The 115343-nt window shown below is 66.2% G+C and carries 98 protein-coding genes, 2 tRNA genes and 1 pseudogene (2 of these 101 only partly in view); 71 read left to right on the forward strand and 30 right to left on the reverse strand.

Features of this window, described 5'->3' with window-relative positions; translation table 11 throughout:
* From G6N55_RS26475 to G6N55_RS26515, 9 genes are all read left to right on the forward strand, one after another.
* Positions 1-9, forward strand: the final stretch of a protein-coding gene (locus G6N55_RS26475; RefSeq protein WP_085220647.1) for a thioesterase II family protein. The gene continues 756 nt to the left of window position 1, outside the view; the window shows 9 of its 765 coding nt (coding positions 757-765); the start codon falls outside the window, past its left edge; it ends in the stop codon at positions 7-9.
* Positions 2-1321 carry a beta-ketoacyl [acyl carrier protein] synthase domain-containing protein gene (locus G6N55_RS26480; RefSeq protein WP_085220646.1) on the forward strand — a complete coding sequence of 440 codons (1320 nt, stop codon included), beginning with the start codon at positions 2-4 and terminating at the stop codon, positions 1319-1321. The genes G6N55_RS26475 and G6N55_RS26480 overlap by 8 nt, the downstream gene beginning before the upstream one ends.
* Positions 1321-4377: a mycobactin polyketide synthase MbtD gene (mbtD, locus tag G6N55_RS26485; RefSeq protein ID WP_085220645.1), complete on the forward strand. Its 3057-nt coding sequence runs from the start codon at positions 1321-1323 to the stop codon at positions 4375-4377. Before G6N55_RS26480 ends, mbtD begins: the two co-directional genes overlap by 1 nt.
* 1 nt (position 4378) lies before the next feature.
* Complete coding sequence (locus G6N55_RS26490) at positions 4379-10963, forward strand: non-ribosomal peptide synthetase (RefSeq protein ID WP_085220644.1); 6585 nt, start codon at positions 4379-4381, stop codon at positions 10961-10963.
* Complete coding sequence (locus G6N55_RS26495; protein WP_085221208.1) at positions 10960-15375, forward strand: non-ribosomal peptide synthetase; 4416 nt, start codon at positions 10960-10962, stop codon at positions 15373-15375. Before G6N55_RS26490 ends, G6N55_RS26495 begins: the two co-directional genes overlap by 4 nt.
* Positions 15372-16652, forward strand: coding sequence for an NADPH-dependent L-lysine N(6)-monooxygenase MbtG (gene mbtG, locus G6N55_RS26500; RefSeq protein WP_085220643.1), 1281 nt, complete (start codon positions 15372-15374; stop codon positions 16650-16652). Before G6N55_RS26495 ends, mbtG begins: the two co-directional genes overlap by 4 nt.
* Positions 16649-16876, forward strand: a complete 228-nt coding sequence (locus G6N55_RS26505; RefSeq protein ID WP_085220642.1) for an MbtH family protein — start codon at positions 16649-16651, stop codon at positions 16874-16876. Before mbtG ends, G6N55_RS26505 begins: the two co-directional genes overlap by 4 nt.
* A gap of 154 nt (positions 16877-17030) precedes the next feature.
* Entirely contained in the window at positions 17031-17546 is a 516-nt protein-coding gene (locus tag G6N55_RS26510) for a hypothetical protein (protein WP_085221207.1), read from the forward strand.
* A gap of 62 nt (positions 17547-17608) precedes the next feature.
* A complete protein-coding gene (locus G6N55_RS26515) occupies positions 17609-18112 on the forward strand; it encodes a hypothetical protein (protein WP_085220641.1) in 504 nt (167 codons plus the stop codon).
* Here G6N55_RS26515 and G6N55_RS26520 read toward each other — a convergent pair.
* The 3 genes from G6N55_RS26520 to G6N55_RS26530 form a co-directional block, all read right to left on the reverse strand.
* Positions 18109-18981 (reverse strand): sigma-70 family RNA polymerase sigma factor, encoded by an 873-nt coding sequence (locus tag G6N55_RS26520; RefSeq protein ID WP_085221206.1) that lies wholly within the window; start codon positions 18979-18981, stop codon positions 18109-18111. The genes G6N55_RS26515 and G6N55_RS26520 overlap by 4 nt on opposite strands.
* Positions 18978-19574 carry a carboxymuconolactone decarboxylase family protein gene (locus tag G6N55_RS26525; RefSeq protein ID WP_085220640.1) on the reverse strand — a complete coding sequence of 199 codons (597 nt, stop codon included), beginning with the start codon at positions 19572-19574 and terminating at the stop codon, positions 18978-18980. Before G6N55_RS26525 ends, G6N55_RS26520 begins: the two co-directional genes overlap by 4 nt.
* Positions 19575-19657: 83 nt before the next feature.
* On the reverse strand, positions 19658-19999 hold the full coding sequence (locus tag G6N55_RS26530; RefSeq protein ID WP_085220639.1) for a type II toxin-antitoxin system VapB family antitoxin: 342 nt from the start codon (positions 19997-19999) through the stop codon (positions 19658-19660).
* A 156-nt stretch (positions 20000-20155) separates the two neighbouring features.
* Here G6N55_RS26530 and hrcA point away from each other — a divergent pair, with 156 nt between their 5' ends.
* From hrcA to G6N55_RS26595, 13 genes are all read left to right on the forward strand, one after another.
* On the forward strand, positions 20156-21187 hold the full coding sequence (gene hrcA, locus G6N55_RS26535; RefSeq protein ID WP_085220638.1) for a heat-inducible transcriptional repressor HrcA: 1032 nt from the start codon (positions 20156-20158) through the stop codon (positions 21185-21187).
* A gap of 59 nt (positions 21188-21246) precedes the next feature.
* Positions 21247-22389: a molecular chaperone DnaJ gene (dnaJ, locus tag G6N55_RS26540; RefSeq protein WP_085220637.1), complete on the forward strand. Its 1143-nt coding sequence runs from the start codon at positions 21247-21249 to the stop codon at positions 22387-22389.
* Between the two features lie 20 nt (positions 22390-22409).
* Positions 22410-23300: a 16S rRNA (uracil(1498)-N(3))-methyltransferase gene (locus G6N55_RS26545; RefSeq protein ID WP_085220636.1), complete on the forward strand. Its 891-nt coding sequence runs from the start codon at positions 22410-22412 to the stop codon at positions 23298-23300.
* A complete protein-coding gene (locus tag G6N55_RS26550; RefSeq protein ID WP_085220635.1) occupies positions 23272-24330 on the forward strand; it encodes a PhoH family protein in 1059 nt (352 codons plus the stop codon). The genes G6N55_RS26545 and G6N55_RS26550 overlap by 29 nt, the downstream gene beginning before the upstream one ends.
* 18 nt (positions 24331-24348) lie before the next feature.
* Entirely contained in the window at positions 24349-24882 is a 534-nt protein-coding gene (ybeY, locus tag G6N55_RS26555; protein ID WP_085220634.1) for an rRNA maturation RNase YbeY, read from the forward strand.
* A gap of 41 nt (positions 24883-24923) precedes the next feature.
* Entirely contained in the window at positions 24924-26147 is a 1224-nt protein-coding gene (locus tag G6N55_RS26560) for a hypothetical protein (RefSeq protein WP_085220633.1), read from the forward strand.
* Between the two features lie 5 nt (positions 26148-26152).
* Positions 26153-27457, forward strand: a complete 1305-nt coding sequence (locus tag G6N55_RS26565) for a hemolysin family protein (RefSeq protein WP_085220632.1) — start codon at positions 26153-26155, stop codon at positions 27455-27457.
* Positions 27450-27770, forward strand: coding sequence for a cytidine deaminase (locus tag G6N55_RS26570; protein ID WP_085220631.1), 321 nt, complete (start codon positions 27450-27452; stop codon positions 27768-27770). The genes G6N55_RS26565 and G6N55_RS26570 overlap by 8 nt, the downstream gene beginning before the upstream one ends.
* Positions 27767-28666 (forward strand): GTPase Era, encoded by a 900-nt coding sequence (gene era / locus G6N55_RS26575; RefSeq protein WP_085220630.1) that lies wholly within the window; start codon positions 27767-27769, stop codon positions 28664-28666. The genes G6N55_RS26570 and era overlap by 4 nt, the downstream gene beginning before the upstream one ends.
* Before the next feature lie 123 nt (positions 28667-28789).
* A complete protein-coding gene (espB, locus tag G6N55_RS26580) occupies positions 28790-30256 on the forward strand; it encodes an EspB family ESX-1 secretion system-associated protein (protein WP_085220629.1) in 1467 nt (488 codons plus the stop codon).
* Complete coding sequence (locus tag G6N55_RS26585) at positions 30253-32208, forward strand: hypothetical protein (RefSeq protein ID WP_085220628.1); 1956 nt, start codon at positions 30253-30255, stop codon at positions 32206-32208. The genes espB and G6N55_RS26585 overlap by 4 nt, the downstream gene beginning before the upstream one ends.
* Positions 32209-32331: 123 nt before the next feature.
* A complete protein-coding gene (locus G6N55_RS26590; protein ID WP_085220627.1) occupies positions 32332-33561 on the forward strand; it encodes an EspA/EspE family type VII secretion system effector in 1230 nt (409 codons plus the stop codon).
* 70 nt (positions 33562-33631) lie between these two features.
* Complete coding sequence (locus tag G6N55_RS26595) at positions 33632-33946, forward strand: ESX-1 secretion-associated protein (protein ID WP_085220626.1); 315 nt, start codon at positions 33632-33634, stop codon at positions 33944-33946.
* A 69-nt stretch (positions 33947-34015) separates the two neighbouring features.
* On the opposite strand, the gene G6N55_RS26600 is transcribed toward G6N55_RS26595, so the two are convergent.
* The gene (locus tag G6N55_RS26600; protein WP_085220625.1) at positions 34016-35491 is read right to left on the reverse strand and encodes an amidase; all 1476 of its coding nucleotides are present in this window, start codon (positions 35489-35491) and stop codon (positions 34016-34018) included.
* 61 nt (positions 35492-35552) lie between these two features.
* On the opposite strand from G6N55_RS26600, the gene recO reads away from it, so the two are divergent.
* From recO to G6N55_RS26620, 4 genes are read left to right on the forward strand one after another with little or no spacing between them, the layout of a single operon-like run.
* Entirely contained in the window at positions 35553-36350 is a 798-nt protein-coding gene (gene recO, locus G6N55_RS26605) for a DNA repair protein RecO (RefSeq protein ID WP_085220624.1), read from the forward strand.
* Positions 36343-37236 (forward strand): decaprenyl diphosphate synthase, encoded by an 894-nt coding sequence (locus G6N55_RS26610; protein ID WP_249025765.1) that lies wholly within the window; start codon positions 36343-36345, stop codon positions 37234-37236. The genes recO and G6N55_RS26610 overlap by 8 nt, the downstream gene beginning before the upstream one ends.
* Positions 37236-37664, forward strand: coding sequence for a hypothetical protein (locus G6N55_RS26615; protein ID WP_085220622.1), 429 nt, complete (start codon positions 37236-37238; stop codon positions 37662-37664). The genes G6N55_RS26610 and G6N55_RS26615 overlap by 1 nt, the downstream gene beginning before the upstream one ends.
* Positions 37665-37710: 46 nt before the next feature.
* Positions 37711-38133: an alpha/beta fold hydrolase gene (locus tag G6N55_RS26620; RefSeq protein WP_085220621.1), complete on the forward strand. Its 423-nt coding sequence runs from the start codon at positions 37711-37713 to the stop codon at positions 38131-38133.
* A gap of 40 nt (positions 38134-38173) precedes the next feature.
* On the opposite strand, the gene G6N55_RS26625 is transcribed toward G6N55_RS26620, so the two are convergent.
* Entirely contained in the window at positions 38174-38566 is a 393-nt protein-coding gene (locus G6N55_RS26625) for a Fur family transcriptional regulator (protein ID WP_085220620.1), read from the reverse strand.
* Positions 38563-38973: an ArsR/SmtB family transcription factor gene (locus G6N55_RS26630; protein ID WP_179968102.1), complete on the reverse strand. Its 411-nt coding sequence runs from the start codon at positions 38971-38973 to the stop codon at positions 38563-38565. Before G6N55_RS26630 ends, G6N55_RS26625 begins: the two co-directional genes overlap by 4 nt.
* 173 nt (positions 38974-39146) lie before the next feature.
* On the opposite strand from G6N55_RS26630, the gene G6N55_RS26635 reads away from it, so the two are divergent.
* The 5 genes from G6N55_RS26635 to G6N55_RS26655 all read left to right on the forward strand — a co-directional run bounded on the left by G6N55_RS26635 (position 39147) and on the right by G6N55_RS26655 (position 43461).
* The gene (locus G6N55_RS26635; RefSeq protein WP_139826729.1) at positions 39147-40538 is read left to right on the forward strand and encodes a glycine--tRNA ligase; all 1392 of its coding nucleotides are present in this window, start codon (positions 39147-39149) and stop codon (positions 40536-40538) included.
* Between the two features lie 159 nt (positions 40539-40697).
* The gene (locus G6N55_RS26640; RefSeq protein WP_085220619.1) at positions 40698-41876 is read left to right on the forward strand and encodes a PPE family protein; all 1179 of its coding nucleotides are present in this window, start codon (positions 40698-40700) and stop codon (positions 41874-41876) included.
* Positions 41877-42438: 562 nt separating this feature from the next.
* Positions 42439-42765, forward strand: coding sequence for a hypothetical protein (locus G6N55_RS26645; protein WP_308206549.1), 327 nt, complete (start codon positions 42439-42441; stop codon positions 42763-42765).
* Positions 42766-42838: 73 nt separating this feature from the next.
* Positions 42839-43135, forward strand: a complete 297-nt coding sequence (locus tag G6N55_RS26650; RefSeq protein WP_025735564.1) for a WXG100 family type VII secretion target — start codon at positions 42839-42841, stop codon at positions 43133-43135.
* 41 nt (positions 43136-43176) lie between these two features.
* On the forward strand, positions 43177-43461 hold the full coding sequence (locus G6N55_RS26655; RefSeq protein WP_066824871.1) for a WXG100 family type VII secretion target: 285 nt from the start codon (positions 43177-43179) through the stop codon (positions 43459-43461).
* Positions 43462-43522: 61 nt separating this feature from the next.
* Here G6N55_RS26655 and G6N55_RS26660 read toward each other — a convergent pair whose 3' ends face one another.
* Positions 43523-45505 (reverse strand): TPM domain-containing protein, encoded by a 1983-nt coding sequence (locus tag G6N55_RS26660; RefSeq protein ID WP_085221281.1) that lies wholly within the window; start codon positions 45503-45505, stop codon positions 43523-43525.
* Positions 45506-45580: 75 nt separating this feature from the next.
* Here G6N55_RS26660 and G6N55_RS26665 point away from each other — a divergent pair, with 75 nt between their 5' ends.
* From G6N55_RS26665 to dnaG, 3 genes are read left to right on the forward strand one after another with little or no spacing between them, the layout of a single operon-like run.
* Positions 45581-46846, forward strand: coding sequence for a deoxyguanosinetriphosphate triphosphohydrolase (locus tag G6N55_RS26665; RefSeq protein ID WP_085221282.1), 1266 nt, complete (start codon positions 45581-45583; stop codon positions 46844-46846).
* Between the two features lie 41 nt (positions 46847-46887).
* A complete protein-coding gene (gene sodC / locus G6N55_RS26670; protein ID WP_085221283.1) occupies positions 46888-47520 on the forward strand; it encodes a superoxide dismutase[Cu-Zn] in 633 nt (210 codons plus the stop codon).
* 55 nt (positions 47521-47575) lie between these two features.
* A complete protein-coding gene (gene dnaG / locus G6N55_RS26675; RefSeq protein WP_085221284.1) occupies positions 47576-49492 on the forward strand; it encodes a DNA primase in 1917 nt (638 codons plus the stop codon).
* On the opposite strand, the gene G6N55_RS26680 is transcribed toward dnaG, so the two are convergent.
* The gene (locus G6N55_RS26680) at positions 49467-49745 is read right to left on the reverse strand and encodes a hypothetical protein (protein ID WP_085221285.1); all 279 of its coding nucleotides are present in this window, start codon (positions 49743-49745) and stop codon (positions 49467-49469) included. The two genes, dnaG and G6N55_RS26680, sit on opposite strands and share 26 nt — an antisense overlap.
* Before the next feature lie 175 nt (positions 49746-49920).
* On the opposite strand from G6N55_RS26680, the gene G6N55_RS26685 reads away from it, so the two are divergent.
* Positions 49921-49993: transfer RNA gene (locus tag G6N55_RS26685), tRNA-Asn, on the forward strand.
* Positions 49994-50170: 177 nt separating this feature from the next.
* On the forward strand, positions 50171-50494 hold the full coding sequence (locus G6N55_RS26690; RefSeq protein WP_085221286.1) for a DUF3349 domain-containing protein: 324 nt from the start codon (positions 50171-50173) through the stop codon (positions 50492-50494).
* 13 nt (positions 50495-50507) lie between these two features.
* Here G6N55_RS26690 and arr read toward each other — a convergent pair whose 3' ends face one another.
* The 4 genes from arr to G6N55_RS26710 are packed head-to-tail and all read right to left on the reverse strand — an operon-like array spanning position 50508 to position 53847.
* Positions 50508-50933, reverse strand: a complete 426-nt coding sequence (gene arr, locus G6N55_RS26695; protein ID WP_085221287.1) for an NAD(+)--rifampin ADP-ribosyltransferase — start codon at positions 50931-50933, stop codon at positions 50508-50510.
* A 37-nt stretch (positions 50934-50970) separates the two neighbouring features.
* Positions 50971-51657, reverse strand: a complete 687-nt coding sequence (gene cysE, locus G6N55_RS26700) for a serine O-acetyltransferase (RefSeq protein WP_085221288.1) — start codon at positions 51655-51657, stop codon at positions 50971-50973.
* Positions 51658-51659: 2 nt separating this feature from the next.
* Positions 51660-52592, reverse strand: a complete 933-nt coding sequence (gene cysK, locus G6N55_RS26705) for a cysteine synthase A (protein ID WP_085221695.1) — start codon at positions 52590-52592, stop codon at positions 51660-51662.
* Positions 52579-53847 (reverse strand): thioester domain-containing protein, encoded by a 1269-nt coding sequence (locus tag G6N55_RS26710; protein ID WP_085221289.1) that lies wholly within the window; start codon positions 53845-53847, stop codon positions 52579-52581. Before G6N55_RS26710 ends, cysK begins: the two co-directional genes overlap by 14 nt.
* Before the next feature lie 363 nt (positions 53848-54210).
* Between G6N55_RS26710 and G6N55_RS26715 the strand changes: the two genes are divergently transcribed.
* The 13 genes from G6N55_RS26715 to G6N55_RS26775 all read left to right on the forward strand — a co-directional run bounded on the left by G6N55_RS26715 (position 54211) and on the right by G6N55_RS26775 (position 68481).
* Positions 54211-55134: a family 2A encapsulin nanocompartment shell protein gene (locus tag G6N55_RS26715; RefSeq protein WP_085221290.1), complete on the forward strand. Its 924-nt coding sequence runs from the start codon at positions 54211-54213 to the stop codon at positions 55132-55134.
* The gene (locus G6N55_RS26720) at positions 55121-57040 is read left to right on the forward strand and encodes a family 2A encapsulin nanocompartment cargo protein cysteine desulfurase (RefSeq protein ID WP_085221291.1); all 1920 of its coding nucleotides are present in this window, start codon (positions 55121-55123) and stop codon (positions 57038-57040) included. Before G6N55_RS26715 ends, G6N55_RS26720 begins: the two co-directional genes overlap by 14 nt.
* Before the next feature lie 650 nt (positions 57041-57690).
* On the forward strand, positions 57691-58458 hold the full coding sequence (locus G6N55_RS26725; RefSeq protein ID WP_085221292.1) for an MlaE family ABC transporter permease: 768 nt from the start codon (positions 57691-57693) through the stop codon (positions 58456-58458).
* The gene (locus tag G6N55_RS26730; protein ID WP_085221293.1) at positions 58455-59303 is read left to right on the forward strand and encodes an ABC transporter permease; all 849 of its coding nucleotides are present in this window, start codon (positions 58455-58457) and stop codon (positions 59301-59303) included. The genes G6N55_RS26725 and G6N55_RS26730 overlap by 4 nt, the downstream gene beginning before the upstream one ends.
* A gap of 4 nt (positions 59304-59307) precedes the next feature.
* Positions 59308-60576: an MCE family protein gene (locus tag G6N55_RS26735; protein WP_085221294.1), complete on the forward strand. Its 1269-nt coding sequence runs from the start codon at positions 59308-59310 to the stop codon at positions 60574-60576.
* Positions 60573-61601, forward strand: coding sequence for an MCE family protein (locus tag G6N55_RS26740; protein WP_085221295.1), 1029 nt, complete (start codon positions 60573-60575; stop codon positions 61599-61601). The genes G6N55_RS26735 and G6N55_RS26740 overlap by 4 nt, the downstream gene beginning before the upstream one ends.
* Positions 61598-62782 carry an MCE family protein gene (locus tag G6N55_RS26745; protein WP_139826743.1) on the forward strand — a complete coding sequence of 395 codons (1185 nt, stop codon included), beginning with the start codon at positions 61598-61600 and terminating at the stop codon, positions 62780-62782. Before G6N55_RS26740 ends, G6N55_RS26745 begins: the two co-directional genes overlap by 4 nt.
* On the forward strand, positions 62779-64140 hold the full coding sequence (locus tag G6N55_RS26750) for an MCE family protein (RefSeq protein WP_085221296.1): 1362 nt from the start codon (positions 62779-62781) through the stop codon (positions 64138-64140). Before G6N55_RS26745 ends, G6N55_RS26750 begins: the two co-directional genes overlap by 4 nt.
* On the forward strand, positions 64137-65261 hold the full coding sequence (locus G6N55_RS26755) for a virulence factor Mce family protein (protein ID WP_085221297.1): 1125 nt from the start codon (positions 64137-64139) through the stop codon (positions 65259-65261). Before G6N55_RS26750 ends, G6N55_RS26755 begins: the two co-directional genes overlap by 4 nt.
* Complete coding sequence (locus tag G6N55_RS26760) at positions 65262-66731, forward strand: MCE family protein (protein WP_085221298.1); 1470 nt, start codon at positions 65262-65264, stop codon at positions 66729-66731.
* 15 nt (positions 66732-66746) lie between these two features.
* Positions 66747-67382 carry an Mce protein gene (locus G6N55_RS26765; protein ID WP_085221299.1) on the forward strand — a complete coding sequence of 212 codons (636 nt, stop codon included), beginning with the start codon at positions 66747-66749 and terminating at the stop codon, positions 67380-67382.
* A complete protein-coding gene (locus tag G6N55_RS26770; protein WP_085221300.1) occupies positions 67379-67972 on the forward strand; it encodes a hypothetical protein in 594 nt (197 codons plus the stop codon). Before G6N55_RS26765 ends, G6N55_RS26770 begins: the two co-directional genes overlap by 4 nt.
* A gap of 14 nt (positions 67973-67986) precedes the next feature.
* Complete coding sequence (locus tag G6N55_RS26775; protein ID WP_085221301.1) at positions 67987-68481, forward strand: CAP domain-containing protein; 495 nt, start codon at positions 67987-67989, stop codon at positions 68479-68481.
* A 6-nt stretch (positions 68482-68487) separates the two neighbouring features.
* Here G6N55_RS26775 and G6N55_RS26780 read toward each other — a convergent pair whose 3' ends face one another.
* The 3 genes from G6N55_RS26780 to G6N55_RS26790 all read right to left on the reverse strand — a co-directional run bounded on the left by G6N55_RS26780 (position 68488) and on the right by G6N55_RS26790 (position 71812).
* A complete protein-coding gene (locus G6N55_RS26780) occupies positions 68488-70134 on the reverse strand; it encodes an NAD-dependent malic enzyme (protein ID WP_085221302.1) in 1647 nt (548 codons plus the stop codon).
* A 76-nt stretch (positions 70135-70210) separates the two neighbouring features.
* Positions 70211-70390: a rhodanese-like domain-containing protein gene (locus tag G6N55_RS26785; protein WP_085221303.1), complete on the reverse strand. Its 180-nt coding sequence runs from the start codon at positions 70388-70390 to the stop codon at positions 70211-70213.
* Between the two features lie 51 nt (positions 70391-70441).
* On the reverse strand, positions 70442-71812 hold the full coding sequence (locus tag G6N55_RS26790; protein ID WP_085221697.1) for an MBL fold metallo-hydrolase: 1371 nt from the start codon (positions 71810-71812) through the stop codon (positions 70442-70444).
* Positions 71813-71949: 137 nt separating this feature from the next.
* Here G6N55_RS26790 and G6N55_RS26795 point away from each other — a divergent pair, with 137 nt between their 5' ends.
* Complete coding sequence (locus G6N55_RS26795) at positions 71950-72390, forward strand: hypothetical protein (protein ID WP_197747371.1); 441 nt, start codon at positions 71950-71952, stop codon at positions 72388-72390.
* On the opposite strand, the gene G6N55_RS26800 is transcribed toward G6N55_RS26795, so the two are convergent.
* Both G6N55_RS26800 and G6N55_RS26805 read right to left on the reverse strand, forming a co-directional pair.
* Positions 72387-72599, reverse strand: coding sequence for a hypothetical protein (locus G6N55_RS26800; RefSeq protein ID WP_139826744.1), 213 nt, complete (start codon positions 72597-72599; stop codon positions 72387-72389). The genes G6N55_RS26795 and G6N55_RS26800 overlap by 4 nt on opposite strands.
* Before the next feature lie 100 nt (positions 72600-72699).
* Positions 72700-76896, reverse strand: coding sequence for a bifunctional nitrate reductase/sulfite reductase flavoprotein subunit alpha (locus G6N55_RS26805; protein ID WP_085221305.1), 4197 nt, complete (start codon positions 76894-76896; stop codon positions 72700-72702).
* A gap of 337 nt (positions 76897-77233) precedes the next feature.
* On the opposite strand from G6N55_RS26805, the gene G6N55_RS26810 reads away from it, so the two are divergent.
* Both G6N55_RS26810 and G6N55_RS26815 read left to right on the forward strand, forming a co-directional pair.
* Positions 77234-77701 carry an LppP/LprE family lipoprotein gene (locus G6N55_RS26810; RefSeq protein ID WP_085221306.1) on the forward strand — a complete coding sequence of 156 codons (468 nt, stop codon included), beginning with the start codon at positions 77234-77236 and terminating at the stop codon, positions 77699-77701.
* Positions 77702-77779: 78 nt separating this feature from the next.
* A complete protein-coding gene (locus tag G6N55_RS26815; RefSeq protein ID WP_085221307.1) occupies positions 77780-79216 on the forward strand; it encodes a nitrate/nitrite transporter in 1437 nt (478 codons plus the stop codon).
* Between the two features lie 18 nt (positions 79217-79234).
* On the opposite strand, the gene G6N55_RS26820 is transcribed toward G6N55_RS26815, so the two are convergent.
* Entirely contained in the window at positions 79235-81184 is a 1950-nt protein-coding gene (locus G6N55_RS26820) for an acyl-CoA dehydrogenase family protein (protein WP_085221308.1), read from the reverse strand.
* Between the two features lie 102 nt (positions 81185-81286).
* Here G6N55_RS26820 and G6N55_RS26825 point away from each other — a divergent pair, with 102 nt between their 5' ends.
* Positions 81287-82009 carry a VIT1/CCC1 transporter family protein gene (locus G6N55_RS26825; RefSeq protein ID WP_085221309.1) on the forward strand — a complete coding sequence of 241 codons (723 nt, stop codon included), beginning with the start codon at positions 81287-81289 and terminating at the stop codon, positions 82007-82009.
* Positions 82009-83130: an esterase-like activity of phytase family protein gene (locus tag G6N55_RS26830; protein ID WP_085221310.1), complete on the forward strand. Its 1122-nt coding sequence runs from the start codon at positions 82009-82011 to the stop codon at positions 83128-83130. The genes G6N55_RS26825 and G6N55_RS26830 overlap by 1 nt, the downstream gene beginning before the upstream one ends.
* Here the strand turns inward: G6N55_RS26830 and G6N55_RS26835 are convergent.
* Both G6N55_RS26835 and G6N55_RS26840 read right to left on the reverse strand, forming a co-directional pair.
* The gene (locus G6N55_RS26835) at positions 83089-85593 is read right to left on the reverse strand and encodes an ATP-binding cassette domain-containing protein (RefSeq protein WP_085221699.1); all 2505 of its coding nucleotides are present in this window, start codon (positions 85591-85593) and stop codon (positions 83089-83091) included. The genes G6N55_RS26830 and G6N55_RS26835 overlap by 42 nt on opposite strands.
* 101 nt (positions 85594-85694) lie before the next feature.
* The gene (locus G6N55_RS26840) at positions 85695-86171 is read right to left on the reverse strand and encodes a MarR family winged helix-turn-helix transcriptional regulator (protein ID WP_085221311.1); all 477 of its coding nucleotides are present in this window, start codon (positions 86169-86171) and stop codon (positions 85695-85697) included.
* A gap of 128 nt (positions 86172-86299) precedes the next feature.
* On the opposite strand from G6N55_RS26840, the gene G6N55_RS26845 reads away from it, so the two are divergent.
* The 4 genes from G6N55_RS26845 to G6N55_RS26860 are packed head-to-tail and all read left to right on the forward strand — an operon-like array spanning position 86300 to position 91467.
* Positions 86300-88342, forward strand: coding sequence for an ATP-binding cassette domain-containing protein (locus tag G6N55_RS26845; RefSeq protein ID WP_232078841.1), 2043 nt, complete (start codon positions 86300-86302; stop codon positions 88340-88342).
* The gene (locus tag G6N55_RS26850) at positions 88339-89199 is read left to right on the forward strand and encodes an energy-coupling factor transporter transmembrane component T family protein (protein WP_085221313.1); all 861 of its coding nucleotides are present in this window, start codon (positions 88339-88341) and stop codon (positions 89197-89199) included. Before G6N55_RS26845 ends, G6N55_RS26850 begins: the two co-directional genes overlap by 4 nt.
* A gap of 26 nt (positions 89200-89225) precedes the next feature.
* Positions 89226-89678: an SRPBCC family protein gene (locus G6N55_RS26855; protein ID WP_085221314.1), complete on the forward strand. Its 453-nt coding sequence runs from the start codon at positions 89226-89228 to the stop codon at positions 89676-89678.
* Complete coding sequence (locus G6N55_RS26860; protein WP_085221700.1) at positions 89671-91467, forward strand: sulfatase-like hydrolase/transferase; 1797 nt, start codon at positions 89671-89673, stop codon at positions 91465-91467. The genes G6N55_RS26855 and G6N55_RS26860 overlap by 8 nt, the downstream gene beginning before the upstream one ends.
* A gap of 64 nt (positions 91468-91531) precedes the next feature.
* Here G6N55_RS26860 and G6N55_RS26865 read toward each other — a convergent pair whose 3' ends face one another.
* Positions 91532-91978, reverse strand: a complete 447-nt coding sequence (locus tag G6N55_RS26865) for an Lrp/AsnC family transcriptional regulator (RefSeq protein WP_085221315.1) — start codon at positions 91976-91978, stop codon at positions 91532-91534.
* 122 nt (positions 91979-92100) lie between these two features.
* Here G6N55_RS26865 and ddaH point away from each other — a divergent pair, with 122 nt between their 5' ends.
* Genes ddaH through G6N55_RS26880 form a run of 3 tightly spaced genes read left to right on the forward strand, consistent with a single transcriptional unit; the run spans position 92101 to position 95660 of the window.
* Positions 92101-92976, forward strand: a complete 876-nt coding sequence (gene ddaH, locus G6N55_RS26870) for a dimethylargininase (protein ID WP_085221316.1) — start codon at positions 92101-92103, stop codon at positions 92974-92976.
* Positions 92973-94205 (forward strand): ornithine--oxo-acid transaminase, encoded by a 1233-nt coding sequence (rocD, locus tag G6N55_RS26875; RefSeq protein WP_085221317.1) that lies wholly within the window; start codon positions 92973-92975, stop codon positions 94203-94205. Before ddaH ends, rocD begins: the two co-directional genes overlap by 4 nt.
* Positions 94206-94232: 27 nt before the next feature.
* On the forward strand, positions 94233-95660 hold the full coding sequence (locus tag G6N55_RS26880) for an APC family permease (protein ID WP_085221318.1): 1428 nt from the start codon (positions 94233-94235) through the stop codon (positions 95658-95660).
* On the opposite strand, the gene G6N55_RS26885 is transcribed toward G6N55_RS26880, so the two are convergent.
* From G6N55_RS26885 to G6N55_RS26895, 3 genes are read right to left on the reverse strand one after another with little or no spacing between them, the layout of a single operon-like run.
* The gene (locus G6N55_RS26885; RefSeq protein ID WP_085221319.1) at positions 95657-96985 is read right to left on the reverse strand and encodes an ABC transporter substrate-binding protein; all 1329 of its coding nucleotides are present in this window, start codon (positions 96983-96985) and stop codon (positions 95657-95659) included. The genes G6N55_RS26880 and G6N55_RS26885 overlap by 4 nt on opposite strands.
* Positions 96982-97806: a carbohydrate ABC transporter permease gene (locus tag G6N55_RS26890; RefSeq protein ID WP_085221320.1), complete on the reverse strand. Its 825-nt coding sequence runs from the start codon at positions 97804-97806 to the stop codon at positions 96982-96984. Before G6N55_RS26890 ends, G6N55_RS26885 begins: the two co-directional genes overlap by 4 nt.
* Positions 97793-98671, reverse strand: a complete 879-nt coding sequence (locus tag G6N55_RS26895; protein ID WP_085221321.1) for a carbohydrate ABC transporter permease — start codon at positions 98669-98671, stop codon at positions 97793-97795. The genes G6N55_RS26890 and G6N55_RS26895 overlap by 14 nt, the downstream gene beginning before the upstream one ends.
* Before the next feature lie 59 nt (positions 98672-98730).
* On the opposite strand from G6N55_RS26895, the gene G6N55_RS26900 reads away from it, so the two are divergent.
* Genes G6N55_RS26900 through G6N55_RS26910 form a run of 3 tightly spaced genes read left to right on the forward strand, consistent with a single transcriptional unit; the run spans position 98731 to position 102548 of the window.
* Positions 98731-100248 carry a TldD/PmbA family protein gene (locus G6N55_RS26900; protein ID WP_085221322.1) on the forward strand — a complete coding sequence of 506 codons (1518 nt, stop codon included), beginning with the start codon at positions 98731-98733 and terminating at the stop codon, positions 100246-100248.
* A 49-nt stretch (positions 100249-100297) separates the two neighbouring features.
* Positions 100298-101671 (forward strand): metallopeptidase TldD-related protein, encoded by a 1374-nt coding sequence (locus G6N55_RS26905; protein WP_085221323.1) that lies wholly within the window; start codon positions 100298-100300, stop codon positions 101669-101671.
* Between the two features lie 16 nt (positions 101672-101687).
* Positions 101688-102548, forward strand: coding sequence for a carboxymuconolactone decarboxylase family protein (locus G6N55_RS26910; RefSeq protein ID WP_085221324.1), 861 nt, complete (start codon positions 101688-101690; stop codon positions 102546-102548).
* Here G6N55_RS26910 and G6N55_RS26915 read toward each other — a convergent pair.
* Together G6N55_RS26915 and G6N55_RS26920 are read right to left on the reverse strand one after the other, a co-directional pair.
* Positions 102541-102879 (reverse strand): EthD family reductase, encoded by a 339-nt coding sequence (locus G6N55_RS26915; protein ID WP_085221325.1) that lies wholly within the window; start codon positions 102877-102879, stop codon positions 102541-102543. The two genes, G6N55_RS26910 and G6N55_RS26915, sit on opposite strands and share 8 nt — an antisense overlap.
* Before the next feature lie 108 nt (positions 102880-102987).
* Positions 102988-103344 (reverse strand): hypothetical protein, encoded by a 357-nt coding sequence (locus G6N55_RS26920; RefSeq protein WP_169718484.1) that lies wholly within the window; start codon positions 103342-103344, stop codon positions 102988-102990.
* 172 nt (positions 103345-103516) lie between these two features.
* Between G6N55_RS26920 and G6N55_RS26925 the strand changes: the two genes are divergently transcribed.
* Together G6N55_RS26925 and G6N55_RS26930 are read left to right on the forward strand one after the other, a co-directional pair.
* Positions 103517-103593 (forward strand) — tRNA-Ile (locus G6N55_RS26925).
* A 125-nt stretch (positions 103594-103718) separates the two neighbouring features.
* A pseudogene (locus tag G6N55_RS26930) lies at positions 103719-103961 on the forward strand (helix-turn-helix domain-containing protein); the annotation flags it as partial.
* Between the two features lie 134 nt (positions 103962-104095).
* Here the strand turns inward: G6N55_RS26930 and G6N55_RS26935 are convergent.
* A complete protein-coding gene (locus tag G6N55_RS26935; RefSeq protein WP_139826745.1) occupies positions 104096-105898 on the reverse strand; it encodes a pentapeptide repeat-containing protein in 1803 nt (600 codons plus the stop codon).
* A gap of 474 nt (positions 105899-106372) precedes the next feature.
* Between G6N55_RS26935 and G6N55_RS26940 the strand changes: the two genes are divergently transcribed.
* From G6N55_RS26940 to G6N55_RS26955, 4 genes are all read left to right on the forward strand, one after another.
* Positions 106373-106846, forward strand: coding sequence for an LLM class flavin-dependent oxidoreductase (locus tag G6N55_RS26940; protein ID WP_163667509.1), 474 nt, complete (start codon positions 106373-106375; stop codon positions 106844-106846).
* A 117-nt stretch (positions 106847-106963) separates the two neighbouring features.
* Positions 106964-107509 (forward strand): MmpS family transport accessory protein, encoded by a 546-nt coding sequence (locus tag G6N55_RS26945; protein WP_085221328.1) that lies wholly within the window; start codon positions 106964-106966, stop codon positions 107507-107509.
* Positions 107506-110436, forward strand: coding sequence for an MMPL/RND family transporter (locus G6N55_RS26950; RefSeq protein ID WP_085221329.1), 2931 nt, complete (start codon positions 107506-107508; stop codon positions 110434-110436). Before G6N55_RS26945 ends, G6N55_RS26950 begins: the two co-directional genes overlap by 4 nt.
* Before the next feature lie 305 nt (positions 110437-110741).
* Positions 110742-112055 carry an NtaA/DmoA family FMN-dependent monooxygenase gene (locus tag G6N55_RS26955; protein WP_163667513.1) on the forward strand — a complete coding sequence of 438 codons (1314 nt, stop codon included), beginning with the start codon at positions 110742-110744 and terminating at the stop codon, positions 112053-112055.
* A 4-nt stretch (positions 112056-112059) separates the two neighbouring features.
* Here the strand turns inward: G6N55_RS26955 and G6N55_RS26960 are convergent, their stop codons facing one another.
* The gene (locus tag G6N55_RS26960) at positions 112060-112986 is read right to left on the reverse strand and encodes a class I SAM-dependent methyltransferase (protein WP_163667517.1); all 927 of its coding nucleotides are present in this window, start codon (positions 112984-112986) and stop codon (positions 112060-112062) included.
* Positions 112987-113394: 408 nt separating this feature from the next.
* Between G6N55_RS26960 and G6N55_RS26965 the strand changes: the two genes are divergently transcribed.
* Entirely contained in the window at positions 113395-114045 is a 651-nt protein-coding gene (locus G6N55_RS26965; RefSeq protein ID WP_085221332.1) for an HAD-IA family hydrolase, read from the forward strand.
* A 38-nt stretch (positions 114046-114083) separates the two neighbouring features.
* On the opposite strand, the gene G6N55_RS26970 is transcribed toward G6N55_RS26965, so the two are convergent.
* Together G6N55_RS26970 and G6N55_RS26975 are read right to left on the reverse strand one after the other, a co-directional pair.
* Positions 114084-114386 carry an excalibur domain-containing protein gene (locus tag G6N55_RS26970; protein ID WP_085221333.1) on the reverse strand — a complete coding sequence of 101 codons (303 nt, stop codon included), beginning with the start codon at positions 114384-114386 and terminating at the stop codon, positions 114084-114086.
* Between the two features lie 195 nt (positions 114387-114581).
* Positions 114582-115343: the 3' portion of a sensor histidine kinase gene (locus G6N55_RS26975; RefSeq protein ID WP_232078842.1), read on the reverse strand. It continues 609 nt past the right edge of the window; 762 of the gene's 1371 nt are visible here — the last part of the coding sequence; the start codon falls outside the window, past its right edge; it ends in the stop codon at positions 114582-114584.

Below are 115343 nucleotides of genomic sequence, written 5' to 3' on the forward strand. Positions count from 1 at the left end.
AATGTCTGACCGCGGCTTGGAAACCATCGATATCGACCCGGTCGTGATCGTCGGGATGGCCGTCGAGGCACCCGGCGGTATCGACACCGCCGACGGTTACTGGGACCTGCTGGCACACGGCCGTGAGGCACTGGGCCCGTTTCCGACCGACCGCGGCTGGTCGGTCGCCGACCTGCTGGCCGGATCACGACGCAGTGGATTCAAACAGATCCACGACCGCGGCGGATTCCTCAGCGGCGCAGCCACATTCGACCCGGAATTCTTCGGCATCTCGCCACGCGAAGCAATCGCGATGGACCCCCAGCAGCGGGTGACGCTGCGGGTGTCCTGGCGCGCGCTGGAGAACAGCGGCATCAATCCCGACGACCTTGCCGGCCACGATGTGGGTTGCTTTGTCGGCGCATCCATGACCGGGTACGGGCCCGAGATGGCCGAATTCTCCCGGCACAGCGGCCATCTGCTCGCCGGGACGGCGCTGAGCGTGATCTCGGGCCGGGTCGCCTACACGCTGGGCCTGACGGGTCCGGCGCTCACCCTCGACTCGTCGTGCGCGTCGGCGCTGGTCGCCTTCCACGTCGCGGTGCGTGCCCTGCGGGACGGCGATTGCGACCTTGCGCTGGCCGGCGGGGTCAACGTGTTGGGCTCACCCGGTTTCTTCGTCGAGTTCTCCAAGCAACACGCCCTCTCCGACGACGGCTACTGCCGTCCCTACAGCGCGCATGCCAGCGGAACGGTGTGGGCCGAGGGATCGGCAATGTTTGTGCTGCAACGCAAATCGGCCGCGCTGCGGGCCGGCCGGCATATCATCGCCGAAGTCCGCGCCACCGCCGTCAACCAGGACGGCCGCAGTGCGGGTCTGTCCGCCCCCAGCGAAGACGCGCAGATCCGGCTGTTCCGCCGCGCGATCACCCAAGCCGGGATCAAACCCGAGGAAGTGGGCATGGTCGAGGGCCATGGCACCGGGACCCGGCTCGGTGACCGCACCGAATTGCGTTCTCTGGCAGAGACTTACGGCGACACCGAACCCGGTGCCGGAGCGCTGCTGGGTTCGGTGAAATCCAACGTGGGCCACTCGCTGGCCGCTGCCGGTGCGCTCGGGCTGGCCAAGGTTCTCGTCTCGGCCGAACACGGTGCCATCCCGGCCACCCTGCACGCCGCCGAAGCCAGCCCCGAAATCGACTGGGAAGGACAAGGTTTGCGTCTGGCGCAGACTCTGACGCCGTGGCCGTCCATCGCCGGGCAGCGGACCGCCGTGGCGTCGGCATTCGGGATCGCGGGCACCAACGCACATCTGATTGTCTCCATGCCCGAGGTCGCATAGTGCTCGATCGAGTGTTGCCCGATGGTCGTGTCCCGGTGTTGTTCACCTCGCACGACAAAGAGCTCGTTCGGCGGGAAGCGGCGGGGATCCTGGACTACCTGGACCGCAGCGGCAACGCCGCACCGGATGTCGCGGCGGCGGTCGCGTCGACGCTGCTGCGGCTGCGGCGGGTGCGACGTCACCGCGCGGTGCTACGCGCGGCCGACCGCACCGAACTCCTCGACGGGTTGTCCGCGCTCGCCCACGACGAAGAGCACCCCCTGATCACCTGGTCCGCGAAGAGCTCGACGCCGCGGATCGCCTTCGTCTTTCCCGGCCAGGGCAATCAATGGCAGGGGATGGGTGCCGACGCCAACCGGCAGCTGCCGGCGTATCGGGAGACCGCCGACGAGTGCGGGGCCGCGTTCGTCGCGGCCGGGTTGCCCTCGCCGCTGCCGTACCTGATGGACGAGCGGCAGCAGCACTGGCCGCGCACGCAGATTCAGGGAGCGCAGTTCACGCACGCGGTCAGCCTGGCCGCCACATGGCGAAACCACGGGGTGATCCCCGAGATCACCGTCGGGCACAGCCTCGGTGAGGTGGCGGCGGCGTATGTGGCCGGGACCGTCACGCTGGCGGACGCGGTCCGGTTGGTCGGCGCGCGCGCGACGGTCGTCGACCGGCTGACGGGGCGGTATGCGATGGCGGTGCTGGGGGTCGGTGTCGAAGACGCGGAGTCCGTCCTGGCCGATGCTCCGGGTTGGCTGGAAGTGTCGGCGGTCAACGGGCCGTCGTCGACCGTGGTGTCCGGTGACTACGACGCCGTGGCTGCCGCGGTGCAGCTGGCGGGGCGTCGGGGCATCTTCAATCATCTGCTGTCCGTGGACTATCCGGGTCACACCAGTGCGCTGCGGCCGTTGCGCACGCCGTTGATCGAGCTGATCCCCGATTCGGCCTTCCAGCGCGGGAACGCACGGTTCGTCGGCTCCACGTTCGGTACCGAGGTGGACGGCGACATCGACTTCTCCGAATACTGGTATGAGAACCTTTGTGGCACTGTGCGATTCGATCGTGCCGTGCGGCATGCGCAGAAGCTCGGGGTCGATACGTTCGTCGAGCTGTCCGCGCATCCGTCGCTGCTCTATCCGCTCGCCGACATCGTCGACGAGGAGTCGGCCGTGATCGTCGGATCGGGGCATCGCGACAAACCCATCACCGACTCGCTGTCGGCGAACATCGCCGCCGTCGCGACCGCTGACCCCGGTAGCCCGTGGGCCAACGCCATTCCGAACGGTGTCCAGCCGCCGTTGCCGAGGTTCCCGAACGCGCCGATGCGGGCGGTGCATCTGTGGGCGACACCAGAACCGTTGACCGACACGGTCGCCGTTCCAGCGCTTACCGCTGCCGTCGAGGACTGGCAGCAGGTGACGTCACCGACTGCGACCAGCGCAACCGGTTGTGCCATTGGCTTTTTCGGCGAGGCAGCGGCGGGCGCGCTGACCCAGCAACTGATCGATGCCGTTGCCGCGCACGACGGTTGCCAGGCGGTGCCACTGCGCGAGGCCGAAATCGTCGCGGTCATCGCCCCGGAACTCGACCAGCTGGATGCGCTTGCCGCGATTGAGCAGATCGCCGGCCGGTCCGACGCCGGCCTACCCGACTACGCCGCGGTCATCGGCCCCCGATGCCGGGCCGTCTGGTTGCTGACCGTCGGTGCCGAACAGGTGGATCCGGGTGAACCGGATGTCTCGCCGGCACAGGCCGCCCTGGCCGCGATGCACCGCAGCGTCGGTTTCGAATTCCCGGACCAGACGTTCGGGCACCTGGACCTGCCAAGCCGCGATGTCGACGCGCCGACCGCACTCGCGGTCGTCGACGTGCTGATCGGCGACGGAGCCGAGATCGCGTTGCGGGGCACCGAATCGCCCCGACGCTATGTCCGGACGTTCCGGGAATGCCGGGCAACCAGCCGGCCGTTGGATGCCGCCGCGCTGGACAACGTGGTGATCACCGGCGGAAGCGGTGCCATCGGCCTGCAGTACGCGCGGTACTGCATCGAACACGGGGCACGGACCGTTACCCTGTTGAGCCGCAACGGTGTTGACCCGGACGCGGTGGCGCGGCTGGCGGAGAATTCCGACGCGGTGATCCAGGCCCCGCTGTGCGACATCACCGACCCCGTCGCGTTGTCCGCCGTCGCCTTCGAATATGCGGGCGCGGGCGCGTCGGTGCTGATCCACACCGCCGGCATCGCCAAGGCGGTGGTGCGTGAGGATCTCACCGGTACGGATGTGGCGGAGGTATGTGACGCGAAGGTTCGCGGATTGGTGTCGCTGACCGAAGTCTGGCCGACGCGGCCCGATTGCCGGATTCTGGCCTGCTCGTCGGTGTTTGGCGTGTGGGGCGGCTACCACCACGCGGCGTACGCGGCGTCCAACCGGATGCTCGACGTGCTGGCTGCCCAGTTGCGCGCCAGCGGCCGGGACTGCACGGCGATCCGATGGGGACTGTGGCAGGCCGCCGGTGTGGTGGCGGCCAACGAGATCACCCGCACCGAGCGTTCCGGTCTGATAGCCATGGACCCCGAGCTGGCGATCGAAGCCGGCCTGTACCGTTACGACGGCGATCCACTGATTTTCGACGCGGACTTCGATCGGCTCGCGGTCTTCTTCGAAAGTCAGGGAATGCCAATGCCGTTCAGCGGCCCGGGCAGTAGCGACAGCTCCGAGCGTGACAACGGCTCCGCTGCGAAACCGCTCGACGACGTGGTGCGTGCCGAGCTGGCCGCGACATTGCACTTGGGTGATTCATCCTCGATTGACCCGAGTGCCTCTCTGATCGACCTCGGTGTGGACTCGTTGCTCGCGCTGGATCTGCGCAAGCGGCTACGCCGGACGGTGGGCAGCTCGGTGCCGGTGGCCCGCATGCTCGGCGGCATCACTGTGCACGAATTGATCAATGCGTTGGGCGCGGGCGGGGCCGGCGGGCCGAAGGCTTCGCCGAGGTTGGAAGCCGGCGCCGCTGGAATCGGGGCGCAACACTCGACGCTCGCGATGCTAGAAAGGTTGGACTCCTAGCGTGACTGACACTTCCAATGCCAGCGCCCGGCTTGACGAAAAGCGCCTGGAATTGTTGCGCCGCAAGATCGCTGAACGCGGCCTGGCCAGGCCCGAGGCCGCGGGCACAGTAGCGACCTTCGACGAGCCGCGCATGTCTGGCGGCCAGCACCGGATGTGGTTCGTGCAGTCGGTCGACCCCGACAGCGCGCTGCTCAACGTCTGCGTCTCGTATCGCGTCACCGGCACCGTCGACGTGGCGCGGCTGGGCGACGCGGTCAATGCCGTGGCCGCGCGCCACCGTGTGCTGCACACCACCTACGAGACCGACAGCGACGGCCTCCCGTATCCGGTGATCCGTGCGGATCTACGGCCGGACTGGGCCGAGCACGACCTTTCGGGCCTGGCCGAGCAGTCGCGGCGGTTGCGGCTGGACGTGCTGGCGCAACGAGACTTCTGCCGCCCCTTCGACCTGGCCAAGGATTCGCCGCTGCGGGTCACCGTCGCGCGCTTGTCGGCCGACGAACTGATACTGCTGTTCACCGCCCACCACATTGCGTGGGACGACGGGTCCTGGGCGCCGTTCTTCGCCGATCTGACGCGCGCGTACACCGACCCGGACGGTTTCGCTGCCGCGCCGGCGGCGCCGGCCCCGGCCGTCGAGCCGGCATTCGCCGACGCCCCAAGCCACCAGGAGGACGCGGACTACTGGCGGCCACTGATCTCGAATCTCCCTGAGCCGCTTGAGCTTCCGGGTGCCAACGGTTCGGTGGTGCCGAGCACCTGGCGCGCGCAGCGCACGACGACGCGGTTGCCGGCCGACGTTGTCGATCGGGTCGCGGTACTGGCCCGGGACACCGGCGCCACTCCTTACATGGTGTTGATGTCGGCCTTCGCCGCACTTATCCAGCGCTACACCCAGTCGAGTGACTTCCTGGTCGCGGTTCCGGTGCTGAATCGCGGCGTCGGAACCGAGGACGCGATCGGCTATTACGGCAACACCGTGGTGATTCGGCTGCAACCGCACTCCCACCAGACATTCCGGGAACTGCTGACCCAAACCCGGGACAGCGCCGTGGGCGCCTTCGCGCATTCGCGTGCCGACCTGGATTGGCTGGTGCGCGAATCCAATCCCGATCGCCGCCACGGCGCGGACCGGATGACCCGGGTGAGCTTCGGCCAGCGCGACGCCGACGGCCCCGGCTTCTGCCCGCCGGGTGTGCAGTGTGCGCGCGCCGAGCTGCGCGGTCACTTCAACCAGCTGCCACTGAGCTTCATGGTGGAGCTGGAGCGGTGCGCGAACGGCGGCGGATTGGTCGAGGCCGAGTATCTGGTCGAGGTGCTGGATCGTCCGCTGGTGGAACAGCTGCTGCGGCACTATGTCGTACTGCTGGACAGCGCGCTGGGCAACCCCGACAAGGCGCTGTCCGCGTGCGCGCTGATGAGCGACGAAGACGCCGAGTGGCTGCGCCGAATGTCGACGGGCGAAGAGTTCAGCACTCCGGCAGCCACGTTGCCGGAGTTGGTCAGTCGGCGCGCAGCGCAGACGCCCGACGCCATCGCGGTCGGCTACGAGGGTCGCAACTACACCTACCGAGAGATCGACGAAGAGTCGAACCGCCTGGCGCACTGGCTCATCGAGCAGGGTATCGGCACCGAGGACCGGGTCGCGCTGCTGCTGGACAAGTCGCCCGAACTCGTGATCACGGCGCTGGGCATCCTCAAAGCCGGCGCGGTGTACATGCCGGTGGACCCCACCTACCCGCAGGAACGAATCTCGTTCATCCTGGGTGATGCGGACGCCAAACTGGTTCTGCGCGAACCGGTTAGCGGCCTGTCGAACTACCCGGTCACCGCGCCCGAGCTGATTCGCCCGCTGAGCCCGCACAACACCGCCTACCTGATCTACACGTCGGGTTCGACCGGGCTGCCCAAGGGTGTCCCGGTGCCGCACGCGCCGATCGCCGAGTACTTCGTCTGGTTCGGCGACGAATACCAGATAGACGCAACCGAATCGCTGCTGCAGGTCGCTTCACCCAGCTTCGACGTGTCGATGGGCGAGATCTTCGGCACCTTGATCATGGGTGCGCGGCTGGTGATTCCACGACCCGACGGGCTGCGCGACATCGGCTACCTGACCGATTTGCTCAGCCGCGAAGGCATTACCTCGATGCACTTCGTGCCGTCGCTGCTGGGGCTGTTCCTGTCGCTGCCAGGCGTCAACCAGTGGCGCTCGCTGCGGCGCGTGCCCATCGGTGGGGAGGCCCTGCCCGGCGAGATCGCCGACAAGTTCCACGCCACCTTCGACGCGCTGCTGTACAACTTCTACGGTCCGACCGAGACCGTCGTGAACTGCACCAGCTATCCGGTGCAGGGAACGCAGGGCACCCGCATCGTGCCGATCGGCCGGCCCAAGATCAACACGCAGGTGTATCTGCTCGATGACGCGCTGCAGCCGGTCCCGGTGGGCGTGATCGGCGAAATCTACATCGCCGGAACACATGTCGCGCAGGGGTATCACCGCAGGCCGGGACTAACGGCCGAACGCTTCGTCGCCGACCCGAACACCGCGGGCGGGCGGATGTACCGGTCGGGTGACCTGGCCCGCCGCAACGCCGACGGAGACATCGAGTTCGTCGGCCGCGCCGACGAGCAGGTGAAGATTCGCGGCTTCCGCATCGAGTTGGGCGAGATCGCCGCCGCCATCTCGGTCGACCCCAGCGTCGGGCAGGCGGTCGTACTGGCCGTGGACCTGCCCCGGCTGGGCAAGAGCTTGGTCGGTTATGTGACCCCGGCCCCGGATTGTGGCACCGAATCCGTTGACGTCGAACGTATCCGGGCCCGGGTGGCCGCGGCGCTGCCGGACTATATGACGCCGGCCGGCTACGTGGTACTCGACGAGATTCCGATCACCGCCCACCAGAAGATCGACCGGACCGCCTTGCCGCAACCGGAGATCGCGGCCGGCGCCGAATACCGCGACCCGACGACGCCGACCGAACGGCGCATCGCCGCACTGTTTTCCACCCTGCTCGGCCACGACCGGGTAGGTGTCGACGACTCGTTCTTCGATTTGGGTGGCCACTCCCTGGTGGCCACCAAGCTGGTCACCGCGATCCGCTCGGATTGCGGTGTGGAGCTTGGCATTCGCGACATCTTCGAGCTTGCGACGGTGGGCCGTCTGGCCGAGCGGGTCGACCAGACGGGGTCCGGCACGCTGGTCGAGTCGCGGCCCAAGCTGATCGCGACCGCTCACGAAGAGCCCCAGCCGCTCTCGGCGTCACAGCTGCGCAGCTGGTTCGCGTACCGCATCGACGGGCCCAGCTGGGTCAACAACATCCCCTTCGCCGCGAAGCTGAGCGGGCCGTGGGATATCGAGGCGCTGATCGCCGCCATCGGCGACGTCGTCGCCCGTCACGAAATCCTGCGCACCAGCTACGTCGAAATCGACGGTGTGCCCTATCAAGTGGTCAATCCGGCCGGTGACCTGCCGATCCGCCGGGCTGCCTTCGACGGTGCTGAGAAGGACAGCGAAGCGTGGCTGACCGAGCAACTGGACGCCGAGCGTCAGCACTGCTTCGAGCTTGACAGCGAGCGACCGATCCGGGTCGCCCTGCTGCGCGCCGGCGTTGACACCGACGAACATGTGATGTCCTTCGTGGTCCATCACATCGCCTCCGACCACTGGTCGGCCGGCGTGCTGTTCTCCAATGTCCTTGACGCCTATCGGGCTCGGCGTTCGGGTGAGGCGCCGTCCTGGGCACCGCTTCGGGTTCAGTACGCCGACTACGCGGTATGGCAGAGCGCGTTCCTGGGTGACGCCGGTGGCCAGGAGTCCGCAATTGCCAGCGAGCAGCGCGAGTACTGGACACGGCAACTGGCCGGAATGCCGGAGGACACCGGGCTGCGGCCGGACTTCGCCCGCCGGCCGGTGCCCAGCGGTGCGGGCGAATCCGTCGCGTTCCGCATCGACTCGGCCACCCGCGGCAAGCTTGCCGAATTGTGCCGCGAGTTGGGCATCACCGAATTCATGCTGCTGCAAACGGCCGTCGCGGTGGTGCTGCACAAGGCCGGTGGCGGCGTGGACATTCCGTTGGGCACTCCGGTTGCCGGACGTACCGAGGCCGAATTGGACCAGCTGATCGGCTTTTTCGTCAACATCCTGGTACTGCGCAACAACCTCGACGGCAATCCGACGCTGCGCGAGGCGCTGGCCCGCGCGCGTGAGACGGCGCTGGCGGCCTACGCCCACCAGGATCTGCCGTTCGACCGGGTGGTCGACAGCGTGAGCCCGGTGCGTTCGCTATCGCGCAACCCGTTGTTCCAGGTCGTGGTGCACGTCCGCGATCACCTGCCCGCCACCCGGGTCATCGATGCGGGCCTGGACGCCCGCGACGGCGAGGACACGGTGATCACCTCGCTGGACCCGGTTTTCGACATGGCGCATGCCGACCTCAGCGTCAACTTCTTGGGCACCGACGGCGCGGACGGCACCGGATACAACTGCGACGTCATCTACCGCACCGAGCTGTACAGCCGGTCCACCATCGAGCGGTTGGCCGGCTGGCTGGCCCGGATCATCAGCGAGTTCGCCGACAACGTCGACCAAACACTGCGCGACGTTGCGGTGATCGATGACGACGAGCAGCGCCGCATCGTCGACGAGTGGAGCCGCGGTGCTCGGGCGCCACACGACCGGCCGCGCACCATTCCCGAATTGCTGGCTCCCAGCCGGAGTTGGGGTGCCGACCGGATCGCGGTGCGCTGCGGTAGTGAGCAGCTCGATTACCCTGCGCTGCACCGCCGCTCGGACAACCTGGCGGCGCTGCTCGCCGAACACGGGGTGACCCCGGGGTCGCTGGTCGGGCTCTCGACTCGGCGCGGCATCGACATGGTGGTGGCGCTGGTGGCCATCATGAAAGCCGGTGGCGGTTACTTCCCGATCGATCCCGGCTATCCATTGATGCGCAAGCAATTCATGCTCGACGACGTCGTGCCGCCGGTGGTGCTGGCGACGGCCGAAGCCGCGGACAGCACGCCGGAAGTGCCCGGTGTCACGGTGATTTCGCTGGATGACCCGCAGGTACGTGCGGTGGTGGAGAGCGGCGACGCGGCGCCGCCGGCGAGCGCACCCCATCCTGACGACCCGATGTATTTGGTGTTCACGTCCGGGTCCACCGGCAAGCCGAAGGGCGCGGTGGGCACGCATCGGTCGATGTCGGCCCGGCTCGATTGGCAGTTGCGGCATTACCCGCCGTGCGCCAACGACATTCGCCTGGCGCAGGCCTCGATCACCTTCCTCGAGGGCGGTATGGAGATGCTGGCCGGCCTGGCGGCCGGGGCCACGATGATCCTCGCCGACGACGCCGAGCACCGCGATGCCGAAGCCCTCGGGGCGTTGATGGACCGCCATTCGGTGGCGCAGGTGACGGCGGTGCCGAGCCTGGTCTCGGCATTGGTCGACACCCGGCCCGATGTGGTGCGATCCCTGTCGCGGCTGGTCTGCGGCGGCGAGCCGGTGAGCATGTCGCTGTTGGAGCGGCTGGTGGCCGTGTGTGGCGACGCCGCGGACATTCAGCTGTTGAACAACATCGGCTCCACCGAGACCTCCGGCGCGGTGTCGCGCGGGCCGCTCGGTCTGCCGAATCCGTTGGTGGGCAAGCCGGTACCGGGTGGCGACGCTTTCCTGCTCGATGAGGGTCTGCGCCCGGTGCCGGTCGGTGTGGTCGGCGAACTGTACTACGCCGGCGACCAGCTGGCCCGCGGCTACTGGAAGCGCCCCGGTCTGACCGCGACGCGATTCGTCGCCAATCCGTATGCGCTGGAACCCGGTTCGCGGCTGTACCGCAGTGGCGACCTGGCCCGGTGGACCGAGGATGGGCAGCTGGAGTTCGCCGGCCGGATCGACCACCAGGTCAACGTGCGTGGTTTCCGGATCGAGTTGGGTGAGCTCGAGGCCGCATTGACCGCGGCCGACGGCGTGGCCTCGGCGGCGGCCCGCACCTGGGAGGTGCACGGCGGTCTCTCGCTGGCCGGATATGTGGTGCCGCAGCGACCGATCGTCGGCGACGCCGAGAAGGCGGCCTTCGCGGGCGCGGTGCGTGCGGCGATCGCGACGACGCTGCCGGGATACATGATGCCCTCGTCGCTGACCGTGCTCGACGCGATGCCCAAGACCGACTCGGGCAAGCTGAACCGGCCCGGGCTGCCCAAGCCGGCGGTCAGCACGGGTGGACAGATCGAGCCGCCGCGCACCGACACCGAGCGGGCCCTGGCGACGGTGTTCGCCGAACTGCTGTCGACCCCGCAGGTCGGACGGTTCGACGACTTCTTCGCCCTCGGCGGCGACAGCATCCTCTCGGTGCAGCTGTCGGCGCGGGCCCGCGCGGCCGGCCTGTCGGTCAGCCCGCGCATGGTCTTCGAGCATCCCACGGTAGAGCAGCTGGCGGCCGCCCTGGACGCTCTGGGCGACGGGCAGACCGATTCGGATCAGGCCGACGTGCCGGCCGACACCCGCTTCGAGCCGATGACCGCGTCCGGACTGTCGGCCGACGATCTGGCCGCCGTGTCGCAGCTGTGGTCGTCGTCGCGCGACGGCACGTCATGACCGCTACCAAAACCGATGTCGCACCCGACATCGAGGACGTGATGGCGTTGAGCCCCCTGCAAGAGGGCTTGTATTCGCTGAGCGCGCTCACCGAATTCGTCGAAGGTGAAGCGGCCGACGATCCATACGTGATCGGGATGGCCGCAGACATCTCCGGTGTACTCGACGCCGAGCTGTTACGCGACTGCGCGTCAAAATTGTTGGCCAGACACCCGAATCTGCGGGCCAGCTTCTTCAGCCGGGGGATTGCGCGTCCGGTGCAGATCGTGCCGTCTCGGGTCGAATTGCCGTGGCGAGTGGTCCAGGCCGCACCCGAGGATGTGCAGGCGCTGGAGGAGGCCGAACGCCGGCGACCGTTCAATCTAGAACGGGGGCCGGCCATTCGGTTCCTGCTGATCGAATTGCCCGGCCCACAATGGCGTTTGGTGATCACCGCGCACCACATCGTGATCGACGGCTGGTCGTTGCCCGTATTCGTCAACGAGCTGATGATCTTGTACGGGGCCGGGGGAGACCCGGCGGCGTTGCCCGTTGCGCCGCGGCCGTACCGCGATTACATCGGTTGGCTGGCCAGCCGCGATCCCGAAGCAAGTCAACAGGTTTGGCGCCAGCACCTGGCCGGCCTGCCCGGCCCCACCAAGCTGGCGGCTTCGCTTGGTTCGGCCGAGGCGGCCGACGGGCAGCAGGCCGGCTTGCCGCGCAGCACCGAACTGCGGTTGCCGGCCGAGGACGCCGAGCGACTCGTCGACGGCACCCGCTCGCGCGGGATCACCGTCAACACTCTGATGCAAATGGCCTGGGCCCTGGTGTTGTCGCGGCTGACCGACACCCATGACGTGGTCTTCGGGGTCACCGTCTCCGGCCGACCACCCGAACTTGCCGGCGTCGAGACGATGATCGGACTGTTCATCAACACGGTGCCGATGCGGGTCCGGCTCGACGCGGCCGCCGCCGTCGGCGACCAATGCCGTGCGGTGCAGCGCAACGCCGCGCTGCTGCGCGAGCACGGTTTTCTCGGGCATGCGCAGTTGCGGGCCATCGGTGGCGTGGGGGAGATGTTCGACACGCTGCTCGTCTACGAGAACTTCCCGTTGGGCGGCCTGGTCGCCGGCGGCGAATTGACCGCCGGCAGTGCGAAATTCCGGCCGGCCGCGCTGCAGAGCCTGTCCCACTTCCCGGTCGCGATCGCCGCCCACCTGGAGGGGCGCGAGCTGGTGGTGTTGGTCGAGGTGCTCGACGGCGCGTTGGGGGGCACCACCGCCGAGTTGTTGGGCCGGCGAGTGCTGACCACCGCCGAGCGACTGCTGCAGGCCTGGGAGCGCCCGCTGCGTGAGGTCAGCGTCCTCTTCGACGACGAGGCAGTGACGGCCGCGACAGCATCAGCCCCGCCGGCGCGCGGGATCCACACCCGGTTCGCCGAGGTCGCGGCCGAGTCACCCGACAACGTCGCGATCAGCTGGGCGGGTGGCGCGCTGCGCTACCGCGAGGTCGACGACCTCGCCAACGCGCTGGCCGCGCGGCTGGCCGAGCGCGGGGTGAAGCGCGAAACCCCGGTGGCCATCCGGCTTTTCCGTGGCCCGGAGTACATCGTCGCGATCCTCGCGGTGCTCAAGGCCGGCGGGATGTGCGTGCCGATGGAGCCGGGTTTTCCTCCCGAACGGGTGGAGTCGATTCTGCGCCAAACCGGGGCATCGATCATCGTCGACGAGGAACTGCTGGCGGCCGGGGGACCCACCGCCGCCGGCTTCCAACCGGTCGACGTGCCGCCGGAGCAGGCCGCGTATGTCGTGTTCACCTCGGGGACAACGGGAGAACCCAAGGGCGTCATAGGAACTCACGCGGCAGTCGGCGCGTATGCCGACGATCATCTGGACGCCGTGTTGCGGCCCGCGGCCACCCGGTTGGGTCGCCCGCTGCGCATCGCACACGCATGGTCGTTCGCGTTCGACGCCGCCTGGCAACCGTTGGTCGCACTGCTCGACGGCCACGGTGTGCACGTCATCGACGAGCCGACCCAGACCGACGCCGAGGCCGTTGTCGCGGCGATCGGCGCGCACGGCGTCGACATGATCGACACCACGCCGTCGATGTTCGCCCAACTCACCGCCTGCGGCTTGCTCACGACGGTTCCGCTGGCAGCGCTGGCGCTGGGCGGCGAAGCGCTCGGTAAGTCGGCGTGGGCCCTGATCCGTAACGAATGCGCACGAACTGGATTGCGCGCCTACAACTGTTACGGCCCAACCGAAACCACCGTCGAGGCGGTAGTGGCCGACATCGCGGAGTATGACGAGCCGTCGATCGGACGGCCGACCCGGCACACCCGCGGTTACGTGCTGGACTCGGGGCTGCGCCCGGTGCCCGTCGGGGCGACCGGCGAGCTCTACCTGGCCGGCGCGCAGTTGGCCCGCGGTTATCTGGGCCGCCCGGGGGAGACGAGCCACCGATTCCTTGCCGATCCGTTCGCCGCCGGAGAGCGGATGTACCGCACCGGCGATTTGGTGCGTCGCGGGCCCGACGGCTCACTGCAATACGTGGGGCGCGCCGACGCGCAGGTGAAGATTCGCGGCTACCGGGTCGAGCCCGGTGAGATCGCCGCGGCGCTCGAATCCCACCCCGCCGTCCAGCACGCCGGCGTGCTGGTGCGGCGGCTGCAAACCGGAGCACGGCTGACCGCCTATGTGGTGATCGCCCAAGCGGCGGTGCGCAAGCCGTCGGCGGCCGAGCTGCGCGGCATGCTCGGTATCCGGTTGCCGCGCTACATGATTCCGCAGCGCATTATCACGGTCGACGAAATTCCGCTGACCGCCAACGGCAAGCTGGACGAAGCCGCGCTGAGCGCATTCGATGCGGCCGAGGCCACCGAAACCGGGGCCGGGCCCGAGACGCCCACGGAAGTCGCACTGGCCGAACTGCTTTCGGAGCTGCTGCACCAACCTCGGGTCGACGTCGCCGCGGACTTCCTGCAGCTGGGCCTGGACAGCATCATGGCGCTGTCGGTAGTGCAGGCGGCGCGGGCGCGGGGTCTCGCGCTGCGCGCCAGGCTCATCCTCGAATGCGCCAACATCCGGGAACTGGCAGAGGCGATCGATTCCGAAAATGAGTCTGCTGCAACCGAATTCGAAGACAGCGTCGGGCCCATGCCGGTGCTGCCGAACGGGCGCTGGCTCTACGAATACGGCGAGCCGCGCCGGCTCGCGCAGACCGAAGCGATCCGGCTACCCGACGGCGTCAGCCGCGAACAGCTCGATGCCGCACTGGCCAGCATCGTTGCCGGGCACGAGGTGCTGCGTACGCGACTGGACCGCGCCACCATGACGCTGGTTGCGGCGCAGGCGACCGAGGCTCTCATCGACGAGGTGCCGGTCTCGGAGGACCTGCAAGCCGTGGTTCCCGGGCACGTCGCCGGCGCTCTCGACCGGCTTGACCCCGAGCGCGGGGTGATGCTGGCCGCGGTGTGGCTTCGCCCACCGACCGGAGCGAGTGTTCTGCTGCTGGCCGCCCACGTGTTGGCGATGGATCCGGCGTCCTGGCGGGTAGTTCTCGGCGAATTGGACACCGCGCTAACGGCATTGGGCACCGGTCACTCGCCCGCACCGATCCGCGAGCACACCAGCTACCGGCGCTGGGCCGGTGCGCTGGCCGAGCGCGCCGAGCGGCTGGACACCGCGCAGTTCTGGGCCGCGCAGCTCGAAGGCGACGATCCCAATCTCGGTGCCCGACGGGTGGATCCGGGCCGCGACCGGGCCCGCGATCTGATCGTGGGCATAGTGGCCGCCGATGCGGACACCACCCACCGGCTGCTGGATTCCGGCCTGCCGCTGCCCCATCTGCTGGTGGCCGCCACGGCGGCGACGGTGACGCGCTGGCGCCAGCTGAGAGACCAGGCCACGCCGCCGCCGCTGCTGGCACTGGAAACCCACGGCCGCGCAGACGGTTTGGTAGACGAGCCCGGCGCGCACACCATCGACACCGGTGACACGATCGGACTGCTCAGTTCCATCTATCCGGTGCGGGTGGCCTCGGCGGACCCGCGGCGGGTCGGGGAGCAGTTGGCGGCCATCCCGGGTGACGGGCTCGACTACGGGTTGCTGCGCTATCTGCGCACCGACACCGCCGCGCGCCTGGCCCCGCTGCCCGGTCCGCAGCTGCTGCTGAACTATCTCGGTGCCGCCCACACCGGAGGCGGGACCGTCCTGAAGCCGGAGCGCGAACTGCTGGCCGGGGTATCGCCACAGCCGGAACCGGATCTGGCGGTGCGCCACGAACTCACGATCATGGCCACCGTGCTGCCATTCGACGGGCAGCGTGTCCTGGCCGCGCAGTGGCGCGCGCTGCCCGATATTCTCGACGACGCGGACATCTCTGCGTTGCAACAACTTTGGATTGAAGCACTGCGGGAGGTGGTGACATGAGCACGTTAGCGATCCTGGGCGCCGGCGCCAAGGCGGTGGCCGTCGCGGCCAAGGCCAAGGCATTGCGCGACATGGGCGTCGAGGTCCCCGACGTCATCGCCGTCGAACGCACCGGGGTCGGGGCGAACTGGCAGGCGAGCGGCGGCTGGACCGACGGTGCGCACCGGCTGGGTACCAGCCCGGAAAAGGACGTCGGTTTCCCCTACCGGTCGGCGCTGGTGCCGCGCCGCAACGGCGAGCTCGACGAGCTGATGATGCGGTACAGTTGGCAGTCCTATCTGATCGCGACGGCGTCGTTCGCCGAGTGGATCGATCGGGGCAGACCCGCTCCGCCGCACCGCAAATGGAGCCAGTACCTGGGTTGGGTCGCCGACCAGGTCGGCATGCAAGTGGTGCACGGCGAAGTCGACGGGCTCGGCGTCATCGGCGACCGCTGGGCGCTGCACACCCACGAGACCACCGTGCACGCGGATGCGTTGATGATCACCGGGCCGGGCCAGGCGGAGAAATCACTGCTGCCCGGCAACCCGCGAATGATGTCGATCGCCCAGTTCTGGGACCGCGCCGCCGGCCACGACCGCATCACCGCCGAGCGGGTCGCGGTGATCGGCGGCGGTGAGACGGCCGCCTCGATGCTCAATGAGCTTTTCCGGCACCGGGTTTCGACAATCACGGTCATCTCGCCGCAGGTGACGCTGTTCACCCGGGGCGAGAGTTTCTTCGAGAACTCGTTGTTCTCCGATCCCACCGACTGGACCGCGCTGACGCTGGACGAGCGCCGCGACGCGCTGTCGCGCACCGACCGCGGCGTGTTCTCGGCGAATGTGCAAGAAGCGCTGCTGGCCGACGACCGCATCCGCCATCTGCGCGGCCGGGTCGCGCACGCGGTGGGCCGCGACGGGCAGATCCGGCTGACGCTGTCCACCAACCGGTTCAGCGAGAACCTGGAGACGGTGCATGGTTTCGACCTCGTCATCGACGGCTCCGGCGCCGACGCGCTCTGGTTCACCTCACTGTTCAGCCAGGACGCGCTCGACACGCTCGAACTGGGTCTGGGTGGACAGCTGGACTCCGAGCGCCTGCAGGAGGGGATCGGCTACGACCTGTCCCTGTCCGAGGTGACCCCCAAGTTGTTCCTGCCCACCCTGTCCGGCCTCACCCAGGGGCCCGGATTTCCCAACCTGAGCTGTCTCGGCCTGCTGTCGGACCGGGTGCTGGGGTCCTGGGTCGGTCCGGCAGGTTTGTCCAGATACCAAGCGATGGTGGAGAAACGATGAGCACTAACCCGTTCGACGACGACAACGGCACCTTCTTCGTGCTGGTCAATGACGAGGAGCAGCACAGCCTGTGGCCTGCCTTCGCCGAGGTCCCGGCGGGCTGGCGGGTGGTGTTCGGCGAAGCCAGCCGGGCCGAGTGCCTGGACTACGTCGAACAAAACTGGCCCGACATCCGGCCGAAGAGCCTGCGTGAGTCGATCGCCGGGAGCCGGTCGGCTGGTTAGCCAGCAAACCCAAAATTCTGGGCTGCTACACAGGTTGCGCACAGATTAATCGGCGATATCCCGCGTAGCATCTGTCACAAGGTGCACAACTACACCATCTACACCAGGTGTGGGTGACATTCCCGTCACGACGCTGCACGCCGAAGGGGGAATCATGAAATCCGTCAAAGCCATCGTGACAGGTGTGGCCGCCCTGGGTGCCCTGGGCGCCGCGGCCATCGGTGTCACTTCGATCGCCGCCGTCCCGGCCGCGCAAGTGCAGCTCGCGGCCGTCGGCGCACCGCTTCCGCAAGACCCACCGCCGCCCGTCCCGGTCCCCGCTGCCGACGTTCCGACCGCGGACCAGCTCACCGGCCTGCTGAACAGCCTCGCCGACCCGAGCGTGTCGTTCGCGAACAAGGGCAATCTGGTCGAAGGCGGCATCAGCGGAACCGCGGCACACATCGCGGACCACAAGTTGCAAAAGGCCGCCAAGAACGGCGACCTGCCGTTGACGTTCACCATCACCAACATTGCGCCGGGCGCGGCGGGAACGGTGACGGCGGACGTCGCGGTTTCCGGCCCGAAGCTGTCGAACCCGGTGACGCAGAACGTCACGTTCGTCAACCAGGGCAGCTGGATGTTGTCGCGCGCCTCGGCGATGGAGCTGATTCAGGCCGCCGGGCAGTGAGTAGCATCCGTCAAGTTGGCCCGGAGCGGGCCGCTAAAGGGGGAAACGTGAAATCCGTAGCTATGAGCATGGCGGCGTTGGCCATCGTCGGCGGGGCGGCCGCCGGCATCGCGTCGGTCGCAGCGCCGGCGCCCGCGGTGCAGCTGGCCGCGGTTGGTGCGCCCTTACCGCAGGAGCCGCCGCCGCCTCCCGCGCCTGCGCCGGTGGGGCCGGGCCTGCCGACGGCCGATCAGTTGAGCAACCTCTGCATCCAGGCCACCGACCCGGGCGTGGGCTACTCCGTCAAGGTCGGGCTGGTCGAGAACGGCATCAATCCCGACGAGGGCCACGTTGCCGACCACGACCTGCGCAAGGCCTACCGGAACGGCAACTTCCCGGAGACCTTCACCGTGACGAACATCGTGCCGGCCGGGCCCAACACGGCCGCCGCCCAGGTGGCCATCGCGGGTCCGAAGTTCGCCGGGCCGGTCAACAAGCAGCTGGTGTTCGTTCAGCAGGGTGGCAACTGGGTGCTGCAGCACGACGCGGCACTGGCATTGCTGCAGGCCGCCAGCGCGGTGAACTAGCCGGATACAGCGCTCAGGTCGAGTCGGGCGATGCGCCGCGGGTCGGCCAGCACGTCGATCGCGGCGACCACGCCGTCGCGCACGATGAACGCCATGATCGAGGTGGGCCGGCCGGCGACGAACACCACCGCGCCGGCCGCCCCGTTGATGGTTGCGGGGCGGACCTCGCGCTCGGGGCCCGCGTAGCCGCGGGCCAGCTGGGCCACCGACGACGCACCCTCGGCCCGGAAAAGCCCCGCGCCGGAACCGAAGTCACCGCGCAGCACGACATCGGGATGTAGCACCGATACCAGCCGGTCGAAGTCACCGGACCGCCCGGCCGCGAAGAAGGCGTCGACGACCTCGCGTTGCGCGGCGATGTCGGCGTCGGGAAGCGGGTCCGCCTCGTGGATGCGCCGGCGTGCCCGGCTGGCCAGCTTGCGGGTCGCCTCCGGGGTGCGGTCGACGATCGGCGCGATCTGGTCGAACGGCACGGTGAAGACGTCGTGCAGGACGAACGCCAGCCGCTCCGCCGGCGCCAAGGTGTCCAGCACGACGAACAACGCCAGGCCCACCGCGTCGGCCAGCATCGCGCGGTGTTCGGGATCGAATTCGCCGTCGGCGTCCACGATCGGGTCCGGCAGCTGGGCGACCGGCTCCTCGCGATGACGGGTGTGGCGGTCGCGCAAGGTGTTCAGGCAGATGCGGGCCACCACGGTGGTCAGCCAGGCGTCGAGGTTGGCGATGCCGTCGGTGGAGCCGCGGTTCAGCCGCAGCCACGCTTCCTGCACGGCGTCCTGGGCGTCGTCGACCGAACCCAGCATGCGGTAGGCGAGGGCGCCCAGCTGCGGCCGGGCCGCCTCGAAACGGGCTGTCAGCGAAGCCGTCATGTGCGGCCGGCGTCGGGCAGCGCGCACACCCGGTTGCCGGAGAAGCCGGACGAACCGATGCCGAGTGCGATATTGAACCGGGCCCGCAGATTGCCCAGGTTGATCACGTGGGTAAGGGCGACGAGCTGCGGCGTGTCGAAGTGGGCGCGCAGCGCGTCGAACAGCTCGTCGGTCACCTCGACCGGGGTGCGGCTCATCGCGGTGGCGTACTCCAGGATCAGCTTGTCGACGTCGTCGAAGCACGCGGCGTTGCGGTAATCGGCCATCCCCAGCAGCTCTTCGTCGGTGATGCCCCACTGGCGGGCGATCTGCGAGCCGAGGTCGATGCAGTATTCGCAGCGCACCGTCGTCGCCGCCTTCAGCTCCGCCAGCGCGCGGTGGCGCGGGCGCAGGATGTCCAGCTTCGATTCGGCCTGCTCGAGCTTGCCGTAGGCGCTGAGCAGGCGCGGGATGTGGGCGTACATGCGCAGCGGTTCGAGCATGCCGGCCGTTTCCAGTCCGGCCATCCGCGCGAGCTTGCGTTTGGTGAAGAAGAAGGCGATCTTGGCGCCCAGGCCGGCGTCGCGGTCGGAGACTCCCTGTAGCCGGGACATGGCGAACCTCCCGAATGGTCGTGGTGCGGACCGTTATTGGCCCTCACTACGTCGACACCCGGCGACGCGCAAACGTGACCGGGCTAGTGCCCGAACGTCGAACCCGATCCCTGGGTCTGCTGGCTCAGCGGTATGTCCATGTCGTACACCCGGGCATGGAACACGGTGCGATTCCGCAGCGCGGCCTGGACCGCGCGGTGCAACCCGTCCTCGAGATAGATGGTGCCTTTCCAGCGCACGGCGTGCGGGAAAAGATCGCCGTAGAAGGTGGAGTCCTCCGACAGCAGCCGATCCAGGGCCAGCACCGTGGTCGTGGTGACCAATTCGTCGAGCCGGATCTGCTGTGGTGGTATCTGGGACCAGTCGCGGTAGGACAGCCCGTGTTCCGGATAGGGCTTCCCGTCTCGTACGCCCTTGAAAATCATTGGCGGATCTTCTCCGATGCGTCGTCGAGGCCCAACGAGTTCCTGCTGGACAGGCTAGCCGCAAACTTGTCCGCGATGTGCGGCGGACGCGTGCGCAGCGAGGTCAGCGCGATGTGTGAGACCGTAAAATGGACGCGATCAAGGAGGTAGCAACCAATGGGCAGTGCTGACGACCGTCGGTTCGAGGTGCTGCGCGCCATCGTCGCCGACTTCGTCGCCACCAAGGAGCCGATCGGTTCGAAGTCGCTCGTCGAGCGGCACAACCTTGGCGTGTCCAGCGCCACCATCCGCAACGACATGGCGGTGCTGGAGGCCGAGGGCTACATCGCCCAGCCGCACACCAGTTCCGGGCGGGTGCCCACCGAGAAGGGCTACCGCGAGTTCGTCGACCGGATCGATGACGTCAAGCCGTTGTCAGCGGCCGAGCGGCGGGCGATCCAAAGCTTCCTGGAATCCGGCGTCGACCTCGACGACGTGCTGCGCAGGGCGGTGCGGCTGCTGGCTCAGCTGACCCGTCAGGTGGCCGTGGTGCAGTACCCGACGTTGTCGACGTCGACGGTGCGGCATCTGGAGGTGATCGCGTTGACGCCGGCCCGGCTGCTGATGGTGGTGATCACCGAGTCCGGGCGGGTGGATCAGCGCATCGTCGAGCTCGGCGACGTCATCGACGATCACCAGCTCTCCCAGCTGCGCGAGATCCTGGGCCAGGCCCTGGAAGGCAAGAAGCTCGCCGCGGCGTCGGTCGCGGTGGCCGATCTCGCCCAGCAGCTGGGCGGCGCCGGCGGGCTGGGCGACGCGATCGGCCGTTCGGCGACGGTGTTGCTGGAATCGCTGGTGGAGCACACCGAAGAGCGCCTGCTGATGGGCGGCACCGCGAACCTGACCCGCAACTCCGCGGACTTCGGTGGTTCGCTGCGCTCTATCCTCGAAGCGCTCGAGGAGCAGGTGGTGGTGCTGCGGTTGCTGGCAGCCCAGCAGGAGGCCGGCAAGGTCACGGTGCAAATCGGCCATGAGACGGCGGCCGAGCAGATGGCGGGCACTTCGATGGTGTCTACCGTGTACGGCACCATGGACACCGTGTACGGCGGTATGGGTGTGCTGGGCCCCACACGAATGGACTATCCGGGAACTATCGCCAGCGTGGCCGCGGTTGCTCTTTATATTGGCGAAGTCCTGGGTGCCCGATGACGGTGCACCCGCAGAGTTTGTGGACAGCCGCGTAACGCGCGGCACAAGAAAGGTCAGGCGTGGCACGCGACTATTACGGGCTGCTGGGTGTGAGCAAGAACGCCGGCGATGCGGAGATCAAACGCGCGTACCGGAAGTTGGCGCGCGAATTGCATCCCGACATCAACCCCGACGAGGCCGCACAGGCGAAGTTCAAGGAGATCAGCGTCGCCTACGAGGTGCTCAGCGATCCGGAGAAGCGCCGCATCGTCGACCTCGGCGGGGACCCGCTGGAGAATGCGGCAGCCGGCGGCGGTTTCGGCGGTTTCGGCGGCCTGGGTGATGTGTTCGAGGCGTTCTTCGGTGGCGGCTTCACCGGGGGTGGGACGTCTCGCGGTCCGATCGGCCGGGTTCGGCCCGGCTCGGACTCGCTGTTGCGGATGCGGCTGGATCTCGAGGAGTGCGCGACCGGCGTGACCAAGCAGGTCACCGTCGACACCGCGGTGCTGTGCGACCGCTGCCAGGGCAAGGGCACCAACGGCGATTCCGCACCGATCCCGTGCGACACCTGCGGCGGTCGCGGCGAGGTGCAGTCCGTGCAGCGTTCGCTGCTGGGACAGATGGTGACATCGCGACCGTGCCCCACTTGCCGCGGCGTCGGCGTGGTCATCCCCGACCCGTGCCATCAGTGCATGGGCGACGGCCGGGTGCGGGCCCGCCGCGAGATCAGCGTCAAGATTCCCGCCGGTGTCGGCGACGGCATGCGGGTTCGGCTGGCCGCTCAGGGCGAGGTCGGGCCCGGGGGAGGCCCGGCCGGTGACCTCTACGTCGAGGTGCACGAGCAGGCCCACGACATTTTCGTCCGTGACGGCGACGACCTGCACTGCACGGTGTCGGTGCCGATGGTCGACGCCGCACTCGGCGCCACGCTCAGCGTCGACGCCATCCTCGACGGCACCAGCGAGATCGTCATTCCGCCTGGCACCCAACCGGGTTCGGTCATCACGCTGCGCGGCCACGGGATGCCGCAGCTACGCTCGGCCACCCGGGGGAATCTGCACGTGCACGTCGAGGTGGTGGTTCCCACGCGGCTGGACCACCACGACAGCGAACTGTTGCGCGAGCTGAAGACCCGCCGCAGCCGCGACGTGCCCGAGGTCCGCTCGACGCACACCGGCAGTGGTCTGTTCAGCCGGCTGCGCGAGACCTTCACCGGGCGCTAGCCACGACCCGAGGCCCACACATGGTGGCGACGCTGTTCTACGCCGAAGCATTGCCCGACACCGGTGGGCTGGCCGTCGTGGACGGCGATGAGGGGTTTCACGCCGCGACGGTGCGCCGGATCCGGTCCGGGGAGGAACTGGTGCTCGGCGACGGCGCCGGTGGTTTGGCCCGCTGCGTGGTCGAGCAATCCGGGCGCGACGGGCTGCGCGCCCGGGTGCTGGACCGCTGGACCGTCGACCCGCCGCAGCCGTCGGCGACGGTGGTGCAGGCGCTGCCCAAGTCCGATCGTTCGGAGTTGGCGATCGAATTGGCCACCGAGGCCGGCGCGGATGCGTTCGTGGCCTGGCAGGCCGCCCGCTGCGTGGCCAGCTGGCAGGGCGCCCGCGTCGAGAAGGGGCTGCGCCGCTGGCGTGCGGTCGCCCGGTCGGCGGCCCGGCAATCGCGGCGGGCACACATTCCACCCGTCGACGGTGTGGTGTCGACGGCGGCTCTGGTCCAGCGGATCCGCGACGAAGTGGCCGGTGGCGCGATGGTCGTGGTCCTGCACGAGTCGGCGACCGAGGGGATCGCGGACGTCGCGGTGGCGCGGGCAACCTCACTGTTCCTGGTGGTCGGCCCCGAGGGCGGTGTCGCGCCCGAGGAGCTGGCGGCGCTGACCGACGCGGGCGCCGTCGCGATACGGCTTGGCCCGCAGGTGCTGCGGACTTCGACGGCCGCCGCGGTGGCCCTGGGCGCGCTCGGCGTGCTCACCGGCCGATGGGAGCAAACCGTCGAGGTGGGGCCGCCGGGGCCGCTCGCGGCTGACCAGACGGAGCCCTCGGCGTACACTGAGGCATCCGCACAACCCCTGACGAGCCGAGAAGGCAGGCACCGGAAACCACGTGACGCCACGCGAGACCAACGCTGCTGATGCAGCTGGGGCCCTGCAGGCCGACGCTCAGGTGCGCAGCAGCAACGACATTCCTCCTGATCTCGTCGTCGGTTTGCTGGGCTCGTCAGACGAGAATCTGCGCGCCCTCGAACGCGTACTCAGCGCCGACCTGCATGTTCGCGGCAACGCCGTCACCATCTCGGGCGAACCGGCCGACGTGGCGCTCGCCGAGCGCGCGATCTCCGAGCTGATCGCGATCGTGGCCAGCGGCCAATCGCTGACGCCGGAGGTGGTGCGTCACAGTGTCGCCATGCTGGTCGGCACCGGCGACGAGTCACCCGCGGAGGTACTCACCCTCGACATCCTGGCGCGCCGGGGCAAGACGATCCGGCCCAAGACGCTCAACCAGAAGCGCTACGTCGACGCCATCGACGCCCACACCATCGTGTTCGGCATCGGGCCGGCCGGTACCGGCAAGACGTATCTGGCCATGGCCAAGGCGGTCCACGCGCTGCAGTCCAAACAGGTCACCCGGATCATCTTGACCCGACCGGCCGTGGAAGCCGGTGAGCGCCTTGGCTTTTTGCCGGGCACGCTGAGCGAGAAGATCGACCCGTATCTGCGGCCGCTGTACGACGCCCTCTACGACATGATGGATCCCGAGCTGATCCCCAAGCTGATGTCGGCCGGGGTGATCGAGGTGGCGCCGCTGGCGTACATGCGGGGACGCAGCCTCAACTCCGCTTTCATCGTGCTCGACGAGGCACAGAACACCACGCCCGAGCAGATGAAGATGTTCCTCACCCGGTTGGGGTTCGGCTCCAAGATGGTCGTCACCGGCGATATCACCCAGATCGACCTGCCGGGCGGAGCGAAGTCGGGCCTGCGGGCGGCCGTCGACATCCTCGAAGACATCGACGACATCCAGGTTGCCGAGTTGACCAGCGCGGATGTGGTCCGGCACCGGCTGGTCTCCGAGATCGTCGACGCCTACGCCCGCCACGAGGACACGGATGCCGGCATGAATCGGGCCGCTCGGCACGCATCCGGGACCCGAAATCGCCGATGATGATGCGGTGAGCCGGCCATGACCATCGAAGTGTCCAACGAATCGGGCATCGACGTCTCCGAAGCCGAATTGGTGAGCGTCGCGCGGTTCGTCATCGCCAGAATGGACGTCAATCCGAGCGCCGAACTGTCGATGGTGTTGCTGGACACGGCGGCGATGGCGGACCTGCACATGCGTTGGATGGACCTGCCCGGTCCGACCGACGTGATGAGCTTCCCGATGGACGAGCTCGAGCCCGGCGGCCGGCCGGACGCACCCGAGCCGGGGCCGTCGATGCTGGGCGACATCGTGCTGTGCCCGGAATTCGCGGCCGAGCAGGCCGCCGCGGCGGGCCACAGTCTCGGACATGAGTTGGCGCTGTTGACGATTCACGGCGTGCTGCACCTGCTTGGTTACGACCACGCCGAGCACGACGAGGAGAAGGAGATGTTCGCCCTGCAGGGGCGGCTTCTCGAAGAGTGGGTAGCCGAACAGGTCGAGGCGTACCACTACGACCGGCAAGACGAGAAGGATCGCCGGTTGCTGGACAAGTCAAGGTATTTCGACAATTGAGCCTTTTAAAGAGAGCACTCTGGATCGCGGTTTGCGCCGCCATGGCGTTGGCGCCGTTGGTGGTGCTGGCCGGTACGACCGGTGTGGCACAGGCGTCTCCGTGCGCGGGCGAGGGGTCGAACCCCGTGTCCTGCCAGCACTGCCTGTTTTACGTGAACGCGTATCACACCGCGAACGTGTGCAACGCCCCCGCGCCACGGCCGGCCCCGGCACCGACGAGCACCCCGGTGTACATCCCGGAGCCACCGCCGCTGCCCCTGCCGCCCACTTCCACGCGCCCGGCTCCCACACCGGTGCAGACCCCGAAGATCAATCCGCAGGCCCCGGGTGCGCCCAGAAACGTCGGGGTGATGGCACCGCCGAAGAAGCTGGACGCGCCACCGCAGGCGGTCGCGGCGGCCAAGGCCGCACCCGCGGCACGGCTCAATCTCGCCGACCCGCCGAAGCCGCCGACCCCGACGGACTTCAACCAGCAGGTGCAGAACGTCATCACCGCCCACAGCGAAAACATCGACCAGGTCAGGGCCGACAACAAGGTGCTGGTCCGGCCCCGGCACTGGGACTTCGTCGACTACGACGAGTATCACCGCCCGACCCTGTACAACCCGCTCAGCCAGGCGATGACCTTCCGCTACACCTACGACGGCGCTTCCCAGGATGCCTACCTTCCGGCCGGTGGCCGGATCGTGCTGGATGCCGGCACCGTGGGCCTGGTGTCGTTCACCGCGGTCGGCGAGAGCTATCTGGCGGCGGGCAGCTTCTACGGCGGGGCCTTCGTGCCGCCGCCCAACTGGCAGGGTCCGCCGCCGCCGGAGTACGTCGCCCCGGCACCGCCGACCCTGTACCAGAACGTGTTGGCCGACGTCCCCGCCGACAACCAGATCGTGCAAATCGGCCAGGTGGCGGTGGTGGGGCGCGACGAGAGCCAACCCGTCGGCAGTCAGGACACCTTCCTGCTCGACGACACCACCGTGGCCTGGGGCCAGGTCGTCGATCCCACCACCGGCGTGCAGATCAGGGTGAGTAAGACCCAGTCGCTGCCGGGCTTCGGGCCGACCGACAACGGCGACTTCCTGGTGGCGCTGGCCGTTCGCGGAGACCAAACCCAACCGGCGCAGCCCGCCCCGCCCGTCCAAGCCTGGTGGCCGTGGGCGGTGCGATACGGGCTGCTGGTGATGGCGGTCGTCGTCATCGCCGGGTTGCTCAATCGGCGGGGCAAGGGTGACGAGGCCCAAAAAGAGTCCGCGACCGAGTCAAGGCATTAGCGCCGTTGACCGGGATATCTCAGCTACTCGGCGCGATTGCGTTGATCTGTCTGGGTGGGGCATTCGCGGCGATCGACGCCGCGATTAGTACGGTTTCGGTGGCCCGGGTGGCCGAGCTGGTGCGCGATGAGCGCCCCGGTGCCCGGTCGTTGTCGAGGGTGATGGCCGACCGGCCGCGCTATATCAACTTGGTGGTGCTGTTGCGCATCATCTGTGAGGTCACCGCGACCGTGCTGCTCGTGGTGTTTCTCTACGACAACTTCGGCCTGAATTGGGCGGTGTTCGGCGCCGCGACCATCATGGTGCTGACCAGCTTCGTCGTCATCGGGGTGGGTCCGCGGACTCTCGGCCGCCAGCATGCGTATTCCATTTCGCTGGTGACAGCTCTTCCGCTGCAAGTGATTTCGACCCTGTTGATGCCGCTCAGCCGGCTGCTGGTGCTTATCGGTAACGCGCTCACACCGGGTCGCGGCTTGCGCAACGGCCCGTTCGCGTCCGAGATCGAGCTGCGCGAGGTCGTCGACCTGGCCCAGCAGCGCGGCGTGGTGGCCGCCGATGAGCGCCGGATGATCGAGTCGGTGTTCGAACTCGGTGACACACCGGCGCGTGAAGTGATGGTGCCGAGGACCGAGATGATCTGGATCGAAAGTGACAAATTCGCCAGCCAAGCCATGAACTTGGCCGTGCGCAGCGGACATTCCCGCCTTCCGGTGATCGGCGAGAACGTCGACGACATCGTCGGGGTAGTGTATCTTAAAGACCTTGTCCAGCAGGCGTTTTCGGCTGCCGATGGTGGCCGCGACACTAAGGTGTCGGAGGTGATGCGCCCCGCGGTGTTCGTGCCGGACTCCAAGCCGCTGGATGCGCTGCTGCGTGAAATGCAGCGCGACCGCAATCACATGGCGCTGCTCGTCGACGAGTACGGCGCGATCGCCGGCCTGGTCAGCATCGAAGACGTGCTGGAGGAGATCGTCGGCGAGATCGCCGACGAGTACGACGAGGCCGAGGTGGCGCCGATAGAAGATTTGGGCGACAAGCACTTTCGGGTGTCGTCGCGGCTGCCGATCGAAGACGTCGGCGAGCTCTACGACGTCGAATTCGACGACGATCTCGACGTCGACACGGTGGGCGGCCTGATGGCTCTGGAGTTGGGCCGGGTTCCGTTGCCCGGCGCCGAGGTGGTCTCGCACGGCCTGCGGCTGCGTGCCGAGGGTGGCCCCGACCATCGCGGGCGGCTGCGGATCGGCACCGTGCTGCTGAGCCCGGTCGAATCGGAGGAGCACGAGCTGGAGGACACTCACCATGGCTGAGCAGCTCGACGCCGAGGACGAAAAGCTGGTGGTGCTGGCGCGCGCCGCGATGGCCCGCGTCCAGGCCGACGGTGCCGCCTCGGTGCGAGATGTCGACGGCCGCACGTATGCGGCTGCGCCGGTGGACTTATCGGCGTTACGGCTCACCGGGCTGCAGGCTGCGGTGGCCGCGGCCGTATCCAGCGGGGCCACCGGCCTGGAGGCCGCCGTGCTGGTGGCCGGCTCGGCAGACGACCCCGGCATCGCCGCGGTGCGCGAGCTCAGCCCGACCGCCGCGATCATTCTCACCGACCGTGCCGGCACCCCGTTATGAGCGAATTCCGTTCGGGCTTCGTATGTTTGGTGGGCCGGCCGAACACCGGCAAGTCGACGCTGACAAACGCTCTGGTCGGTACCAAGGTGGCGATCACGTCGAAGCGCCCGCAGACCACTCGCCACACCATCCGCGGCATCGTGCACCGGGAGAACTTTCAGATCATCCTGGTCGACACCCCGGGCCTGCACCGGCCACGCACCCTGCTGGGTAAACGACTCAACGACCTGGTCCGCGACACCTACACCGAAGTCGACGTCATCGGGCTGTGCATCCCGGCCGACGAGGCGATCGGTCCTGGAGACCGCTGGATCCTCGACCAGATTCGTTCGGTCGCACCGAGAACCACCCTCGTGGTGATCGTCACCAAGATCGACAAAGTGCCCAAGGACCGGGTGGCCGCCCAGCTGGTCGCGGTCAGTGAACTCGTCGACGGCTCGGCCGAAATCGTCCCGGTGTCGGCGGTGGCCGGCAGCCAGGTCGACGTGCTGATCGACGTGCTGGCCGCGGCGCTGCCTCCCGGCCCGGCGTATTACCCCGACGGTGAGCTGACCGATGAGCCCGAAGAGATCCTGATGGCCGAGCTGATCCGCGAGGCCGCGCTGGAGGGGATTCGCGACGAGCTTCCGCATTCGCTGGCGGTGGTCATCGACGAGGTGAACGAGCGGGAGGATCGCGACGACCTGATCGACGTGCACGCGCTGCTCTACGTCGAGCGGGACAGTCAGAAGGGCATCATCATCGGCAAGGGCGGGGCCCGGCTGCGCGAAGTGGGGACGGCGGCGCGGGCTCAGATCGAGAAGCTGCTGGGCACCAAGGTCTATCTCGACCTGCGCGTCAAGGTCGCCAAGAACTGGCAAAGCGACCCTAAACAGCTTGGACGGCTTGGCTTTTAGCCAAGTCTTTTGCGGCATCGAGGTTCGGCCCAACTGATGGGCCGATCGGTTCCAAGAATCCTTTGAGGGTTTGAGGAGAAGGTCTTCTCCAACGGTCCAGACAGCCGAAGGAGGACCACCGCCATGACGCAACCGCTGACAGTCAACGTCGAAAAGCAGGAACTGCTCGCCAGGGCCGCCGAGCTGGAGGAGCCGATTCCCGGCCTGCCCTCGGAAATGCAAGCTCTGCAGGCGCCGAGCAACCTGGCGCCGACGGTCGCGGCGGCCGAACAACTGGTGTTGTCCGCGAACAACATGCGGACCTACCTGGCCGTGGGTGAACGCGAGCGGACACGTCTGGCGGAGTCGCTGCGCAACGCGGCCGACGCCTACGAGGATGCGGACGAGAGTGCCGCGCAGTCTCTGCAGAACGGAACCCCGGTGTCCAACGCCCCGGTCAAGCTCGCCGATCAGGTGGTGGATCGGGCCGCGCTGAAGGACACGCGCCTGGCGGCGGACCCGCTGCCGGTCGAATTCCAGGCGGTCAAGCAGCGGGCGTTCGACTTGGAGCAACCCGACCAAGGCGCCGCGTTTCTTGCGTTCGCGGATGCGTGGGCGGCCTATCGGGTGGCGCTGCTGCGGGCCGCCAATCGGTTCCGGCCTTTCACCGAATGGTCGGGCACCGCGTGCTCGGCCGTCGAAGCAAACTTCGATCAACAGCGAACGTGGTTGAACGCAATGGCGGACTTGTGCAACCAGCTCGTCACGCAGGCCCACACGGTCGTCGATGCGCACAAGTGGATGCGCAGTGTGCACATCGTCTATCCCGATTACAATCCCGCCGGCGGTGACTACGTCCTCGACTACGCGGAGATTCTGCGGTGCGAAGAAACCTGGGAAAGGATTTGGGACGACCCCGCTCAGGCGCCATACAAACAGTCCTATATCGAATTCTTCCAGAAGGCGCAGGAAAAGTCGGACGAGCTCGTCTCCGAATTTCAGCAGAAGGCGACCCTGCCGCTGGCCCCGGTCAACCCTCCGAAGCCGCCGGAGGCTTACCCCATCGATCCGCCGTCCGACAGCGGTGACATTCCCGACGACGGTGGGACAGTCCTGCCCGACGGCTCAGCCGGTGACGCGTCGGCCGGGGTTCCCAGCGTCCCCAGCATTCCGAGTCTGCCTTCGGCCGGCACCCCGAAGACGCCCGCGGTGCCGAACCTGGCCGGTGTGAAAGACACCAAGGTACCGGGTCTGCCGAAAGGGGGATCGCCGTCACTCAAGCCCGCGTCGGCCGGCCTCGGCGGGCTCGGCGTGCCGTCGACGCCGCTGAAGGATCCGTACTACTCCTCGGCGTCGCCGGGCCCGGCGGGAAAGGGCGGCCCAAGCCCGGCCTTTGCGATGCCGGGCGCGGGCCCGGGCGGCTCGATGGGCCCGGGCGGCATGGGCGCGGCTCCCCTTGGCGCCCAAGGCGATCGGGGTCTCGGCAAGGGCAAACGACTGCAGCAGGACGACGACGCGATCTACACCGAAAACCGGGCATGGACCGAAGGCATCATCGGGCGACTCCCGGTACCGAAGAACGGCACCGATCAGAAGGGCCAGAAGCCATGAGCATCGTGAAGCCGACGGGTCAGTACGCCGAGCAGATGCTCGAGCCGAACGGGTGGCCGCAGGTCGATGAGGACGCCTTGTACGACCGGGCTCAGCAATACACGAGGGTCTTGTCGGATGTCACCGAGGTCTTGCAAGCCTGCCGGCACCAGCGGATCGAGGTCTTCGAGGTCGGCGTCTGGACGGGCGGTGCCGCCGGTGCCGCCGGCGACGAGCTTGGCACGCGCATCGATGATCTGACGACGCTCCAACGCCGTTTGGCGAGAGTTATTGCCTGGCAACGTGATATCGCGGGCTGGGTAGTTCGAGCCAAGTCGGAGATCGGCGACAACGTGGAGCTCGCCCACCGGCAGATCAACGACCTGGAGAATGACGCCGGCCTCGACGACGCCGCGCGGACCGACGCGATCAATGCGGTCCTCAGCGCGACGCACGCGGCGAATGCCGGCGTGGTTACCGACACCGCCGAGCAGATCTTGGCAAGCAAGCAAGCGCAGCCTCCGGTTCATGCCCTGCGGAATCTGCTGAGCCAGCAGGCTTTACCTCCCGAAGACGAGTCCCAAGCGAGCACTCCCGCGCGGCCTGCGTCGGTGGACCCGGCGCCGATCGCGCCGGCACTGCCGTCGTCGTCGATTCCGGGTGTCGGCCAGCGGCTCACCGCGGCGCTGCCTCCATTGCCGGAGCCGGCGTCGGTTTCGCCATCGCAAGGTCCGGCATCGTTGTCCCCGGCGGCCTCCGTCGCCGCCTCCGCGGCCGCGATGCCGGGTGCTTCCGGCCTGCGTCCGGCGGCGTTGCACGGTTCGGCGACAGCACCGAATCCGCATGGGGGTGTGCGGAGCGACGGTGTGTTGTCGGTTCGGCCGTCGTCGGGATACTCGTCGCCCACCCAGACCGACGACACCGGCACTGCGGCCCTGCCCATGGCACCGGGCGCGCCGATGACGCCGGCCGCGGCCGGTGGTGGTCAGAGCGCGGGATCGGGTTCGCGTCCGCCGATCGGACAGGCGTCGTCGGGCAAGGCGTCCGCGGTGCGACCGGCGGCAGCCGCCAAGCCGGCGCCGCGGCACCGGGCCGCCGTGCGCAAGCAGTCGACCGAAACCACCAGTGTTCCTGAAACCGTTGCGGTCCAGTTGGTTTCGGTTTCATCGGCGCGAGCCGCGCGTGATGCCATCGCCGATGCCACGGTCGGTAACGCGGCGCGTGGCACCGGATCCGATGGGCTACGGCTGGCGCGGCACGTCGCGGCCGCCCTGAATGCACCCGTCGCCGGCAGCACGCCGGATATGGGGTTCTTCTGGGTGACCGCGGTGACCACCGAAGGCGAGATCGTGGTGGCCAACAGCTACGGGCTGGCCTACATTCCCGACGGGGTGCGATTGCCCGAAAAGGTGCACATGGCAAGCGCCGACGAGACGATCCCGGCCTTTGAGCGGGCGCGCTGGGCCACCTACCCGGTCCTGGCCGTGCAGGCCTGGGCGAGCCATCACAACGCCGAGTTGCGGGCGGTCATAGGCACCCGCGAGCAGTTGGCCGATTCCGATCCCGGCGTGGCCAAGATTGTGTTGAGCCCGGATGACATCCCGGCCGGCGGCGAGATACAGGGACGAACCCGGCTCGAAGTGGTGGACCCGGCAGCGGCCGATCGATTGGCAGCGACGCCGGATCGGGGGTTGCTCGAGCTGATACCCCCGGCGCCCGTTGGCAATCCACCGGCCAGTCAGCGTGCCATGCTGTGGCTCGCGGTGATGCAACCGCTGGCCAGCAAGCTGGCCGGCCGCCAGGCCGCGCATCTTCGGGCGATGCACGCCTACGCCGTCCACACCCAAGAGGTCGTCCTGCACCGGGCCCACACCGCCGCGGACCCGGCTGCCCAGCGTGGCAACGTCGCCGAGTGGCTGTACTGGAACCACCTCGCGACGCGACTCGACGTCCCCTTCGCCGAGGCAGCGTAATTCGCAAACCCGCTCCAAGAATCTGTCAAGGGCAATTGCCGAGAATTCTTTCAACGGCCGGAGAGCCACCGGCCGGGTTCATCGCCGAACCTCACCAAACGCATCGAGAGCAAGGAACCACAGATGACCGTATTTGTAGATGCCGCACGGCTTGTCATCAACCTGGGCAGCCTGGGCGAGCAATTCAAAGGCGCCGGCAGCTCAAACTTCAGCGGTGAATATCTGGCGTCGAGTGTGACAAGCATGGGCGCTGACGCGCTGTCCGGTGGCCTGGTCGGCTACAAGCTGATTCAGCAATATCGACTGTCGCGCAACATGTCTCCCGAAGAGTTCGACGCGGTCGGCGGGAACAAGGACACCACCAGTCTGATCCTCAAGACGCTCACCGTCGTCGATATTGTGGAGCTGACGACCGGATTCGGGCCGCCTTGCGACGGAGCAGATTTCATCGCGGGTTCGCAACAGCTCACCGAAATCTCCGAACGGCTGAAGGCGGCCCTCCCCGACGACGGCTGGCAGGGTGATGCGTCGGACGCGTATTCCCAGCAGGTGGCCGCACTGAGAACTCTCGCGCAGGCGATGGCCGAGCTGGACCGCCAGGCTGCCGACATCACCAAGAATCAGGCCGAGTGGGTCACCCACATGCGGTTGGCCTTCGGCATATTGAAGGACCTACTGATGGCGGCATTTGGCATCGAGTTGGCCCTGAAGCTGTCGGCACCTCAGCCGGCCGGCCTCGCCCTGGCCGCAACTTTCGCCACCACGGTTGCCATCCTGGGGATCGGTGCTGCCAGCTCCTTCGTTGTCACGCTGCTCCACTACTCGCAGGAAAATGCAAGCAAGGCAAACGATTTGACTAGCGAGTACCAAAAGCTGGCGCCGAGTGCGACGGGTACCACGTCCGCCGAGTCGCAGGTGGCCGTCGCGGTGAAGTCCACCACGCCCGACTTCGGCGAGGTCTCGCGGAAGATGACCGACGTGTTCAGCGCGGTCGACGTCGTCACGACCGACGCTTCGGCCAAGCAAGGCGCGCTGACCAACGCGGAAGAACCTCCCCGGCGACGTGTGCTGGGTGTCCCGGATGAGGCGACTCCCGCGGCCACGTCGTCCCACAGCGTTGCGCCCGTGGCCTCGGTTGCTCAAATACCCGGAAAGGCACCGCGACTCAATCAAAATGCGGGGCCGCGCCCGATTTACCCGGTGCCCCGGACGGGCCAGAAGGCTGGTCTCATCGAGGAGGAAGGGTTCGCCGACGACGTCGAGGACGCCGCAGCGGCCCGGGGTACCGAGGGTGCCGAGCGCGCACCGATCGAGTTCACGGCGGCCGAGGCCACCGTACGACGCGCCGGATAGACCCGTAGGTACACCCAAAACTGTTGTGAATAACCCGATACAGACTTGAAAATCAAAAGGAGATCAACCCATGTCCGATTTAGTCGTCACACCGAACTACCTCGACGAGCTGGCCACCATTGAGAACAAAGCGTCCGCCAAGATCGGATCCGCGGCCGAGGTAACCAAAGGGATCAGCTCCGACCTCTGGCTCACCCACGGTGTGGCCAGCGAGCCCTCCAATGTCGCGCTGACCCGTGTGCAGGACGCGCGGCGGTCCACGGTCGAAGCACTGCAACGTGTCTGCCAGGACCTCGCCGTCAAGCTGGGCACGGCCGCCGACGCCTACGCCAGCACTGACGAGCGGGCCGCCGGGAACATCGACAAGCGAGTCGTCGTCCACTGATCGGATGAGGCACGCTCACCCCGGTGAGCGTGCCTCATTGTCATCGAGAAGGGCTGTGCACCAACGTTTCTAATCGTGCGGACGGAAGTGTTCGTGCTCCCACCACACCTTCGGCTGTTTGGCGGCCCAACCGCAGACGGCCTCCAACTCGGCGGCCAGCGAGATCAGCATGCCCTCGCTGTTCGCCGGGCCCATCAACTGCACACCGATCGGCAAGCCCTCCGAGGTGAACCCGGCCGGCACGTTGATCGACGGCCAGCCCAGCACGTTCCACGGCCATGTGGCCGGGCACGCCTTGATCATGGCGCGGTCGGTGCCGAAGCCACTCAGCCGGTCGAAGGAACGGGCCAGCGGGGGCGGCTGCGCGGTCGTCGGGGCCACCACCACGTCGACGATGTCGAAGATCGAGCCCACCCGGCGCTGCAGCGCGGCTTCGTGCACGCGCGCGTTGCGCAGGATCGCCTGCCCCAGTACATGGCCCATCCGCAGGTTGGAAAGGGTGCGGGGGTCAAAGACGACGCCGTCACCCAGTCGCTCCTCCCATTCCCGCAGTCCCGCAGTCGATCTGGCCAGAAAGTCCCACCCCAGCCGCACACCGTAGTCCGGGTTGCCGCTCACGACCGTGTGGCCCAGCAATTGGAGCTGCTTGCTCACGGCACGGGTCGCGGCCAGGATCTCGGGATGCAGCTTGGCCCGAAAGAAGGTGTACGCGAACCGGGTTGACAGCGCGATGTTCAGCGGCCCGGGCGCGATGCTGACGTAGTCGGACGCCCGCAGCGGCGGCGGCTTGTGCCGATCACCCTCGACATTGCCCGACGCGGCATCTAGCACCAGCGCCGCGTCGGCCACCGTGCGGGCCAGCACGCCGTTGACCGTGATCCCGTTGAACGACTCCGGCAGTGGCCAGGTCGAGATGCGGCCGCGCTGCGGCTTGATCCCGACCAGGTGCGTCCACGCCGCGGGGATGCGGATGCTGCCGGCGCCGTCGGAGCCGATCGCGGCGGTCACCAGGCCCGCGGCCACCGCGGCCGCACTGCCGCCCGACGACCCGCCCGGAGTGTGTCGCCGCGACCACGGATTGCGGGTGTACCCGAACCCGGGCCCGCTGGTGAACGGCCACTGGCCCAGCTCGCAGGTATTGGTCTTGCCGACGATCACCGCCCCGGCCGCCTTGAGGCGGCGGACCACCTCCGAGTCCTGGGTGGCGGGCGGGACGTGGCCGTCGGTGCCGAAGGCGGTGGGCACACCAGCAACATCGACGTCGTCTTTCACGGCGATCGGGACACCCAGCAACGGCGCCGTGTCGCCCGCGGCCCGTCGCCGGTCGGCCGCGGCCGCGTCGGCCAGTGCCGACTCGGTCAGGACCACCCGGAATGCGTTCAGCGAGGACTGGCTGGCGTCGATCGCGTGCAGCGAACGACGCACCAATGTGTCGGACGTCACCGAGCGGCTGTTCAGCTGATAGAGCAGGTCAGTGAGTGTGGGCAGGCGCGTGCCACGGGATCCGGAAGCGGACCCGGAAGCGGACTCGAAAGCGCCAATCACGGGGTACGAGACTATCGGCGCGGATCCCCGAGATGTCGCGGCGGGGTGCAAAACTATTGAGATGCGGCTATATCGAGACCGAGCGGTAGTGCTGCGCCAGCACAAGCTCGGCGAAGCCGACCGGATCATCACCCTGCTGACGCATGATCACGGGCTGGTTCGTGCGGTGGCCAAAGGGGTGCGCCGCACCCGCAGCAAATTCGGTGCGCGACTGGAGCCGTTCGCGCACATCGATGTGCAGCTGCATCCCGGCCGCAATCTCGACATCGTCACCCAGGTCGTCTCGATCGACTCGTTCGCCAGCGACATCGTCAGCGACTACGGCCGGTACACCTGCGGGTGCGCGATGCTGGAAACCGCCGAGCGCCTGGCCGGCGAGGAGCGCGCGCCCGCCCCGGCGCTGCACCGGCTCACGGTCGGCGCGCTGCGGGCGGTGGCCGACGGACGCCGCCCCCGTGACCTGCTCCTGGACGCCTACCTGCTGCGTGCCATGGGCATCGCCGGCTGGGCGCCGGCGCTCACCGAGTGCGCCCGCTGCGCCACGCCTGGCCCGCATCGGGCATTTCACATCGCCGCCGGGGGCAGCGTCTGCGGCCACTGCCGCCCCGCGGGCTCGACCACACCGCCGCTGGGTGTGCTGGAACTGATGTCCGCGCTGCACGACGGCGATTGGGAGGCCGCCGAGGCGACGCCGCAATCCCACCGCAGCCATGTCAGCGGATTGGTGGCCGCCCACCTGCAATGGCATCTGGAACGTCAGCTCAAGACGTTGCCGCTGGTGGAGCGCAATTATCGGGTCGACCGAACCATCGCCGATCAGCGCGCCGCGCTGATCGGGCAGGATGAGGCCTGTGGCTAAGCACCACGAACGCAAATTGAGGTCCCCCGACTTCCCGCAACTGCCCGCCGCGCCCGAGGACTATCCGACTTTTCCCGACCGGTCGACCTGGCCGGTGGCGTTCCCCGAGTTGCCGCCCTCGCCCGACGGCGGCCCGAGCCGGCCACCCCAGCACATTTCGAAGGCGGTCGCGCCGCGGATCCCGGCGGATCGATTGCCTAACCATGTGGCCATCGTGATGGACGGCAACGGCCGCTGGGCCACCCAACAGGGACTGACCCGTACCGACGGCCACAAGGCGGGGGAGGCGGTCGTCATCGACGTCGTCTGCGGCGCAATCGAAATCGGGATCAAGTGGCTCAGCCTCTACGCCTTTTCCACCGAGAACTGGAAGCGTTCCCCCGAGGAGGTCCGCTTCCTGATGGGCTTCAACCGTGACGTGGTGCGCATGCGCCGGGTGAACCTCAAGGCGATCGGGGTCAAGATCCGGTGGGTAGGGTCGCGGCCCCGCCTGTGGCGCAGCGTGATCAACGAATTGGCGGTCGCCGAGGAAATGACCAAGGGCAACGACGTCATCACCGTCAACTACTGCGTCAACTACGGCGGTCGCGCCGAAATCGCGGAATCCGCAAGGGAAATCGCACGCCTGGCGGCCGCCGGCCGGCTGAACCCGCAGCGCATCACCGAGGCGACGGTGGCGCATCACCTGCAGCGGCCCGACATCCCCGACGTGGATCTCTTTCTGCGGACCTCGGGGGAGCAGCGCTCCAGCAATTTCATGCTGTGGCAGGCGGCGTACGCCGAATACATCTTTCAAGACAAGCTGTGGCCCGACTACGACCGTCGCGACCTGTGGGCGGCCTGCGAGGAGTATGCGGACCGCAACCGACGGTTTGGGAGCGCCTGATGCCGACTCTGCAGCAGCGCCTGGCCTCGATTCTCCGCGACGTGCTGACCGTCGAGGAGGAAGCCGACGGCGGGCTCACGGTGCACCACGACGGCACCTTCGCGTCGTTGCGGGTGGTGAACATCGCCGAGGGCCTCGACCTGGTGTCGCTCACCCAGGTCGTGGCGTGGGATCTGCCGCTGACCAAGAAGCTCAGCGATCAGGTGGCCAAGCAGGCGCATGACAGCAACTTCGGCAACGTGACCGTGGTGGAGAAGGTCAGCGACAAGGCCGCGCAGCGCAACTCCGGCAAGGGCGCATCCAAAACCGCGGACGTGATGCTGCGCTACAACTTTCCCGGCGCGGGCCTGGCCGACGACGCCCTGCGCACCCTGATCCTGCTGGTGCTCGATGGCGGCGCCGAGATGCGGCGTGTGCTGACGACCTGATCAGCGATACGCCTCGTCGGCGTCGAGTTGGTCGAGCAGGCGCTGCATGGTCGCGCACATATCGCTGAAGGACTGGCCGCAGCAGGCAGGGTCGGGGCCGCCGGTCGTGCTGTGGAACAGCCTGTGGGTCGATTCACGCAGTTGGGGTCCGCTGGTAGACGCGCTCGGCGCGCACCGGCGCACGGTGACGATCGATGGGCCCGGCTACGGCCGCAGCAGTCCCATTCATCGCGATTTTTCGCTCGACGATTGCGCGCACGCCGCCGGTGAGCTGCTCGATGAGCTCGGTATCACCGAGCCGGTGGATTGGATCGGCAACGCGTGGGGCGGGCACGTGGGCATCGTCCTGGCGGTCAGCCAGCCGCGGCGACCACGAAGCCTGGTAACCATCGCCGCACCGCCCACTCCGGTCGGTCGTGTCCAACGGTGGACGGAGACCGTCATCGAGTTCTGGAAATCGCTGCGTTAGCGACGGCGTCCCGGAATCCGCCGGCCGCACACTCGGCTAATCAGCGTCCGCAGTCCGCGCAGGTCCCGAAGATCTCGATGGTGTGGCTGACCTCGGAGTAGCCGTGCTTGGCGGCCACCTGTGCCGCCCACTCCTCGACCTCGTGGTCGCCCACCTCGATCGTGGACCCGCAGTGGCGGCACACCAGATGGTGGTGATGGTGCTCCGAGCATCGCCGGTAGACCGATTCGCCGGTGTCGGTGCGCAGCGTGTCGACCATTCCCGCCGACGCCATCGACTGCAGCGTCCGGTAGACGGTGGTCAGCCCGATGTTCTCGCCGCGGCGGCGCAGCTCGTCGTGCAACTCCTGGGCGGAGCGGAATTCGTCCAGGGTCTCCAGCAGCGTGGAGATCGCCGCCCGCTGACGGGTGGAACGGACGCTCGGTTGTGTCATGGCGTGTCCTCGCTGGCGTGTGCGACGGCGTCGACGACGATGTGCGCCAGGTGGTGGTCGGCCAGGCGGTACAGCACCTCGCGCCCGGACCGCTCCCCGGCGACCACACCCGCCGCCTTGAGGATCTTCAAATGCTGGCTGACCAGCGGTTGTGGCACGCCCAGCGCGTCGACCAGCTCGTGCACGCAGCGCTGGGATTCGCGCAGTTGCAGCACGATGGCGATCCGCACCGGTGCGCCCAGGGCGCGCAACAGTTCGCCGGCGGCGTCCAGGATTTCGCGCGACGGCGGCACCGGATATTCGGCGAACGGGGAATGTTCGCCGGCGCCCGCCTCGCCGTGCCGGTGAGCGACAAGTTCCGACGATGAGCCACGGGGAGCGGCCGGCGATGAAGAGGGCATCACCATGCGAGCGTCATCACCTCGAAAAGTGCGGGGTACCTGGAGTGCCCACTGTGGAGAACGACTTCCACTGTCACATGCATGATGACGCATGTCAAAGACCACGGCCCGGTCGATACCATTGCTGATGTTTCGTGGGCGACGATTTGCCGCCCTGCCTCGCAGCCATCCGAAAGGGAGTGGACCACGCCGTGGCGTCCGTCATCGACACCGTCGTTAACCTGGCCAAACGGCGTGGATTCGTCTATCCCTCGGGGGAGATCTACGGCGGCACCAAGTCGGCGTGGGATTACGGCCCGCTGGGCGTGGAGCTCAAGGAGAACATCAAGCGGCAGTGGTGGCGCGCCGTGGTCACCGGCCGCGACGACGTCGTGGGGCTCGACTCGTCGATCATCCTGCCGCGACAGGTGTGGGTGGCCTCCGGGCACGTCGAGGTGTTCCACGACCCGCTGGTCGAGTCGCTGATCACCCACAAGCGCTACCGCGCCGACCACCTGATCGAGGCTTACGAGGCCAAACACGGGCATCCGCCCCCCAACGGGCTGGCCGATATCCGCGACCCGGAGACCGGGGAGCCAGGTCAGTGGACCGAGCCGCGCGAATTCAACATGATGCTCAAGACCTACCTCGGTCCGATCGAGACCGAGGAGGGACTGCACTATCTGCGGCCCGAGACCGCGCAGGGCATCTTCGTCAACTTCGCCAACGTGGTGACGACCGCGCGGCGCAAGCCGCCGTTCGGCATCGGGCAGATCGGCAAGAGCTTCCGCAACGAGATCACCCCGGGCAACTTCATCTTCCGCACCCGCGAGTTCGAGCAGATGGAGATGGAGTTTTTCGTCGAGCCGTCGACCGCCCCGGAATGGCACCAGTATTGGATCGACACCCGGCAGCAGTGGTACACCGACCTCGGTATCAACCCGGACAACCTGCGCCTGTACGAACACCCGAAAGAGAAGCTGTCGCACTATTCCGACCGCACCGTCGACATCGAGTACAAGTTCGGTTTTCAGGGCAACCCGTGGGGTGAGCTGGAAGGCGTCGCCAACCGCACTGACTACGACTTATCAACGCATGCAAAGCATTCCGGTGCCGACCTGTCCTTCTATGACCAGGTCAGCGACACCCGGTACACGCCGTACGTGATCGAACCCGCGGCCGGCCTGACGCGGTCGTTCATGGCGTTTCTGATCGATGCCTACGCCGAGGACGAAGCCCCGAACGCCAAGGGCGGCGTGGACAAGCGCACCGTGCTGCGCCTGGACCACCGGCTGGCCCCGGTCAAGGCGGCGGTGCTGCCGCTGTCCCGGCACGCCGACCTGAGCCCCAAGGCCCGCGATCTGGCCGCCGAATTGCGGAAGTCCTGGAACATCGATTTCGACGACGCCGGCGCGATCGGTCGCCGCTACCGGCGCCAGGACGAGGTCGGGACGCCGTTCTGCGTGACGGTGGATTTCGACTCGCTGGAGGACAACGCCGTCACCGTGCGCGAACGTGATGCGATGACCCAGGAGCGGGTGTCGATGGACGCCGTCGCCGACTACCTGGCGGTGCGGCTCAAGGGGGCCTAGCAGCCCCGATCCAGCTTTTTGGACAAACCGGGCAATTTTGGTGTAGTGCTGCCCTACGATCCGGCCTTAGTCTTGTACGCAGTTGTGTCCAGTCGAAGTAGTGACTGTCGGGGTGCAGTTGTATCGCCGTTGAAGCGGCTGGTCGTGTCGAGGTAGTGGATGGTCCTGGATTTCGCGTTCTTCCCGCCGGAGATCAATTCGGCCCTGATGTACGGCGGTGCCGGCTCCGGGCCGTTGCTCGCGGCTGCCGCGGCATGGGATGGACTGGCCGCCGACATGTGGGCGTCGGCGACGTCGTTCGACTCCGTGGTGTCGGGCCTGGCGTCGAATGGGCAATGGACCGGTCCGTCCGCGGAGTCGATGACGCAAGCGGCGGCGCCGTATTTGCAGTGGTTGCACACGGCGGCGGCGCACGCCTCCATGTCGGCCGTGCAGGCCCGGGTGGCGGCGATGTCCTACGAGTCGGCATTCGCGGCGACGGTGCCACCCGCGGCCATCGCGGCAAACCGTATCCAGCTGATGACCTTGATCGCGACGAACATTCTGGGCCAGAACACCGCGGCAATTGCGATGACCGAATTCGAATACATCCAGATGTGGCTGCAGGATGTGTTGGCGATGTTCGGCTATCACGCGGGGGCGCAATCGGTCATGTCGGCGTTGCCGTCGATCAGTTCGGCCCCGTCGAGTCTGGCGGGGTTGTTCACGACGCCGCTGAGCACGTTGGCGTCGCAGTTCACCGGGGCGTTGTCGTCGCTGGGTGGGCAGATATTCGGCCCCGGGTTCTCCTCGGCGGTGACCGCGATTCAATCCGCGCTGAGCCAGGTGGGGTCGATCGTGACGTCGGCACCGGTGTCGTCCTTGATGTCGGCGGCCCAGATCGGGATGTATCCGGCGAGCGCGTTGATGCCGCCGATGATGACGCTGGCCCAAGGCACTGCGCCGGTTACGTCGCTGGCGAGCGCTACGAATGCGGCCGCCACCGGTGCGTCGCAGACCGTCGGTTCGACCGCTCCTGGGATGCGAATGATGAGCGGCGACGGGAGCTGGGGCTCGTCAATCTCGGCCAGTCTCGGCCGGGCGCGGTTGGTCGGCGCGATATCGGTGCCCTCGGTGTGGCAGGGTTCGACCCCGGCCCCGATCGTCAGCTCGGCGATGGCGGGAGCGGGAGCGACCGGCACCGTGGTGGAGCCGGCCGGAACCACCAGCAGCATGCCGATGCCGGCGCGGGCGGGCGTCGGTCATGACAAGCCGGCCGAAATGGTGGGCCGGGCGGGAACCAGTCAGACTCACGTGGTGCAGACCCGGCCCAAGGTGGTGCCCAGAAAGGGAGCCTGAGGGGGTCGGCGCATTTGCCGGGGCGGTCATACGAATGGATCGGACGCGTCGCAAATTTCTCGAGATGCTGCGAACGCGTATTCATCGGTTACACGCTTAATCAAACTATTAGGTACGGTTTGCGGCGGAGAATGATTCCGGCGTACGCAATGTTCGGCAGAACATCCGTACCGCGGGTAGCCGCATCGTTGGGCGCCGGTCCTGTTCTCGGGTCCGACGCTGTTGAAACCGGATGCCGTCGCGCCGCGACGGTCGCCACGAACGGACCGTCCATCTGCTCGCCAGAATTCCTGTCGAGCAACGATTTTCGCACTCCAACCCACGCACGGCCGCGCAAAGCGCCCTGACCCACCCGGCAGCGTCGGTCAATGTGGCGAACGACCGGCCCGGGCGACGTTCACGTTCCGGGTTACCGGGTGACTGCATTTTCGTGTTTAACGGCGACGGAATCAGAAATTTCCAACAATTGTCCGGTGGTTTGATTTAGTATCGAAATACTCGGCGGTGATTTCGCGCCGTTGGGGTCTGTGTGAACAGAGTTTCGGGTGTGGAAGGGGGCATCATGCTTTTGCCTCTTGGTTCACCTCTGCCGGACGATTCGGTGGCGGCAGTTCGGGGTGAGTCAGGCATGCTCGGTCGCTTAACGGTTCCGCTCAGTTGGGGCGTGGCCGTTCCGCCGGACGACTATGACCATTGGGCACCGGAGCGCGAAGAGCTCTCCGATGCCGATGGCAAGGCGACCGACGGGCCGGATTCAGAGGCGGGGGCCGACGGCATTAGTGAGAAGAAGGAATGGGGGCATTGGAACGAATGGGGCGGTGACGCCGAACCTCGTTTCGAGCCGCCACGAACCGGCAGCGTTGTACCGCATTCTCCGTGGGCTGGTTGAGAGGAAAGACGGTCGGCCGACCGGGCCGGGCGCGTCAGAGGGTTTACGTCCGCTTACCTAAGGAACAGACAGTATGGCAACACGTTTTATGACCGACCCGCACGCGATGCGTGCGATGGCGGGCCGTTTTGAGATGCACGCGCAGACGGTGTCGGATGAGGCTCGCAAGATGTGGGCGTCGTCGATGAACATCGCCGGTGCGGGCTGGAGTGGTCAGGCGCAGGCCACGTCGTACGACACGATGGGTCAGATGAACCAGGCGTTCAACAACATTGTCAACATGCTCCACGGTGTGCGTGACGGGCTCATCCGTGACGCCAACAACTACGAGACGCAAGAGCAGGCCTCGCAGCAGGCCCTCAGCCACTAGCAGCGAAAATCGTTGCTACCCAATACTTGAGGACGTAGACAATGTCGATCAATTACCAGTTCGGGGATGTGGACGCGCACGGTGCGTTGATCCGCGCGCAGGCTGCTTCGTTGGAGGCCGAGCACCAGGCCATCGTTCGCGATGTGCTGGCTGCCGGTGACTTCTGGGGTGGCGCCGGTTCGGTGGCGTGCCAGGAGTTCATCACCCAGTTGGGTCGTAACTTCCAGGTGATCTACGAGCAGGCCAACCAGCACGGGCAGAAGGTGCAGTCGGCCGGCAACAACATGGCCAGCACCGACAGCGCCGTCGGGTCCAGCTGGGCCTAAATAGATTCCGAGCGGTAGGGGCGTGCCGAGCAATCGGTGCGCCCTTACTGCTGTCTGGGACTCAGAATCGTCCGCCGCCCCCCATGAAGCCGCCGTCGGAACCGCCCGGCGACGAGTTCGACGAGCCGCCGAACGACGTGGAGCTCCAGCCGCCGAATCCGCCCCGCATTCCTCCGCCGAGCAGGTCGCCGATGATGATCCCGCCGAGCATCGCGCCGGCGTCGTTGCCGCCGACGCGGGCGTAGGCACGCTGAGCCGAGACCACGTCGGCGTTGGCCAGCGACTGCGCGTTGGCCGCCAGCGTCGACGCCGCGTTGGCGTGGGCGATCGCCCCGGCCGGGTCGGTCGACTTGGTGGCGTGCGCGGCCTCGAGATGGCGTTGAGCTTCGGCGAGCCTGGTCCGAGCGTCGGGCCCGACGCTGCCGCGACGGGTGTCGATGTATTCCGAGACGCCGCGCACCCGCGATTCCGCGGTGAACAGCGCCTGTTCTAGCGAACGGTTGAGCCGATCGGCGTCCGCCTGTTCCTTGGCGACCGTGGCGAGCACCCGGTTGAGGTCTGAGTCGGCCTTGGCCAGCTGGGCGAAAGTACCCAGCGGATCGGCGGATCCACCGCCGGCGGCGTCGACGGCTCTGGTGGCGGCATCACGGGCCGCGGCGAGCTCGCCGGCGTGCGGCGCTTTCGAGTTCTGCCCTTGCAGTTGCGCGGCGGCGCGCTGGATGCCGGCCTGGATGTCGGTCAGCACCGCCGGCAGCCTCTCAACGGCACGCCGGATGTCACCGGCCGCGTTGTCCACCGCATCGAGCAGCGCGCGAGCCTGCCCGAGCGCCGACTCGGTGGCGCGCACCGCGTCGACCAAACTGCTCTGCTGTCCGCTGACCGCGTCGTCGGCCAGCGCTCGGGCCGAGCCGATGTTGCGGTCGGCGAACGCCAGTCGCTCCTTGGTGGTGGCGACGTTGCCCGACACCGAAGTCAGTGCCGCAGGGCCGAATTCCCTGTTCAACTCCGCCAGCCGCTGTTCGGCCGGTTCGATGCGGGCGGTGAGTTCGACGACCTGCTGGGTCAGCGCGTCGAGCCGAGTCGCGGCGTTGACCACCAAATCGCGTAGCTGCTCGAACGCCTCGGTCTGCGCTTCCAGCTCGCGGTCTGCGCTGGCCGCCGACACGATCACCTGGGTGAGCAGCTGGCGCTGCTGCGCGGGCGTCTCGGGCACGTCGTCGTCAAGCTGCTGTCGCACCGTAAACGCTTGGGATAGAGCGGCTTTGGCATTGTCGACGGCCCGGGTGAAGGGTTCGGTGCGCTCGGCGCCGAACTCGTCGATCGCCAGGGCGAGCTCGTTGGAACTGGTGCGCACCGCGTTGTCGACCTCCACCACCATCGAGCGTGACAGGTCGTCGAGGGCGGCCAACGGCACGGCGGCCAGCGCGGTCGGATTGGTGGGGTCCACCCGTCGTGCGGCGGCCAAATCGGCGGTGCGGCGTCGCCGGCGGCGATAACGCATGACGAGCACCAAGGCCACCACCGCGACGATGATCACGCCGAGGCTGGCCAGCAACCAGAAGCGGCTCGACGAATTCGGCGCCGCATCGAGGCCGTTCGCCGCGGAGACCGCCGCGCCGCGCCAATCTCCTTCGCGCAGAGCGGGTTCGATTTCGTTACGACGCAGCTCGTCCACCTGAGTCTGGGTGAGGCCTTTCACCCCGGACGGCACCAGGAAGGCATACGCACGTCCGGTGGTGGCCACCGCGAGCAGCGCGTCGTACGTACTCAAATCGCTTTCGTGGATCGTGCGCTGCGCCCAGCTCGTCGCGTTCTGGCCGGAGAAGTCGCCGACATAGACCACCCACAGCCGGATGTGACGGTTGGCGTAGAGCCGGTCGACGGCCGCGCCCACGTCGGCGCGCCCGGACGGCGACAGCGCGCCCGCGTTGTCGGTGACGTACCCCGGCAACCGGAACGGGGGCTCCGCGTCGGCGGCCGGTGCCACCAGCAGCCCGGTGATGAGCGTCGTCAGGATCACGCCGAGTAGGCGGGCAATGCGCATAGGTCAATTTAAGCCTCGCGGCGGCGTGGGCAGAGCGGAGCCACTTCCCGGCGTTCCCTGGCAGACTGTGCGTCGGTGATCACGAACGTGCAGGACCCATACGACGACTTCGACCGGCAGCGGCGGGTGGGCGAAGCGCCGAAGACCGCGGGTCTGCCGGGCACCGAAGGCCAGCACCGCACCGACTTCGCCCGGGACCGGGCGCGCGTGCTGCACAGTGCCGCGCTGCGCCGCTTGGCGGACAAGACACAAGTCGTCGGGCCCCGGGAAGGGGACACCCCGCGCACCCGGCTGACGCACTCGCTGGAGGTCGCCCAGATCGGGCGCGGGATGGCGATCGGCCTGGGCTGCGATCTCGATCTCGTGGAGCTGGCCGGGCTGGCCCATGACATCGGACACCCGCCCTACGGGCACAACGGCGAGCGCGCACTCAACGAGGTCGCCGACGAGCACGGCGGTTTCGAAGGCAATGCCCAGAATTTCCGGATCCTGAACGGCCTTGAGCCCAAAGTGCTTGACGAGCAAGGCAATAGCGCGGGACTGAACCTGACCCGCGCCTCGCTGGACGCCGTCACGAAATATCCGTGGATGCGTCGTGCCGGGGATCGCAAGTTCGGGTTCTACGAAGAGGACCGCGAGGCGGCGGACTGGATGCGCGCCGGGGCGCCGCCGGACCGGATGTGCCTGGAAGCGCAGGTGATGGACTGGGCCGACGACGTCGCCTACTCGGTGCACGACGTCGAGGACGGCGTCGTCTCACAGCGCATCGATTTGCGGGTGCTCGCCGACGACGACGAGGCGGCGGCGCTGGCCAAGCTGGGCGAGAGCGAATTCTCCCGGGTGAGCGCCGACGATTTCATGGCGGCCGCGCGCCGGCTGTCGGCGTTGCCGGTGGTGGCCGCGGTCGGCAAGTACGACGCCACACTGGCCGCGTCGGTCGCGCTCAAGCGGTTGACCAGTGAATTGGTCGGCAGGTTCGCCTCGGCCGCAATCGCGACCACGCGTGCGGCGGCGGGTCCCGGCCCGCTGGTGCGTTTCCAGGCCGATTTGCAGGTGCCCGATTTGGTGCGGGCCGAGGTCGCCCTGCTGAAGATTCTGGCGCTGCAATTCATCATGTCCGACCCACGGCATCTGGAAACTCAGGCTCGGCAGCGCGAACGCATTCATCAAGTGGCGCAATGGCTGTACGCCGGCGCGCCCCGCACGCTTGATCCGTTTTTCGCCGCGGCATTCAGCACTGCGGCGGACGACGGCGCCCGGTTGCGGGTCGTGGTCGATCAGATCGCCTCGTACACCGAAGGCCGCCTGGAACGAATCGACCCCAGCCCGGCCAGCCCGTAAAGGCATTTTCCGCCCAGACCGCACCAGTTAAGCTGCGGGGCATGAGCAGAAACACCGCCGTTGGCGCCGCCCTGTTCTCGATTCCGATCGTGGCCCTCACCGCGTGCAGTTCGCCTCAGCATGCGAGCACCCAGCCCGGCACCACGCCGCCGGTGCTCAGCGGCTCCGCGTCGACGACATCCGGTCAGGCGGCGCCCAGCGGCCAAGCGCTCTCCACTGTCCTGAAAGCACCCGATGGCCGGCAAGTGGCCACGGCCACCTTCGACTTCACCGACGGCTACATCACCATCACCGTCAAGACGGACAACCCCGGGATCCTGGCGCCCGGGTTGCACGGCATGCACGTGCACGAGATCGGCAAGTGTGAGCCGAACTCGGTGGCCCCGACCGGCGGTCCGCCTGGGAACTTCTTGTCCGCCGGCGGCCACCTCCAGGCGCCCGGGCACACCGGGAAACCCGAGAGCGGCGATCTGTCGACGCTTGACGTTCGCAAGGACGGCTCCGCCTACCTGGTGACCACGACCGACGCGTTCACCAGAGATGATCTGCTGGGACCGAACAAGACCGCCTTGATGCTGCACGGCGCGGAAGGCGGCGACATGGCCGGCATGCCGGGCATGCCAGGTGGGGCGATGGAGCGAGTCGCCTGCGGCGTGATCGGCCCGGCCAGCTGAGCTGGTCGTCACGGGTTTGGTGAGAAGGCCGCACCCGGCGTCCTAGACTGAGCCGATGGCTGGCCGGATCTCCGATCGTGATATCGCCGCCATCCGCGAACGTGCCCGTATCGAGGAGGTCGTCGGCGACTACGTCCAGCTGCGCCGCGCGGGTGCGGACTCGCTGAAGGGCTTGTGCCCCTTCCACAACGAGAAGTCCCCGTCGTTTCACGTCCGCCCCAACCACGGCCACTTCCACTGCTTCGGCTGCGGCGAAGGCGGCGACGTCTACGCGTTCATCCAGAAGATCGAACATGTCAGCTTTGTCGAAGCAGTCGAACTGCTGGCCGACCGGCTCGGCCACACGATCACCTACACCGGCGGCACGACCACCAACGTGCAGCGCGATCGCGGCAGCCGCAGCAGGCTCATCGCGGCCAACGCCGCCGCGGCCGAGTTCTATGCCGAGGCGCTGGAGTCCGACGAGGCGGCACCGGCCCGTCAGTACCTCAAGGAGCGGAACTTCGACGCCGAGGCCGCCCGCCACTTCGGCTGCGGCTTCGCGCCGTCGGGGTGGGAGAAGCTCACAAAACATTTGCAGCGCAAGGGTTTCGAGTTCAAGGAGCTGGAGGCCGCGGGCCTGTCCCGGGAGGGACGCCGGGGTCCGATGGACCGCTTCCACCGCAGGCTGTTGTGGCCCATCCGCAGCTCGGCCGGTGAGGTGATCGGGTTCGGGGCCCGGCGGCTGTTCGACGACGACCCGATGGAAGCCAAGTACGTCAATACCCCCGAGACGCTGCTCTACAAGAAGTCGTCGGTGATGTTCGGCATCGACTTGGCCAAACGCGACATCGCCAGAGGGCACCAGGCGGTCGTCGTCGAGGGCTACACCGACGTGATGGCGATGCACCTGGCCGGGGTCACCACCGCGGTCGCGTCGTGTGGCACCGCGTTCGGCGACGAGCATCTGGGGATGCTGCGCAGGCTGATGATGGACGACAGCTTCTTCCGCGGCGAACTGATCTACGTGTTCGACGGCGACGCGGCCGGCCGCGCGGCCGCGCTCAAGGCCTTTGGCGGCGAGCAGAATCTGGCCGGGCAGTCGTTTGTCGCGGTCGCCCCGGACGGCATGGATCCCTGCGACCTACGCCTGGCGTCCGGCGACGGCGCGCTGCGCGACCTGGTGGCACGGCGAACCCCGTTGTTCGAGTTCGCGATTCGCACCGCGATCGCCGAGTTCGACCTGGACAACGCCGAAGGCAGGGTGGCCGCGTTGCGTCGTTGCGTGCCGATGGTGGGCCAGATCAAGGACTCCACGCTGCGCGACGAGTACGCCCGTCAGCTCGCCGGCTGGGTGGGCTGGGATGACGTCGCGCAGGTCATCGACCGGGTGCGGACCGAGGCGAAAAAGTCCAAGGCGCCCGCGGGTTCGACGCCGACTCCGCGCCGCGGCGCCGAGCAGCCGGCCCAAAGCGCCCCGGCCGAGCCCGCCGCCGGGCGTCCCAACCCGCGCGACCCGACCCTGTGGCCGCAGCGTGAGGCACTCAAGTCGGCGTTGCAGTACCCGGCGTTCGCCGGCCCGGTGTTCGACACGCTGACCGTCGAGAGCTTCACCCACCCCGGGTACGCGGCCGTGCGCGCGGCGATCGACGCGGCCGGCGGCACGTCGACCGGCATCACCGGCGCGCAGTGGATCGACGCGGTCCGCCATCACACCACCTCGACACTGACCGCCGGCCTGATCAACGAACTCGGCGTGGAGGCCGTCGCCGTCGACGACGAGAGGCTGCCCCGGTACATCGCCGGGGTGCTGGCCCGGCTGCAGGAAGTCTGGATGGGCCGGCAGATCGCCGAGGTCAAGTCCAAGCTGCAGCGCATGTCACCCATCGATCAGGGCGACGAATATCACGCGCTGTTCGGCGACTTGGTCGCCATGGAGGCATACCGGCGCAGCCTGCTGGAGCAGGCTAGCGGCGACGATCTGACGGCGTAAGGGCCTCGTCGGCCGGCCGCTCGACCTCGCGCTGCACCACGGCCGTCTCGTTGTCGATCTCGGCCACGGTGACAAACCCCGCGTCGGGCGAGATCGTGTTCGCGATCTTGCGCCGGCCACCTTCGATCATCGACTGAGCCATCGGACTGCTGGTCAGCGCGCGATAAGTACCGACGAGCTGCTCGTACCGGCGTCGGCCGGCTTTCGAGCCCAGCACGTAACCCAGTCCGAGCACGACGACATATCGGATCAAAGCGTCCCTCCCCACGACGGTGCGGATGGGTCCATCCTGCCTCACTCGGCTGGGTGCGTGTGCCACCGATCGGTCTAACGGGGCGCGCGCGTCCTGCCCTGAACTTGGGCGCGGGTATGCCAGTACGCTAGAGTCGTCCAGCGATCCGCGCCAGATTTCGCGCGGGCCAGGTTAATCCCCTGTAGCTCAATTGGCAGAGCATTCGGCTGTTAACCGAAGGGTTGGTGGTTCGAGTCCACCCGGGGGAGCAGGCAACGGCGCATCTCCGGCACACCGGGCACATGGTGCTCACGGGCGCCGTCAACGGGGGGCTCGGCAGCGATGGTTCGAAATTTGACAGATGTACGGCGCGGTGAGCGGCTACGTCACCGTCAGTTCAGTAGCAATGCGTACGGTTTGGCCATCGCACTCGTGTGTGCCCGCACATGACGGCTGGAGGGTGGTGTCGTTCGGTGCCGTTGAGCGGATTGCTGACCACGTTCGACGCCGTCATTCGCGCCGGATACCCGCACGGCGTGCCGCGCGCCGACTACGTCCCGCTGCTGGCCCTGTTGCGCCGCCGCATGCCCGACGGCGCGGTGGCCGCGGTCGCCGGCCAGGTAGCGGCCGACGCCGACCTGGACATCAATGCCGCCGATATTCGCGCGACCATCACCCGGGTCGCCGATGAACTTCCCTGCGCGGCCGATCTTGAACGCGTCCAGCGACGGCTGGCGGCGATCATCGAATTAGCCCAGCAGCCGACGTAATTGAGCTCAAGCGCTAGTCATCGATGACGGCAAGTCCTCGGCGCTTGAGGTCGGCGAGGCCGTCGCGCATGGCTTGAAGCTGCTCGGATGAATGCCCCACCCAGTCGGTGATCTCGCCGACGATTCGCACGGGCTCCCGGGTGCGGTAGGAGCGAGTCGGATTTCCGGGGAACTTCTTGTCGGTCACGTTCGGGTCGTCTTCCAGCGTGCCTTCCGGTTCCACGATGTAGATGCGGCCCCGGCCTGTTCCCTTGGACAGTTCGGCTCCCCACACCGCGGCATCCAACGTCCGCGTCACGTAGACGTGGTTGGCCAGGCGCCCTTCGCCGTAGTTCGACAGACGTCCGGGCACCAGGAGATCGCCCACCGCGAGGTCGGACTTGGTGCCGTGCAAGAAGGCACCCGACTCGTGCACTTCGAAGGGTTTCGGCGCGCTCATCGGACTGAATCGTGCGGCAAGGGCTTTCGCGACCGGATCAGATGGAGAAGTCTTCGCCGTGCCAGACGCCGGCCTCGGGTGGCCGGATGACGCGGCCGGTCTGCTGGCCGGCGTCGTCCTGGGCCTCGAGTTTGGCCACCCGGGTGAGCAACTGCTGCAGGCTGACTCCCACCAGATCGGGCATCAGCGAATCGTTCGGGCTGCCGGGCTTGGCGGTGCTGATGACCTGCCCGGGTACGCCGACGACGACGGAGCCCGACGGGACCTCCTTGACCACAACGGCATTGGCGCCGATGCGGCTGTCGTCGCCGATCTTGATCGCGCCGAGCACCTTGGCCCCGGCGCCGATGACCACCCGGTCGCCGATGGTGGGGTGACGCTTGCCGGTGTCCCTGCCGCTGCCGCCGAGCGTGACGCCGTGGTAAATCGTGACGTCGTCGCCCACTTCGGCGGTTTCGCCGATCACCACGCCGCTCGCGTGGTCGATGAATAGTCCCTTGCCGAGGGTCGCACCGGGATGGATCTCGACACCGGTCAGGATGCGGGTGAGTTCTGCGAATCCCCGTGCGGCGACCTTGGCGCCCCGGTTCCACAGCGACTGGCTGATCCGATGGCCCCAGATGGCATGCACGCCGGGATAGGCGACGATGACCTGCAGCGTCGACGGGTTGGCCGGATCACGTTCCTTGGCCGCCTGAATGTCGCGCCGAACTTCGTCGAACACGACTAGTCGCCCACGTCGTCAAAAAGCGGTGTGCTCAAATACCGTTCGCCGAAGTCGGGGAGGACAACCACGATCAGCTTCCCGGCGTTTTCGGGCCGGCGGGCGACCTGCAGCGCGGCCACCACGGCCGCACCGGAGGACACTCCGACCAGCAGTCCCTCTTCGCGAGCCAGCCGTCGCGCCAAATTGATCGAGTCGTCGTTGCCGACGGTGATGATCTCGTCGATCAGATCCACATCGAGCACCGGCGGGATGAACCCGGCGCCGATGCCCTGAATGGGGTGCGGACCCTTCTGGCCGCCGGACAGCACCGGTGATGCGGCCGGCTCGACGGCCACGAATTGCACCGAAGGCTTGCGCTCCTTGATCACCTGGGCGACGCCGGTGATGGTGCCGCCGGTGCCGACCCCCGCCACGAAGAAGTCGATCTTGCCGTCGGTGTCGCGCCACACCTCCTCGGCGGTGGTTTTGCGGTGAATGGCAGCGTTGGCCGGGTTCTCGAATTGCTGGGGCACGAAATACCGGTCGTCGGTTTTGGCCAGTTCTTCGGCCTTGGCAATAGCGCCCAGCATGCCTTCGGGGCCCGGGGTGAGGATGAGCTCGGCGCCCAGCGCCCGCAGCAGCTTGCGTCGCTCGATGCTCATCGTCTCCGGCATGGTGAGCACAATCCGGTAGCCCCGGGCGGCGGCGACCACAGCCAGCGCGATCCCGGTGTTCCCGCTCGTCGGCTCCAGGATGATGGTGTCCGGCTTGATCAGGCCGGCTTCCTCGCCCGCGTCGATCAGGGCTACCCCGAGGCGGTCTTTCACGCTGTTCGCCGGGTTGAAGGACTCCAGCTTGGCGACGACGTCCGCGCCGGCGCCATCGGTGACCCGGTTCAACCGGACCAGGGGGGTGTTGCCGATCAGTTGCGTGATGTTCTCAGCGATTGTCACAAACGCCATTCCAGCGAATGTCGAAGTGGATTGCAACGTCGGAGGGTACGGCGAGGGCGACCGGAGTGAATTGCTCCGGCGCCTCGGGGGCCACTCCGGTCAGCACTCGGCCGGGCAGTCGGTACGACGTTGTGGCGGTCAACGTTGCCGTCGATGTGCCCGGCGCCGGACGCAGGTAGAAGTCGGTGCCCGGGTGGACGGTCCCGTCGACGGCGAAACCGTCGGCGTCAACCAGCGAGTGGCCGTCGGCAACGTTGAACGTCAACGGGATTCGCACGTGGAAAGGGCCGACCAGCTCGGGTCCGGCGGTGGCTTCCGTATCGATGAGGGTGGATTCGTCGGGCCTCTGCGGAGCCTTCAGCGCTCCGGAGAGCAGGTAGTTGTAAAGATGCACAACGCGATCGGCGTTGCGATAGTGCCGTGTACCCGTCAGCCAGAAGCCCACATGGCCGATCTTGGGCGCGGTGCCGTCCACTGTCTCGGCGATGAGCCGGTAGTAGCGGTAACCGTGTCCACGGTGGCCGTGGCTGCTGCTCGACAACGTGCTGCCTATTCCCAGCGCCCGTTCGTAGCGCCCCATGGCTGCGCTGGTGGTCAGCTGTGAACCCGAAATCTCTTGCCAATCAACACTATTGGCGGATTTCTGCAGCCGCAGATTGACGGTGCTGTCCGACGCGGTCCACACCGAGTAGCCACCGAGTTGGGGTTGGCCGTCGAATTCGAAGGTGATTTCCGGTCCGGGTCCCCGGTGCACCGCGATCGGAACGTTGAGCGGCTGCGTGTCCAGGGACAGGCCGTTGGTGAGATACCAAATCGCGGCCTGGGTAGCCGCAATGGCTTCGTGCTCCTCGAGATTGCCGGTTCCCAGCGGGTATCCGGCCGCGCGCAACCGGCGGCTCAACTCGGCGGTGGTACGCAGCGGATAGGAGTGGCGCAGAATCCAATCCACCTCCGCCTCATAGTCGCGACTACGCAGATGCTCGAGTGCAGACCAGGTTCCCAAGCGATAGCGCGACGGCAGATGTGGCGCGATACCGGAGAAGTTCAGCGAATAGGCGTGCAGGCTGGGGTGCAAGCGGATCAGATCGGTCCGCGCGGTGCTGCCGTCACTGAACGTGATCGTGTCGACCGTGTGGGAGTAGGTGCCGCCGCGGTAGCGCGTCATCTGGGGCAGGTCCTTGGCCGGCCGGGCCATGATCCGCGGACGGGTGGTCACCTCCGCCAGTGCGCGGCTGGATATGGACAAAACGGTCATTGCTGGTTGCTCTTCCCGAAAGATTTCGACTGGGCGCGCCTCGATACGCGCGGGCGTGCGCCCGCTGGCGGGAAAAAAGCGCGACGATTAGAAAGTCAGATCTGGGTCGTCTGGAATCAACAACAGCGACAACAGTCCACGGCAAGGCAGCGCGAAGTGATGAAGCGCAGCTGTGCAGCGTGGTGCATACCTCCACTATAGGGCAATATCGCGATCGGATTAGCTCGACCAGCAACGACCATCCTGCGGTTGAAAAAATCTCGATGAGTTTTACACTTGCCTCGGCTCAGCGTGGTGCTCTCGGTTGATGACCTGTGGCTCTACATCCGTGCTTAGGTATTCGGCAACGACGGAAGGACCAAGATGACGTCCGCTCAAAACGAGTCTCAGGCACTCGGGGATCTCGGCGCCAGGCAGCTAGCCAACGCGACCAAGACCGTTCCGCAGCTCTCGACCATCACCCCCCGCTGGCTGCTGCATTTGCTCAGTTTCGTGCCGGTGGAAGCCGGTATCTACCGGGTCAACCGGGTGGTCAACCCCGAACAGGTCGCCGTGACCGCGCAGGAGGGCGCCGCCCTCGACACGCCGCTGTCGGAGACCTTCGTCGACTACGAGACCAGCCCCCGCGAATACACCCTGCGCAACATCTCCACGCTGCTGGATGTCAGCACCCGGGTGTCCGACCTCTACTCCAGCCCGCACGACCAGGTCACTCAGCAGCTGCGGCTGACCATTGAGACGATCAAAGAGCGCCAGGAATTCGAACTGATCAACAGCCCCGAGTACGGGTTGCTGGCACAGGTGACCCCGGAGCAGACGATCCAGACCCTCGGCGGCCCTCCGACCCCCGACGACCTGGACGCACTGATCACCCGGGTGTGGAAGACACCGAGCTTCTTCCTGACCCACCCGCAGGGCATCGCTGCCTTCGGTCGCGAGGCCACCTACCGCGGTGTGCCGCCCGTCGTCGTCAGCCTGTTCGGCGCACAGTTCATCACCTGGCGCGGCATCCCGCTGATCCCGTCGGACAAGGTTCCGCTGGAAGACGGCAAGACCAAGATCATCCTGGTGCGCACCGGCGAGGAGCGCCAAGGCGTCGTCGGTCTGTTCCAGCCGGGCCTGGTCGGAGAGCAGGCGCCGGGCCTGTCGGTGCGCTTCACCGGCATCAACCAGTCGGCGATCGCGCGCTACCTGGTGACCCTCTACACGTCCTTGGCGGTCCTCACCGACGACGCGCTTGCCGTGCTCGAAGACGTCGCTGTGGACCAGTTCCATGAGTACAAGTGAGTACCGGTCGGTAGACGCCGAAAGCGATCTGCCCCTGGGCGCCGCGGAGATCGCGGCACTGGCCAATCAGCTGTACGCGGCCAGCTTCCGCCCGGGTCCGGACAGCCCACCGCAATCGGCACCGGTCGCCCCTCGGGGCAGCGTGCCGGACACGACGGCGGCGGCCTCGGCCGGGCAGACCGCGGCGGGCAGCACCGATTTGTACTCGGCGCCGGTTCCGCTCCTCGGTATCACCGACATCTATGTCCCGGCTCCGACGTCGCCGGAGCCCGAACCGCCCCCGCAGACGGTGCCGGTCGCCCCGCGCGGCAATGTGCCGGACACGTCGGCGGCGCCGTCGGGCGCACATGCGGTCGGCAGCGTTGCCGACCCGTACCTGCCGCCGGCCGACTTCAGCGCGTTCGAGGTCCCGACCTCGGGCATCGTTCCGACGGTGCCCGGTGTGCTGGCCGGTCCTTCGAATGTCGCAGCACCGCCGAGCACTCCGGTGGCGCCGCGGGGTTCGGCTCCGTACTCGGGCATCGGGTGGCATCCCGACGCGCCGTCCGTCGGCGACCTCGGCTGGTCGGATGCGGTGCCCGCCGCCCCGGCCGCGCTGAGTGCGCCTTCCGATAGCGAGTACAGCTACCACTTCCTGACCGCGTCTGATCCGGTACCGCAATTGACCGACGACCACGAGGTGTTCGACGTCAACGCGATCCGCGAGGACTTTCCGATCCTCAAGGAGACGGTCAACGGAAAGCCGCTGATCTGGTTCGACAACGCCGCGACCACCCAGAAGCCGCAGGTGGTGATCGATCGGCTGTCGTACTTCTACGCGCACGAGAACTCCAACATTCACCGGGCGGCGCACGAGCTGGCGGCGCGGGCCACGGATGCCTACGAGGAAGCCCGCGAGACCGTGCGTCGATTCATCGGCGCCGAGAAGGCCGAGCAGAACATCTTCGTGCGCGGCACCACCGAGGCCATCAACCTGGTGGCCTACGCGTGGGGCGGTAAGCACTTGGGCCCGGGCGATGAGATTGTCATCACCCACCTGGAGCACCACGCCAATATCGTTCCGTGGCAACTGCTTTCGCAGCAAACCGGAGCAATCCTGAAGGTTGCGCCGGTCGACGAGGCGGGCAACCTGTTGCTGTCGGAGTTCGAGGATCTGCTGGGGCCGAAGACGAAGTTGGTGGCGGCAACCCAGGTTTCGAACGCGCTGGGGACGGTGACGCCGGTCGAGAAGATCGTTCAGCTGGGTCACCGCTACGGCGCGCGAGTGCTGATCGACGGCGCTCAGTCGATTCCGCACCTGCCCATTGACGTCGCCGAACTCGGTGTCGACTTCTTCGCGTTCTCCGGACACAAGATCTACGGCCCCACCGGAATCGGCGTGCTGTACGGCTCCGAGGAGGCGCTGGCCGAGACGCCACCCTGGCAGGGCGGCGGCAACATGATCGCCGACGTCACCCTGGAACGCTCGCTGTACCAAGGACTTCCCAACAAGTTCGAGGCCGGCACCGGCAACATCGCCGATGCCGTCGGGTTGGGCGAGGCCCTGCGTTACGTCGAGCGGGTGGGCATCGAGCGCATTGCTGCCTACGAGCATGCGCTGCTGGACTATGCGACGCCGCGCCTGGCCGACATCCCCGGTGTTCGCCTGGTGGGCACCGCGCAGGAGAAGGCCAGCGTGCTGTCCTTCGTGCTGGCCGGCCACGAGCCTCTCGAGGTCGGCAAGGCGCTCAACTCCGAAGGGATCGCGGTGCGGGCCGGACACCACTGTGCCCAACCGATTCTGCGCCGGTACGGCCTGGAGGCCACTGTCCGTCCGTCGTTCGCCTTCTACAACACGTTCGAGGAGATCGACGTGCTCCTCCAGGCGGTACGCCGGATCGCCGAGGGTGGCACGAACGTCGGCTAGCGTGCCGCGAGCATGGCTTTGACTGTGCGGTCAGGGATTTGAGTGTGCGCCCACGGTGGCGGCGGTCGGCGTGTCGTCGCCCCCACCGCACACTCATTGCCAAGGGCGCACACTCGGGGTGGACGCTAACCGCGCCGCCGGCGCGTTAATTGACGTCATTCTGAACGAAACTGTTGCTTTCGACTTCAGTTTTCCGGACTGTGACGTGCAATCAACCGTGCATCCTCGAGTGGGTTCCGACGTGGTGGAAAGAGATTCGCGCGGTGCCGGCGAACGGTCTTTTGTCGACTTCTGCAACCGCCGACATGACGTAGCCATTCCACGCATCCCGGCGCGTTGGCCGGCCCGCCGCGCCCCACCCTGACGGGCGAGACATCTTCTTCATGCTGCCCGGCCAGCACGTTCGGTACGAATGTCGGGCGAACGTTCTTGCGGCCGCCCAGATTTCTTCTGGTTGATTGCAACCCTGACGCCGGGCATCGTTTTGTCCGTAAATTTCTGCGATGTTCTATGTGTGCAAACAGGCGGCGCGGTCCACGTGTAAACGATGCTGACCTCTTATGGGTCGGCGAGTTACGCACGGGTAAAAGTGATTACGAATTGGGGGATCACATGAGCCGAATGGACCGTCGGCGGTCTGGGCAGGTTTTATGAACGGCACCGCCATCGCACGGCCCATGAACGCGCTTGGCGAATTCTTTATGCTCAGCGCCGAAGCGCTGGTGACTGCGCTGCGCCGGCCGTGGGCCTGGCGCGAGATCCTCGAGCAGATCTGGTTTGTTGCCCGGGTGTCGATCTTCCCGACCATCATGCTGTCGATTCCGTACACCGTGCTGATCGTGTTCGTGCTCAACATCCTGCTCGTGGAAATCGGCGCCGGGGACCTGTCCGGTGCCGGGGCCGGGCTGGCGTCGGTGACCCAGGTCGGCCCGGTGGTCACTGCGATGGTCGTCTCGGGCGCCGGGTCGACCGCCATGTGCGCGGACCTCGGCGCGCGCACCATCCGCGAAGAAATCGACGCGATGAAGGTGATCGGGGTCAATCCCATTCAGGCGCTGGTGGTTCCGCGCATCATCGCCGCCACCTTCGTCGCGGTCCTGCTGTACTCGGTGGTCGCTGTCACCGGGCTGACCGGCAGCTACATCTTCGTGGTGTTCGTCCAGCACGTCACACCCGGCGCCTTCATCGCGGGCATGACACTGGTCACCGGGCTTCCGCAGGTTGTGATCTCGCTGATTAAGGCGACGTTGTTCGGGTTATCCGCGGGCTTGATCGCCTGCTACAAGGGACTTTCGGTGGGCGGCGGCCCCACCGGCGTCGGTAACGCGGTGAACGAGACCGTGGTCTTCTCGTTCATGGCCCTATTCTTCATCAACATCGTGACCACCGCGCTCGGAGTGAAAGTGACTGCCAAATGACCGATCTCGCGCGCGGTCCGTCGTGGCTGGACACTCTGGGCCCCAGGCTGGTGGCATCCACCCGCAAGCTGGGGGAACAGACCGAGTTCTACGGAAAATCGCTGGCCGCCACCGTGGACGCGGTACGGCGCTACCCGAACGAACTGCTGCGCCTGATCGCCGAGATGGGAATGGGCACAGGCGCTTTGGCGGTGATCGGGGGCACCGTCGGCATCATCGGCTTCTTGACCCTGACGACCGGCGCTCTCGTCGCGGTGCAGGGATACGACACGCTGTCCAACATCGGAGTGGAAGCACTGACCGGCTTCCTGTCGGCGTTCCTGAACGTCCGGATGATCGCGCCCTGCACGGCCGGGCTGGCATTGGCGGCCACGATCGGTGCCGGTGCGACGGCGCAGCTGGGTGCGATGCGCATCAACGAGGAGATCGACGCCCTGGAAGTCATGGGCATCCGGTCGATCACCTACCTGGCATCCACGCGAATTATTGCCGGCGTCCTGGTCGTCATCCCGCTCTACGCCGTCGCGGTCCTGATGTCGTTCATCGCGGCCAAGTTCCTCACGATCTACGCGTACGGCCAGTCCCGGGGCGTCTACGAGCACTACTTCTCCACCTTCCTGCGCCCGAGCGACCTGATGTGGTCGTTTCTGTCGGCGCTGACGATGGCGACGGGTGTGATGGTCGTGCACACCTATTACGGCTTCACCGCGACAGGTGGTCCCGCCGGTGTGGGGGAGGCCGTCGGTCGCTCAGTGCGGTCATCGATGATCGTCACGGCGTTTGTGTGCCTGATGATTTCGCTGTCCGTCTATGGGCAGTCCGGCAACTTCAACTTGTCGGGGTAACCATATGAGCAACCACAGGGACAGCGGACCGGCACGACGAAACAGAGTCCGCAGCAGCAGGATTGATCCGATCTGGTGGGCACCGATCTTGTTCATCCTGGTCGCGGGCCTGATCGCGGTGACCGCCGGGGCGTTCTCGGGCAAGTTCGCGGACTTCATCCCGCTGACGCTGGTGTCGGACCGGGCCGGATTGGTGATGGAGCCGGGCGCCAAGGTGAAGTTGCGCGGGGTTCCGGTGGGTACGGTCGCGTCGATCGGCACCGACGTGAAAGCGGCTCAGCTGCAACTGAAGATGGACCCGGGCCCGTTCAAGTATCTGCCGAGCAACCTCGAGGCCGAGATCAAGTCGACCACCGCGTTCGGATCCAAGTACGTCGACCTGGTCGTGCCTGACCATGCCAGCCCCACACCGTTGAAGCCGGGTGCGGTGCTGCATTCGCGCAATGTCACCGTCGAGGTCAATACAGTTTTCGAGAACCTGCAGTCCGTCGTCCAGGCGCTCGACCCGGCGAAGCTGAATGCCATCTTGTCGGCTTTCGCCCAATCGGTGCGCGGTAAGGGCGATCGCCTCGGCCAGTCGGTCACCGATGCGAACAGTCTGCTGCTGACCGTCAACCCGCGCATGGACACCATCCACCGGGACTGGCGGCTGTTCGGGAAGACCACGGCCATCTATTCCGATGCGGCGCAGGACATCCTGTCGATCCTCGACTCGGCCTCGACCACCAGCGCCGCGCTCACCGAAAACGACCGGTCCTTCGATTCGCTGCTGTTGTCGGCGATCGGCTTCAGCCAGACCGGTATCAGCGTCATCGGCAGAAACGAACCCAACATCGTGCAGTCGATGAAGCTGCTCGACCCGACGTTGACGCTGCTGAACAAGTACTCGCCGACCTATACCTGCCTGTTCCAGGGTGCGCAATGGTACGTCGACCATGGGGGCAGGGACATGCTCGGTGGCAACGGCTACTCGTTCATCATGGACGCGGCCCTGCTGTTCGGTGATGACCCCTACCGCTACCCGAAACACCTGCCGAAGATCAACGCAACGGGGGGGCCGGGTGGTAAGCCCAGCTGCGGTTCACTGCCCGACCCGAGCGCGAATTACCCGGTGCGCCAGCTAGTTACCGACACTGGTTGGGGGACCGCTCCGAACGAGATTCGCAGCAATGTGGCCGCCGGCAATCCATGGTGGGGCAACTGGTTCCCGACCACCAAGAATGCTCCCGAACCGCCACGCTACTTCTGGCGCGGGGGGCAGCCGCCGCCATGAGACGCAAACTTTCGAGCATCATCGCGCGGGTCGCGATTTTCACCCTGGTGTGCCTGCTCTTCACCTTTACGTTGGTCGCCGTGTTCGGGCAGCTGCGCTTCGAGGACCGCACCGACTACCAAGCGGTCTTCACGAACATCTCCGGCCTGAAATCCGGCAACTTCGTTCGTATCGCCGGGGTGGAGGTCGGCAAGGTGGGCGACCTCGAATTGCATCGCGACGGCACAGTCACCGTCGGCTTCGAAATCGACAAGGCGATACGGCTCACCGAGGGCACCAAGGCGGTGGTGCGGTACGAAAACCTGATCGGTGACCGGTATCTCGCGCTCGAAGAGGCCCCCGGGCCGCCGCGCCGGCTACCGGCGGGCGCCACAATTCCGCTGGCGCGAACATCACCCGCCCTCGATATCGACGCGCTCATCGGGGGATTCCGCCCGCTGTTCCGGGCGCTGGATCCCGATCAGGTCAACGCACTGTCGGGTCAGTTGCTGCGAATCTTCCAGGGGCAGGGCGGCACGCTCGCCTCGGTGCTGTCGCAGACGTCGATACTGACCTCGACGCTGGCCGGGCGCAGCGAGTTGATCGGTGAGCTGATCACCAACCTGAACACCGTGCTGCACACCTTCGCCGCGCGCGACCATGAGTTCTCCGACGGGTTGGACAAACTCGCCCAGCTGGTGGAGGGGCTGGCGCAGCGCAAGGACGACATCTCCACCGGGCTGGCCTACATCAACGCCGCCGCCGGCTCGGTCGCCGATCTGCTTGTCCAGGCCCGCCAGCCGATCAAGGACGTGGTGCACGAGACCGACCGCATGTCCGGGCAAATCCTCGCCGACCGCGACTATGTCGACAAACTGCTCAAGGATCTCCCGGACGTCTATCAAGTGCTGTCCAGGCAAGGCCTGACCGGCGACTACTTCGGCTTTTACTTCTGCGAAGTCTTACTCAAGGTCAATGGCAAAGGGGGTAACCCGATCTTCGTCAAACTGTTGGGACAGCCCAGCGGGCGGTGCACGCCTCGATGAAGTTGAAGCCGCCCAAGATCAAGCCACTCGGTCACCGGAGCCCCTTCATGCTGGGCGTAATGGGCACCGCGATCTTGACGTGTGTGACCATCGTCGCCTTCCAGTACAACAAGCTGCCCTTTGTGAAGAACACGGACGACTACGCCGCGTATTTCTCCGAGGCCGGTGGCATCAAACCCGGTAACACGGTGCGGGTTTCGGGGATGGGAGTCGGCAGGGTCTCCGATATCCGGCTCGAGGGGACCAAGGTCCGGGTCGGCTTCACCGTTCGCCAGGGCATCGAATTGGGCGACCGCACCGAGGCGGCGATCAAGACCGAAACGATCCTGGGCTCCAAGATGCTGGAGCTCACGCCGCGTGGGGAAGGGCGATTGTCGGGCCCCATTCCGCTGGCACGTACCCACTCGCCTTATGACCTTCCCGACGCGCTGGGCGACCTGACTACCACCATCAGCGGCCTCGATACCGCCCAATTATCTTCGGCTCTCACGACATTGGCGACTACATTCAAGGAGACACCGCCGAACCTGAGGCCCGCTTTGGAGGGCGTTGCGCGGTTCTCGGACACCCTCAATAACCGCGACGCGCAGCTGCGGAGCCTGCTGGGCAATGCCAACAAGGTGTCGACGGTGCTGGGCAAGCGTAGCCAGCAGATTGCCGGCCTGGTGGCCAACTCCAACGCGCTGTTGGCCGCCCTGCTCGACGAACGAGATTCACTCGATGCGCTGATGAACAACCTCACCGCGGTGTCGCATCAGATCTCCGGGCTGGTCGACGACAACAGAACCCAACTCAAGCCGGCCCTCGACAAGCTCAACGGCGTGCTCGAAATCCTGGACAACCGAAAGGAAGACATCCAGAAGACCCTGCCCAAGTTCAAGCGGTATGCGATGTCGTTTGGCGAAGTGTTAGGTTCTGGGCCATTTTTCAAGGCTTACGTGGCCAACCTGGTGCCCGGCCAGATCGGTGGGCCGGTCCTCGACGCGGATATGTACGACAGGTTCCTGGATCCCAACCAAAAGCTCCCCTCGGAGGCGGTCGATCCGCCGACCGGATCTCCACCGGTCCCGCCGGAGAACGCGCCGGTCCCGATCTGGTCTCAGCCGCCCTCACCGCCGCCCTCGACGCCACCGGTGCGGACCATCCCGCCGCCGTCACCCCATGACTTCGACGGGCCATGACCATGAGTCGAGACATTCTTCGCAAAGCAACCGCGATCAGCCTGGTGCTGACCCTGGCAGTGGCGTCGTTTCTGGTGGGCAGGAACCTCTGGAAAGACGTCGAAAAGAACACGTACTCGGCGTATTTCACGGAGGCCAACGGCCTGTTCGTGGGCGATGAGATTCGGATCCTCGGCGTCGCGGTCGGCGTGGTGGACAAGATCGAGCCGCAGCCGACCAGCTCCAAGGTGACATTCTCCGTCGACAAGGAGTATGCGGTTCCGGCCGACGCCCGGGCCGCGATCTTGTCGCCGTCGCTGGTGACATCGCGAGCAATCCAACTGGTACCGGCGTACTCGGGCGGGCCCAAATTGAGCCCGGGCGCGTCGATACCGCTGAACCGCACCGCGGTGCCGGTCGAATGGGACGACTTTCGCAAGCAGCTGGAGAAACTGACCGAGGCGCTGCAGCCGACCAGCCCGGGTGGGGTGAACTCCGTCGGTGAGTTCGTCAACTCGGCCGCGGACAACCTGCGCGGCCAGGGAGATACTGCTCGCGACACCGTTATCAAGCTCTCCCAAGCCATCTCGGCACTGGGTGATCACGCCGACGACATCTTCAGCACGGTGCGCAATCTGCAGTTGCTGGTATCAGCGCTGTACTCCAGCAGTGATCTGCTGGCCGCGTTCAACAAGAACCTGGCCAGTGTGACGACGGTACTGACGAACAGCCCCGGCGAAATCGGAAATGCGCTGCAGGGTCTGGACGGGGCATTGGTGGATGTGCGCGACTTCCTCGCCGAAAACCGGGAGGCAATGGGTGTCACTTTCGACCGGCTCGGGTCGATCACCACCGCGCTGAATGACAGCCGTGGCGACATCAAGCAGATATTGCATGTGACTCCGACGGTGTTCCAGAACTTCATGAATATCTACCAACCGGCACAGGGCGCAATGTCTGGCATCTTGGCATTGAACAACTTCGCCGACATCCCGCAGTTCATCTGCAGCTCAATCGAGGCGGCGTCGCGCGCGCGGCTGGCCCGGGTTTCGAAGCTGTGCCTTCAGTACATCAACCCGATCATCAAGAACCGCATCTATAACTACATACCCGCGGGGATCAACCCCTTTGTCGGGACGCAGGCCCGGCCCAACGAGATCACCTACAGCGAGGACCGTCTTCGGCCCGGCTACACGCCGCCGGAAGCACCCCCGCCGCCGCCCGAGGCACCACCACCCGGGCCGCCGCCAGAGCTTCCCGGGCAGGCCGGGCTTGCCGATCAGGCACAGCCGGTCGACGCTGCGCCGGCGCCGAACACCGGCATGAGCTCGATCCAGGTGCTGCAGAACCTGATGCTGCCGACGGGACCGACCTCATGAGGCGCGCGATCGCCACGGCGCTCGGTCTGGCCTGCGTAGCCGTACTTTCGGCGTGCGGAGGATGGCGCGGCCTGAATTCGTTCACCCTGCCCGGTACCTCCGGTGGTGGTCCCGGCGCCTACACGATCCAGGCGCAAATGCCCGACGTCGTAACTATTCAGCAGAACACTCGCGTGCGGGTTGACGACGTCAACGTCGGCAACGTCACCAACATCGAGCTGCAGGATTGGCATGCGCTGGTCACCATGCGCATCAACGGCGACGTCCACTTGCCGGCCAACTCCACTGCGAAGCTCGGCCAGACCAGCTTGCTCGGTTCGATGCACATCGAGCTCACGCCGCCCAGGGATGAGCCGCCTGTCGGCCAGCTCAAAGACGGATCGGTTATCCCGTTGAGCCGGGCGAGCCTGTACCCGAGCACCGAGCAGACGTTGGCGTCGGTGTCAATCCTGCTCAACGGTGGGGGAATTGGGCAGTTGCAGGAGATCAACCAAGCCGTCGCCAAGGCATTCGCCGGCCGGGAAAACGAGATGCGCAGCCTGCTGAGTCAGCTGGATGAGTTCATCGCCCGAACCAACGAGCAGACCGACGACATCATTTCCGCCAGTGAGAATCTCAACGCCCTGGCCGGACAGGTCGCCGCCAAAGATCCGGTCGTTGACAAGGCGCTGACGACGATGCCCAAAGCGCTGGCCGTATTGGCCAAAGAGCGCACCAAGATCGCCGATGCGATCGATCAGGTCGGCAAATTCAGCGCGATCGCGGCCGACACCATTCACCAGAGCCGGGAGTCCCTGGTCAACAATCTGCGCAATATCGCGCCGGTGCTGCGATCGCTTGCCGACGCGGGCCCGTCGCTCACCAAAGGCCTGGACGGCTTGGCGACCTACCCCTGGCCGACGTCCACCGTCCGGAACTGGTTCCGCGGCGACTACGCCAACCTCACGATGATCGTCGACTTGACCTTGAGCCGGATAGACACCGGGCTTTTCACGGGTTCGCGATGGGAAGGTAACCTCACCCAACTCGAACAGCTGTGGGGACGCACCATCGGGATGCAGCCCAGCCCCGCCACCGGCGGCAACCCCCTGACCTTTCCGTATCATTTCGGGGGGTACTGAGTGTTGCGCCTCAATCGCAGGACCTGGATCCAGTTGGCCGTCTTGACCCTGGTGACCGTGGTTTCTTGTGGCGCAATGGCATTCAACTTCATGAAGCTGCCCGCAACGTTGTTCGGGATCGGGGAGTACAACGTCACCGTCGACCTACCTCAATCGGGCGGGCTCTACCAGACCTCGGTCGTCACCTACCGCGGCACCGACGTGGGTCAGGTCAAGTCGGTCGACGTCACCGCTGTCGGAGTGCGCGCGGTGCTCGCCATGAGATCCGGGGTCGAAGTGCCTGCCAACGTTCAGGCTTCGGTGCACAGCCGCTCGGCGATCGGTGAGCAATACATCGAATTGACCCCGCAGCAGGGCAAGGACGGCGAACAATCCCGGCCGCTACGGCCCGGCGACGTCATTCCGGCCGGCCATGTCGACGTGCCGGTCGACATCGGCCACCTGCTCGACATGACTAACCGTGCACTGCAAGCGATTCCGCGAGACAACTTGCGCACCGTGATCGACGAAACCAATCGGGCGGTCGGGGGGCTCGGCCCCGAGCTGTCCCGGATCGTCGACGGATCAGCCGCGTTGGCCATTGCCGGTGGCCGGACCATCGACCCGCTCGCGCAATTGATCGATCAGTCCCCCGCGGTGCTGAACTCGCAGGTGCAGACCTCGGATGAGATTGCCACGTGGGCCGGTCGAACGTCGGCACTCATGGCGCAGTTCAAGGCGCAGGATGCGGCGGTGCGAGACATGTTGACGCACGGCACCTCCGGGATCGAAGAGGGTCGAGCATTGCTCGACCGGGTGTCGCCGGCGCTGCCGGTGTTGTTCGCCAACCTGGTGAGTCTGGGTGATATCGCTGTCGTCTATCGCCACGACATCGAACAGCTCCTGGTGCTTCTACCGCAAGGCATCGCGGTGATGGCGGCGGCATTGGTGCCGAACCTGAACACCAAACAGGAGTACAAGGGATTTTTCCTGGATTTCAACCTCAACCTGAACCTTCCGCCGCCATGCTCGACCGGCTTTCTGCCGCCCACTCAGCGCCGCTCACCTGCCAGCGTGGATGCTCCGGACCGGCCGGCAGCCGACCTCTATTGCCGGATTCCGCAGGATTCCGAGTTCAATGTGCGTGGGGCGCGCAACATTCCGTGTGAGACCAAGCCGTGGAAACGTGCCCCCACTGTCGAGATGTGCGAAAGCGACGAGGACTACCTGCCGCTCAACGACGGCTACAACTGGAAGGGCGACCCGAACGCCACGTATTCAGGTCAGGGCGTGCCCCAGTATCCGCCGGGACAGGATCCGCGGCTGCCACCCCCGCGGGGCACCGCGCCGCCGCCCCCGCCGCTTGCCGTGACCACCTATGACCCGGCCACCGGTGACTACATAGGTCCCGACGGAAAGCGCTACACCGAGTCCGATTTAGCGCACCCGCGTGCCAAAGACTGGCAATCGCTTCTCGTGCCGCCAGCGTAGGAATGAAGGAGAAACATGGCCGACGAGCCTGATACCCCCGAGGCCGAAAAGGCCACCGAGCCACCGGCTGTCGATGTCGAGGCCGACGCTTCCATCGACGAGGACGACGAGAGCGCCAGCGAGTCCGAAGGCCGCTTCGCCCGCTGGCGCCGGCGGGCCACCGGTCGGCGGCTGTCGGGCACCGGAACGGCACTGGTGGCCGGCGCCGCAATCCTGGCGCTGCTTACCGGATTGACCGGCTGGCTGGGATACACGGCCTACCAGAAGCACCAAGCCCAGGCCCAGCGTCAGCAATTCATCCAGGTCGCTCGCCAGGGCGCGGTCAACCTCACCACGATCAACTACACCCAGGCCGATGCGGATGTGCAGCGAATCCTCGACCTGGCCACCGGCGCCTTCCGAGAGGATTTCGAGCAGCGGGCCAAGCCGTTCATCGACTTCGTCAAGGCGGCGCAATCGAAATCGGAAGGCACGGTGACCGATGCGGGTCTGGAATCGCAGCGGGGAGATTCGGCCCAGGTGTTGGTGGCGGTCGCGGTGAAGTCGCGCACTGCCGGCGGCGAGGTAGCGCCCCGGGAATGGCGGATGCGCATCGAGGTCCGCTCGGTCGGCGACGACGCCAAGGTCTCCAGCGTGGTGTTCGTGCCATGACGACACTTCACGACGACATCGAGACCGACGCTCCCGACCAGGAGATCGCCGAGGAGACAACAGAATCGGTCGAGGCAACCGAACCGGGCGAGGAGAAGGCCCGGCGGATCCCGTGGACGCGGGTGCTTGCCTACGGCGTGTTGCCGGCGATCGCGTTGCTGCTGGCGCTGGGGGCCGGCTACTTTCGATGGGTCGTCGGCTCCGCCGATGAGCTGACACAGGCGGGCACCGAATCCGTCCGGGCGGCAGGCGAAGACGCGGCGGCCCTGCTGTCGTACCGGGCGGACTCGGCCGACAGGGACCTCGGCGCGGCCCGTGAGCGGCTGACCGGCGAGTTCAAGGACGCCTACACCGCACTGATCCACGAGGTGGTGATCCCGGGCGCGAAAGAAAAGCACATCTCGTCGGTGGCCAAAGTGACCGCGGCATCCTCGGTTTCGGCAACCGCCAACCATGCGGTAGCCCTGCTGTACGTCAACCAGACGGTGACCATCGGCGACGGCGCTCCCACCGACACCCAGCCCGTCATCAAGGTGACGCTGGACAAGGTCAACGGCCGATGGCTGGTTTCGCGCTTCGACCCGGTGTGATTCGAGGAGAGCAGATGACCGTGTGGCTGCGTAATCTGACCGTCGTCGTGCTGCTGCCCGCGGCGGGAGCATTGGCGGCGCCGGCCGCGCACGCCGACAACAAACGGCTCAACAGTGCGGTCGTCTCCGCCGTCTACACCCTGCAGCACCAGGCGGGCTGCACCAACGACGTCATCCGCAACAATGCGCTGACGCTGGCCGCGCAATGGCACGCGGACGACATGATCAGCAATCGAAACATCAACGACGACATCGGATCCGACGGGTCCACGCCGCAGGACCGCGCGAACGCGGCCGGCTATCGCGGCAAGGCCGCCGAGACGGTGGCGATCAATCCGGCCATCGCGATCAGCAGCCTGGAACTGGTCAACCAGTGGTCCTCCAACCCCGCTGACATGGCCATCATTCGCGATTGCGCCAACACCAATATCGGGGTGTGGTCGGACAACAGCCTGGACCGTACCGTGGTGGTCGCCGTCTACGGTCAGCCGGCGCCGCCCACGCGATAGACCCGATCAGTCGTAGACCGGCGCCCACTGCGTGTCGGCCACGGCCTGTGCGACATCATCGTGGCTGGTCGTGGCCACCCCGGCGGCGGCCGCGGCGTGATAGACGGCCTCGGCGACCGCTATCGAGATCTCGTGCAGGTTCTGTACATCCGGCAGCAGGGAATCTCCCGTCGCTTTCGGACTTGCGTGCCGCACAATGGCTTTGGCCGCGGCTTGCAACATGCCCGGCGTGACTGTCTTGGCTCGGGCGACGATGGTGCCCAGGCCGATTCCCGGGAAGGCCAGCGCGTTGTTGGCCTGGCCGATGGTGTAGGTGATCCCATCGTGGACGATCGGGGCGACCGGAGTGCCGGTGGTGATCAGCGCCTTGCCGTGCGACCAGGCCAGCACGTCGGCCGGCATGGCTTCCATGCGTGAGGTCGGGTTGGACAGCGGGAAGATCATCGGCCGCTCACACGATGCGGTCATTGCCTCGACGACCTCTTGGTTGAACGCGCCGAATACGGCCGAGGAGCCCAGCAGAATCGAGGGTGACGCGAGTTTGATCGCGTCCACCAGACCCACCCGTTCGCCTGCGCCGACCCCGAGTTGATCGCGGTTTTTCGCGTACGGCACCTGAAAGTCGCGCAGGTCGTCCATGTCGTCGAACAGCAAGCCCTGCTTGTCGATCGCCCAGATCCGCGACGTGGCGTCTTCGACGGTGGCGCCGTCGACGACCATGGCGTCCCGGATTTGGTCGGCGACGCCGATCCCGGCGGTTCCGGCACCGAAGACGATCGCCTTCTGGTCCCGCAGCGAGACGCCGGTGACATGGCATCCGCCGTACACGGCAGCCACCACCACCGCGCCGGTGCCCTGGATGTCGTCGTTGAAGATGCAGTAGTCCTCGCCGTAGGTCTGCAGGATTTTGCGCGCGTTGATCGGCCCGAAATCCTCGAAATGCAGGATGGCGCGGGGGAACAGCTGGTGGGCGGTTTCGATGTAACGCTTGACGAAAGCGTCGTACTCCTCGCCGCGGCGCCGGGCATGGCGGTTGCCCAGGTAGTACGGGTCCTGCAGCAGCTGTTCGTTGTCGGTGCCGACGTCGAGTGAAACCGCGATGCAGCGGCGTGGGTCGATGCCGCCGCCGGCGGTGTACAGCGCCAACTTGCCCACCGCGATCTGGATGCCGCCCACACCCCAGTCGCCGATACCCAGGATGGCCTCGGCGTCGGTGCACACGATCAGGTCGACGTCGTCGGGTCCCAGGCCGAACGTGTCGAAGGCGTCCTTGATCTCGTCGGGTTCGTCGATGCTCAGAAACAGCCCCCGTTGCCCGCGGTATTCGTCGGAGAAACGTTGGATGGCCTCTCCGACGGTGGGCGTATAGACCACCGGCATGAGTTCGGGTAGATGGTCGGACAGCACCTTGTAATACAGCAGCTCGTGGCGGTAGTGCAGCTGCTCGAGAAGCAGGTTGCGGCCTAAATCGGTTGCCAGGCTTTGTAATTGGTGCCATACCCGGTCGGCTTGTTGCTCAAGGGTGAGAACGGCCGACGGGAGCCGCCCGGTCAACCCGAACTGCCGTCGCTGCTCGTGAGTGAAGCCGACGCCGCGGTTGAGGCTCGGTGAGGACATCGCGAGTGGGATCCGGGGTGTGTGGGCGTCGCTCAAAACACCCTCCGTCCAATGGCGTGGCGCATGCTGACACGGTAGCGCTGATCACGGTGAACGCACCCTGAAGAGCGCTTTAACCGCGCTGATCCACCGCGTCGAGCGCGACGTTGTAGGAGCCGGCGATATGCGAGGTCTCGAATTCGGCGGGAGTCCGGACGTCGACGACGCGTGGAGCCACGGGTGATTCCAGTGGCGTCGGTAGCTCCGGCGAAGTGATGACATCGGCGGTTGTTGCGGCGTTTTCGGCTCCCATATTCGGAGTGAGTCAGCACTACCCGAGCCGGCGTCGTGCACGGCTTTTTGTTCAGAGTGAATTTTTCGGCGCGACGTCCGACGTGGTGATGTCCAGCCTTTCGGCGTTGTCGTAGGCGTCGTTGACCAGCACGACGCGGCGATTATGCCGGTCGAGCAACGCCGCGGCGACCGACGCGCGATAGCCGCTGGCGCAATGGATCCATAGCTCGCGGTCGGCGGGAATCTCGTCGAGGCGTTCCGGCAATTCGTGCACCGCGATATTGACCGCGCCGCGCACCCGGCCGGCGTCGAACTCGTGACGCTGGCGGACATCGAGGACGAGCACGCCGTCATCTCCGAGTACCGCGGCGAGTTCGCGGAATTCGGCCACCGGGTAGCTGCGCAGTTCCTCGCCATCGGCCAGGTCGCGGATGTCGCCGCCGGCGCCGCCGGTGAGGTGTTCAATGCCGATGCGGGACAGCTGACGTTGTGCGTCGGCGATCTGCTTGGTGTCGTCGCCGATCAAGGTCAGCGGTGCGCCCCAGGTACAGAGCCAGCCGAGATAGTTGACGAAAGAACCGGACAGCTCGAATCCGTATGTGCCAGAAAGATGTCCGGACGCGAATGCGGTTCGGTTGCGTAGGTCGACCACCCATTCGCCGGCATCGATGCGCCTGCGAATCTCGCGCGGGTCGACCGGTGCGGGCGGCGACAGATCCGCGGCGGTGGGGCCGCGCCGGTTGATCACGCCCATGTGCGCGTAATAGGCGGGGAATGCCGATAGGCCGGCGAGGAGTTGGTCGACGTAGTCCTGCTCATCCTGGGTCAGCGCGGGGTTTTTGCCGCGTTGCTCCGCGATGGTGGAGTCATCGCCGTCGGTGGGCGCGGCCGCGCAGAAGCTCCCGAAGCCGTGGGTCGGGTAGACCGGTGTCGGCGCGGGCAGCTCGTCGGCGAGGCGCCGGACCGAATGGTATTGCAGCCGAGTCAATTCCTCGGTGTGTTCCTCGCCGAACAAGTCGGTTCGTCCGGTGCTGCCGAAGAGCATTGACCCGCCGGTGAATACGCCGACGGTGTCGCCGGACTCGTCGCGAAGCGCGTAGCTGACGTGATGGTGGGTGTGGCCGGGTGTGAGGAGCGCTTCCAAATGGATTGCGCCGCTATCGATGTGGTCGCCGTCGCCGACGGCGCGGCAGGTGAATTCGACGTCTTCGCCTGCGGGAAGAATGTATTCGGCGCCGGTCGCGGTGGAAAGCGCCAGCCCGCCGGTGACGTAGTCGTTGTGGATATGCGTCTCGAGCACGTGAGTGATCCGTAGCTCGCCCGCCAGCTCCAGCACCCGGTCGATGTCGCGCTGTGGGTCGATGACGACCGCTACGTCACCGTCGCTCACCAGATAGCTGCGATCGCCCAACCCGGAGGTTTCGATGATCGATACGTCCAACATGCTTGTGCCCCATCCACGGAGGTCTTCTGAAGCTACTGCCCGACGACCGGGATGAGCAGCGCCGGCGTCCGCGGGTAGCACCTGCCGTTTGACAATCGCGGCGGCACGCTATCTCGCTCTGATACGTTCGGCGGGTGCACGCACGATTCGAATTCGACTTCGTGACAACGGCAACGCCTAATCAGGTCATCGAGCTGGTGACCGACTTCTCGCCCGACCGACCGGACCGCTGGCCGGCCTTGTCGGCCAAGGAGTTCGAGGTGTATCACGTCGGCGAGACCGAGGCCGACATCCGCGAGGGCCAGGATTTTCCGAAGGTGTGGGCCAAATGGCACTACGACTGGTCGACGCCGAACTCAGTCACGCTTACCGTCGTCGAAAGCGATGCGCAGGCGCCGGGCAGCTTCATGACGCTGGAAGCCACGTCCAGGGCCGAGGGTGGCAGTTCCGTTCACGGCGTGTGGGAACAGACCTCGACGAATCTGGCCGGCCTGATCGGTGTGGCGACGATGCGGTTCATCGGACCACGTCTGCTCTCGTCGTACTACAAGAGGGTCTACGACGGGTTGGCCTAGCCCGCCTCGGCATTCAGCGGATCGTATTCCGCGTCGTAGTCGTGGCCGCGTGCGCGCAATGAACGCCAGCGCTCGCGGGCGAGGTGCTGCACGTAGACCTTGTCGCGCTGGACTTGGGAGAACGCGAAATCCAGGTCGATGGGCAGTCCCGCCCAAGCAACCAAGCTCGCAGGTAATTCCTGGTCAGCAGGGTGTTCGTCAGTTGCCATGTCGGGCACCCCTTCATCTAGTCGCACCAGTTGTTGAGCACATGGTGCGACAGGGATGTTTCAGCCGCGGATGGCCGACGTTTCCGCCGTATTACGGGTTTTAGTAGACGTCGCGGTGATAGCGCTTATCGGCACTGAGTGACTGGACGTACTCTTCGGCCGCGTCCAGGTCGAGGTTGCCGTGCTCGGCCGCGATCTCGCAGAGCGCGCGATCCACGTCTTTGGCCATCGGGTCGGCGCTGCCGCAGACATAGAGCTGCGCGCCGTCCTGCAACCAGCTCCACAGCTGGGCGCCCCGCTTGCGCATCAGGTGCTGGACGTAGACCTTCTCCTGCTGATCCCGGGAGAACGCCAGGTCCAGCTCGGTCAGCAGCCCGTCGGCGTGCATCTTCTCGATCTCGTCGCGGTAGTAGTAGTCGGTCTCGGCGTGCTGCTCGCCGAAGAACAGCCAGTTGGGCCCGGTGTGGCCGAGCGCGCGGCGTTCCTGCAGGAAGCCGCGGAACGGCGCGATGCCGGTCCCGGGGCCGATCATGATCATCGGCGTGTCCGACTCACTCGGCGGCCGGAAATTGCTCGACGGCTGTAGGTAGACAGCGACTCGATCGCCGGGGGAGCGGTCGGCAAGGTAGGTCGAACACACCCCGCGGCGCGGCACGCCCTGGAAGTTGTAGCGCACCGGCGAAACCGTCAGATGAGCTTCTCCCGGGCACTCCTTGGGGCTTGACGAGATCGAGTACAGCCGCGGTTGCAGTCGTTTGAGGACTCTCAGCCACTCGTGGGCCGATGCGTAGACCGGCAGCTTCGCCAGCAGGTCGACGGACTGGCGGCCCCAGGTCCAATTACCCAGTGCAGTTTTGTTTTCCGGCCGCAGCAGCTCCGCGAGTTTCGGGTCGCCGGTGCGCTCCTGCACGAAGCGCACCAGGTCCCGGCTGATGTGGGCGATCTCGATTCGCTCGGTGAGCGCCGAGCGCAGCGACATCAGGCCGTGCTCGCCGACCTCGACCGGGGTCTGCCCGTTGAGTCCGGTGACCGACAGCCATTCGTCGACCAGCTGATCGCTGTTGCGCGGCCACACCCCGAGCGCGTCGCCCGCTTCATAACTGGCGGCCTCGTCGGAAACATCGAAGACGATCTGCCGCACGTCTTTTGCGGAGCTCGGTCCACTGAGGGTGATGTTGCTGATCATGTCCGTCACCAGCGGGCGCTTTTTGTTGTAGGCGGGCGCCTGGGGGCGGGCTGCCGGACGGGGAGTGGACGTGGCGGGGGCCGTCGCCGGTGCGCCGACGCGGCTGGGTGTGCGCCTCAGCGCCTCGATGACCCCGCCCACCCATTCGGCCGCGGCTTCCTCGTAATCGGGCTCGCAGTCGACGCGGTCGACGAGGCGGGTGGCGCCCAGCTCCGCCAGCCGCTCGTCGAGCTTGCGCCCGTACCCGCAGAAGTCGTTGTAGTTGGAGTCGCCCAGAGCCAGGACGGCGTACTGGGTGCCGGTGAATTGCGGGGCACCGTCACCGGTCAGCGCCCGCCACAGTGCGGAGCCGTTGTCGGGTGGCTCGCCGTCACCGGTGGTGCTGGTGATCACCAACAGTTCTCGCGTGCCGGCCAACTCGGTCACCGGGAAGTCGTCCATGCTGTGCAGTGCGACCGACAGCGCGGCATCTGTGAGCCGGGCAGCGAAATCGATGGCGAGTTCTTCGGCATTGCCGGTCTGCGAGGCCCACAACACCACGATCGGCGCATGCTCGGGCTCGGCTGCGGCCGCGGCACCCTTGGGCGGGTCGGACGGTGCCTCGTTGACCGGGGAGGCCGGCGTGATGGCCGGCATCGCTGGAGGCTCCTCGGTACGCGCGAACATGCCCGCGAGCAGACCGTCCACCCACAGCCGGGTGTTGGTGTCGAATGGCGCGTTGAGTGGCAGGGTGGGCACCCCGGCGGTGCGGCGGCCGGCTTCGGTGCGCAACCCGGCCAGCACCCCGGCCAGGTAGGTGCGACCGAGCGGACCGAGCTGAGGCGCCGGTTCGTTTGCCACACCGAGGATTTCGGCGAGGGTGTCAACCCGTGACACGCTGATTTCGGTAACCTCCGAGGTGGCGGGTTCTGGTGTGCCGGTGATCACCGAGGGCACGGGCTCGGTATCGAGATCCGATGTGGCAACGACGATCTTGGTGACGCTGACCGCGCACGCCTTGAACTCCGGCTGGAAGGACACCGGATCGACGGCGTCGTTGGTGACCGCGTTGATCGACAGGTATTCGCCGAATGCGTCGTTCCAATGGAAGGGCGCAAAGCAGTTGCCCGGGCGCACCCGGTCGGTGATCACGGCCGGCAGCACGGCTCGGCCACGGCGCGAGGCGATTTCGACCTGATCGCCCTCGGCGATATCGCGCCGTGCGGCGTCGTCAGGGTGGATTTCGATGAACGGCCCCGAGTTGAGTTTGTTGAGCTTGGCGACCTTGCCGGTCTTGGTCATCGTGTGCCATTGGTGCGGCAGACGCCCGGTGTTGAGCAGGAATGGGTAGTCGTCGTCCGGCATCTCCTCCGGCGACAGATGCGGCCGGGCGAAGAACATCGCCCGACCGTTCGCGGTGGGGAAGGCCAGCCGCGGCACCCTGCCGTCCTCACGGACCAACTGGGTTTGGCTGACGCCGTCGTTCAGATAGCGAATCGGGTTGCGGTCGTCGGCGCCGTCGGGCGGGCACGGCCACTGCAGCGGGGTCTGCCGCAGCCGCTCGTAACTCGCACCGCGCAAGTCGTAGCCGGTCTTGGGATTCCAGAAGCCCTTGATCTCCTCGAACACGTCCTCCGCGGAGTCGTAGCTGAAGGAGTCGGAAAAGCCCATCTCGCAAGCGATCCGGGCGATGATCTGCCAGTCCGGCATCGCCTGGCCGGGAGCCGCGACCGCCGGCTGGAACAGCGTCATGTTGCGCTCGGAATTGATCATCACGCCCTCGGACTCGGTCCACAGGGCGGCGGGCAGCAACACGTCGGCGTAGCCGTTGGTCTCGGTCTCGAAGAAGGCGTCCTGGGCGATCACCAGTTCGGCCCTTTCCAGGCCGGCCAGCACTGTCTTCCGATTAGCAACGCTGGCAACGGGATTGGTGCAGATTATCCAGCATGCCTTGATCTCCCCGCTGGCCATCCGGGAGAACATGTCGATGGTGCCGGTGCCGACCTCGGTGCGCAACGACCCGCGTGGGATGCCCCACTGGTCCTCGACGAAGGCACGGTCGGCCGCCGCCGTCACCACGCGCTGGCCGGGCAAACCCGGTCCCATGTAACCCATTTCGCGCCCGCCCATCGCATTGGGCTGCCCGGTGAGCGAGAACGGGCCGCTGCCCGGCTTGCAGATCGCGCCGGTTGCCAGGTGCAGGTTGCAGATCGCGTTGGTGTTCCAGGTGCCGTGGGTGCTCTGGTTGAGACCCATCGTCCAACAGGTCACGAAGTTCTCGGCTTCGCCGATCCAGCGCGCCGCGGTACGGATGTCGTCCGCGGGAATGCCCGTGAGCTTGCTGACCCAGTCCGGTGTGAAGTGCTCGAGGAAGCTGGGCATTTCGTCCCAGCCGTCGGTGAATTCGGCAATGAATTCCGGGTCGGTATGGCCGTTTTCGACGATCAGGTGCAGCAGCCCGTTCAGCAGGGCGAGGTCCGCGCCGGAGGAGATCTGCAGGAAGAGGTCGGCCTTTTCCGCGGTTGCGGTGCGGCGCGGGTCGACGACGATCAGCTTGGCGCCGGCCTTGACGCGGTCCATCATCCGCAGGAACAGAATCGGGTGGCAGTCGGCCATATTGGCGCCGATGACGAAGAAGACGTCGGCCTTTTCGAAGTCCTGATAGGAACCGGGCGGCCCGTCCGCGCCCAGCGACAGCTTGTAACCGGAACCGGCGCTGGCCATGCACAGTCGCGAGTTCGACTCGATCTGGTTGGTGCCGATGAATCCTTTGGTCAGCTTGTTCGCGAGGTACTGCGCTTCCAGCGACATCTGCCCAGACACGTAGAGAGCGAAGGCGTCCGGGCCGTGCTCGTCGATGATGGCCCGCAATTGCTTGGCGGACTGGGTGATCGCGGCGTCGATGTCGATCTGTGCGAGGGACTCGCCGCGTTCGGCGCGCCAGTAAGCCGAATCCATCCGGCCCGGTGCGGCCAGCATGTCGGCGGTGGTTGTGCCCTTGGTGCACAGTCGACCGAAGTTGGCCGGGTGGCTTTTGTTTCCAACAGATTTCGTAACGTGACGGCGGTCGCTATCGGGATCGGTTGTGATCTGCAACACCATGCCACAGCCCACGCCGCAATAGGCGCACATGCTCTGCACGGTGTCTTGACCGTGTTCCGCAGCCACGCCTACGTCCCTCCTTCCGAGCGCGCAAGGGTCTATCCGCTAAATCGTGCGACATGGATGTTTCGGCACCGGGCGTTCGATGTTTCCGCCGCTTTACGGCTTGATCTCACCGGATCCGAACGCATTTGTGAGGTGCGTGGAAAACCCGCAGCCGAGTCTGTAACCGCAGGTCAACATTGACTGCGGCTTGGGGTCAGATTACGCGCGGACCCTTGGGAATTCCCTGTCAGAACGGGGTTTCGGACCAAACAAATGGGACATTCACAGTTTTCGCTAAGCTCACAAAGTGCGTCGTCACATTGTGATTTTTCTGGCTTTGTTGGCCGCGTCTTGCGGCGGAAAACCAACGACACCGCCGGCGTCGCGGGCGGATACGTGCAAAGAGTCCGACGGGCCGAGCGCCGAGACCGTGCGCCAAGCGATCGCGTCGGTTCCCGTCGAGGTTTCCGGCTCGAGCTGGGTCGAGATCGGACGCGGGCATACCAAGAATTGCCGGCTGTACTGGGTGCAGGTCATCCCGACCATCGCCAGCGAGTCGACGCCCCAGCAGCTGCTGTTCTTCGACCACAACCGGCCGCTGGGCACACCGACGTCAAACCCCAAGCCGTACATCACCGTGCTGCCCGGCGGCGACGATGCGGTCACGGTGCAGTATCAATGGCAAACCGGGAACGAAGAGCCCTGTTGTCCCAAGGGAATCGGCACCGTTAAGTTCCACATCGGGCCGGACGGCACATTGCAAGCACTCGGCAAGATTCCGCACCAATAGGTTTACCGCACATAATGTTCCGATATTCCGCGAGATTCGGCCTTGGTATCGAAGGGATTGCAGTGCCCGAACGCGACGATGCGTCCAGTACGAACGGTCAAGCGCGTGGGTAGGTCCCGTCACCTCTCTCATTGGGACGCAGAAGATCTGGAGGCCTGGGAGGCCGGTGGCAAGGCCATCGCGCGAAACAACTTGTTCTGGTCCGCCGTCATCGTGCACTTGGGCTACGCGATATGGGCGCTGTGGCCGGTGATGGCGCTGTTCATGCCCAGGGACGTCTATGGCTTTTCCGCCGGTGACAAGCTGCTGCTGGGCATCACCGCCACCCTCGTCGGAGCATGCCTGCGGCCGATGTACGCCCTGGCTACCGCGATCTTCGGCGGCCGCAACCTAGCCATGTTCTCGGCGTTCGTCCTGGTGGTCCCCGTCATCGGCGCGATGGTGCTGCTTGCTCATCCGGGGCTGCCGTTGTGGCCGTACCTGCTGTGCGCGGCCCTGTCCGGCATGGGTGGCGGCAATTTCGCGGCCTCGGCAAGCAACGCCAACTCCTTCTACCCGCACCGGCTCAAGGGCGCGGCGCTGGGGATCGCCGGCGGCATCGGCAATCTCGGCGTGCCGATGATCCAGATCGTCGGGCTGGTGGTCATCGCCGCCGCGGGTGACCGGCAGCCGTACTGGGTGTGCGGCCTTTACCTCGCGCTTTTGCTGGTCGCAGGGCTGGGCGCGACGTTCTTCATGAACACCGTCGCTCAGCACCGGGTGGAGCCGAGCCGGCTGCGATCGATCCTGTCGGCGGTGGTGTCCACCCGCGACACCTGGCTGCTCTCACTGCTCTATCTCGGCACCTTCGGGTCGTTCATCGGCTTCTCGTTCGCCTTCGCCCAGGTGCTGCAGACCAGTTTCGTGGCCGGCGGGCAAACCAACTTTCAGGCCTCGCTGCACGCCGCCGAACTGGCCTTCATCGGACCGCTGCTGGCCGCGCTGTCGCGCATCTACGGCGGCCGGCTGGCCGACCGGCTCGGCGGGGGCCGCGTCACGTGTGCGGTGTTTGTCAGCATGGGCCTGGTCGCCGGGATGCTGATCACGGTCGGCACCATCGAGGATCCGCACGCGGGTCCGGTCAGCGGCTCGGCGATGGCCGGATATGTGGCCTGCTTTATCGCCTTGTTCACCCTGGCCGGGTTGGGCAATGGATCGGTCTACAAGATGATCCCGACGATTTTCGAAACGTGCAGCCGCGACCTGGAAATGACCGAGACCGACCAGCGGCAGTGGTCACGCGTGATCTCGGGCATCGTCATCGGCGTCGTCGCCGGCGTCGGGTCGTTGGGCGGTGTCGGGATCAATGTGGCGTTGCGGCAGTCCTACGTCAGCACCGGCACGATGACGTCGGCATTCTGGATCTTCCTGGCCGTCTATATTGCTGCCGCACTGCTGACCTGGGTCAGGTATGTGCGCCGCCCGCTGAGCATGTCCGCGAACACCGGCATTGCCGGTGCGGTCGAAGCCGGTTGAGCCGGCGGTGATTCGGGTTCAGTCGGCGTCGGGCAGGTTCTCCGGGTGCAGCATCTCGGCGTAGCGCAGCGGCTCCGGGATACCGAAGCCGTCGACCAGTGTCTCGGCATGCGGGCGAAGTGCCCGGCATCGGTCGTTGATCCCGCGGGTGACCGCCTTGGCCCGCCCGCTGGACAGGTAGCCGTGCTCGATGTACCAGGCCTTGTCGTCCTCGATCACCGACAGCGCGTACAGGTCACAGAGGATCTCCAAAAGCTCACGGGCTTCCGTGTTTTCGCAGGCTTCGATGCCGGCGACGAATGCTTCCAGCACGATCCGGTCGATGTGTGCGTTCGCGGCGTGCAGTACGTGGTCCTGCACGGCGTTGAATGCGTCGAACGCCGACATTTCCTTGGACTTGCCCTGTAGCCGCCGGGCGACCGACGACAGCAGATACTCCTCGCGGGCTTCGAACATGTTGACCTGGGTGCCACGGTTGAACAGGCTGCCCTCTTCTTCGCTGTCCTGGCGGGCGTCGACGATCCTTTGCATAATCGCCTCGGCCGCAGTGCGTTTCAGGACCCGCTCACCGACGGTGTTGGCGGCAAACCGCACCCATTCGACGGGGCTCATGCTCTTGATGTCGTCGGCGTAGGCGGTCAGCAGCTCCTTGGCCACCAGTTGGGTCAGTACGTGGTTGTCGCCCTCGAAGGTGGTGAACACGTCGGTGTCGGCGCGCAGTGCGATCAACCGGTTTTCGGCCATGTAGCCCGCGCCGCCGCAGGCTTCGCGGGCCTCCTGGATCGCTTTCGAGGCATGCCAGGTGTTGGCCGCTTTCAGACCGGCGGCACGCGATTCCAGCTCGCGCTGTTCCTCGGCATCCGGGAAGTCCGACGTCTGCAGGTCGTGACACTTGGCGACCAGCTCGTTCTGCGCGAACTGCAGCGCATACGACTTGGCGATCAAGGGGAACAACCGTCGCTGATGCACCAGGTAGTCCAAGATCAGCACTTCATGCGCGTCGTCGTCGGGTGCGCTGAATTGCCTGCGCTGCAATGCATATCGAGTGGCGATGTCCAACGCGACGCGGGCGGCGGAACCCGCGCTGCCGCCGACCGTGACCCGGCCACGGATCAGCGTGCCGAGCATGGTGAAGAACCGCCGGTTCGGGTTGTCGATCGGCGACGTGTAGGTACCGTCGGCCGCGACGTCGCCGTACTTGTTCAACAGGTTTTCCCGCGGCACCCGGACGTGGTCGAACATGATCCGGCCGTTGTCCACACCGGGCAGTCCGCCCTTGTAGTCGCAGTCCGACGTCGTCACCCCGGGCAGGTCGTTGCCGTCGGCGTCGCGGATCGGGACCAACACGCAGTGCACGCCGTGGTTGACCGGCTCGCCGTCTTCGGTGGTGATCAGTTGCGCGAAAACCGATGCCATGGTTGCGGTTTCGGCAGCGCCGCCGATGTAGTCCTTGCGGGCCGACGGGGTCTCGGAGTTGATGACGAACTCTTGGGTCTCGGGGTCGTAGGTCGCGGTGGTCTCCAGCGACTGTACGTCGCTGCCGTGTCCGGTTTCGGTCATCGCGAAACAACCGCGCAACTCGAGGCTGATGATCTTGGGCACATAGGTCTCGTGGTGGCGCTCGGTGCCCAGGTTCTCCACGGCGCCGCCGAACAGGCCCCACTGAACTCCGGCCTTCACCATCAGCGACAGGTCCGACATCGCCAGCATCTCGATCATCGTGACCGCCGCGCCGACGTCGCCGGTGCCGCCGTGCTCTTTGCGGAACGAGTCGGCGGCGGCGCCGAACGCGGCCATGATCCGCATCTGCTCGGCAACCTTGGTGCGCGCGATCACGGTGTTCGGCGTGTAGTGCGGGCGGAACAGGTCCTCGCTCATCGCGGCCCGCATCCGGTTCTTCACGTCGCGCCAACGCCCGTCCAAGGCGTTGCGCAGGTGCTCGGCAGTCTTCGTCGCATCTTGGGCCATACCCGACGGTAACGTGCCGCGCGCTGGGCGGGAACAACCCGCAGGTGCGATCGTGCGGCGTGCATCTTCCGGGCATGGCCAACCTCACGCTTAGATGACCTCATGTCCCAGCCCGACACCCCGTCCCAGAACCCGGCGCTAGACGTCGGGCACACCCATCCCGATGTCAGCGGAGGCTGGCTGCGTGCGGCCACCTTCGGCGCGATGGATGGCCTGGTCAGCAACAGCGCCCTGATCGCAGGTGTGGCCGCCGGCGAAAGCGCCCACACCACGTTGGTCAGCGGTATCGCCGGTTTGCTGGCCGGCGCATTCTCGATGGCACTGGGCGAGTACTCGTCGGTGACCACGTCCAACGAGCAGATCGATTCCGAGGCCTACGTGGAGCGCCGCGCCTTGCGCTCCCGCCCGAAGGCCGAGCGGGCCGAGCTCGTCGACCTGCTCGTCGACATGGGCATGAGCCAGAAAACGGCGGAGACGGCCACCGACGAGATCCACAAGGACGAAAACCGGGCCGTCAGTTTCCATCTCGTCCAGGAGATCGGCCTGGATCCCGCCGAGAAACCGTCGGCCCGGCTCGCGGCGGTCGCGTCCTTCTTCATGTTCGCGATCGGTGCGGTCATTCCGCTGATCCCTTACCTTCTCGGATCCGGATCGTTGCCAATCGGTCTGGCATGCGGCGCGGTCGGGCTGCTGATCGCGGGCGGCCTGACCGCTCGCTATACGCGAAAACCGGTGTGGTGGGCCGCGGGCCGGCAGTTGATGTTCGGCGCGGTCGCCGTCGCCGCCACCTACCTGCTCGGTCTGCTTGTGGCGGCAGTCATTTGATGCCGGTCCGGTTGCTCGCGCTGTGTGGGTTATGCATTGCCTGGCTGCTCTCCGGTTGCGAGTCGGCGCGCCCATCGGCTCCGTCGAACACGCCGCGGCCGGTGCTGGCGTACCTCGGTCAGGCGCAGATCCCGTTCGGCGCTACCTTCGCCGACACCGTGATCGGCGGTCTGTCCGCGCTCAGCTACGACCCGGAGCGCCAGCTCTACTACGTGATCAGCGACGACCGCTCGGAGAAGAACCCCGTGCGGTTCTACACAGTGCAATTGTCGTTGTCGGACAAGGGAATTAACGGGGTCACCTTCACCGCTACCCATCCGCTGCTGGACCAGGCTGGTCAGCCGTTTCGGCCGCTGACGCTGAACACCACGCCGCCCGTGGTGCCGCCCGACCCGGAAGGCATCGCGTTCGACCGCGTCCGGCAACGGTTGTATTGGAGTTCGGAAGGCGAGCGGCTGACCGAGGGCCCGGTGCTGCTGGACCCGTGGGTCAGGACCGCCGGACTCGACGGCGCCTATCTGGGCCAGTTCACCCTGCCGTCCAATCTGGCGATGTCCGCACAGAAGACCGGACCGCGGCGCAACCGCGCACTCGAGGGAGTGACGTTGACGCCCGACGGCCGATCGGTATTCGCCTCAATGGAGGATCCGGGTTACAACGACGGGCCCGAGACCGGCGACGGGCACCGGGTGCTGACCCGGTTCACCAAATTCGACGTCGCCACCGGATTGCCCACCGCGCAGTACGCCTATCCGATGGAGCCGCCCACACCGCCGGCCGAGGAGAACGGCGTCTCGGACCTGGTCGCGCTGACGGATACGACGTTTCTGGTGATCGAGCGGACCGATTCCATGCCGCAGACCGCTCGGGTCTACCGCGCCGAGATCGCTTCTGCGACAAATGTATTGGATATGCCGTCGATGACCAACGTGACGCTGACACCGATGGTCAAATCGTTGGCCGTCGACATGACCACGACTGGGGGCCTTTCGCCGCTGGGCAACGTCGAAGGCATCACGCTGGGACCCAAATTGGCCGATGGCCGTCAATCGGTGGTGTTCGTCAGCGACAACAACTTCTCACCCCGGGGGATCACTCAATTCCTGTTGTTCGCGATGTAGCGGCCGCGGGCGGATTTCGCGTGCCGGCGGTCGAAGCCGGTATCGGGCAAACCCGGCCCATAGTGCACCGAGGCCGGCGAGTACGAGCATGTCGAACATCCACCAGCCCGCGTAGTGCGTCCACATCAAGACGTCGGCGGCCTGCGGGTCGACCCGGTGCAGGTCGACGGTCGATGCGGAGGCCGCAAAGCCCCACTGGGCCGGCACCAACCACGAGATCTGGTCGTAGCCCCAGGTGCCTACCAGCGTGATCAGGCCTCCGGCGAACAGTGCCGAAGCCAGGATCACCGGCACGACCAGTGGCAGGACCTCGCGCAGCGACTTGCCCAGCGTCGAGAGCGCCAGGCCCACGATCGCCGAGATGATGGCCGTCAGCGCCACGCTGACATACAACTCGGCAGTGGCGTTCTGCAGCAAGACGGCCCCGCGCACCGGACGGCCTTTGTCGGCGATCACGATGGCGAACAGAATGGCCGTAAGGGCGGCCGCGGCCACGCTGGAGAAGACGATCTTGCCCGCCAGATAGGCGGACGTCGAAAGCCCGACGGCTTGCTCGCGCCGGAAGACGCGCCGCTCGCCGACCAATTGGCGAACGGTCAGTGCGGTGCCCAGCAGCACCGCGGCGATGTTGAGTGCGGCCAGGATCTCGACGGCCTCATGCAGGTTGCGGCTCGTCGGGCCCGGTCGACCCAGCCCGGAGTCGCCCGGAATCAGCAGCGTCAACCCTGCCAACGCGAACGGCAGCGCCACCAAGAACAAGGTGTAGAGGGGGTCGGCGACGAGCAGCCGCGCTTGCCGCCGTGCGATCAACCAGGCCTGCCGGGTCAGGGTGGGCATTCGCTGCGGCGGCCAGGGCGAGGCGGCCTGCGGCGGTTCCGTCGGACCTTGTGCCTGTTGCAGTGCGGAATACGCCCGGTGGGCGCCATCGGGATCGGCACCTACACGTGCGAGGGCGTCGGACCAGTCGCTGGTGCCCAGCGCCGACGCGACCTGCTGCGGCGCTCCCGCGAAGGCCATCGTCCCGGCGGCCGTGAGCAGCAGAACCTGGTCGCACATCGTGAGGTGGGCCAGCGATGTGGTTGCCAGCACGACGACGCAGCCGAGGTCGGCCTGACGTCGCAGCACCGCCATCACGTGAGCTTCTTGGTCAGGGTCCAGTCCGACGCTCGGCTCGTCGACCACGAGCAGGCTCGGTCGGGTGACCAGTTCGATCGCCACCGACGCACACCGGCGCAGCTCCGGCGAGAGCTTGCCGATCCGGGTGCTGCGGTGCGGCGTCAGGTCGAGCTCCTCGAGCACCTGGTCGACCACCCGGTCGCGATTCTCAGGTGAGGTGTCGGGCGGCAAACGAAGTTCGGCGGTGTAGCGCAGGGCCCATTCGACGGTCAGCCGCCGGTGAATTCGTTCGTCGCGCCCGACGATGCCGATGCGGGTGCGCATGGACTCCGGTTCGGAGTACACATCGTGGCTGTCGACGGTGACCTGCCCGGCGCTGGGCGCCCGGGTGCCGGCGAGTATCCCCAGCAGCGCCGAATTTCGGGCGGCCGACGGACCAGTCACCGCGGTGAGCGTGCCCGGACGCGCCGTGAACGACACGTCGGTGAGAAGTTCGTGCCCGTTGGCGCTCAGGCCCAGCCGGTAGGCGTTGACCCCGACCGTGCGGGCGGCGGCGTCGAGCGGCAACCGATAGGTCGTGTTCGGCTCTTCGGTGGGGAACATGGCGGTGGCGGCGGGCCGGCTTGCCCGCAGCTTTCGCGTCGCGTCGGTCATCCGCTCGATCAGCCCGCGGCCTCTGGGCTGTTCGCCCGATTCGATGGGCTGATCCGCCGGGGGCGCGGGCGGTTCTGCTTGTGGGTACGACGGCGGCAGCGGGGGTGGCGCGACCGGGGCCGGCGGCAAGGGTGGCGGCGGCACCGGTGGCAAGGGTGGCGGCGGCATCGGTGGCGGAGGCGGTGATGGTGGTGCCATCGGTTCGACCGGCGGCGGCGCCGAGGGCGGGATGGGGCGCTCGACCGTCGGCTGTCGCGTAGGCGGGATCCGCATTCGCTGGGTTTCGCGCTGGGTCGGGATCTGCGGCGGGGGCTGCTGCGGCGGGACAGGCGGTGGCTGCGGTGGGGGTGGCATGGGCGGCCGCTGCATAGGTGGTGGCGGCATGGGCGGCGGCCCCGGCGGGCCGGCCGGCGCGCCAAGCCGGAAAATCAGCCGTGGCCCGCGCTGGGGATCCCCGAGCGCGATCGTTTGGCCGTCGCGGATATCGACCGCCGGAACCCGAGCTCCGTCGACGAAGATGCCGTGGCGACTTCTGTCGATGGCAACCCAGCGCGTTCCGGCAAAGCGAAGCAGCAGATCCGGCTGCGGAATCGGCGGCGGTGGGGCTGCGAAGCCCAGGCGGTCCAGCGGGATGTCGCACCAGTCGCCATACGCCACGATCACGTCGCGGCCCGGGGCGAAGACGTACCTCATCGAGCCGACGAAGACGGTGAGCGGTGAGGCTGGGAACGCGGAAGCCACCGACTAAGTGTCTACCCGCCGGCGGTCATCGACCGACAAGGGGTGCGGGCCGGTCACAGTGTGTTGCGCCGTGGTGACGCCGCCGCATTGTCGAGCAGCCGGCGCAATACCTGGACCGCCTCGGCCAGCACCTGACGGTCGGCCGGCTCGAGCATCGCCAGTTGCGGTTCGATCGCGGCGGCGCGGTCGGCGCGAACCGCGTTCAGGGTGCGTCGGCCTTCGGGCGTGATGCGGATCCGGACCGCGCGGGCATCGCCGGGGTCGACGGTTCGGCTAACCAGGCCGGCGTCTTCGAGTCGGCGCACCTGGGTGGTCATGGTGGGTTGAGAGCAGTGATCGACGGCCGCAAGGTCGCCGATGCGCGCTTCTCCGTGCGCCTCGACGGTCGCAAGCAGTCTGGCCTGTGCCGCAGGCAGCGGCATCTGGATGCGTTGCGTAGCCAATCGGTTCAGCCGCGCGACCACAGCGAGCAGGTCCGCGCCCAGACCTTGCTGAAGCGCGCTGTTTGCGGTGTCGACGACGTTGTCCATATGCCCATGCTTGCATAGCTTTGCTATGCGAGACCAACCGCTGTCACCTTCGAGCCGAAGAACGGCGCGGGCCAGCAAAGAGCGCTACCTGGCGGCACCTGGTGAGTTGGCCTGGCACAATCGAGAAAGTGACCGCGCGCCCCCTTCGGCACAGTACGAGTGGACCGCTGCAGCCGAACGAATTAGCTCAGGCCGCGGTGATGGGGGCGCTCTGTTCGGTAACCGCAATCATCGCCGCGGTCATCCCGTTCGCTCAGGGCCTCGGGGTGCTGGGCACGGTGCCGATGGGGTTGCTCGCCTACCGCTTCCGTCCCCGGGTGCTGATCGCCTCGGCCGTCGCCGCGACGATCATCGCCTTTTTGATCTCCGGACTGGGCAGTTCGGCGATGGTGGTCGATGCCGCCTGGGTCGGCGGGATATGCGGAATCGTCAAACGCAAGGGCCGCGGCGTGCCCACGGTGATTGCCGCGTCCCTGGTCGCCGGATTCATCTGGGGTGCGGCCTGGGTGGCCGTGTTCGCAGTGCTAACCCGGTTGCGGCAGTTGATCTTTGGGGTACTGACCGCGAACGTCAACGGTGTCGCCGCATTCCTGCGCTGGGTGCACTTGCCGCAGGTCGGCGAGACCTTGAAGCGCTGGGTCGCCGAGGGGCTGCAGTACTGGCCGTGGTTGGTGCTGCCGTATTTGGTTTTCGTGGTCGTGTTGGTGACGCTGATCGGCTGGTCGGCGTTGTCCCGGCTGCTGGAGCGGATGGGCGACATCCCTGATGTGCACAAGCTGGATCCACCCGACACCGAGGTGCCCGAGGATGCCGGGATCGGCCCGGTGCCGGTGCGACTGGACCGGGTGCGATTCCGCTATCCCAACGCCGCCAAAGACGCACTGCGCGAAGTCAGCCTGGAAGTTCGAGGCGGTGAGCACGTCGCGATCACCGGCGCCAACGGCTCCGGCAAGACGACGCTGATGCTGATTCTGGCCGGCCGCAAACCCACGTCGGGAACCGTGCACCGCCCCGGCACAGTGGGTTTGGGCGAGCTGGGCGGCACCGCGCTGGTCTTGCAACACCCGAAGAGTCAAGTGCTGGGCACCCGGGTCGCCGACGATGTGGTGTGGGGCTTACCCCCGGACGCCAAGGTCGATGTCAGCCGATTGCTGCGCGAGGTCGGCCTCGACGACCTCGCCGAAAGCGACACCGCAAGCTTGTCCGGCGGGCAACTCCAGCGCCTGGCGCTCGCCGCGGCACTGGCTCGCGAGCCCGCACTGCTCATCGCCGACGAGGTCACCTCCATGATCGATCAGAAGGGCCGCGACGGCCTGCTGAGCGTGATGTCGGGCCTCACCGAGCGGCACCGGACTGCCCTGGTGCACATCACCCACTTCGACGACGAGGCCGCGACCGCGGACCACACGATCAATCTCAGCGAATCATCGGATAACGCCACCGCGGTGGGGATCGCGGACGCGCCGGCGCCGAGCCCCGCGGTACCGCACCGGCACAACGCGGGAGCGATCGAACTCGTCGGCGTCGGGCACGAATATGCCAGTGGCACACCGTGGGCCAAGACCGCGCTGCGCGACATCAACTTTGTCGCCGAACAGGGTGACGGTGTCTTGATCCACGGCGACAACGGCTCGGGCAAGTCAACGCTGGGATGGATCATGGCCGGGTTGACCGTTCCCACCACGGGTTCCTGCCTGATCGACGGTGAGCCCACCGATGAGCACGTCGGCGTGGTGGCGTTGGCTTTCCAGTCGGCCCGGCTGCAATTGATGCGCAGCCACGTCAACCTGGAAGTGGCTTCGGCAGCGGGCTTTTCGCATCACGACGAAGACCGCGTGGCTGCCGCGCTGGGCCTGGTCGGGCTGCAGCCGGCGTTGGCCCAACGGCGCATCGACCAGCTCAGCGGCGGCCAGATGCGCCGCGTAGTGCTGGCCGGACTCTTGGCGCGATCGCCGCGAGCGCTGATCCTCGACGAGCCACTGGCGGGACTGGATATCGCCAGCCAGCGCGGCTTGCTGACGCTGCTGGAGCGCCTGCGTCGTGAACAGGGTCTGACCCTGGTGGTTATTTCGCACGACAGCGTCGGCCTGGAGGGAATCTGCCCGCGCACCTTGCATTTGCACGACGGAGTCCTGGAAACCGTGCCGACCACGACCGGGGGCGTGGCATGACCGAGACTGCTTCACCGCCCGCCGACAAGAGTCAGACCAAGCGTCCCTCTCGCCCGGTCGTGCTGTTGGTCCCGGTGCCCGGAAACACCGTCATGCACCGATTGTGGGCCGGCACCAAACTCCTCGTTGTTGTCGGCGCCGCGGTGCTGCTGACCTTCTATCCGGGTTGGGTGACGATCGGACTCCTCGGGGGTCTGACCGTGGCGGCGGTATGGCTTGCACACATTCCACGCGGCGCCCTGCCCACGGTGCCGCGCTGGCTGTGGCTGGTGATGGGGCTGGGCTTTGTGACCGCCGCGCTGTCCGGCGGTAGTCCGATGATTTGGGTGGGCGGGCTCCACGTCGCGCTGGGCGGATCGTTGCACTTTCTGCGGATGACCGCGCTGACCATCCTGCTGATCACCCTCGGCGCCATTGTTTCCTGGACGACGAATGTCGCCGAAATCGGGCCCGCGCTAGCAACTTTGGGCCGCCCATTCAAGATATTCCGGATCCCGGTCGACGAATGGGCGGCGGCGTTGGCACTCGCGTTGCGCGCCTTCCCGATGTTGATCGAGGAATTCCAGGTGCTCTATGCGGCTCGCCGGCTACGTCCCAAGGAAGTGCCGCCCACCCGCAGGGCTCGGCGCAAGCAGCAGGGCCGTGAGGTGATCGACCTGTTGGCGACGGCCATGGTCGTGACATTGCGGCGCGCCGACGAGATGGGCGATGCGATCACCGCTCGAGGTGGGGCGGGCCAGCTCGCCGCATCTCCCGCCCGCCCGAAACCGGCCGACTGGGTGACACTGGCCCTCTTTGTCGCGGCGGGCGCCGCGTCGGTGGTGCTCGAGACGATGCTGCATCTCACCCCGCTTTGACGAGGCTCTTCGCGTAGCGTAGGCGCGTGGCCGACATCCAGCGCACTCGTATCATTGCGGCTCGCGTGCAAGAAGTCTGGGATGTGCTGGCCGACTTCGGCGCCATCAGTGCGTGGGCCGCCAACGTCGACCACTCCTGCATCCTGTATTCGGGCGCCGACGGAGCAGCGATCGGTACGACGAGGCGAGTGCAGGTCAAACGTGACACCCTCGTCGAGCGCATCACGGAGTTCGACCCGCCACACGCGCTCGCCTACGACATCGAGGGCCTGCCCCGGCTGCTGGGCCGGGTGAGCAACCGTTGGACGCTCGCGGTGAGTTCCGGCGATGCGACCGCCGTGACACTGACCAGCACGGTCGAAATCGGGCCTCGCGCACCTCAACAGCTGGCCGAGCGCGTGGTGTGTCGCGTCGCTGTACGACAGTCCGATTCGATGCTCGCCGGGCTCGCAAACCGATTGGAGAATGCGCGTGTCTGATCGCCCCGACATCGTCATCCTGATGACCGACGAGGAACGTGCGGTGCCACCGTACGAGACGTCCGGCGTGCTCGCCTGGCGCGATCGAATATTGCTGGGGCGCAAGTGGTTCGATGATCACGGCGTCAGTTTCGGCCGGCACTACACCGGCTCGCTGGCCTGCGTGCCCAGCCGCCCGACCATCTTCACCGGGCAGTATCCGGACTTGCACGGCGTCACCCAGACCGACGGCATCGGGAAGACTGCCGACGATTCCCGCATGCGCTGGCTGCGCCGGGGCGAGGTGCCCACCCTGGGCAACTGGTTTCGCGCGGCCGGATACGACACGCACTACGACGGCAAGTGGCACATCTCGCACGCGGATCTGACCGATCCCGACACCGGCCGTTCGCTGGCCACCAACGACGACGACGGCGTCGTCGACCCGGCCGCGGTGCGGCGCTACCTTGACGCGGATCCGCTTGGGCCGTATGGCTTTTCCGGATGGGTCGGCCCGGAGCCGCACGGGGCGCTGCTGGGCAATGCCGGCATTCGCCGCGATCCACTGATCGCCGATCGCGTCGTCGCCTGGCTCACCGACCGCTACGCCCGCCGTCGCGCCGGCGACCCCGCCGCGCTGCGTCCGTTCCTGCTGGTCGCCAGCTTCGTCAACCCCCACGACATCGTGCTGTTCCCGCTGTGGTCGCGCCGCAGTCCGGTCAAGCCGTCACCGCTGGACCCGCCTCCGATCGCCCCGGCACCCACCGCCGACGAAGACCTGTCGACCAAGCCGGCCGCGCAAATCGCGTTCCGCGAGGCCTATTACTCGGGCTACGGGCCGGCGCCCGCGATCGACCGGACCTATGAGCGCGGCGCGCAGCGCTACCGCGATCTGTATTACCGCCTGCATGCCGAGGTGGACGGGCCGATCGATCGCGTCCGGCGCGCCGTCACCGAAGGTGGTTCGGACGACGCCGTTTTGGTGCGTACCGCCGATCACGGCGATCTGCTGGGCGCCCATGGCGGGCTGCATCAGAAATGGTTCAACCTCTATGACGAGGCCACCCGCGTGCCCTTCGTCATCGCCCGCATCGGTGCGCGCGCGACGCAGCCCCGGGTGGTGACGGCGCCGACGTCGCATGTCGACCTGGTGCCGACGCTGCTGGGAGCCGCGGGCGTCGATGTCGCGGAAGTGGCTGCGACGCTGGCCGAGTCGTTCTCGGAGGTGCACGATTTGCCGGGCCGCGATCTGATGCCGGTCGTCGACGGCGCACCCGCCGACGACACGCGGGCCGTCTACCTGATGACCCGCGACAACATGCTCGAAGGCGACAGCGGTGCGTCGGGTCTGGCCCGCCGCCTCAAGCAGACGGCCAATCCGCCTGCGCCGCTGCGTATCCGGGTGCCGGCGCACACCGCGTCGAATTTCGAAGGCCTGGTTGTCCAGGTCGACGAAGCCGGAGGCGATGGGCACCTGTGGAAGCTGGTCCGCACCTTCGACGATCCTGGCACCTGGACCGAACCGGGCGTTCGCCATCTGGCGGCCAATGGCATTGGGGGAGAAGCGTATCGGACGTCCCCGCTGGATGATCAGTGGGAGCTTTACGACCTGACCGCCGACCCGATCGAAGCCGACAACCGCTGGACGGATCCGCAGCTACACGACCTGCGCCAGCACCTGCGGATGCAGCTGAAGCAGGCCCGGGCGAGTTCGGTGCCGGAACGAAACCAGCCGTGGCCCTACGCAACTCGCCGGCCAGCGTCTCGGCCCTCGCGGCGCCCCATGCTGACGTTCCGCCCGCGAGCGTAACGCCACGGCGGAAAATCAACCGAAATATCGCCGTGGCGTTACGCTCGGCGCACCACGCGCTCAACTACGTCCGCATCCGGTCGATGAGGTTCGACAGCACGACGATGCTTTCACTGCGTTCGATGTCGGCACTCTCCCGGATGCGTTCCAGTACGGACTCCAGGTGGCGCATGTCGCGGGCCAGCACATGCACGATGGCGTCCGACGTACCGGTCACCGTCGCCGCGCTGACCACCTCGGGCATGTCCACCCAGGCCGCCCGCAACTGATCGGGCGCGATGGTGCCGTGGCAGTACACCTGCACGTAGGCTTCGGTGTTCCAGCCGAGCGCATTGCGGTCGACGACGGTGGTGAATCCCCTGATCACGCCGCTGTCGAGCATCCGGTCGACGCGACGCTTCACCGCCGGGGCGGACAAATTCACCTTCTCGCCGATCTCGGCGAAGGTGGCCCGCGCATGCTCGGTGAGTTCGGTGAGGATGCGTTCGTCGGTGTCATCCAGGCGGTCCATCGCCCCTCACTTCAGGCCTACACAATAAATCGCTGTAATCGCCACTCTAGCGCAATAGATCGTTCATAGACACGCAAGAATCGGCGTTTGATTGTGTCCAGATGCCAAAATACCCTGGAAATATGACGGATTACTATGTCGACCCGGCGCCACACCCCGTGCCCGCGGCATGGCAAGACGCCGCGCCCCAGCGGTCCAGAACAGCTCAGACACGTCGGTATGCGATGACGCCGCCGGCCTACTTCGCGGTCGAGTACGCGATCAACCCCTGGATGGACACCAGCGCACCCGTCGACGTCGACATCGCGCACACACAGTGGGAAGTTCTTCGGCAGACCTACCTGGCGCTCGGCCACCGCGTCGACATCATCGAGCCGGTGCGTGGCCTGCCGGATATGGTCTACGCCGCCAATGGCGGCTTCATTGCGGGCGACGTCGCGATCGTCGCGCGATTCCGTTATGTGGAGCGGGCCGGCGAGGCGGCGGCCTACGGCGAGTGGATGTCGTCAATGGGCTTTCAGCCGGTCAGCACCCGCTTCATCAACGAGGGCCAGGGCGACCTGCTGATGGTGGGCGAAATGGTGTTGGCCGGTTACGGTTTTCGCACCGACCCGCGCGCCCACGCCGAGATCTCGGCGGCACTGCGCATGCCGGTCGTCTCGCTCGAACTGGTAGACCCACGGTTCTACCATCTTGATACCGCACTCGCCGTCCTTGACGATCACACGATCGCCTTCTACCCTCCGGCGTTCAGCGTGGCGGCGCAGGACCAGCTGCACGCACTGTTCCCCGACGCTATCGTGGTGGGCAGCGCGGACGCCTACGTGCTGGGCCTCAATGTGGTGTCCGACGGCTTGCATGTCGTGCACCCCTGCGCCGCAACGGGTTTCGCTGTCCAGTTGCGGGAGGCGGGCTTTGAGCCCGTCGGCGTCGACCTTTCCGAGCTGCTCAAGGGGGGCGGCTCAGTGAAGTGCTGCACATTGGAGGTGTTTCAATGACGATTCTCGACGACCAGACTTCGATTGCCACCAACGATGCGATATCGCTCGTCGAAGAATATGCAGCGCACAACTATTCGCCGCTGCCCGTGGTCGCCGCCAGCGCCGAGGGTGCCTGGATCACCGACGTCGACGGCCGTCGCTACCTGGATTGCCTGGCCGCGTACTCGGCGGTCAACTTCGGCCACCGCAACCCCGAGATCACTGCGACCGCGCATGCCCAGCTCGACACCGTCACGCTGGTCAGTCGCGCCTTCCACGCCGCGAATCTGGGACCGTTCTGCGCCGGGCTGGCCCGGCTGTGCGGCAAAGACATGGTGCTGCCGATGAATTCGGGCGCCGAAGCCGTCGAGAGCGGCCTCAAGGTCGCACGCAAGTGGGGCGCCGACGTCAAGGGCGTGCCCGAGGGCCGCGCGAACATTGTGGTGGCCGAGAACAATTTCCACGGCCGCACGATCAGCATCGTCAGCTTCTCGTCGGACCCGACGGCGCGGGGCGGCTTCGGCCCGTTCACGCCCGGGTTCCGTGCGGTGCCCTTCGGCGATGCCGCCGCGTTGGCCGGCGCGATCGACGAGAACACCGTCGCGGTGCTGATCGAACCGATCCAGGGTGAGGCCGGCATCGTGGTCCCGCCCGACGACTATCTGCCGGCCGTTCGTGCGCAGTGCACCGAACACAACGTGCTGATGATCGCCGACGAAATCCAGTCCGGGCTGGCGCGCACCGGCTACACCTTCGCCTGTGACCGCTGGGGCGTCGTGCCCGACGTCTATCTGCTCGGCAAGGCGCTGGGCGGCGGCGTCGTTCCGCTGTCGGCGGTCGTCGCCGACCGCGACATTCTCGGCGTGCTGCATCCGGGCGAGCACGGCTCGACGTTCGGGGGCAACCCGCTGGCCGCCGCGATCGGTACCACGGTGGTCGCCATGCTGGCGCGGGGCGAATTCCAGGCCCGCTCGGCCGAGTTGGGCGCGCACCTGCATCGGCGGTTGCGGGGCTTGGTCGGTGACGGTGTGATCGCGGTGCGCGGCTTCGGCCTGTGGGCCGGTGTCGATATCGAGCCGGCTCTGGGCACCGGCAAGGAAATCAGCGTGCGGCTGGCCGAGCGCGGTGTGCTGGTGAAAGACACTCACGGTTCGACGCTGCGGTTCGCCCCACCGCTGGTGATTACCGAGCAGGAGATCGACTGGGCGGTCGACCAGTTCGCTGGCGTATTGCGAGAGGCTGCATAATCAGCTGATCCAGCATAAGGGGGGCATTTGCCAGCCAGCTCGATCAGTCTGAGCCAACAGATGCTGCGTCGGCGCCCGGCGGTCGGCGCACCCGTCGCGCACGGAGCCGCGGGTCACCTCAAGCGCGGCATCGGCACGTTCGAGCTCACCATGATCGGGGTCGGCTCGACGATCGGCACCGGCATCTTCTTCGTGCTGTCGCAGGCGGTGCCGGAAGCCGGACCATCGGTAATCGTCTCCTTCATCATCGCGGGGATCGCGGCCGGGCTCGCCGCCATCTGCTATGCCGAATTGGCGGCGGCCGTGCCGGTGGCGGGCTCCTCGTACTCGTACGCGTACACCACGCTGGGTGAGGCCGTCGCGGTCGCGGTGGCGGCCTGCCTGCTGCTCGAATACGGGGTGGCCACGGCCGCGGTCTCGGTGGGCTGGAGCGGCTACGTCAACAAGTTGCTGCACAACCTTTTTGAATTCCAGATCCCGCATGCGCTGTCCGCGGCGCCCTGGGATTCCGACCCCGGCTACGTCAATCTGCCGGCGATCCTGCTGATCGCCATGTGTGCGCTGTTGCTGATTCGCGGCGCCAGCGAATCGGCGCGGGTCAACGCGATCATGGTGCTGACCAAGCTGGGCGTGCTGGGCATGTTCGTGATCATCGCGTTCACCGCCTTTGACACCAACCAGCTCAAGGACTTTGCCCCGTTCGGGGTTTCGGGCATCGGCGCGGCGGCGGGCACGATCTTCTTCTCGTTCATCGGCCTTGACGCGGTATCGACGGCGGGCGAGGAGGTGAAGGACCCGCAGAAGACCATGCCGCGCGCACTAATCGCGGCGCTCGCGATCGTCACCACCGTCTACGTCCTTGTCGCGGTGGCCGCGCTGGGCACCCAGCCGTGGCAGGCCTTCGCCGGGCAAGAGGACGCCGGACTGGCCACCATCCTCGACAACGTCACCCACCAAGGCTGGGCCAGCACGATTCTGTGCGCGGGCGCGGTGATTTCGATCTTCACCGTCACCCTGATCACGATGTTCGGCCAGACCCGCATCCTGTACGCGATGGGCCGTGACGGGCTGCTGTCGTCGCGATTCGCGACGATCAACACGCGCACGATGACTCCGGTGACGAACACGGTGATCGTGGCGATCGCCGCCGGGACGTTGGGCGGCTTCATCCCGCTGGACGAGCTGGCGGACATGGTGTCCATCGGTACGCTGACCGCGTTCATCGTCGTCGCGGTCGGCGTGATCATCCTGCGGGTGCGCGAGCCGGACCTGCCGCGCCCGTTCAAAGTGCCCGGTTACCCTGTCACGCCGGTGCTTTCGGTGCTGGCCTGCGGCTACATCCTCGCCAGTCTGCACTGGTACACCTGGATCGCGTTCAGCGGCTGGATCTTCGTGGCGTTGATCTTCTACTTCGTGTGGGGGCGCCACCACAGCGCACTGAACGACGCCGACTAACGCTGCGAGGCGGCATTGGCCGCGGCCTGCGCCTGCCGCAGCGTGGTCGCGACGTCGCCGCGGCCGAGGAACATCTCGTCGAAATAGCCTTGCAGCGCGGTGTTTCCGGCGGCGAAGCCGGCGCCACCCGGGGCCGGGATGCGTGGGCCGTCGAGGACGGCGAAGAACGGTGTCACGTCGACGCCGCGTTCCGCCCAGTAATTGAAGTAGACCTGCTGGGCCGAGCGCACCGCGGGTATCGCCGCGCCCTGAGTGCCCAGATAGGCATTGCCCTCGTTGCTGCCCATCCAGGCCAGCACCTGACGCACCGCGTCGGGATGGTTGGTGGCCGAATTGCCCACGGCGGCAATCCCATTGGTGACACTGATACGTCCCGCCGGTCCGATTGGCAGCATCGCGACGCCCCAGCGGAAGCGCGCGTCGCGCGCGATCGACGCGAGGTTGTAGGTGCCGGACTGAAAGAGTGCCATCCTGCCGGCCAGAAACTGATTGTGCGAGAAGTCGCCGTTGGTGTTGGTGTCCGAGGCGGGCGGCGCGACGTGGTCGTCGTTGATCAGAGCGACCAGGTAGCGGAAGGCCGCGATGGCGCCGGGGTTGTCGAACGCGAACTCGTCGCCGCGCTGGAACACCCCGCCCGCCGAGCCGATGTAATTGAGGTAGATCGCCTGCGCGTCGTTAGCCGCGTTGTAGCCCCACTGCCGAACCCGGCCGGGGTCGAAACCCGCTGTGCCCGCGTGATTTCCATTGGCGTCGACGGTGAGCCGGGCGGTGAGCGGGCGCAGCGTGTCGTTGCCGTTGGGATCCCAGCGCAGGCTGTTCAGCTGACCGGGCTCGATGCCGGCGGCCGAAAGCAGGTCCGCGTTGTAGTACACGGCGATCCCGCCGTCGGTCAGTTGCGGTACCCCCCACAGCGATCCGCCGCGGGTGAACTGGTCCACGACCGCGGGTTCCCAGTCACCGGCGCTCATGGTTTTGCTGATGTTCAGGAGCCGGCCGTTGTCGGCGTACGCCGCGAGGTAGGCGTTGGAGAGCCAGAAGATGTCGTCGGCGCTGCCGCCCGCGACGTCGGTGCGCAGCGTGTTGAAGTACGTCGAGTAGGCCACCAGATCGATGTGCACGTCGATACCGGGATGTGTGCGGCTGAATGCCGCGAACGACTGCCGGTAGGACTCGGCGAGCGGGGCGTCCCAGATCCGCACCCGCACCACGATCTTGTCGCCGTGCGGTTCGCCGGAGTAGTTCAACAGCATCGCGACCACGGCCAACAGCACCGCCACCAGTCCCAGCGCACCGGCGGCCAGCGTGGACGAGCGGGGCCGGCTCACTTGACACCCGACAGGACGATCGAGGCGACGATGTGTCGCTGGGAAGCGATGAACAGCAGTACCAGCGGCACGATCGCGATCGTGGTCGCCGCCATCACCAGCGTCCATTGCGCGTTGAAGCGCGACTGCAGTTCGGCCGTCGCCACGGTGAGCACCCGCCACTTGTGCCCGCTGGTGATCACCATCGGCCACATGAAGTTATTCCATTGCGAGACCACGGTGATCAGCGTCAGCGTCGCGAGCACCGGTCGGCTCGACGGAATCACCACATGCGTGATCACGTCCAAAGTGTTGGCGCCGTCGAGGCGTGCGGCGTTGATCAAGTCGTTGGGGATCAGCCGAAAGTGCTCGCGCAGCAAGAAGATCGCGTAGGGGGAGCCGAACATGAACGGCAACACCAACGCCCAGAACGTATTGCGCAGGCCCGCCTGGGCCATCATCAGATACAGCGGCACCACGGTGACCGTCCCGGGCACCATCAACGTCGCGATGTAGACCCAGAACAACACGTCGCGCCCGGCGAAGTCCAGACGTGCGAAGGCGTAGCCGGCCAGTACCGAGAAGGTCAACTGGCCCACCAGGATCACCGCCGTCATCAATGCCGTCACCGCCGCGGCGCGGCCGAACCCGGCACCGGCGAGGTCGCCGTAGTTGGCCAGCGTGGGCGGGTGCGGCAGTTGCAGCGGTCTGCCCGTTGCGAACTGGTGCGCCGAGGTGAACGAGGTCAGCAGGCCAAGTGCGAAGGGCAGCAACGTGATCAACGCGCCGACGATCATGCCCGCGTAGATCGAAACATTAAAGACGCGACTAGACGAGGTCATAGGAGATCCGCCGTCGGAAATACAGATGCTGAACGATCGTGATGCCGACCAGGATCACGAACAGCACCACCGCCATCACCGACGCCCGGCCGATGGACGCCGAACCGAACGCCTCGGCGTAGATGCGGTGGGCCACCAGGTCGGTGCTGTTGCCCGGCCCGCCGTCGGTCAACGCGTACACGGTGTCGAAAACCTGTGCCGTGCTGACAATCCCGGTGACCAGCACGAAGAACATCGTCGGGCGCAGCATCGGCAGGGTGATGCGCCAGAACCGCTGCCACGCGTTGGCGCCGTCGGTGCGCGCGGCGGCATGGATGTCGTTGGGAATGGCCAGCAGGCCCGCCAGGAACGACAGCGAGTTATAGCCCACGTTCATCCAGACGACGACCGCCGAAACCAGGGGCAGCGCGAAGGTGGGATCGGAGAGCCATTCGATGCTGTGCCCCAGCAGGGTCGCGATCGCGCCGTCGGTGGGCGCCAGGATCCAGCGCCACAACACGGCGATGGCCAGCGGCGCGCAGATCCACGGCAGCACGAACCCCGTCCGGAAAAAGCCGGTCCCCGGCAGCAGCCGGGCCAGCATCGAGGCGACGGCCAGTCCCAGCACGGTCTGCGTCGGGACCACGATCGCGACAAAGATCGCCGTGACGAACAGTGAGTGCCCGAAGCCGGGGTCGGTCAGCACCGAGCGCCAGTTGGCCAGGCCCACAAAACGCAGCGGACCCAGCAGGTCCCACCGGTACAGGCTGAGCCAGATCACCACCAGGATGGGCAGCAGCAGGAAGGTGACGACACCGAACAGGCTGGGCGCCAGCAGCCCATAGGCCAGCACGCTGGATCGCGGCTGACTCCGTGCGGCGGCCATGCAGCTTATTAAAGCGGGCGTTGCAGGGGTTTGGAGTGCACAGTCGTTACGGTGGAGCCGTGACAGCGAATCGGGGGATCGATGCCGACTTCCTCGGCCTGCCGCGACACGAGCTCGCGGAGGCCGCGTTGTCGGCGGCCACGACGGCCGGGGCCAGCTACGCGGACCTGCGAATTCACCGCATCATCACCGAGATCATCCAGCTGCGCGATGGTGAGCTCGAGACCGCGGTCCTCACCCGTGAGGTCGGTTTGGCGGTGCGGGTCATCGTCGACGGCACCTGGGGATTCGCCTCGCACGCCGAGCTGGCGCCCTCGGTCGCGGCCGAGACCGCGCGCCGCGCGGTGCACGTGGCCACCACGCTGGCGGCGCTGAACACCGAGCGCGTGGAGCTCGCACCCGAGCCGGTGTATGCCGACGCCACCTGGGTGTCGAACTACCGGATCGACCCGTTCGACATCCCCGCGGCCGACAAGATCGGTGTGCTCGAGGAATACTCCGGGCGGCTGCTGAGCTCCGACGGCGTCGACCACGTCTCGGCCGGTCTGACCGCGGTCAAGGAGCAGACGTTCTACGCCGACACCTTCGGGTCGGCGATCACCCAGCAGCGGGTGCGGGTGATGCCGTCGCTGGAGGCGGTGACCGTCGACCCCGCGGCGGGCAGTTTCGACTCGATGCGCACCCTGGCGCCGCCGATGGGGCGCGGCTGGGAGGCGCTGGTCGGCGACGACGTGTGGAACTGGACCGACGAGCTTGCGCAGCTGCCGGCGATGCTTGCCGAGAAGGTCAAGTCGCCCAGCGTGATCGCCGGGCCCACGGATCTGGTGATCGATCCGACCAACCTGTGGCTGACGATTCACGAATCCATCGGCCACGCAACCGAATACGACCGCGCAATCGGCTACGAAGCCGCTTACGCCGGTACGTCGTTCGCCACCCCGGACAAACTCGGCACCATGCGCTACGGCTCGCCCGTGATGAACGTGACCGCCGATCGGACCGTCGAGTTCGGTTTGGCCACTATCGGTTACGACGACGAGGGCGTGGCCGCGCAGAGCTGGGACCTGGTGCGCGACGGCATCTTCGTCGGTTACCAACTCGACCGGGTGTTCGCGCCACGGCTGGGACAGCCGCGCTCCAACGGCTGCTCGTACGCCGACTCGCCGCATCACGTGCCGATCCAGCGGATGGCCAACGTGTCGCTGCAGCCCGGCCCCGACGACCTGTCCACCGGCGATCTGATCGCTCGGGTCGAGAACGGCATCTACATCGTCGGCGACAAATCCTGGTCAATCGACATGCAGCGCTATAACTTTCAGTTCACCGGTCAGCGTTTCTTCCGCATTCGCGACGGCCGCCTGGACGGCCAGCTGCGCGACGTGGCCTATCAGGCCACCACCACCGACTTCTGGAACTCGATGGAGGCTGTGGGCGGGCCGTCGACGTGGCGGCTCGGTGGTGCGTTCAACTGCGGCAAAGCGCAGCCCGGCCAGGTCGCCGCGGTCAGCCACGGCTGCCCGTCGGCGTTGTTCCGGGGCGTCAACGTGCTCAACACCCGGACCGAGGGGGGTCGATGATCCGCGCCGGCGACGATGCAGAACGAAGTGATGCTGAGGAGTGGCGCCAATGATCACAGCGCAGCACGTCGTCAACCTCGTCTTGGACGAGGCGGCGAAACTGGGCCGTGCTGACGAGACGATGGTGCTGGTCACCGACAAGGTCGAGGCGACGTTGCGGTGGGCCGGCAATTCCATGACCACCAACGGGGTTTCGCACAGCCGCAATATCACGGTCATTTCGATTGTGCGCAAGGGTGATAGCGCGTCCGTCGGCACGGTGGTCTCCGCCGAGGTGGACCCGCGGGTGATCCCCGGCCTGGTGGCGGCCTCGCAGGATGCGGCCGCCGCCGCGCCGGAGGCCGGCGATGCGGCGCCGCTGCTGGGCGATACCGGGGTGCCCGCCGATTGGGATGCGCCGGTGCCCGGTACCGGTGCCGAGGTATTCGCCGATGTTGCCGCCTCGCTGAGCCGCGGGTTCGCCGGCACCGATCGGCTATATGGCTTTGCGCACCATAGTGTTTCGACGACATTCCTGGCGTCCTCGACCGGGCTGCGCCGCCGTTTCACCCAGCCCGCCGGCGCGGTGGAGATCAACGCCAAGCGTGGCGACGCCAGCGCCTGGGCGGGGATCGGGACCGCCGATTTCGTTGATGTGCCGACTGATTCGCTACTCGCTGACCTGTCGCTGCGACTGGGCTGGGCCGAGCGCACCGTTGCGCTGCCCGCGGGGCGCTACGAGACGATCATGCCGCCGTCGGCCGTGTCCGACTTGATGATCTACCTGGGCTGGTCGATGGCCGGTCGGGGAGCGCAGGAGGGACGGACCGCCTTCTCGGCTCCCGGCGGCGGGACCCGGGTGGGGGAGCGGCTCACCGATCTGCCGTTGACGTTGTACTCCGACCCGATGGCGCCGGGGCTGGCGTGCACGCCCTTCGTGGCGGCAAGCAGTTCCACGGAGACCGTGTCGGTGTTCGACAACGGCATGGAGATCAGCCAGATCGACTGGATCCGCAATGGGGTGATCAACGCGCTGGCCTATCCGCGCGCGGCCGCCGCCAAATTCGACGCCAAGGTCGCCGTGGCTGCGGACAACCTGGTGATGACCGGCGGGTCGGCTGAGCTTGCCGACATGATCGCGGGCACCGAGCGGGGCCTGCTGCTGACCACGCTGTGGTACATCCGCGAGGTCGATCCGACCACCCTGTTGCTCACCGGGCTGACCCGGGACGGGGTGTACCTGATCGAGGGCGGTGAGGTCACCGCGGCGGTCAACAACTTCCGGTTCAACGAGAGCCCGCTGGATCTGCTGCGGCGTGCCACCGAGGCCGGCGTCAGCGAGAAGACCCTGCCGCGGGAGTGGGGCGACTGGGTCACCCGCGCGGCCATGCCGACGCTGCGGATCCCGGATTTCCATATGTCCTCGGTGAGCCAGGCGCAGTAGTCGTAACGTATCTCCAATGGTGACTCCCGCAACGGTTCGTGATGGTCAGCTGACGCGGTTGGTGGCCTTGTCTCCTCCTGCTGATTCCCGCCTGGTGGGGTTGGTGCGGCGGGTATGTGCGCAGACGATGTCGCTGTCGCCGCTGCCGGTCGAGGTAGAGGTGACTCAGCCGTCGTCCGAGGCCGAGACCGTCGTCGCCGAGTTTGCCGAGCAGTTCAGCGCCGACGTTTCCGCGATCACCGTCGAGCAACGGTCCTTGCTGTTTAAGACCTTGGGGGACAGCACCTTTGGTGTCGTGGTGGCGATGTACATCGCCGACTTCGTACCGCGGGTGCGGGCCGGGCTCGAGGCGTTGGGCGTCGGCTCGGGTTTTCTGGGCTGGACGCGCGGGCCGATCGAGTGGGATCACGCCACCGACCCGTCGGGTGAGGTGTTCAACGAGTTTCTGCCCGCGGTCGGCCGGATGCGCGCGCTGGATCCGGTGACGTCCGAGCTGGCGCGGCTGCGCGGGGCGACTGCGCACAACTGCCGGTTGTGCAAGTCGGTGCGGGAGAGCAGGGCGCTCGATGCCGGGGGTTCGGAGACGCTGTACGACGACATCGCCCAGTTCGAGCAGTCGACGTTGATCGACGATCGCGCAAAAGCAGCGCTGCGGTATGTAGATGGGTTAATTTGGACGCCGGCGCACCTCGACGCCGACGTTGTCGCCGAGGTGCGCGCTCGGTTTTCCGAGGTCGAAGCCGCCGAGCTCACCCTCGATGTCATGCGTAATGCCAGCAATAAGATCGCTGTCTCGCTGGGTGGGGACGCGCCCCGGGTTTCCGAAGGTACCGAGACCTACCTACTCGACGTCGACGGTCAGACGGTATTCAGCTGACCGCTCGAGATCCCTGCTGCGGCACCTCGATGTCGGAGACCAGTACACGCACGCCGCCGGTGGCGATCCGGCCTAGGGTTTCGAAAAAGGCGCCCGCCTCTGGGGTCGTCACCGCCACACTGACGTCGTCGTACGTCGGGTAGTACAGATCGATCATGCGGTAGGCGGGCGTCGGGCTGCCGTCTTCTTTCGGCCAGACTTTCGACGCCTCGAGCCGGAGATATCCCGGTATCCGTCGAGCGGCTTCGAGTTGCTCCGATTCGTAGGCGGCTTCGAAGGCCGCCGGATCGGTGGGGTTGTCGTAGATGACCGTGAGCTTGGTTTCGGACAACGGATTTCCTCACATCGTCGATAGTCGGGGCGGGATCGCCGTCCTGACACTACCCCCTGACCAGAGCCCTGGGGACCCGGGTTTCACGGACCCGCCGGCGCCCGCCACCTAGCCGCCGATTCCGTTGTCCAGACCGAGATGGGTCACGAAATACCAAGGGATACAGACCAATTGAACTATTGCTGCGGCGACCAACGCGATGAGGGCGCCGAGCAATCCGATCGCACGCGTTCGGGCGCCCATCGGTAGTAAGGCCAGAATCAGAAACAGCACGGCGAGACCGAACTCCGCCCACAGCAGGATCTGTTTGGGCGTGTGTGCCGCTTTGTCGTAGTCCGTCAGGTGGCCGTCGGGAAAGCCGGTCAAGTAGAGATCCATGGCCCCGTTTAAGGCCAGCCCCAGCGCGGCCACGACGCAGGCTACGCACGCGGCGCGCACGATTGCTGGGCGCGTACTTATCGGCATCGCGGCACGTTATTCGCCACGGTCGCGAGTGTCAATGCTTGTCGGGCGTCGCGATCGACCGGGGCTTGACTCGGAACTGTGCAGCTCGCAGATCCGGGTTTTTCGCCTGCCGCCAGTCGGCTGGCGACGGCACTGGAAGCTGAGACGCTAATGTCGTACCCGTTAAGCACCGGGGGCGGTAGCTCAGTTGGTTAGAGCCGCGGACTCATAATCCGTTGGTCGCGGGTTCGAGCCCCGCCCGCCCCACCAAGTGTTTGTATGACCTCGGTTGATGCTTGACGGTGTTTCGGCTGATGGTTGACAGCTACTTCGGCTGATCCTTGACACTCCCTAGATGAGGGAGTTTGAGCGTGGCCGAACAGCGATATTAGGCGGTGATCAGTGATGGGCTGTCGGTGTCGCAGGTCGCCGAGAAGGTAGGGGTGTCGCGTCAAACGCTGCATTCCTGGTTGGCCCGGCATGAGGCCGCGGGTCTTGAGGGGTTGATGGATCGGTCGCAGCGGCCGGTGTCGTGTCCGCATCAGATGCCGGCCGAGGTTGAGGCTGCGTTGTTGGAGTTGCGGCGGTCGCGGCCGTATTGGGGGCCGCGGCGGTTGGTGTTCGAGTTGGCTAAGCGTGACTAGCCCTCACCGCGTAAGTTGGTCAGTGGTCTGGAAGATTTTGAATTCCTCTGCGGGAGCTGGCATTTGACGACGCTGGCAACGAGCAGTGCAAGCTCTTCTGCAACTTGGCATCGAATGGTGAACTCTCATTACTTGCTTTTCCGGAGTAGTCCCGACACGCCCGCCAGGAAAAGAGCTGCCAGGGCCCAGAGCCCGAGCTTGACGACGGGCAGACCGACGACAAGCACCAGGGGCGCGGTGGGCGAGATCGTCCAGTCCTGGTTGGTTGCCCCCGCCGGCGGAAGGACGTCGTTGACGGCGTAGGTCAGGGGTTCCATGCAGGGGTAGCCGGGGTGAACCTCGCAGGGTGTCTGCGCGGTGATCGGTAACCATTCCTTGGCTTTCTGGTCTCCGAGATGCTGTATCGCTGCCTTTAGCGCGGCGTCCGAGTGGGTCGGCACAATGCCGTCGCGATTCCCATCCACGATGGCGAAGCTAATGGCCACCAAGACGATCATGCTTGCGATGGACAATAAGGGGAAGTATCCATAGCCTGCCACGGCACAGTAGACAATTCGCACCATCCGCGTCCAGGGTGGTGACTGAGCGGTGATCTTGTTTTCCGCGGCGAATCGCAGTCTTCGTGCGGCGGCGGGGTCACCGTTGCGGTCGTAGACGTCAGCTAACGCGTGCCAGGGCTGGACCGACACCACTTGTTTATTCCGACGCAGCCACGCCGTGTGCGTGCGCCACCACAGCCGCCGGGCTGACAGGCCAGTGTCGGCGGATGCCGTGTTGAGCCAGCGGTGTGCAAGTCTCCAATTCTCGCGTAGCGAGCCAATCGGCCCACGCACATCACCGATAGTCCATCCGGTGGCGGAAAGCGGCTCGGGAGGGTACTTATCAACAAACAAGTCGTCCACACGGGCCCTAATCAGATTCACCGATCCACTGAATCTCTTGGGCGTCAGGACCAAACGCGAGACCTTCAAAGCTTCCAAATTCAGTGCGACCCCGTCGGGATTGGTAAGTGTGGCACCACTGAGGTCGAGTTGGTAGCCGATAGTCGCGCCGACGGCGCGAACGGTACCGACGACATGGCACGGGTGAGTCTTGACCTCAGCGCCCTCCCCGGCAAGGACGCTGCCGGCTACGCGCGCACCGGCGAGGTCCAAGGCGGCCCAGCCAGACTTGCCGGCGGTGCCTGGGCAGTTGAGAGTGGCGCCAGTTAGCACGAGGTCGCCGCCGATGGTTGCATCGCGGAAGCGAACTCTGCCAATGGCCTCGAAGGATCGGGTCTCGCCGTTCGCCTCGACGGCGTCGCGGAAGAACACATCGCCGGTGATCTTTGCCTGGTCCAGTACAAGGGCGTACCGGTCAGAGCCATCGTTCGTGGCCGGATTGTTGAGGATGGCACCATCGAATTCAAGGTTGCCGCCAACGGTCAGACCGATGGCGTGGACCGCCCCGGTCGCGCAGAGTCCGTCGCGCGCGAACAGGTCGGAGGTGATGCGCGCTCGGTTGATAACTAGCGCGTATCCGTCGGGATTGTCCAGGACGGCGCCTGAGAGATCGAGGGAACCGCCGACGGCCAGATCGATGGCGCTGAACTCACCGGTGACCTGTACGCCGCGGCTCTCTTCGTCGGCGCCCTTGCCGGCATAGACCTGGCCACTTATCCGCGCGCCGTCGAGAGCCAGTGCGCGTACTTCGTCGATAGCAGGTTTAGTGAGGACAGCGCCTGTGAGGCTGAGGTCGCCTCCGATAGTCGCGCCGCGCGCATCGATCAAGCCGTGAGCACGAAATCCGTCGACCGCGTCCACGTCGTTTGTGACGTGGGCACCCACGAGGTTCAAGGCAACTCCGTCGTTGTCGTTGAGGGTGGCGCCAGCGAGGTTGAGTCGGCCCTGAATGGTCACACCCGGTGCGCGGAGCCCCCCGTTGACCGTCACTCGAGAAAGGTAGAGGCCCCGGATCTGCGCAAAATCCAGTCTGAGACCTTGCTCTAAAACGCACTCGCGCAAGCCAAGCGGATAAGAGAGGACGCGATGCTGCAAATCAACACAGTCAACAAATCTGGCACCCCTGACTTCGATGCCGCGTGAGTCGACCCGAATATCTGGATCTATAAGCACCGTTAGCAACGCGACTGCCGGGACCGTTCGCTGCGCCGGCCACGTCGCATACGACTCCCGGTCAACCGTATTACCGTCCGCCAGGTCTAGAACGTAACCACCCTCGGCTGCGCGTTTCAGCCGATCCACCCACCCCTCGACATCGGTTGTCACGGATAAATAGCTTTCCCTATCCGGACTCCCAGGTCGATAGTCGCCTCTCAGGTGGACGGCTGCTCTGCGCCTCGCTGCGCGGCGACGACGGATGGCTCCGTCATAGTTTGCACCGGCTCGATCAGACTGGGCGCTGCGGTGACGGCTCTACCCATCAATTTACAGATAGTGATCGCGAAACACCGGGAAGAACCGGATGCAACAGCGCAATCACTCTGCGAAAGCAGTTGTGTGACAACGCATAGCGCGGTCTTACCGGAAGTCGTATCTGCTGGCTGCAATTCGTTAGTCGCGGGTTCGAGCCCAGCCGGCTCCACCAAGCGCTACACGGATATCGCGCGGATCGCTGAACGCGGATTGATGGACTCGATCTTCTTGGCCGACAACATCGCCATCGCCGAATATCGCGCGACGTATCTGCCTCAGACGCAGTTCGACCCGATAGCAGTGCTCTCGGCGCAGGCCGCGGTCACCGAGCGCATCGGGCTGATCGGGACGGGCTGGGCGACCTACAGCAGGCCGCTTGAACAGCCAGTGGATACTGCCGTTCCGCCGCACTTGTGTTTCACGATTTGTCTTTTGCGAAGCGGGACGGTCCAAGGGAGTATCTGAGTTTGCGGATCGCTCGGGTCAGGACGTGAATCCCGGACCATCTCGTTGTAGGTTAGAGCGTCTAAGCTTACCCTCTAAAGTAGTTGATTAGCCTTAGCCCTGGTTAGGAAAGCGCCCATGACGACCACCAAGCCGTGGACAGAGTCGCGCGATCCCAAGGTCCCCCCAAGCTCCGAGGAAAAACCCGGTCCACAGCGCGCCAAGAAGCAGGGCCTGTTCAGCCGGTTCTGGCTCGTGCTCACGATCGTGGCTGTCGTCGCCCTGTCGGGTTTCATGGTTTACCGACTGCACGGAATTTTCGGCGTCCACAAAGGTTCGTTCGGTGGTGGCACGTCGGGCGAGGTCCTCGACCAGTTCAACGCGAAGACCATCACGCTCGAGGTCTGGGGCTCACCGGGCAGCACGGCGACCATCAACTACCTCGACGAGAACTCCCACCCGCAGCAGGCCCTCAACGTCCCCTTGCCCTGGAGCACAATCTTGAGTTCAACGAAGCCCGGCATCCCGGCAAACCTGGTGGCGCAAGGAAACGGGAGTTGGATTGCCTGCCACTTCGTCGTGGACAACCACGACGGGCACGGTGCGGTGATCAAGGGTGCTAATCAATCGCCCGCCAACGAAAACGTCAACGCCATGGTCTACTGCCTGGACAAGTCCGCATGAGCGAGGCCGCCGAGGTTCCGCCACGCGTTGATCAGCCGCTGATCCCGCCGTTCCTGCCGCGGATGATCCATCGGCTCGCGTTGCCGATTGTTCTGATCTGGTTGGGCATCGTCTTCGTCACCAACACTATTTCCCCTCAGCTCGAGGTCGTCTCCAAGCGCCAGTCGGTGTCGCAGAGTCCCACGGACGCAGTGTCGTTCCAGTCGATGATGCACGTCGGATCGACGTTCAAAGAGTTCAGTACCGACAGTTCGGCGATGATCCTGCTGGAGGGCGACAAGCCGCTGGGGGCCGAGGCGCACCACTACTACGACGAGATCGTCAAGCGACTCGAGCAAGACAAGAAACACGTTCAGCACATCCAGGATTTCTGGAGTGATCCGCTGACCGCCGCGGGATCCCAGAGCCACGATCAAAAGGCCGCGTACGTCCAGGTCTACCTCGCCGGCAACATGGGCAGCGCCCAGTCCGGCGAATCCACGGAAGCCGTCCGCAAGATCGTCAACTCGGTGCCCGCGCCGCCCGGAATCAAGGCCTACGTCACTGGGGCAGGTCCGCTGTTTGCCGATCAGTCGCACGCGGGTGAGAAGGGCGTTGCGAAGGTCACCATGGTCACCTTCCTCGTGATCATCGTGATGCTGCTGTACGTCTATCGGTCGGTGGTCACCACGCTAATCATGCTGGTCATGGTCTTCATCGAATTGGCCGCCGCCCGCGGTGTCGTCGCGACGCTGGGCAACTACGGCATCATGGGGCTTTCGACGTTCGCCAACAACATGCTCGTGCTGATGGCGATCGCGGCCGGAACGGACTACGCGATCTTTGTGGTAGGCCGATATCACGAGGCTCGCGGCCTTGGCGAAGACCGCGTAAAAGCCTTCTACACGATGTTCCACAGCACGGCGCACGTCGTGTTGGGATCGGGGCTCACCATCGCCGGCGCGATGTACTGCCTGAGCTTCTGCCGATTGCCCTATTTTTCGTCACTCGGCATACCCTGCGCCGTCGGCATGCTGGTCGCGGTCCTCGCGGCCTTGACTCTGGCACCGGCGGTCCTGACCGTGGCGTCGTTCTTCAAGCTGCTGGACCCGAAGCGACAGCTGCAGACCCGGGGCTGGCGACGCATCGGTACCGCCATCGTCCGCTGGCCCGCACCGGTTCTCGCGGTGACGATCGCCGCCGCATTGGTCGGCCTGCTCACTCTGCCCGGCTACAAAACGGACTACGACACCCGCCACTTCCTGCCGGCAGATACTCCGGCCAATGTCGGTTATGCGGCTGCCGACCGGCACTTCAACCAGGCTCGCCTCAATCCCGAGCTGTTGATGATCGAGACCGATCACGACCTGCGTAACCCGGCCGACTTCATCGTCCTGGACAAGGTCGCCAAAGCGATCTTCCACATCCCCGGTATCGGCCGGGTGCAGACCATCACCCGGCCGTTGGGCACGCCGCTCGACCACAGCACGCTCGGTTTTCAGATGGGTGCACAAGCCGCCGGGCGGCTGCAGACCCAGCACTATCAGGAAGAGCAGGCGAGCAACCTGCTGAACCAGGCGGCCGAGCTCAAGAAAACGATGGCGACGCTGCATGAGCAGATGCAGGTCACCCAGGATCTGAGCAACACCACCCACGAAACCACCAGGCTCACAAAGGAAACCGTGGAGATCACCGCGAGGTTGCGCGACGACATCGCGAACTTCGACGACTTCCTCCGGCCGATCCGTAGTTACTTCTACTGGGAGAAGCACTGTTTCGACATCCCGGTCTGCTGGGCAATTCGGTCGGTCTTCAACGCGCTCGACGGCATCGACCAGGTGGCCGAGAACATCGTGAACCTCAGCGCGAATCTCGACAAGCTGGATCAGATCCAGCCGAAGCTGGTGGCACTGATACCGCCGCAGATCGAGAGCCAGCAGCACAACCTCGACACCATCATGTCGAACTACGCGATCACAAAGGGTCTCAACGACCAGGCGAAAGCGCAGGCCGACAACGCCACCGCGCAGGGCGATGCATTCGACAAATCCAAGAACGACGACACGTTCTACCTTCCGCCAGAGGCGTTCAAGAGCCCGGACTTCGCGCGGGGTCTCAAGCAGTTCATCTCGCCGGGCGGGCGCGCTGTCCGGTTGATCATCTCGCACGAAGGCGACCCGGCGACTCCTGAAGGCGTCAGCCACATCGAGCCGATCAAGCAGGCCGTGCATGAGGCGATCAAGGGCACGCCCTGGGAGGGTGCCAACGTCTACCTAGGCGGTACCGCCGCGACGTACAAGGACATGCACGACGGCTCCAACATTGACCTGTTGATCGCCGGAATTGCCGCGGCCACACTGATTTTCGTCATCATGCTGGTGATCACCCGAAGCGTCGTTGCGGCCTGCGTGATCGTGGGCACGGTGTTGCTGTCGCTGGGCGCCTCGTTCGGACTCTCCGTGCTCCTATGGCAGTACATCCTTGGGATCAAGTTGCACTGGATGGTGCTGGCGATGGCGGTCATCCTGCTGCTGGCGGTCGGCTCGGACTACAACCTGCTGCTGATATCGCGGTTCAAGGAGGAAATCCACGCCGGGCTCAAGACGGGAACCATCCGCGCGATGGCCGGTTCGGGCTCGGTGGTGACCGCCGCCGGTCTGGTGTTCGCCGCCACCATGGCCACGTTCGCCTTCAGCCCGCTGCGGGTGATGGCCCAGGTGGGTACGACGATCGCGCTGGGTCTGTTGTTCGACACCTTGATCGTGCGGTCGTTCATGACTCCGTCGCTGGCCACCCTGCTCGGGCGCTGGTTCTGGTGGCCGCAGCACGTGCGTCCACGGCCGGCCAGTACCATGCTGCGACCATACGGGTCGCGTCCCGCCGTGCGTGCGCTGATCGATCACGACCTTGACGACATCCCACCGGGCGGACTGGTCACAAAGCGCTAAAAGCTATGTCGGAGAGACGATTCGGCCCGATGTACACCCCTGTGGGCCGATTCCCAGCGGTGGCGAAAATTCACCCACCACGACTGGCGTTGACGATCAGCCGAGGGTTTCGCCCAACGTGCTCTCAGGGCGAAAGATAGGCCGAATTTTCGCACTGAGAGCACGCTCGGCGGCGTCCCCACCACGAAGGACTATTTCAACCCCAGGCCGCGTTGCCCCATCAGAATGCCTAGGGCTGCGGGGACGACTTCATGTCCCCACGACGCCTCCCTCGCAAGCATTCACGGCACGAAGGAGTCGAACCTATGAGCACGCGGCCTTTGCACTTCAACGCTTTCATCTGGCCGAACGGCTATCACGAGGCCGCGTGGCGCGTCGTCGACGGCGATGTGCGCAATGTGCTGGGCCTGTCCTACTACACGGATATCGCGCGGATCGCTGAACGCGGATTGATGGACTCGATCTTCTTGGCCGACAACATCGCCATCGCCGAATACCGGGCGACGTATCTGCCTCAGACGCAGTTCGACCCGATAGCAGTGCTCTCGGCGCAGGCCGCGGTCACCGAGCGCATCGGGCTGATCGGGACGGGCTCGACGACCTACAGCAAGCCGTGGGAGCTGGCGCGCCGATTCGCGACGCTCGATCACCTCAGCGGCGGCCGCGCCGGCTGGAACATCGTCACCACCGTCACGCCGCTGGCCGCGGCCGCCTTCGGCGAGCGGTTCCACCCCGAGCACGCCGACCGGTACGCGCAGGCCCACGAATTCGTCGAGGCTGTCACCCACGTCTGGGACAGCTGGGAGGACGACGCGGTCATCGGTGACCGCGCACGCGGCGTGTGGGCAGACCGCACCAAGTTGCACGCGCCGCGCTTCCACGGCAAGTACTACGACGTCGAGGGCGTCCAGCCGTTTCCGCGCAGCCCGCAGGGGCACCCGGTGCTCGTTCAAGCAGGACAGTCTGCCGCGGGCGTTGGTCTTGCTGCGCGCTACGCGGAGGTGGTCTTCTCCGGGCCTCCCTCACTTGAGGCCGCGGTCGCTTTCCGGGCCAACCTCCACGAGCAGGCCGCGGCGATAGGTCGTAAGCCCGATCAGATGCTGGTGCTGCCCGCGTTGATGATCACGCTCGGCGGCACGGAGGCCGAAGCCCGGGCACAGGCACAGCGCCTCGAAGACCTGGAGAATCCCGAGTTTCGTTGGCAGAATACTCTTTACACTGCGGGGCTCGACCCGGACGGTTTCGACCCTGACGCTCCGCTGCCCGCCGAACTCTGGGCTGGACGGTCGGCGCCGTCAAGCCGGGCCGAAGAGCTCTTTGCGGTCTCGCGTGCGCGACCCGAGGCGTCGTTGCGTGAAATCGCGCAGGAAGTGACGGGCGGGCTCGCGGGACAGAGGCATTTCGTCGGCACGCCCGAGCAGTTGGCCGACCATGTGATCGCGTGGCAGGACGCCGGCGCGGTCGACGGGTTCACGATCATGGGATCGACGCTGCCGTATGAGCTGACGACGTTCGTCGATCATGTCGTGCCCATCCTGCAGCGCCGTGGCCGATTCCGCACCGAGTACGCCGGGCCCACATTGCGCGATCAGCTTGGGCTTGAGCGACCTGCCAAATAGGCTCTTACAATTCCTCGCGATCAACGACGAAGCGAACCTGGCAGGCTTTGTGAATATTTCCCGGACGGAAGCCCACGACGTCCGTATCTACAATACGGAAGCCAAGGCTGTTAAATAATGAATGCCACTCGCTAACTCGCTTGAACTGACAGCCGAAATTCATATCGACAAGCCCCTGGGCTACGGCGTTACCAAAGAAATCAATGAGCACGAGCGCTCGGAATTGATCGCTTTCATTCAATTTATTGAATTCGGTTAGCTCAATCTGTCTCACCGCAGCCCCGAGCGGCGCCGTGTGGACAGCGTACGTGTCTTCCTCGATAATCAACCGCCGTGCAACACGCCGCAAATTGATCAACAGCGGAATCAGATCGGGTTCATCAACGTGATGGAGGACGGTTTTCACGATCGCGCTGTCGAACATGTCGTCCGCATAGGGGACATCAACAGGCGAAGCCATCTGCCGAAACGTTAGGTGGCTAGCGTTCGCGCCGCGGTAGTCCATGACGTCTGTGGTGTAGCAGTCAAAGCCGGCGTTGGCGATCAGCTCAGCTAAATGACCGCGGCCGCAGCCGAAGTCGAGGACTGTGCTTCCGCTAATGGCATCTGCAAGGTTATCGAAGTCCTGTATCGGCTTACGCTGTGACTTATATGCCGAGTAGCCCTCGCTGAACCATGACCCGTTTCCTTCAGATGCGAAAAATTGTTCGTGCACCTCTTTGCTTACTTGATAGAGTTCACGCCCATCGCCGGCTGCCAGCAAATGCTTGCACGCGTCCTCTAGGAGCCCATTCACATCGCTGGCGTGTTTAGAAAAGTGGGATTTATAACTTTTTTCTAGCACTGATATTGTAAAGTCCAGTGCCGCCGTTTCATGCTGCAAAGTCTCGTAAATGAAGTCGTATTGAGCTCGTTTGGTGGCTGTTGACACCAAGAATCCTTTCGTCGCCCACGCTGCAATTGCCTGACGCAGCGTCGTTGCATGGCGGCAGGCAGGGGCCGAAGCAGTTGATTGAATGCATGGTATCAGGACGGCGCAAATTGAAGATGTTGGGCCCAAGTAGTTGTATTTACATTCATGCACCTTTACAAAAGTGTGCAAGCGGCGTATTAGCAACTATGACCAACCTCACAAAGGGGCACCTCTTTTTGCTCTACGCTTATTAGAAGATCCCGTTTGACGTGGGGTTTTCACGACAAACGACCCGAACGGTCTGTTCATGCCGGCCTGAACATTGCCGACCGCCATCGCCGAGGGCAAACCGAGGCCGCTCGCATCCCCCGGGCAGAACCTCTGGCCGGCGCATGTACCGCCCCACCCCGATTAGGGTTGCGACCTATGGCGGTGCTGCACGGCAAGAGAATTTTGTTCGACATCGACGGCACCTTGGTCGACTCAACCGCCACAGTCGAACGGTCCTGGGGTACCTGGGCCAGGGAATACGGCGTCGACTATGACGAGGTACTCAAGGTCTGCCATGGCAGGCGAACCGAAGACACGGTCGCGCAATTCGTCGCACCACAGCAGCGCGTCGCGGCGACAGCTCGCCTACTGGCTCTGCAAGAGTCCGCTGATCTCGATGGCGTCCTGGCGCTACCGGGCGCACACCGACTGCTTGAGGCTCTACCGCGTAGTCACTGGGCCGCGGTGACCTCCGGGCCACGCACCCTGATGGCCGCTCGACTGGCGGCAGCGCGGCTGCCGGCACCGAAGTTGCTGATCGGCGCAGAGGACGTGTCAACTGGCAAGCCCGACCCCGAGAGCTACCTCAAGGCGGCTGCCGCGCTGGGCTTCGAGGCGCAGGAGTGTCTGGTAGTGGAGGATGCGCCCGCCGGCGTCGGTGCCGGCCGAGCCGCAGGGGCGCAAGTACTGGCCGTGACGACCACTCACCACGCGGACGAACTGACGGACGCCGACGTCGTCGTCACCGATCTCTCCTGCGTCAGTGTCGAAGTTACTGACAGCGGTGTCGCCCTGCTGATCGCCTAAAGCGGTTACGAAGCAATTCGTGCTTCGGGGGCTGGTGGCTATTCGCAACCGATGCCATTGCCGTCGCGGTCTAGGCCGTAGATGTCCTTGCCGATGACTCTTACGGGACTTTTGACGTACGCCGGACCGTTGCCGCTACCGCCCGCGCAGTCGACGTCACTAGCGATCGGCACGCAGGCACCCGAGTAGTTGGGGTCGCATGACTGGCCTGGCGCTTGCGGTATGAGCGGCACTGAGGGCAGGGATTGCACAAACGACGCGTCGCGTGCATCGGCGTTCGCCGCGGGAGCGAACGTGAGTGCCGTCGCGATTCCAATTGTCAGCGCCGCCAGTTTGCCCATGGTCGCGAACAGTAGCTGAGATATCGCCTTCCACTGGGCTTTTCCGGTGATCCCCCGTAGGTATCCGGTGCTGAATCATTCGCCCGCGCCTGCGCGCCGCGGCCAAATCGTGCTGACCAAGATGCCTAAGCGCCGGATCGACCCCGCCGGAAGAAAGGCTTGCTAATGGGCCTCAAAAGGATCTTGGTAGCAGGTTCAGGCGGCAGTGAGATGACGCGTCGTCCCAATCGGTATGGAGATGGCGAGTTCGGTTCCGGGAGATGTCGAGCGCACGTCGAACTGGCCACTGGATGCGAGTACCCTCGCGCGCATCGATGTCATCCCGATATGACCCTCGTCAGCCTTTCGCGCCATAGCCGTCGCTGAGATGCCCACCCCGTCGTCGGCAACACGCAGCGAGGCCAACCCGTCGTGGTGTTGTAGCTCGATCCAAATATGTTGGGCACGTGCATGTTTGATGACGTTCGTCGACGCCTCACGCACAGCGTTGTACAGCACGTCATCGGCCTCGGTGCGCAGTCCATCGGGCCAACTACCCGCGTCAAAACTGACGGTGAGCCCTGCGCGGGAACGGAGACTGTCGGTGAGGGCCGCGATCGCTGATTTCAATCCCATGCGCACCAGCACGTCTGGATGCAGTTCGCGGACCACGTCGCGCAGCAGGCCCGAACACTCGGCAAGCGCCGATTCCACCCGGTCGACGGCATCGGCCGAGCCTTCTCGCACATCCTCAATGTCTTGGCGTGCCACCAAGATGTACTGAAGGGCACCATCGTGCAGACGTTCCGAAATAGCCTGCCGCTCATGCCGTTCCACTTTCAGCAACTCTTCCAGCAGGTGCCTTCGTTGCCGTGCCAAGTCGGCGATCATTTCTATGCGGGACCGCTGGATGAATGACAGGACAACCGACCCGCCGGCTAGCGCGGCCAAGACGAAAGAGCTCAGCAGGATCGACGC

Origin of the sequence: Mycobacterium florentinum, from assembly GCF_010730355.1 — a bacterium.
Classification (GTDB): domain Bacteria; phylum Actinomycetota; class Actinomycetes; order Mycobacteriales; family Mycobacteriaceae; genus Mycobacterium; species Mycobacterium florentinum.

Coding starts and splice junctions, on each gene's coding strand:
- G6N55_RS26710 (WP_085221289.1), bottom strand. CDS start 53,847: ATGACCGTTTTGTCCATATCCAGCCGCGCACTGGCGGAGGTGACCACC.
- G6N55_RS26735 (WP_085221294.1), top strand. CDS start 59,308: ATGAGCAACCACAGGGACAGCGGACCGGCACGACGAAACAGAGTCCGC.
- G6N55_RS26850 (WP_085221313.1), top strand. CDS start 88,339: ATGACCGAGACTGCTTCACCGCCCGCCGACAAGAGTCAGACCAAGCGT.
- G6N55_RS26510 (WP_085221207.1), top strand. CDS start 17,031: ATGAAATCCGTCAAAGCCATCGTGACAGGTGTGGCCGCCCTGGGTGCC.
- hrcA (WP_085220638.1), top strand. CDS start 20,156: ATGGGCAGTGCTGACGACCGTCGGTTCGAGGTGCTGCGCGCCATCGTC.
- G6N55_RS26615 (WP_085220622.1), top strand. CDS start 37,236: ATGCCGACTCTGCAGCAGCGCCTGGCCTCGATTCTCCGCGACGTGCTG.
- G6N55_RS26805 (WP_085221305.1), bottom strand. CDS start 76,896: ATGTGCGCCTATTGCGGCGTGGGCTGTGGCATGGTGTTGCAGATCACA.
- G6N55_RS26590 (WP_085220627.1), top strand. CDS start 32,332: ATGACCGTATTTGTAGATGCCGCACGGCTTGTCATCAACCTGGGCAGC.
- G6N55_RS26620 (WP_085220621.1), top strand. CDS start 37,711: ATGGTCGCGCACATATCGCTGAAGGACTGGCCGCAGCAGGCAGGGTCG.
- G6N55_RS26955 (WP_163667513.1), top strand. CDS start 110,742: ATGAGCACGCGGCCTTTGCACTTCAACGCTTTCATCTGGCCGAACGGC.
- G6N55_RS26570 (WP_085220631.1), top strand. CDS start 27,450: ATGGCTGAGCAGCTCGACGCCGAGGACGAAAAGCTGGTGGTGCTGGCG.
- G6N55_RS26645 (WP_308206549.1), top strand. CDS start 42,439: ATGCTTTTGCCTCTTGGTTCACCTCTGCCGGACGATTCGGTGGCGGCA.
- G6N55_RS26715 (WP_085221290.1), top strand. CDS start 54,211: ATGACGTCCGCTCAAAACGAGTCTCAGGCACTCGGGGATCTCGGCGCC.
- G6N55_RS26905 (WP_085221323.1), top strand. CDS start 100,298: ATGATCACAGCGCAGCACGTCGTCAACCTCGTCTTGGACGAGGCGGCG.
- G6N55_RS26530 (WP_085220639.1), bottom strand. CDS start 19,999: ATGATTTTCAAGGGCGTACGAGACGGGAAGCCCTATCCGGAACACGGG.
- G6N55_RS26650 (WP_025735564.1), top strand. CDS start 42,839: ATGGCAACACGTTTTATGACCGACCCGCACGCGATGCGTGCGATGGCG.
- G6N55_RS26820 (WP_085221308.1), bottom strand. CDS start 81,184: ATGGCCCAAGATGCGACGAAGACTGCCGAGCACCTGCGCAACGCCTTG.
- mbtG (WP_085220643.1), top strand. CDS start 15,372: ATGAGCACGTTAGCGATCCTGGGCGCCGGCGCCAAGGCGGTGGCCGTC.
- ddaH (WP_085221316.1), top strand. CDS start 92,101: ATGACGGATTACTATGTCGACCCGGCGCCACACCCCGTGCCCGCGGCA.
- dnaG (WP_085221284.1), top strand. CDS start 47,576: ATGGCTGGCCGGATCTCCGATCGTGATATCGCCGCCATCCGCGAACGT.
- G6N55_RS26765 (WP_085221299.1), top strand. CDS start 66,747: ATGGCCGACGAGCCTGATACCCCCGAGGCCGAAAAGGCCACCGAGCCA.
- G6N55_RS26525 (WP_085220640.1), bottom strand. CDS start 19,574: ATGTCCCGGCTACAGGGAGTCTCCGACCGCGACGCCGGCCTGGGCGCC.
- rocD (WP_085221317.1), top strand. CDS start 92,973: ATGACGATTCTCGACGACCAGACTTCGATTGCCACCAACGATGCGATA.
- G6N55_RS26910 (WP_085221324.1), top strand. CDS start 101,688: ATGGTGACTCCCGCAACGGTTCGTGATGGTCAGCTGACGCGGTTGGTG.
- G6N55_RS26830 (WP_085221310.1), top strand. CDS start 82,009: ATGCCGGTCCGGTTGCTCGCGCTGTGTGGGTTATGCATTGCCTGGCTG.
- arr (WP_085221287.1), bottom strand. CDS start 50,933: ATGAGCGCGCCGAAACCCTTCGAAGTGCACGAGTCGGGTGCCTTCTTG.
- G6N55_RS26740 (WP_085221295.1), top strand. CDS start 60,573: ATGAGACGCAAACTTTCGAGCATCATCGCGCGGGTCGCGATTTTCACC.
- G6N55_RS26750 (WP_085221296.1), top strand. CDS start 62,779: ATGACCATGAGTCGAGACATTCTTCGCAAAGCAACCGCGATCAGCCTG.
- G6N55_RS26725 (WP_085221292.1), top strand. CDS start 57,691: ATGAACGGCACCGCCATCGCACGGCCCATGAACGCGCTTGGCGAATTC.
- G6N55_RS26545 (WP_085220636.1), top strand. CDS start 22,410: ATGGTGGCGACGCTGTTCTACGCCGAAGCATTGCCCGACACCGGTGGG.
- G6N55_RS26825 (WP_085221309.1), top strand. CDS start 81,287: ATGTCCCAGCCCGACACCCCGTCCCAGAACCCGGCGCTAGACGTCGGG.
- G6N55_RS26920 (WP_169718484.1), bottom strand. CDS start 103,344: ATGCCGATAAGTACGCGCCCAGCAATCGTGCGCGCCGCGTGCGTAGCC.
- G6N55_RS26495 (WP_085221208.1), top strand. CDS start 10,960: ATGACCGCTACCAAAACCGATGTCGCACCCGACATCGAGGACGTGATG.
- era (WP_085220630.1), top strand. CDS start 27,767: ATGAGCGAATTCCGTTCGGGCTTCGTATGTTTGGTGGGCCGGCCGAAC.
- G6N55_RS26660 (WP_085221281.1), bottom strand. CDS start 45,505: ATGCGCATTGCCCGCCTACTCGGCGTGATCCTGACGACGCTCATCACC.
- G6N55_RS26560 (WP_085220633.1), top strand. CDS start 24,924: ATGGCGTTGGCGCCGTTGGTGGTGCTGGCCGGTACGACCGGTGTGGCA.
- G6N55_RS26585 (WP_085220628.1), top strand. CDS start 30,253: ATGAGCATCGTGAAGCCGACGGGTCAGTACGCCGAGCAGATGCTCGAG.
- G6N55_RS26865 (WP_085221315.1), bottom strand. CDS start 91,978: ATGGACCGCCTGGATGACACCGACGAACGCATCCTCACCGAACTCACC.
- G6N55_RS26770 (WP_085221300.1), top strand. CDS start 67,379: ATGACGACACTTCACGACGACATCGAGACCGACGCTCCCGACCAGGAG.
- G6N55_RS26690 (WP_085221286.1), top strand. CDS start 50,171: ATGACGGCTGGAGGGTGGTGTCGTTCGGTGCCGTTGAGCGGATTGCTG.
- G6N55_RS26890 (WP_085221320.1), bottom strand. CDS start 97,806: ATGACCTCGTCTAGTCGCGTCTTTAATGTTTCGATCTACGCGGGCATG.
- G6N55_RS26595 (WP_085220626.1), top strand. CDS start 33,632: ATGTCCGATTTAGTCGTCACACCGAACTACCTCGACGAGCTGGCCACC.
- G6N55_RS26755 (WP_085221297.1), top strand. CDS start 64,137: ATGAGGCGCGCGATCGCCACGGCGCTCGGTCTGGCCTGCGTAGCCGTA.
- G6N55_RS26800 (WP_139826744.1), bottom strand. CDS start 72,599: ATGGCAACTGACGAACACCCTGCTGACCAGGAATTACCTGCGAGCTTG.
- ybeY (WP_085220634.1), top strand. CDS start 24,349: ATGACCATCGAAGTGTCCAACGAATCGGGCATCGACGTCTCCGAAGCC.
- G6N55_RS26835 (WP_085221699.1), bottom strand. CDS start 85,593: ATGAGGTACGTCTTCGCCCCGGGCCGCGACGTGATCGTGGCGTATGGC.
- G6N55_RS26785 (WP_085221303.1), bottom strand. CDS start 70,390: ATGGGAGCCGAAAACGCCGCAACAACCGCCGATGTCATCACTTCGCCG.
- G6N55_RS26720 (WP_085221291.1), top strand. CDS start 55,121: ATGAGTACAAGTGAGTACCGGTCGGTAGACGCCGAAAGCGATCTGCCC.
- G6N55_RS26655 (WP_066824871.1), top strand. CDS start 43,177: ATGTCGATCAATTACCAGTTCGGGGATGTGGACGCGCACGGTGCGTTG.
- G6N55_RS26515 (WP_085220641.1), top strand. CDS start 17,609: ATGAGCATGGCGGCGTTGGCCATCGTCGGCGGGGCGGCCGCCGGCATC.
- G6N55_RS26965 (WP_085221332.1), top strand. CDS start 113,395: ATGGCGGTGCTGCACGGCAAGAGAATTTTGTTCGACATCGACGGCACC.
- G6N55_RS26625 (WP_085220620.1), bottom strand. CDS start 38,566: ATGACACAACCGAGCGTCCGTTCCACCCGTCAGCGGGCGGCGATCTCC.
- G6N55_RS26950 (WP_085221329.1), top strand. CDS start 107,506: ATGAGCGAGGCCGCCGAGGTTCCGCCACGCGTTGATCAGCCGCTGATC.
- G6N55_RS26640 (WP_085220619.1), top strand. CDS start 40,698: ATGGTCCTGGATTTCGCGTTCTTCCCGCCGGAGATCAATTCGGCCCTG.
- G6N55_RS26775 (WP_085221301.1), top strand. CDS start 67,987: ATGACCGTGTGGCTGCGTAATCTGACCGTCGTCGTGCTGCTGCCCGCG.
- G6N55_RS26895 (WP_085221321.1), bottom strand. CDS start 98,671: ATGGCCGCCGCACGGAGTCAGCCGCGATCCAGCGTGCTGGCCTATGGG.
- G6N55_RS26840 (WP_085221311.1), bottom strand. CDS start 86,171: ATGGACAACGTCGTCGACACCGCAAACAGCGCGCTTCAGCAAGGTCTG.
- G6N55_RS26745 (WP_139826743.1), top strand. CDS start 61,598: ATGAAGTTGAAGCCGCCCAAGATCAAGCCACTCGGTCACCGGAGCCCC.
- recO (WP_085220624.1), top strand. CDS start 35,553: ATGCGGCTATATCGAGACCGAGCGGTAGTGCTGCGCCAGCACAAGCTC.
- G6N55_RS26945 (WP_085221328.1), top strand. CDS start 106,964: ATGACGACCACCAAGCCGTGGACAGAGTCGCGCGATCCCAAGGTCCCC.
- espB (WP_085220629.1), top strand. CDS start 28,790: ATGACGCAACCGCTGACAGTCAACGTCGAAAAGCAGGAACTGCTCGCC.
- G6N55_RS26730 (WP_085221293.1), top strand. CDS start 58,455: ATGACCGATCTCGCGCGCGGTCCGTCGTGGCTGGACACTCTGGGCCCC.
- G6N55_RS26970 (WP_085221333.1), bottom strand. CDS start 114,386: ATGGGCAAACTGGCGGCGCTGACAATTGGAATCGCGACGGCACTCACG.
- G6N55_RS26630 (WP_179968102.1), bottom strand. CDS start 38,973: ATGGTGATGCCCTCTTCATCGCCGGCCGCTCCCCGTGGCTCATCGTCG.
- G6N55_RS26480 (WP_085220646.1), top strand. CDS start 2: ATGTCTGACCGCGGCTTGGAAACCATCGATATCGACCCGGTCGTGATC.
- G6N55_RS26505 (WP_085220642.1), top strand. CDS start 16,649: ATGAGCACTAACCCGTTCGACGACGACAACGGCACCTTCTTCGTGCTG.
- G6N55_RS26520 (WP_085221206.1), bottom strand. CDS start 18,981: ATGACGGCTTCGCTGACAGCCCGTTTCGAGGCGGCCCGGCCGCAGCTG.
- G6N55_RS26815 (WP_085221307.1), top strand. CDS start 77,780: ATGCGTCCAGTACGAACGGTCAAGCGCGTGGGTAGGTCCCGTCACCTC.
- sodC (WP_085221283.1), top strand. CDS start 46,888: ATGAGCAGAAACACCGCCGTTGGCGCCGCCCTGTTCTCGATTCCGATC.